104 protein-coding genes and 2 riboswitches (2 of these 106 running past the window's edge) are annotated in these 110942 nt (G+C 72.1%); of the genes, 39 read left to right on the top strand and 65 right to left on the bottom strand.

Annotation, left to right across the window (positions count from 1 at the left end; all coding sequences use genetic code 11):
- The 3 genes from ACIPYQ_RS04175 to rsmH form a co-directional block, all read right to left on the bottom strand.
- Positions 1-422, bottom strand: partial view of a peptidoglycan D,D-transpeptidase FtsI family protein gene (locus tag ACIPYQ_RS04175; protein WP_401245873.1) — the 5' end (the start) only. It extends 1585 nt beyond the left edge of the window; only the first 422 of its 2007 coding nucleotides appear in the window; its start codon is at positions 420-422; its stop codon lies beyond the left edge, outside the window.
- A gap of 267 nt (positions 423-689) precedes the next feature.
- Entirely contained in the window at positions 690-1190 is a 501-nt protein-coding gene (locus tag ACIPYQ_RS04170) for a hypothetical protein (RefSeq protein ID WP_401245871.1), read from the bottom strand.
- The gene (gene rsmH / locus ACIPYQ_RS04165) at positions 1187-2116 is read right to left on the bottom strand and encodes a 16S rRNA (cytosine(1402)-N(4))-methyltransferase RsmH (RefSeq protein ID WP_401246117.1); all 930 of its coding nucleotides are present in this window, start codon (positions 2114-2116) and stop codon (positions 1187-1189) included. Before rsmH ends, ACIPYQ_RS04170 begins: the two co-directional genes overlap by 4 nt.
- 341 nt (positions 2117-2457) lie before the next feature.
- Between rsmH and ACIPYQ_RS04160 the strand changes: the two genes are divergently transcribed.
- The 4 genes from ACIPYQ_RS04160 (at position 2458) to ACIPYQ_RS04145 (ending at position 7950) form a co-directional block, all read left to right on the top strand.
- Positions 2458-3009, top strand: a complete 552-nt coding sequence (locus ACIPYQ_RS04160) for a carbonic anhydrase (RefSeq protein ID WP_361758193.1) — start codon at positions 2458-2460, stop codon at positions 3007-3009.
- Positions 3010-3146: 137 nt separating this feature from the next.
- Positions 3147-4157, top strand: coding sequence for a MoxR family ATPase (locus tag ACIPYQ_RS04155; protein ID WP_361758196.1), 1011 nt, complete (start codon positions 3147-3149; stop codon positions 4155-4157).
- Positions 4157-5533, top strand: coding sequence for a DUF58 domain-containing protein (locus ACIPYQ_RS04150; protein ID WP_401245869.1), 1377 nt, complete (start codon positions 4157-4159; stop codon positions 5531-5533). Before ACIPYQ_RS04155 ends, ACIPYQ_RS04150 begins: the two co-directional genes overlap by 1 nt.
- Positions 5530-7950 carry a transglutaminaseTgpA domain-containing protein gene (locus tag ACIPYQ_RS04145; RefSeq protein ID WP_401245867.1) on the top strand — a complete coding sequence of 807 codons (2421 nt, stop codon included), beginning with the start codon at positions 5530-5532 and terminating at the stop codon, positions 7948-7950. Before ACIPYQ_RS04150 ends, ACIPYQ_RS04145 begins: the two co-directional genes overlap by 4 nt.
- Positions 7951-8704: 754 nt before the next feature.
- Here the strand turns inward: ACIPYQ_RS04145 and ACIPYQ_RS04140 are convergent.
- From ACIPYQ_RS04140 to ACIPYQ_RS04130, 3 genes are read right to left on the bottom strand one after another with little or no spacing between them, the layout of a single operon-like run.
- Positions 8705-9337, bottom strand: a complete 633-nt coding sequence (locus ACIPYQ_RS04140) for a TetR/AcrR family transcriptional regulator (RefSeq protein ID WP_361758205.1) — start codon at positions 9335-9337, stop codon at positions 8705-8707.
- A gap of 29 nt (positions 9338-9366) precedes the next feature.
- The gene (locus tag ACIPYQ_RS04135) at positions 9367-11460 is read right to left on the bottom strand and encodes a YhgE/Pip family protein (protein WP_401245864.1); all 2094 of its coding nucleotides are present in this window, start codon (positions 11458-11460) and stop codon (positions 9367-9369) included.
- On the bottom strand, positions 11432-12412 hold the full coding sequence (locus ACIPYQ_RS04130) for an ATP-binding cassette domain-containing protein (RefSeq protein WP_401245862.1): 981 nt from the start codon (positions 12410-12412) through the stop codon (positions 11432-11434). The genes ACIPYQ_RS04135 and ACIPYQ_RS04130 overlap by 29 nt, the downstream gene beginning before the upstream one ends.
- Before the next feature lie 171 nt (positions 12413-12583).
- Between ACIPYQ_RS04130 and ACIPYQ_RS04125 the strand changes: the two genes are divergently transcribed.
- The 5 genes from ACIPYQ_RS04125 (at position 12584) to ACIPYQ_RS04105 (ending at position 16832) form a co-directional block, all read left to right on the top strand.
- Entirely contained in the window at positions 12584-13078 is a 495-nt protein-coding gene (locus tag ACIPYQ_RS04125) for an SAV_6107 family HEPN domain-containing protein (protein WP_362239310.1), read from the top strand.
- An 88-nt stretch (positions 13079-13166) separates the two neighbouring features.
- Positions 13167-13925 (top strand): methyltransferase, encoded by a 759-nt coding sequence (locus tag ACIPYQ_RS04120; protein ID WP_327413519.1) that lies wholly within the window; start codon positions 13167-13169, stop codon positions 13923-13925.
- 295 nt (positions 13926-14220) lie between these two features.
- Positions 14221-14622: a DUF3040 domain-containing protein gene (locus ACIPYQ_RS04115; RefSeq protein WP_361758218.1), complete on the top strand. Its 402-nt coding sequence runs from the start codon at positions 14221-14223 to the stop codon at positions 14620-14622.
- A gap of 127 nt (positions 14623-14749) precedes the next feature.
- Complete coding sequence (locus ACIPYQ_RS04110; protein ID WP_401245859.1) at positions 14750-15376, top strand: DUF4126 domain-containing protein; 627 nt, start codon at positions 14750-14752, stop codon at positions 15374-15376.
- 37 nt (positions 15377-15413) lie between these two features.
- A complete protein-coding gene (locus tag ACIPYQ_RS04105; RefSeq protein ID WP_401245857.1) occupies positions 15414-16832 on the top strand; it encodes a phytoene desaturase family protein in 1419 nt (472 codons plus the stop codon).
- A 52-nt stretch (positions 16833-16884) separates the two neighbouring features.
- Here the strand turns inward: ACIPYQ_RS04105 and ACIPYQ_RS04100 are convergent, their stop codons facing one another.
- The 5 genes from ACIPYQ_RS04100 to ACIPYQ_RS04080 form a co-directional block, all read right to left on the bottom strand.
- Positions 16885-17748, bottom strand: coding sequence for a hypothetical protein (locus tag ACIPYQ_RS04100; protein WP_401245855.1), 864 nt, complete (start codon positions 17746-17748; stop codon positions 16885-16887).
- A gap of 49 nt (positions 17749-17797) precedes the next feature.
- A complete protein-coding gene (gene metF / locus ACIPYQ_RS04095; protein ID WP_401245853.1) occupies positions 17798-18712 on the bottom strand; it encodes a methylenetetrahydrofolate reductase [NAD(P)H] in 915 nt (304 codons plus the stop codon).
- Positions 18713-18859: 147 nt separating this feature from the next.
- A complete protein-coding gene (thiE, locus tag ACIPYQ_RS04090; RefSeq protein WP_401245851.1) occupies positions 18860-19495 on the bottom strand; it encodes a thiamine phosphate synthase in 636 nt (211 codons plus the stop codon).
- 75 nt (positions 19496-19570) lie between these two features.
- Positions 19571-19936, bottom strand: a complete 366-nt coding sequence (locus tag ACIPYQ_RS04085; protein ID WP_361758236.1) for an Rv2175c family DNA-binding protein — start codon at positions 19934-19936, stop codon at positions 19571-19573.
- A gap of 194 nt (positions 19937-20130) precedes the next feature.
- On the bottom strand, positions 20131-21375 hold the full coding sequence (locus ACIPYQ_RS04080; protein ID WP_401245849.1) for an NAD(P)/FAD-dependent oxidoreductase: 1245 nt from the start codon (positions 21373-21375) through the stop codon (positions 20131-20133).
- Positions 21376-21456: 81 nt separating this feature from the next.
- Positions 21457-21568: riboswitch (TPP riboswitch) on the top strand.
- Here ACIPYQ_RS04080 and thiO point away from each other — a divergent pair.
- The 6 genes from thiO (at position 21566) to ACIPYQ_RS04050 (ending at position 27590) form a co-directional block, all read left to right on the top strand.
- Entirely contained in the window at positions 21566-22735 is a 1170-nt protein-coding gene (gene thiO, locus ACIPYQ_RS04075) for a glycine oxidase ThiO (RefSeq protein WP_361758242.1), read from the top strand. (Overlaps the previous riboswitch by 3 nt.)
- Complete coding sequence (gene thiS, locus ACIPYQ_RS04070; RefSeq protein ID WP_401245847.1) at positions 22732-22950, top strand: sulfur carrier protein ThiS; 219 nt, start codon at positions 22732-22734, stop codon at positions 22948-22950. Before thiO ends, thiS begins: the two co-directional genes overlap by 4 nt.
- Positions 22951-22955: 5 nt before the next feature.
- Positions 22956-23750: a thiazole synthase gene (locus tag ACIPYQ_RS04065; RefSeq protein ID WP_401245845.1), complete on the top strand. Its 795-nt coding sequence runs from the start codon at positions 22956-22958 to the stop codon at positions 23748-23750.
- Positions 23751-24189: 439 nt separating this feature from the next.
- Positions 24190-26100, top strand: coding sequence for a Stk1 family PASTA domain-containing Ser/Thr kinase (gene pknB, locus ACIPYQ_RS04060; protein ID WP_401245843.1), 1911 nt, complete (start codon positions 24190-24192; stop codon positions 26098-26100).
- Positions 26101-26109: 9 nt separating this feature from the next.
- Positions 26110-26967: a deoxyribonuclease IV gene (locus ACIPYQ_RS04055; RefSeq protein ID WP_401245841.1), complete on the top strand. Its 858-nt coding sequence runs from the start codon at positions 26110-26112 to the stop codon at positions 26965-26967.
- A 92-nt stretch (positions 26968-27059) separates the two neighbouring features.
- Positions 27060-27590 (top strand): DUF4396 domain-containing protein, encoded by a 531-nt coding sequence (locus ACIPYQ_RS04050; protein ID WP_401245839.1) that lies wholly within the window; start codon positions 27060-27062, stop codon positions 27588-27590.
- Between the two features lie 31 nt (positions 27591-27621).
- Here ACIPYQ_RS04050 and ACIPYQ_RS04045 read toward each other — a convergent pair whose 3' ends face one another.
- The gene (locus ACIPYQ_RS04045) at positions 27622-28254 is read right to left on the bottom strand and encodes a sulfite oxidase-like oxidoreductase (protein WP_361758257.1); all 633 of its coding nucleotides are present in this window, start codon (positions 28252-28254) and stop codon (positions 27622-27624) included.
- Positions 28255-28456: 202 nt separating this feature from the next.
- Between ACIPYQ_RS04045 and bfr the strand changes: the two genes are divergently transcribed.
- The gene (gene bfr, locus ACIPYQ_RS04040; protein ID WP_401245836.1) at positions 28457-28933 is read left to right on the top strand and encodes a bacterioferritin; all 477 of its coding nucleotides are present in this window, start codon (positions 28457-28459) and stop codon (positions 28931-28933) included.
- Positions 28934-28994: 61 nt separating this feature from the next.
- Here bfr and ACIPYQ_RS04035 read toward each other — a convergent pair whose 3' ends face one another.
- Positions 28995-29291, bottom strand: a complete 297-nt coding sequence (locus ACIPYQ_RS04035; protein WP_401245834.1) for a bacterioferritin-associated ferredoxin — start codon at positions 29289-29291, stop codon at positions 28995-28997.
- 127 nt (positions 29292-29418) lie between these two features.
- Positions 29419-30774, bottom strand: coding sequence for a class II 3-deoxy-7-phosphoheptulonate synthase (locus ACIPYQ_RS04030; RefSeq protein ID WP_351303669.1), 1356 nt, complete (start codon positions 30772-30774; stop codon positions 29419-29421).
- 329 nt (positions 30775-31103) lie between these two features.
- Here ACIPYQ_RS04030 and ACIPYQ_RS04025 point away from each other — a divergent pair, with 329 nt between their 5' ends.
- Entirely contained in the window at positions 31104-33029 is a 1926-nt protein-coding gene (locus ACIPYQ_RS04025; protein WP_401245832.1) for an anthranilate synthase family protein, read from the top strand.
- Between the two features lie 352 nt (positions 33030-33381).
- Here ACIPYQ_RS04025 and ACIPYQ_RS04020 read toward each other — a convergent pair whose 3' ends face one another.
- From ACIPYQ_RS04020 to ACIPYQ_RS04005, 4 genes are all read right to left on the bottom strand, one after another.
- Positions 33382-34410, bottom strand: coding sequence for a 6-phosphofructokinase (locus tag ACIPYQ_RS04020; RefSeq protein WP_401246115.1), 1029 nt, complete (start codon positions 34408-34410; stop codon positions 33382-33384).
- A gap of 165 nt (positions 34411-34575) precedes the next feature.
- Positions 34576-35253 carry a response regulator gene (locus ACIPYQ_RS04015; RefSeq protein WP_401245830.1) on the bottom strand — a complete coding sequence of 226 codons (678 nt, stop codon included), beginning with the start codon at positions 35251-35253 and terminating at the stop codon, positions 34576-34578.
- A complete protein-coding gene (macS, locus tag ACIPYQ_RS04010) occupies positions 35250-36461 on the bottom strand; it encodes a MacS family sensor histidine kinase (protein WP_401245828.1) in 1212 nt (403 codons plus the stop codon). The genes ACIPYQ_RS04015 and macS overlap by 4 nt, the downstream gene beginning before the upstream one ends.
- Before the next feature lie 33 nt (positions 36462-36494).
- A complete protein-coding gene (locus ACIPYQ_RS04005) occupies positions 36495-37247 on the bottom strand; it encodes a lysophospholipid acyltransferase family protein (RefSeq protein ID WP_401246113.1) in 753 nt (250 codons plus the stop codon).
- A 170-nt stretch (positions 37248-37417) separates the two neighbouring features.
- Between ACIPYQ_RS04005 and ACIPYQ_RS04000 the strand changes: the two genes are divergently transcribed.
- Both ACIPYQ_RS04000 and ACIPYQ_RS03995 read left to right on the top strand, forming a co-directional pair.
- Positions 37418-38197 (top strand): alpha/beta hydrolase, encoded by a 780-nt coding sequence (locus ACIPYQ_RS04000; RefSeq protein WP_401245826.1) that lies wholly within the window; start codon positions 37418-37420, stop codon positions 38195-38197.
- Positions 38190-38768, top strand: a complete 579-nt coding sequence (locus ACIPYQ_RS03995; RefSeq protein ID WP_361758275.1) for a hypothetical protein — start codon at positions 38190-38192, stop codon at positions 38766-38768. The genes ACIPYQ_RS04000 and ACIPYQ_RS03995 overlap by 8 nt, the downstream gene beginning before the upstream one ends.
- Before the next feature lie 286 nt (positions 38769-39054).
- Here the strand turns inward: ACIPYQ_RS03995 and ACIPYQ_RS03990 are convergent, their stop codons facing one another.
- The 6 genes from ACIPYQ_RS03990 to ACIPYQ_RS03965 form a co-directional block, all read right to left on the bottom strand.
- Positions 39055-39816, bottom strand: coding sequence for an endonuclease/exonuclease/phosphatase family protein (locus ACIPYQ_RS03990; RefSeq protein WP_401245824.1), 762 nt, complete (start codon positions 39814-39816; stop codon positions 39055-39057).
- Between the two features lie 68 nt (positions 39817-39884).
- The gene (locus tag ACIPYQ_RS03985; RefSeq protein WP_401245822.1) at positions 39885-40826 is read right to left on the bottom strand and encodes an ROK family glucokinase; all 942 of its coding nucleotides are present in this window, start codon (positions 40824-40826) and stop codon (positions 39885-39887) included.
- 61 nt (positions 40827-40887) lie between these two features.
- A complete protein-coding gene (locus ACIPYQ_RS03980; protein WP_361758284.1) occupies positions 40888-41343 on the bottom strand; it encodes a DUF5304 domain-containing protein in 456 nt (151 codons plus the stop codon).
- A gap of 75 nt (positions 41344-41418) precedes the next feature.
- Positions 41419-42576, bottom strand: coding sequence for an ArsA family ATPase (locus ACIPYQ_RS03975; RefSeq protein ID WP_401245821.1), 1158 nt, complete (start codon positions 42574-42576; stop codon positions 41419-41421).
- 56 nt (positions 42577-42632) lie between these two features.
- Entirely contained in the window at positions 42633-43073 is a 441-nt protein-coding gene (locus ACIPYQ_RS03970; RefSeq protein ID WP_361758290.1) for an SRPBCC family protein, read from the bottom strand.
- 136 nt (positions 43074-43209) lie between these two features.
- Entirely contained in the window at positions 43210-44079 is an 870-nt protein-coding gene (locus tag ACIPYQ_RS03965; protein ID WP_401245819.1) for a metallophosphoesterase, read from the bottom strand.
- A 243-nt stretch (positions 44080-44322) separates the two neighbouring features.
- Between ACIPYQ_RS03965 and ACIPYQ_RS03960 the strand changes: the two genes are divergently transcribed.
- Positions 44323-46119, top strand: coding sequence for a long-chain fatty acid--CoA ligase (locus tag ACIPYQ_RS03960; RefSeq protein ID WP_361758296.1), 1797 nt, complete (start codon positions 44323-44325; stop codon positions 46117-46119).
- Positions 46120-46131: 12 nt separating this feature from the next.
- Here the strand turns inward: ACIPYQ_RS03960 and ACIPYQ_RS03955 are convergent, their stop codons facing one another.
- The 7 genes from ACIPYQ_RS03955 to ACIPYQ_RS03925 form a co-directional block, all read right to left on the bottom strand.
- Complete coding sequence (locus ACIPYQ_RS03955; protein ID WP_401245816.1) at positions 46132-47748, bottom strand: GMC oxidoreductase; 1617 nt, start codon at positions 47746-47748, stop codon at positions 46132-46134.
- 267 nt (positions 47749-48015) lie between these two features.
- Entirely contained in the window at positions 48016-49158 is a 1143-nt protein-coding gene (locus tag ACIPYQ_RS03950; RefSeq protein WP_361758302.1) for a glycosyltransferase family 4 protein, read from the bottom strand.
- Between the two features lie 23 nt (positions 49159-49181).
- Entirely contained in the window at positions 49182-50300 is a 1119-nt protein-coding gene (locus ACIPYQ_RS03945; RefSeq protein WP_401245814.1) for a hypothetical protein, read from the bottom strand.
- Positions 50301-50372: 72 nt separating this feature from the next.
- A complete protein-coding gene (locus ACIPYQ_RS03940; protein ID WP_401245812.1) occupies positions 50373-51428 on the bottom strand; it encodes an NlpC/P60 family protein in 1056 nt (351 codons plus the stop codon).
- Positions 51429-51649: 221 nt separating this feature from the next.
- Positions 51650-52678, bottom strand: a complete 1029-nt coding sequence (locus tag ACIPYQ_RS03935) for an NlpC/P60 family protein (RefSeq protein ID WP_401245810.1) — start codon at positions 52676-52678, stop codon at positions 51650-51652.
- A gap of 252 nt (positions 52679-52930) precedes the next feature.
- Positions 52931-54295, bottom strand: a complete 1365-nt coding sequence (locus ACIPYQ_RS03930) for an NYN domain-containing protein (protein ID WP_401246111.1) — start codon at positions 54293-54295, stop codon at positions 52931-52933.
- Positions 54296-54335: 40 nt separating this feature from the next.
- On the bottom strand, positions 54336-54575 hold the full coding sequence (locus ACIPYQ_RS03925) for a hypothetical protein (protein WP_361758314.1): 240 nt from the start codon (positions 54573-54575) through the stop codon (positions 54336-54338).
- 179 nt (positions 54576-54754) lie between these two features.
- Between ACIPYQ_RS03925 and ACIPYQ_RS03920 the strand changes: the two genes are divergently transcribed.
- Both ACIPYQ_RS03920 and ACIPYQ_RS03915 read left to right on the top strand, forming a co-directional pair.
- Positions 54755-55477, top strand: coding sequence for a rhomboid family intramembrane serine protease (locus tag ACIPYQ_RS03920; RefSeq protein ID WP_401245807.1), 723 nt, complete (start codon positions 54755-54757; stop codon positions 55475-55477).
- Positions 55474-55755, top strand: coding sequence for an Lrp/AsnC family transcriptional regulator (locus ACIPYQ_RS03915; protein ID WP_008738815.1), 282 nt, complete (start codon positions 55474-55476; stop codon positions 55753-55755). Before ACIPYQ_RS03920 ends, ACIPYQ_RS03915 begins: the two co-directional genes overlap by 4 nt.
- 346 nt (positions 55756-56101) lie before the next feature.
- Here the strand turns inward: ACIPYQ_RS03915 and ACIPYQ_RS03910 are convergent, their stop codons facing one another.
- The 6 genes from ACIPYQ_RS03910 to ACIPYQ_RS03885 form a co-directional block, all read right to left on the bottom strand.
- On the bottom strand, positions 56102-57487 hold the full coding sequence (locus tag ACIPYQ_RS03910; protein WP_401245805.1) for an aminotransferase class V-fold PLP-dependent enzyme: 1386 nt from the start codon (positions 57485-57487) through the stop codon (positions 56102-56104).
- A gap of 229 nt (positions 57488-57716) precedes the next feature.
- A riboswitch (SAM riboswitch) is annotated at positions 57717-57833 on the bottom strand.
- An 88-nt stretch (positions 57834-57921) separates the two neighbouring features.
- On the bottom strand, positions 57922-58986 hold the full coding sequence (gene trpD / locus ACIPYQ_RS03905; protein WP_361758323.1) for an anthranilate phosphoribosyltransferase: 1065 nt from the start codon (positions 58984-58986) through the stop codon (positions 57922-57924).
- A 165-nt stretch (positions 58987-59151) separates the two neighbouring features.
- On the bottom strand, positions 59152-60777 hold the full coding sequence (locus tag ACIPYQ_RS03900) for a cytochrome bc complex cytochrome b subunit (protein WP_401245803.1): 1626 nt from the start codon (positions 60775-60777) through the stop codon (positions 59152-59154).
- A complete protein-coding gene (locus ACIPYQ_RS03895; RefSeq protein WP_361758329.1) occupies positions 60774-61832 on the bottom strand; it encodes a Rieske 2Fe-2S domain-containing protein in 1059 nt (352 codons plus the stop codon). Before ACIPYQ_RS03895 ends, ACIPYQ_RS03900 begins: the two co-directional genes overlap by 4 nt.
- Positions 61829-62638 carry a c-type cytochrome gene (locus ACIPYQ_RS03890; RefSeq protein ID WP_401245800.1) on the bottom strand — a complete coding sequence of 270 codons (810 nt, stop codon included), beginning with the start codon at positions 62636-62638 and terminating at the stop codon, positions 61829-61831. Before ACIPYQ_RS03890 ends, ACIPYQ_RS03895 begins: the two co-directional genes overlap by 4 nt.
- Positions 62639-62714: 76 nt before the next feature.
- Positions 62715-63335: a heme-copper oxidase subunit III gene (locus ACIPYQ_RS03885; protein WP_030036314.1), complete on the bottom strand. Its 621-nt coding sequence runs from the start codon at positions 63333-63335 to the stop codon at positions 62715-62717.
- Positions 63336-63534: 199 nt separating this feature from the next.
- Between ACIPYQ_RS03885 and ACIPYQ_RS03880 the strand changes: the two genes are divergently transcribed.
- Positions 63535-63939, top strand: coding sequence for a hypothetical protein (locus tag ACIPYQ_RS03880; RefSeq protein ID WP_401245798.1), 405 nt, complete (start codon positions 63535-63537; stop codon positions 63937-63939).
- Between the two features lie 52 nt (positions 63940-63991).
- On the opposite strand, the gene ACIPYQ_RS03875 is transcribed toward ACIPYQ_RS03880, so the two are convergent.
- The 4 genes from ACIPYQ_RS03875 to coxB form a co-directional block, all read right to left on the bottom strand.
- Complete coding sequence (locus ACIPYQ_RS03875; RefSeq protein WP_401245796.1) at positions 63992-65239, bottom strand: Ig-like domain-containing protein; 1248 nt, start codon at positions 65237-65239, stop codon at positions 63992-63994.
- Between the two features lie 126 nt (positions 65240-65365).
- Positions 65366-65764, bottom strand: a complete 399-nt coding sequence (locus ACIPYQ_RS03870; protein ID WP_361758342.1) for a cytochrome c oxidase subunit 4 — start codon at positions 65762-65764, stop codon at positions 65366-65368.
- A complete protein-coding gene (gene ctaD, locus ACIPYQ_RS03865) occupies positions 65761-67494 on the bottom strand; it encodes a cytochrome c oxidase subunit I (protein WP_361758345.1) in 1734 nt (577 codons plus the stop codon). The genes ACIPYQ_RS03870 and ctaD overlap by 4 nt, the downstream gene beginning before the upstream one ends.
- On the bottom strand, positions 67491-68462 hold the full coding sequence (gene coxB, locus ACIPYQ_RS03860; protein ID WP_401245793.1) for a cytochrome c oxidase subunit II: 972 nt from the start codon (positions 68460-68462) through the stop codon (positions 67491-67493). The genes ctaD and coxB overlap by 4 nt, the downstream gene beginning before the upstream one ends.
- Before the next feature lie 291 nt (positions 68463-68753).
- Between coxB and ACIPYQ_RS03855 the strand changes: the two genes are divergently transcribed.
- A complete protein-coding gene (locus ACIPYQ_RS03855) occupies positions 68754-70133 on the top strand; it encodes an aminotransferase class V-fold PLP-dependent enzyme (RefSeq protein WP_361758351.1) in 1380 nt (459 codons plus the stop codon).
- A gap of 135 nt (positions 70134-70268) precedes the next feature.
- Here ACIPYQ_RS03855 and ACIPYQ_RS03850 read toward each other — a convergent pair whose 3' ends face one another.
- Complete coding sequence (locus ACIPYQ_RS03850) at positions 70269-71243, bottom strand: carbohydrate kinase family protein (protein ID WP_362242159.1); 975 nt, start codon at positions 71241-71243, stop codon at positions 70269-70271.
- 143 nt (positions 71244-71386) lie between these two features.
- Between ACIPYQ_RS03850 and ACIPYQ_RS03845 the strand changes: the two genes are divergently transcribed.
- Together ACIPYQ_RS03845 and ACIPYQ_RS03840 are read left to right on the top strand one after the other, a co-directional pair.
- Entirely contained in the window at positions 71387-71626 is a 240-nt protein-coding gene (locus tag ACIPYQ_RS03845) for a hypothetical protein (protein ID WP_361769916.1), read from the top strand.
- Between the two features lie 77 nt (positions 71627-71703).
- Positions 71704-73155: a hypothetical protein gene (locus ACIPYQ_RS03840; RefSeq protein ID WP_401245790.1), complete on the top strand. Its 1452-nt coding sequence runs from the start codon at positions 71704-71706 to the stop codon at positions 73153-73155.
- Between the two features lie 97 nt (positions 73156-73252).
- On the opposite strand, the gene erpA is transcribed toward ACIPYQ_RS03840, so the two are convergent.
- Positions 73253-73609 (bottom strand): iron-sulfur cluster insertion protein ErpA, encoded by a 357-nt coding sequence (erpA, locus tag ACIPYQ_RS03835; RefSeq protein ID WP_030010511.1) that lies wholly within the window; start codon positions 73607-73609, stop codon positions 73253-73255.
- A gap of 292 nt (positions 73610-73901) precedes the next feature.
- On the opposite strand from erpA, the gene nadA reads away from it, so the two are divergent.
- From nadA to ACIPYQ_RS03820, 3 genes are all read left to right on the top strand, one after another.
- On the top strand, positions 73902-75089 hold the full coding sequence (gene nadA / locus ACIPYQ_RS03830; RefSeq protein ID WP_401245788.1) for a quinolinate synthase NadA: 1188 nt from the start codon (positions 73902-73904) through the stop codon (positions 75087-75089).
- Between the two features lie 84 nt (positions 75090-75173).
- A complete protein-coding gene (locus tag ACIPYQ_RS03825; RefSeq protein ID WP_401245786.1) occupies positions 75174-75620 on the top strand; it encodes a hypothetical protein in 447 nt (148 codons plus the stop codon).
- The gene (locus tag ACIPYQ_RS03820) at positions 75607-77916 is read left to right on the top strand and encodes a TCP-1/cpn60 chaperonin family protein (RefSeq protein ID WP_401245784.1); all 2310 of its coding nucleotides are present in this window, start codon (positions 75607-75609) and stop codon (positions 77914-77916) included. The genes ACIPYQ_RS03825 and ACIPYQ_RS03820 overlap by 14 nt, the downstream gene beginning before the upstream one ends.
- 65 nt (positions 77917-77981) lie before the next feature.
- Here the strand turns inward: ACIPYQ_RS03820 and ACIPYQ_RS03815 are convergent, their stop codons facing one another.
- The 3 genes from ACIPYQ_RS03815 to cobS all read right to left on the bottom strand — a co-directional run bounded on the left by ACIPYQ_RS03815 (position 77982) and on the right by cobS (position 82890).
- Positions 77982-81113, bottom strand: coding sequence for an efflux RND transporter permease subunit (locus tag ACIPYQ_RS03815; protein ID WP_401245782.1), 3132 nt, complete (start codon positions 81111-81113; stop codon positions 77982-77984).
- A 137-nt stretch (positions 81114-81250) separates the two neighbouring features.
- Positions 81251-81988, bottom strand: a complete 738-nt coding sequence (locus ACIPYQ_RS03810) for a response regulator transcription factor (protein ID WP_319721044.1) — start codon at positions 81986-81988, stop codon at positions 81251-81253.
- Positions 81989-82068: 80 nt separating this feature from the next.
- The gene (gene cobS / locus ACIPYQ_RS03805; RefSeq protein WP_361769931.1) at positions 82069-82890 is read right to left on the bottom strand and encodes an adenosylcobinamide-GDP ribazoletransferase; all 822 of its coding nucleotides are present in this window, start codon (positions 82888-82890) and stop codon (positions 82069-82071) included.
- A gap of 70 nt (positions 82891-82960) precedes the next feature.
- On the opposite strand from cobS, the gene ACIPYQ_RS03800 reads away from it, so the two are divergent.
- A complete protein-coding gene (locus ACIPYQ_RS03800; RefSeq protein WP_401245779.1) occupies positions 82961-83737 on the top strand; it encodes a hypothetical protein in 777 nt (258 codons plus the stop codon).
- Positions 83738-83823: 86 nt separating this feature from the next.
- Here the strand turns inward: ACIPYQ_RS03800 and ACIPYQ_RS03795 are convergent, their stop codons facing one another.
- Together ACIPYQ_RS03795 and ACIPYQ_RS03790 are read right to left on the bottom strand one after the other, a co-directional pair.
- Positions 83824-84102 carry a hypothetical protein gene (locus ACIPYQ_RS03795; RefSeq protein ID WP_327413574.1) on the bottom strand — a complete coding sequence of 93 codons (279 nt, stop codon included), beginning with the start codon at positions 84100-84102 and terminating at the stop codon, positions 83824-83826.
- Between the two features lie 13 nt (positions 84103-84115).
- Positions 84116-84910: a PspA/IM30 family protein gene (locus ACIPYQ_RS03790; RefSeq protein WP_401245777.1), complete on the bottom strand. Its 795-nt coding sequence runs from the start codon at positions 84908-84910 to the stop codon at positions 84116-84118.
- A 270-nt stretch (positions 84911-85180) separates the two neighbouring features.
- Between ACIPYQ_RS03790 and ACIPYQ_RS03785 the strand changes: the two genes are divergently transcribed.
- Together ACIPYQ_RS03785 and ACIPYQ_RS03780 are read left to right on the top strand one after the other, a co-directional pair.
- Positions 85181-85780, top strand: a complete 600-nt coding sequence (locus tag ACIPYQ_RS03785) for a DUF3043 domain-containing protein (RefSeq protein ID WP_361769940.1) — start codon at positions 85181-85183, stop codon at positions 85778-85780.
- A gap of 74 nt (positions 85781-85854) precedes the next feature.
- A complete protein-coding gene (locus ACIPYQ_RS03780; protein ID WP_362233615.1) occupies positions 85855-86562 on the top strand; it encodes a class I SAM-dependent methyltransferase in 708 nt (235 codons plus the stop codon).
- A 171-nt stretch (positions 86563-86733) separates the two neighbouring features.
- Here the strand turns inward: ACIPYQ_RS03780 and ACIPYQ_RS03775 are convergent, their stop codons facing one another.
- Both ACIPYQ_RS03775 and ACIPYQ_RS03770 read right to left on the bottom strand, forming a co-directional pair.
- A complete protein-coding gene (locus ACIPYQ_RS03775; protein WP_401246132.1) occupies positions 86734-86889 on the bottom strand; it encodes a hypothetical protein in 156 nt (51 codons plus the stop codon).
- Complete coding sequence (locus ACIPYQ_RS03770; protein WP_401245774.1) at positions 86840-87679, bottom strand: helix-turn-helix domain-containing protein; 840 nt, start codon at positions 87677-87679, stop codon at positions 86840-86842. The genes ACIPYQ_RS03775 and ACIPYQ_RS03770 overlap by 50 nt, the downstream gene beginning before the upstream one ends.
- Before the next feature lie 188 nt (positions 87680-87867).
- On the opposite strand from ACIPYQ_RS03770, the gene ACIPYQ_RS03765 reads away from it, so the two are divergent.
- The 5 genes from ACIPYQ_RS03765 (at position 87868) to ACIPYQ_RS03745 (ending at position 94214) form a co-directional block, all read left to right on the top strand.
- A complete protein-coding gene (locus ACIPYQ_RS03765) occupies positions 87868-89082 on the top strand; it encodes a bifunctional adenosylcobinamide kinase/adenosylcobinamide-phosphate guanylyltransferase (RefSeq protein ID WP_401245772.1) in 1215 nt (404 codons plus the stop codon).
- A 145-nt stretch (positions 89083-89227) separates the two neighbouring features.
- Entirely contained in the window at positions 89228-90292 is a 1065-nt protein-coding gene (gene cobT / locus ACIPYQ_RS03760) for a nicotinate-nucleotide--dimethylbenzimidazole phosphoribosyltransferase (RefSeq protein WP_401245770.1), read from the top strand.
- An 83-nt stretch (positions 90293-90375) separates the two neighbouring features.
- Positions 90376-92271: a phosphatidylglycerol lysyltransferase domain-containing protein gene (locus tag ACIPYQ_RS03755; RefSeq protein ID WP_401245768.1), complete on the top strand. Its 1896-nt coding sequence runs from the start codon at positions 90376-90378 to the stop codon at positions 92269-92271.
- Positions 92268-92969 (top strand): hypothetical protein, encoded by a 702-nt coding sequence (locus tag ACIPYQ_RS03750; protein ID WP_401245766.1) that lies wholly within the window; start codon positions 92268-92270, stop codon positions 92967-92969. The genes ACIPYQ_RS03755 and ACIPYQ_RS03750 overlap by 4 nt, the downstream gene beginning before the upstream one ends.
- Positions 92970-93041: 72 nt before the next feature.
- Positions 93042-94214 carry a histidine kinase gene (locus ACIPYQ_RS03745; protein ID WP_361770945.1) on the top strand — a complete coding sequence of 391 codons (1173 nt, stop codon included), beginning with the start codon at positions 93042-93044 and terminating at the stop codon, positions 94212-94214.
- 169 nt (positions 94215-94383) lie between these two features.
- Here the strand turns inward: ACIPYQ_RS03745 and ACIPYQ_RS03740 are convergent, their stop codons facing one another.
- The 10 genes from ACIPYQ_RS03740 to ACIPYQ_RS03695 form a co-directional block, all read right to left on the bottom strand.
- Positions 94384-95379, bottom strand: a complete 996-nt coding sequence (locus tag ACIPYQ_RS03740; RefSeq protein WP_401245764.1) for an aldo/keto reductase — start codon at positions 95377-95379, stop codon at positions 94384-94386.
- A 130-nt stretch (positions 95380-95509) separates the two neighbouring features.
- Complete coding sequence (locus ACIPYQ_RS03735; RefSeq protein WP_401245762.1) at positions 95510-96751, bottom strand: MFS transporter; 1242 nt, start codon at positions 96749-96751, stop codon at positions 95510-95512.
- The gene (locus ACIPYQ_RS03730) at positions 96748-96996 is read right to left on the bottom strand and encodes a hypothetical protein (protein ID WP_361769617.1); all 249 of its coding nucleotides are present in this window, start codon (positions 96994-96996) and stop codon (positions 96748-96750) included. Before ACIPYQ_RS03730 ends, ACIPYQ_RS03735 begins: the two co-directional genes overlap by 4 nt.
- Positions 96993-98066, bottom strand: coding sequence for a 3-oxoacyl-ACP synthase III family protein (locus ACIPYQ_RS03725; protein WP_401245760.1), 1074 nt, complete (start codon positions 98064-98066; stop codon positions 96993-96995). The genes ACIPYQ_RS03730 and ACIPYQ_RS03725 overlap by 4 nt, the downstream gene beginning before the upstream one ends.
- Before the next feature lie 2 nt (positions 98067-98068).
- Positions 98069-98773, bottom strand: a complete 705-nt coding sequence (locus ACIPYQ_RS03720; RefSeq protein ID WP_401245758.1) for an HAD family hydrolase — start codon at positions 98771-98773, stop codon at positions 98069-98071.
- A gap of 88 nt (positions 98774-98861) precedes the next feature.
- Positions 98862-99668 (bottom strand): carboxymuconolactone decarboxylase family protein, encoded by an 807-nt coding sequence (locus tag ACIPYQ_RS03715; RefSeq protein ID WP_401245756.1) that lies wholly within the window; start codon positions 99666-99668, stop codon positions 98862-98864.
- Between the two features lie 70 nt (positions 99669-99738).
- Complete coding sequence (locus tag ACIPYQ_RS03710; protein WP_401245754.1) at positions 99739-99957, bottom strand: 4-oxalocrotonate tautomerase family protein; 219 nt, start codon at positions 99955-99957, stop codon at positions 99739-99741.
- 17 nt (positions 99958-99974) lie between these two features.
- Complete coding sequence (locus ACIPYQ_RS03705; RefSeq protein WP_361769607.1) at positions 99975-100826, bottom strand: hypothetical protein; 852 nt, start codon at positions 100824-100826, stop codon at positions 99975-99977.
- 51 nt (positions 100827-100877) lie between these two features.
- Positions 100878-101495 carry a hypothetical protein gene (locus tag ACIPYQ_RS03700; protein WP_361769605.1) on the bottom strand — a complete coding sequence of 206 codons (618 nt, stop codon included), beginning with the start codon at positions 101493-101495 and terminating at the stop codon, positions 100878-100880.
- A 129-nt stretch (positions 101496-101624) separates the two neighbouring features.
- Positions 101625-102323 carry an AfsA-related hotdog domain-containing protein gene (locus ACIPYQ_RS03695; protein ID WP_361769603.1) on the bottom strand — a complete coding sequence of 233 codons (699 nt, stop codon included), beginning with the start codon at positions 102321-102323 and terminating at the stop codon, positions 101625-101627.
- 334 nt (positions 102324-102657) lie between these two features.
- On the opposite strand from ACIPYQ_RS03695, the gene ACIPYQ_RS03690 reads away from it, so the two are divergent.
- Positions 102658-103275: a TetR/AcrR family transcriptional regulator gene (locus ACIPYQ_RS03690; protein ID WP_401245751.1), complete on the top strand. Its 618-nt coding sequence runs from the start codon at positions 102658-102660 to the stop codon at positions 103273-103275.
- 12 nt (positions 103276-103287) lie between these two features.
- On the opposite strand, the gene ACIPYQ_RS03685 is transcribed toward ACIPYQ_RS03690, so the two are convergent.
- The 5 genes from ACIPYQ_RS03685 to ACIPYQ_RS03665 all read right to left on the bottom strand — a co-directional run bounded on the left by ACIPYQ_RS03685 (position 103288) and on the right by ACIPYQ_RS03665 (position 110041).
- The gene (locus ACIPYQ_RS03685) at positions 103288-104106 is read right to left on the bottom strand and encodes an endo alpha-1,4 polygalactosaminidase (RefSeq protein ID WP_401245749.1); all 819 of its coding nucleotides are present in this window, start codon (positions 104104-104106) and stop codon (positions 103288-103290) included.
- Positions 104103-104795, bottom strand: a complete 693-nt coding sequence (locus tag ACIPYQ_RS03680; RefSeq protein WP_401245747.1) for a spherulation-specific family 4 protein — start codon at positions 104793-104795, stop codon at positions 104103-104105. Before ACIPYQ_RS03680 ends, ACIPYQ_RS03685 begins: the two co-directional genes overlap by 4 nt.
- A complete protein-coding gene (locus ACIPYQ_RS03675) occupies positions 104792-106333 on the bottom strand; it encodes a hypothetical protein (protein ID WP_361769595.1) in 1542 nt (513 codons plus the stop codon). The genes ACIPYQ_RS03680 and ACIPYQ_RS03675 overlap by 4 nt, the downstream gene beginning before the upstream one ends.
- Complete coding sequence (gene pelF / locus ACIPYQ_RS03670) at positions 106330-107856, bottom strand: GT4 family glycosyltransferase PelF (protein ID WP_401245745.1); 1527 nt, start codon at positions 107854-107856, stop codon at positions 106330-106332. Before pelF ends, ACIPYQ_RS03675 begins: the two co-directional genes overlap by 4 nt.
- A 157-nt stretch (positions 107857-108013) precedes the next feature.
- Complete coding sequence (locus ACIPYQ_RS03665; RefSeq protein ID WP_401245743.1) at positions 108014-110041, bottom strand: hypothetical protein; 2028 nt, start codon at positions 110039-110041, stop codon at positions 108014-108016.
- A gap of 346 nt (positions 110042-110387) precedes the next feature.
- Here ACIPYQ_RS03665 and ACIPYQ_RS03660 point away from each other — a divergent pair, with 346 nt between their 5' ends.
- Positions 110388-110942, top strand: partial view of a leucyl aminopeptidase gene (locus ACIPYQ_RS03660; protein WP_361769589.1) — the start only. The gene runs 981 nt beyond the window's last position; only the first 555 of its 1536 coding nucleotides appear in the window; its start codon is at positions 110388-110390; the stop codon falls past the right edge of the window.

Genomic DNA, 110942 nt, shown 5'->3' with positions numbered 1-110942 from the left:
GGGGCGTCCGGGGCCTTGCTCTCCTGCGGGGTGAACATCTTCGGGTCGGCGGTGATGTCGTACGCGTCGACGCTGGTGGCGAGGGCCACGCCGCGGCGGTCGGTGATCTCGCCGCGCTCGGCGGCCAGCTTGACGCTGGTGTAGCGGTTCTTGGAGGCCTCGGCGGAGAAGGTGGAGGCGTCGACGGCCTGCACCTGGAGCAGGCGGACGACGAAGGCGAGCATGACGAGGGTCAGGCCGACGCCGACGAGGCGGAGCCGGGGGCGGGGGCTGCCGAGCCGGATGGTGTGCGGCCGTCTCGCTGCCGCGGGCCGCCGGGTCGTGGGGCGCGAGGCCGGCCGGGCCGTCGCCCGCGCCCGGTCCCCGGGCCTCGGCCGGCCCGGCCCGGGCACGCGCCGCCGCGGCGGCTCCTGCGGGCTCATGCCGCCACCCCGCCCCTGGGGCTCCGCGAGGCTGAAACACCCGGGGCTCCGCCCCGGACCCCGCTCCTCAAACGCCGGAGGGGCTGAAAGATCGCCTCAAACGCCGGCGGGGCTGGATTTGGCCGAGGCCGGACAATTTCAGCCCGTCCGGCGTTTGAGGACCGGGTCCGGGCAGAGCCCGGGGAACGGCGAAAGGGCGGGGTGGGGAAAGGCCCCGCAGGGCTGAGCCCCGCCACCGCGATACCGCCTGCCATCGGGGTCACGACGTCACCTTCCAGGGGTCTGGCTGGGCTGCTGCGAGGGCTGGGCCGGGGGCGGGCCCGCCGGGGCCTGGGAGGCGGGTGGGGACGCCGGCGGGGTCGGGGACGGGGAGGCCTCGGCCGGGACGGCGGTGCCGGCGACCTCGCCGTCCGGGCCGATGAAGACGGGGCTGCCGCCCGGGACCAGCCCGAGCTCCTGCGCCCGGCGCTGCAGCGCGTCGGGCGCCGAGTAGGCGTCCACGTCCCGCTGCAGCGCCTGCTCCTCGTCGGTGAGCGCGGTGGTCTCCTTCTTCAGCTTGCTCAGCTGGAAGGAGCCCTCGTTCAGGGCGGAGTTCAGCAGCAGCAGGCTGATCAGGCCGCCGCCGAGCAGCGCCACGACCAGCAGGACGAACGGCATCCGCGCGGCCTGCCCGCCGGGGCGGGGGCGGGCCGGGCGGCCGCCGAGCGCCCGGCCGAGCCGGGCCGCCTGCCCACGGGTCAGCGTGGCGACCTTCCCGGCCTTGGTCACAGTCGCGCCTCCCGGATGCGTTCGACCCCGCGGAACCTCGCCGGGGCGGCCCGCCGGTTCTCGGCGATCTCCTCCTCGGTCGGCAGTTCCGCTCCGCGCGTCAGCAGTTTCAGCTTCGGCTGGTACTTCTCCGGTACGACCGGCAGGCCGGGCGGGGCGGTGGAGGCCGCGCCGGCCGCGAAGACCTGCTTGACCAGGCGGTCCTCCAGCGAGTGGTACGAGAGCACCGCGATCCGGCCGCCGACCGCGATCCGGTCCACCGCCGCCGGGATGGCCTTCTCCAGGCCGGAGAGCTCGCCGTTGACCTCGATCCGCAGCGCCTGGAAGGTCCGCTTCGCCGGGTTGCCGCCGGTTCGCTTGGCCGCCTGCGGCAGGGAGTCGCGGATCAGTTCCACGAGCCGGGCGCTGTTGGTGAAGGGTTCCTTGTCCCGCTCCCGGACGACCGCGGAGACGATGCGCTTGGCCTGCTTCTCCTCGCCGTACTGGCGCAGGATCCGGACGAGCTCGCCCGGCGCGTAGGTGTTCAGGACCTCGGCGGCGCTGATGCCGGTCGTCTGGTCCATGCGCATGTCCAGCGGCGCGTCCTGCGCGTACGCGAACCCGCGGTCGGCCTCGTCCAGCTGCATGGAGGAGACGCCCAGGTCGAAGAGGATGCCCTGGACGGCCGGGATGCCGAGCCCGTCGAGGACCTCGGCGAGGTCGGCGTAGATCGCGTGGACGAGAGTGGCCCGGTCGCCGAAGGGCGCGAGGCGTTCGCCGGAGAGCCGCAGGGCCTCCTTGTCGCGGTCGAGGCCGATCAGGTGGGCCTCGGGGAACCGGGTCAGCAGGGCCTCGCTATGGCCGCCGAGGCCGAGGGTGCAGTCGACGACGACGGCCCCGGGCCTCTCCAGCGCCGGGGCCAACAGGTCCAGGCACCGCTGGAGCATCACCGGGACATGTCGGGACTCGCTAGTCAAAGCGCCCTCTCAGATAACGGCGCGGCAGGCATACGCCGCGCCGCGCACGCGGAGTGTTACCAGGGGGCCGGGCGGCCGGTCAGGGCCGGGCTCCGGCCGGTTCGCGTCACTTTAGTGCAACGGTCGCCGCGGTCAACGAATCGCCTCGCGCGCCGGGCACGACTCTCGGACCGAACCGACAAAAGCCGCGAATCACCCAAACGGCCGCCTCCCGCCCACCCCTGTGGGTTAGCTCACAACAAGGCTCGTTGGCGTTCTTTGTCCCACCTCACGCGAGGCCTTTACCAGCCGTGACCACTAACGTCGTAGCCATGACGACTTCCGCATCCCTGCCTGCAGAGTCCGCGTCCGAGGCGCCCGTCGGCGGATCCGTCACCGACCGGCTGGTCGCGGCGAACCAGCGCTACGCCTCGGAGTTCACCGACCCCGGGATGGACGCCCGCCCCGTGCTCCACGTGGCCGTCGTGGCCTGCATGGACGCCCGCCTCGACCTGCACAAGGCGCTCGGCCTGGAGCTCGGCGACTGTCACACGATCCGCAACGCGGGCGGCGTGGTCACGGACGACACCATCCGTTCCCTCACCATCAGCCAGCGGGCCCTCGGCACCCGCACGGTGATACTCATCCACCACACCGGCTGTGGTCTCGAAAGTCTGACCGAGGACTTCCGGCACGAGCTGGAGGACGAGGTCGGCCAGCGCCCGGCCTGGGCCGTCGAGGCCTTCCGGGACGTGGACCAGGACGTCCGCCAGTCCATGCAGCGGGTTCGCACCAACCCGTTCCTGCCCCACAAGGACGATGTGCGAGGCTTCGTCTTCGATGTGCACACCGGGCTCCTGCGGGAGATCGATCCCAGCTCTTGAGTGACACAAGGCCGTAACGCCGTCAAGAATGCGGGGTGGCACCACCCGGGATCCCCCGGGCCGGTGTCCGTGTTTCGGGGTGGGCCGGTTCATGCGCCAAGGGCGTCGGCCCTGGGAATGGGCCGAGGAGAACCAAGGTGACGACGTATGACGACCGAGCGAGCCTCGCGGATCTGACCAGCACGGCGGAGCGGGTGCGCCAGTCGGTCGAGAGCGTGATCGAGGGCAAGCCCGAGGTCGTACGCCTCGCGCTGACCGTGCTGCTCGCCGAGGGGCACCTGCTGATCGAGGACGTCCCCGGCGTCGGCAAGACGATGCTCGCCAAGACGCTCGCGAAGTCCATCGACTGCTCGGTGCAGCGCATCCAGTTCACGCCGGACCTGCTGCCCTCCGACATCACCGGTGTCAGCATCTACGACCAGCAGCGCCGCGAGTTCGAGTTCAAGCCGGGCGCGATCTTCGCGCAGATCGTCATCGGCGACGAGATCAACCGCGCCTCGCCGAAGACCCAGTCCGCGCTGCTGGAGTCGATGGAGGAGCGCCAGGTCACCATCGACGGCACGACCTACACGCTGCCGAGCCCCTTCATGGTCGTCGCCACCCAGAACCCGGTGGAGATGGAGGGCACGTACCCGCTGCCCGAGGCCCAGCGCGACCGGTTCATGGCCCGCGTCTCCGTCGGCTACCCCAGCCCCGAGGCCGAGCTCCAGATGCTCGACGTGCACGGCGGGATCTCCCCGCTCGACGACCTGACGGCCGTCGCGCACGCCCACGAGATCATCAAGCTGATCGAGGCCGTACGCGAGGTGTACGTGGCCGAGCCCGTCCGGCGCTACGTCGTCGACCTGGTCGCCGCCACCCGCAGCCACCCCGACCTGCGGCTCGGCGCCTCGCCCCGCGCCACCCTGCACCTGCTGCGCGCCGTGAAGGCCTCCGCCGCGCTCGCCGGCCGGGACTACGTCCTGCCCGACGACGTCCAGGCCCTGGCCGCCCCGGTCCTCGCGCACCGGCTGCTGCCCACCGCGCAGGCCCAGCTGAACCGGCGCACCGCCGAGCAGGTCGTCCACGACATCCTCCAGCGCACCCCCGTCCCGGCCGCGCACGCCCGCGGCGAGATGCCGCCCGGCGCGGGCATCCGGGGCTTCTGATGAGCGCCGGTGCCCCGCGCGGCGCCGGCGGCCCGGGGGACGGCGGCGGGTTCCGCGCCTCTCTGTCCGGGCTGACCACTCGCGGCCGCTCGTTCGTGGCCGCCGGGATAGCCGCTGCCGCCTGCGCGTACGTCCTGGGCCAGGGCGAACTGCTCCGGGTCGGCCTGCTGCTCGCCGCCCTGCCGCTGATCTGCGTCTACGCCCTGCACCGCACCCGCTACCGGGTCTCCGGCAGCCGCCGGCTGAGCCCCGGACGGGTGCCCGCCGGCGGCGAGGCCCGGGTGCAGCTGCGCATGGACAACGTGTCCCGGCTGCCCACCGGCCTGCTGATGCTCCAGGACCGGGTGCCCTACGTACTGGGCCCGCGCCCGCGCTTCGTCCTGGACCGGGTCGAGCCCGGCGGGCGCCGCGAGGTGTCCTACCGGGTCCGCTCCGACCTGCGCGGCCGCTATCCGCTGGGCCCGCTCCAGCTGCGGCTGACCGACCCCTTCGGACTGGTCGAGCTGACCCGCTCCTTCAGCACGTACGACACCCTCACCGTCATCCCGCGCACCGAGCCCCTGCCGCCGGTCCGGCTGACCGGAGAGTCCAACGGCTACGGCGACGGCAGCCGCCGCTCGCTGGCCCTGGCCGGCGACGACGACGTGATCCCGCGCGGCTACCGGCGCGGCGACGACCTGCGCCGGGTGCACTGGCGCTCCACGGCCCGCTACGGCGAGCTGATGGTCCGCCGCGAGGAACAGCCGCAGCGCAGCCGGGCCACCGTCCTGCTGGACACCCGGCGCCTCGCCTTCGCCGGCGCGGGCCCCGACTCCGCCTTCGAGTGGGCCGTCTCGGCGGCCGCCTCCAGCCTCGTGCACGTGCTGGAGCAGGGTTTCTCGGTGCGGCTGCTCACTGATACCGGCGACTCGGTGCCGGGCGACGGCGGGGGCGGCTTCTCCTCCGGCGGCCAGGAGTCCGCGGAGGCCGCCGGACTGATGATGGACACCCTCGCGGTGGTCGGGCACTCCGACGGCGCCGGCCTCTCACGGGCCTACGACGCGGTGCGCGGCGGTGGCGCGGGAAGCTTCGGCGGAGGCGGCGGGGACGGGCTCCTCATCGCCTTCCTCGGCGACCTGGACGACGTACAGACGGAACTGGCGGCCAAGATGCGCCAGCGCACCTCGGGTGCGGTGGCCTTCGTACTGGATTCCGCGGCCTGGGGCGGGCAGCCCGCACCCGGGCACGCCGTGCCCCCGCTGGAGGAGCGGCTGCGCAGGCTGCGCGACGCGGGGTGGACCGCACTGGCCGTCCCGCCCGGGGTGGCCTTCGGCGAGCTGTGGCGACAGGCCGGCACCGCTCGCGTCGGTACGGGGACTTCCGGAGGTCGGGCATGAGCGGGCGGGCGAAACTGACGCTGTTCGCGGCACTGGCGACGCTGCTCACCTCGTGGTCGCTGGCCCCGCTGGTCGAGTCACAGGCGTGGCTGCTGCAGGGGGCGCTGCTCCTGGCCGTGCAGAGCGCGGTGGGGGCCGGGGCCCGGCGGGTGCCGCTGGCGCGGTCGCTGACCGTGGCCGCACAGCTGCTGGTCTCCCTGCTGCTGCTCGTCTTCCTCTTCGCCGGCAAGGGCGAGTCCCAGGGGAGCGGGCCGCTGGCGTACCTGGTGGACGATTTCGGCTCGCTGTTCGGGCAGGGCGTCCGGGACGTGGGCGAGTACGCGATCCCGGCCCCGCTGACGGACGGCATCCGGCTGCTGCTGGTGTCCGGGATGCTGCTGATCGGGCTGCTCGTGGACACGCTGGCGGTGTCCATGCGGACGGCCGCCGCGGCCGGACTGCCGCTGCTCGCGCTGTACTCGGTGGCCGCGGGCCTGTCGGGCGGCGGGGACGCCTCCTGGTTCTCCTTCCTGCTGGCGGGCTGCGGATACCTGCTGATGCTGCTGGCCGAGGGCCGCGACCGGCTCGCCCAGTGGGGCCGGGTCTTCGGCGCGGCCCCGCGCGGACGGGGCTCCGCCGACTCCGGTCTCAGCAGCAGCGCGGGCGGTCAGGCGACCGCCCCGGCGCGGTTCGGACGGCGGATCGGCGCGATGGCCCTGGGCGTGGCGCTGGCGGTGCCGGCGGCGCTGCCCGCGCTCGGCGGCGGGCTGCTGGGCGGCGATCAGGACGGCGGCGACAGCGGCAGCGGTGCGGGCGGGACGATCTCGGCGGTCAACCCGCTGGTCTCCCTGCAGAGCAACCTGAACACGCAGGACAACCGCGTGATCCTCAAGTACCGGACGGAGAACCCGCAGCAGAGCGAGCAGTACCTGCGGATCGTGGCGCTGGACGAGTTCAACGGCGTGAAGTGGGAGGCCTCCGGGCGGGCCCTGACCGACGTACCGGAGCAGCTGCCTCCCCCGCCGGGCCTCGGCGACCAGGTCCGCGCGGGCGCGACGGAGGTGGCGACCACCATCTCCGCGGCGGACGGCTACGTCCAGCGCTACCTCCCCATGCCGTATCCGGCGACGTCGGTGGACATCAAGGGGAAGTGGCGCTTCGAGCCGGCCGGCCGGACCCTGGTCGGCGACCAGCTGGGCCGGGACAAGTTCCAGAACGTCCAGGGCGCCCAGTACCTGGTGCGCAGTCTGCTGCTGAAGCCGACGGCGCAGCAGCTCGCGAAGGCCCCGGAGCCGAATCCGGAGATCCGCGCCGAGTACACGAAGGTGCCGGAGAACCTGCCCCCCGTGGTCGCCGAGCGGGCCCGCCAGGTGACGCAGGGGACGAAGGACGACTACGCGCGGGCGGTGAAGCTGCAGGACTACTTCGCCGTGAACGGCGGCTTCCGCTACAACACGCGGACGGCCTCGGGCACGGGCCCGCAGGCGGTCGCCCGGTTCCTCGACGACAAGGAAGGCTTCTGCATCCACTTCGCCTTCTCGATGGCGGCGATGTCCCGCACGCTGGGCATCCCGGCACGGGTGGCGGTGGGCTTCACGCCCGGTGAGAAGCAGTCGGACGGCAGCGTGAACGTGTCGATGCGGGACGCGCACGCCTGGCCGGAGCTGTACTTCGAGGGCGTGGGCTGGACCCGGTTCGAGCCGACGCCCCGGTCCGGGATCAACGTGCCGGACTACTCGCGGCCGCAGGCGCCGGCGGCCTCCCAGCCGTCCGCGCCGGCGCCGCTGCCCTCGCAGAGCTCCGCGCAGCCGTCGGCGGCGCCGTCGGCGTCCGCCGCGTGCCCGCCCGAGATGCAGAAGCTCGGCGAGTGCGCGCCGCCCGCGGCCGCGCAGGGCCCGACCCGTGGCGACGGGCCGTCGGCGACGACGGTCCTCGGCTGGGCGGCGGCCGTGCTGGCGGTACTGGCCCTGCCACTGCTGCCACTGCTGTGGCGCAGCCGGCTGCGGGCCCGTCGCCTGGGGACCGGTGAGGTCCTGACGGCGTGGCGGGAACTGGGCGATGCCGCCTGGGACGTGGGCGTGGTGCCCGACGAGGCACTGTCCCCGCGCCGGGCGGCGGTCCGGGTCGTGGACCTGGGCCGCCTGGACGCGGAGGCCGCGGCAGCGGTCCACCGGGTCGCGGGCGCGGTGGAACGGGCCCTGTACGCGCCGCCGGGCGCGGAGGTCTCGTACCCGGGGCTGGCGGACGACGTCCTGCTGACCCGCGCGGCCCTGCTGGCCGCGGTGAGCCGTCCGGCCCGCCTGCGCGCCCTCCTCCTCCCCCGCTCGGCAACCCGCCTCGCCTGGTCGGCCTCAACCCGCTGGTCCGCGGCGACCTCGTCGATCTCAACCCGCCTGGCAACCATCCGCCTCCGCCTCCCCCTGCGGGGCCGCGGCTGACCTCCCGCCTGCGGGCCGCCTTCCTGGGCTCCGCCCAGACCCTCCCCCAGACTTCGTCCGGGGGGACCCCCACTCAAACGCCAGCGAGGCTGGATTTGGCTGACGCCGTCCGCCAAACGCGGCTGGATCGGCCGGAGGCCGGGTCTGGGCAGAGCCCCGGGCTTTTCAGACCCGCCGGCACCATCCAGCCCCTCCGGCTTTTGAGGAGCGGGGTCTGGGGCGGAGCCCCAGGTCTTGGGCTGCGCGGAGCCAAACCAGCCCCGCCTGCACAATCCAGCCTCGCCGGCGATTGAGGCGCGGGGTTCGGGGCGGAGCCCCAGGTCTTTGGGCCGCGCGGGGCAAAGCAGCCCCGCCTGCACAATCCAGCCCCGCCGGCGATTGAGGCGCGGGGTCCGGGGCGGAGCCCCGGGGTTTGAGGGGGCCGGGCAGAAGCCAGGGGGAGGCGGCTGGACCCGCGGATGCGAGAACGCGGCGAGGCTCGATCCCCCCGAGCCCCGCCGCGTTCGCGTACTACGTCGCCGGTTTCGTCTCCCCCGTCCGGCCACGGTAGGAGGTACCCGGTCCGCTCCGCAGCCCCGTGTCGGCGGTGCGGACCGGGTCTCCCGTCCGTTGCTCCCAGTCTGGCGTCCGCGCAGGTGGGAGCCCATCCGCGCACGTACTCATTTCCGCGCCTAGGTACGGATACTCAGCCGCCGCGGCAGGCCCCACCAGTTGTACGGGCTGCCGCGCCCCCGCGGCACCGCCGACTGGGGGGTCAGCGGTTGCCGCTGACCCGGCCCCGCAGGAGCAGCGACAGCGCCGAGTGGACGTCGTCGAGCGACCGTTCGCTCTGGAAGGACTGCCAGTCCAGCGCGGCCACCAGCACCATCCCGACCATCGCGGCCGCGGTGAGCGGCACGTCGATCTCGGCGCTCAGCTCACCGCGCTCGACGCCCTCCCGCAGCACCTTCTCCACGACGGCCACCGCCTCCTGCCGGACCACCATCAGCGTGGACTGCCACGCGCGGTTGGTCCGCCACAGTTCGGCGACGTACAGCTGGGTGAAGGCCGGGTAGCGGTCGATGAAGACCAGGCCGGCGCGGATCATCGCGTCGAGCGCCTCGACCCGGCTGCCGCCGCGCGCCTCCGTCTCCTCCGCCGCCGTCCGCAGCGAGACCGTCAGGAGGCCGACCCCGTGCCGCAGCAGTTCCTCGAAGAGGTCGTTCTTGCTCGCGAAGTTGTAGTAGACGGTGCCCTTCGCGACGCCCGCCCGCTCGGCGATCTCATCGACCGTGGTCGCGGAGAAGCCCTGCTCCGCGATGAGGGTCACGGCCGCTTCGTAGAGCTTCTGCCGGGTGGCCTGCCGACGGCTCCCGCCGGTACCCGTACCGGTGCTGCTGCTGTCCATGGCGCTGATTGTCACAGGTCAACACGTCCCTACAGGCTCAGTTCCGGGTGCAGTCGGTCCATGGTCCACACCTGCTTGCCGCGGGCGGCGAGCGAGGTCAGGGCCAGGGCCCCGACCGTGAAGGCCGTCAGGACCGCGAAGCCCTGCCACACCGGGCCGAGGTCGCCGCCGGTGATGAGGCGGCGCAGGCTCTCGACCACGTAGGACATCGGCAGGTACGGGTGGACGGCGTTGAAGAAGTCCGGGCTGGTCTGCACGGGGTAGGTACCGCCCGCCGAGGTCAGCTGGAGCATCAGGACGGCGAGGACGAGGATCCGCCCGGCCGCGCCGAACTTGGCGTTGAGCCACTGGATGATCGCCGCGAAGCAGGCGGTGACCAGCAGCAGGAAGGCGATGGTCAGGGCCGGGTGGGCCATCTTCAGGCCGAGGTCCGGGGCCCAGTGGAGGACGGACATCAGCAGGGCGACCTGGGCGGCGCCGATGCCCACGACGGGCAGCCAGCCGGCGAGGGCGATCCGCCAGGGCGAGGCGCCCGCGGACAGGGCCCGCCGGTTCATGGGGGCGATCAGCATGTAGGCGACCATCGCGCCGACCCAGAGGGAGAGCGGGATGAAGTAGGGCGCGAACCCGGTGCCGTAGTTGGGCGCCTTGTGCAGGGACTGGTTGGCGAGCCTGATCGGGTCGGCCATGACCTCGGTGCGGGCGTCGCGCTGCTGCTGGTCGTAGTCGGGGATCTTCCCCGCGCCGTCGTGCAGGCCGCCGGCGAGCTCGCCGGTGCCGTCGACGAGCTTGTACATGCCGCCGTCGAGGCGGTGGGCGCCGTCGCCGAGCTTGCCGACGCCGTCGCTGAGCTTGCCGGATCCGGTGGTGGCGGAGCCGAGGCCGGTGTGCAGCTGGGCCATGCCGGTGGCGACCTTGTGGGCGCCGGTGTTGAGGGCGTTGACCTTGGCGACGGCCGCGTCGAGGTCGCTCGCGAGGTGGGGGGCCTTGTCGGCGAGCTCGCGGGCCTTGTTCTCCAGGTCGGTCAGCTGGGTGCGGAGCTTGGACACGTCCCCGTTCGTGTTCTTGGCCAGGGTGCTGACGTCACCGCTGAGTTCGGCGGCCTCGGCCGTGTCGTCCCGGACCCTCTTCAGGTCGGGGCAGGAGGCGAGGTGCGGTTCGGCGCCGGGGGTGACGCAGTGCTTGGTGTAGTAGGCGTCGGCTCCGGTGGAGGCCCGCTTGGCGACGGCCGCGGCGGCCGGGGCCTTCTCGGCGAACTTGTCGAGGTGGTTCTTGACCACCTTCGCGCTGTCGGCGACCAGCTCGGCGGTGTCCGCCAGGTTCTTGGGGTCCTTGACGAAGGGGCGGGCCTTGTCGGCCGCGCCGTTGACCTTGTCGGCGACGGCCTGGGTGCCGTTCGCGACGTCCCGCGTGCCGGTCTCCAGCTTGGCGGCGGCCGAGTTGAGCTTCTTCAGGCCGCTGTTGAGCTCGCCGCTCTTCTCCTCGGCGGTGTCGAGGCCGTCGGCGAGCTCCTTGGCGCCCTCCTGGGCCTTGCCCGCCCCGTCCTTGAGCTTGTCGGCGCCGTCGGCGGCCTCTGCGGTCTTGTCGTGCAGGTCGGAGAAGCTGACGAAGATCTTGTCGAGGAAACCGCGGGAGGCGTTGGTGGACGCCGCCGAGCGGACCTCGGAGAAGACGGAGCGCGAGATCGAGCCGACGACGTAGTTGTTGGAGTCGTTGGTGCGGACCTGAAGGGCGCCGGTGGCGGGGTCCTCGCCCGAGCTGGAGGCGATCTTCTCGCTGAAGTCGGCCGGCATGGTCAGGGTCAGGTAGTACGTACCGTCCTCCAGACCCTTGGCCGCCTTCTCGGCGCTCACCTCCCGCCAGTCGAAGGTCTTGCTGTCGCGGAGCTTCTTGGTGAGCTCACCGCCCGCGTCCACTTGCTTGCCGTCGACGGTCGCGCCCCGGTCGGAGTTGACGAGGGCGACGGGCACCTTGTCGAGGCGGTTGTACGGGTCCCAGAAGGACCAGAGGTACAGGGCTCCGTAGAGCAGCGGGAGCAGGAGCAGCGCGACGAGGGCGGCCCGGGGCAGCTTCCCCCGCCCGAACCGCTTCATCTCAAGCGCGGCCAGCTTCGGCGAGCGCATCGTCCTCCCCCTTCGTGTCGTCGTTCTCGTTCTCGGTGGCGGTGGCGGTGTCCGTATCGCGGTCGCCGTCGGTGTCGGTTTCGCTGTCGCTGTCGTTCTCAGCGGCGGCTTCGGTGTCCGGGCCGGCGCCCGCACCGGCGCCCGCGTCGGCGCCCGCGTCGGGGGCGCTCTTCGCGGCGCTTCCCCAGGTGATCTTCCGGTCGGCGGCCTGCGGTGCGGCGCCGGGTGCGTCCGGTGCCTCCGGTACGTCCTCTTCCTTCGGGCTGGTCCGCAGGGCCACCGCGTCGGCCGGCGCCTCGCTGCACACCGCGAGGACGGTGGTCCCGCGGGCGGCGATCGAGCGGAGCAGGGCCCAGGCCTCGGTGCGCTCGGTGTCGGAGAGCTTGAGGTCGAGGTCGTCGAGGGCCAGCAGCCGCGGGGAGCCCAGCAGGGCGATGGCGACGGACAGCCGTACGGCCTCCAGGCGTTCCAGGTCCCGTACGGAGGTGCGCGCGCCCTTGGGCAGCGTGTCGAGGTCCAGTCCGGCGGCGGCCAGGGCCTCGTCGATCCGGGCCGCGGCGCGGGCGCGGCGCTCGGCGCGGGGCCGCAGCAGGGCGCGGACCGGGCCGTCGTAGCGGCGGTGGAGCAGGGCGCCCTCGCGCAGCTGTTCCGCGACGGTGAGGGCCTGGTCGAGGTCGTTGACCCCGGGGACGTGGCCGAGCGCGGCGATCCGGCGGACGGCGGTCATCCGCTTCGGCAGCCGGTGCCCGTCGATCTCGGCGTGGCCCTGGGTGGCCTTCATCCGTCCGGTGAGGGCCAGGAGCAGGCAGGTCCGGCCGCTGCCGGAGGGGCCTTCGACCGCGATGAGCGAGCCGGGCGCCGCGTCGATGCCGACTCCTCGGAAGACCCAGCCGCGCGGGCCCTTGAGTCCGAAGTCCTCGGCCTTGACGGCCGCGCCGTGCGGGCTGTCCACGCCGTCCCCCTTCTTTTGAACTGACCGGTCAGTTCAAAAACTAGCATCCTCTTCCACACCAGGTGTGCAGGAGGGGGTAGTTGTGGGGAATACGACCGTAAAAGTGCAGGTCAGGGCGATTGTCAGTGGGGCCGGTCACGATGGAGGCAACGCATCGACAGGAGGTTCGTCATGGCCACACCGTCCCCGTCCCCTGTCCACCCCGTCCTGCGCAAGTCGGCGGCCGACCCGGCAGCGCTCGACCTGCTCGCCAAGGCCCGCAGCGGCCTGGCCGAGGCCGCCCTGCTGGCCCGGCCCAACGAGCGGTACGCCACCGCCCACCTCGCCGCCCTGCGCACCGCCGCGGCCGTGCTCGCCGCGCGCGGCCGGCCCGAGCCGGTGAACCCGCGGCGCCGGCCCCGGATCCGCAGCGCGTGGGAGCTGCTGCCCGAACTGGCGCCGGAGCTCGCCGAGTGGAGCGCGCTCTTCGCCTCGGGCGCGGCCCGCCGGGCCCGGGCCGAGGCGGGCATAGCGGATGCGGCGAGCGGCCGGGAGGCGGACGATCTGGTGCGGGCCGCCTCGATGTTCCTGCGCCTGGTGGAGCGGATGCTCGCCGTCCGGGCGCCCGCCCCGACCGCGCAGCAGGCCCTGCCGCAGCCGCGCCCGGAGCGTCCGGACGCGCGATGAGCTGCCCGGCTGCGGAAGGCCATAAGGTAGACCGGGGTGGGGCACGGACCGCTCACCCCTTCCCTACCGCGCCGAGGAGCCATCAGCCGTGTCGGACACTTCCCGCCCCCGTGCCTCTCTCCGCACCGCCGTGGTGTGGGAGGTCCTCAAGGAGGCGCTCGACCGCCGGGTGAAGGCGACCGGGCGGGACGTGCTGGACGTGCTCGACACCGGTGGCGGCACCGGCAAGTTCGCCGTGCCGGTGGCCCGTCTGGGCCACCGGGTCACCGTGGTCGACCCCAGCCCGAACGCCCTGTTCGGGCTGGAGCGCCGGGTGTCCGAGGCCGGCGTCGCCGACCTGGTCCGCGGCGTCCAGGGCGATGCCCAGGGCCTGTTGGACGTGGTCGAGCGGGACGCGTACGACGTGGTGCTCTGCCACGGCGTGCTGGAGTACGTGGACGACCCGGCCGAGGGCGTGGCCAACGCGGTCGCGGCGCTGCGCCCCGGCGGCACGCTCAGCCTGCTGGCCGCCGGCCTCGGCGGGGCCGTGCTCGCCCGCGCGCTGGCCGGGCACTTCACGGAGGCCCGTACCGCCCTGACCGACCCGGCCGGCCGCTGGGGCTCCGGCGACCCGGTGCCGCGGCGCTTCACCGCCGAACAGCTCTCCGAGCTCGTCGGCGGGTCCGGCCTGGCCGTGGGCGCGGTCCACGGCGTGCGGATCTTCGCCGACCTCGTACCGGGGGTCCTGGTGGACACCGAGCCGGGCGCGGTGGAGGCGCTGCTGCGTCTGGAGGAGGCCGCGGCGGAGCTGCCCGCCTTCCACGCGGTGGCCACGCAACTGCACGTGCTCGGCCAGAAGCAGGCCTGAACTGCGATCTTCCGATGACGGAGTCGGGCGCTGACCCTACGAACCGGCGGTCGGCCCCGTATGATCGAGTGCAGTGACCGGCATGGTGGACGGACCATTGGGGAATAAGGGCCTCAGTGACCGCTCCCGCGGCGGTACGGTTTTCGAGCAGTGGTTTTACCGACTGTGTCTTTTCTGGGCTGTGTCTTTTTGTAACGTGGCGTAGAGGGCGGGTGTCACGGGGGCGATTCCCCGCCTATCCTGAAGGGGACCCCTGGTCGCTACCCCCCGCGACCGACGGATGAGGAGGACTCCCGTGCCGCTCTCGGAGCACGAGCAGCGAATGCTCGAGCAGATGGAGCGAGCGCTGTACGCCGAAGATCCCAAGTTCGCGACAGCGCTTGAGGGAAGCGGACTGCGTACGTACACCCGGCGACGGGTCTACACGGCAGTCGCAGGCATTGTGGTGGGTATCGCGCTCCTCATGACCGGTGTGATCATTCCGAACGTGCTCTGGATCAGCGTGGTGGGATTCCTCGTCATGCTGGGATGCACGGTCCTCGTGGTCACCGGTTGGCGCAAGGCACCCAAGCCTGGCGAGCAGCCCGTCTCCGGAAGTACAGGCGGTCCGGCCCATGGCCGGAACCGGCAGCGTCGGTCGATGATGACCCGCATCGAGGAACGGTGGCAGCGCCGCCGTGACGAGCAGGGGCAGTAGCCCCCGAACAGCATGAGTGAGGGGACGGCCGCCGCCTGGCGACCGTCCCCTCACTGTTCTGTCCCGGTTCTGTCCCCGTGCCCGCGTTCCGTCCCTCGCATCGGCACGCGTGCGACATGATGATCCAATGAGTGTGCTCCCCCTGGTCTTCACCAGCGGCTGGGCCAGTGGGATCAACGCCTACGCCGTGGTCCTCCTGCTCGGCATCTTCGGCCGGACCGGCCTGACCGACGAGGTCCCGGCGTCCTTGCAGCGGACGGACGTGCTGATCGTCGCCGCGGTGCTGTTCCTCTGCGAGGCGGTCGCCGACAAGATCCCGTACGTCGACTCGATATGGGACACGGTCCACACCGTGATCCGCCCGCTCACCGGAGCGGTGATCGGGGCGCTGTTGGCCGGGCAGAGCGGCTCGCTGTCCGACATCACCGCCGGCGCGATCGGCGGCTCCACGGCGCTGGCCAGCCATTTCGTCAAGGCCGGCACCCGGATGGCGATCAACACCTCGCCCGAGCCGTTCACCAACGTCGGCATGAGCATCGCCGAGGACCTCGGCGTGGCCGGTCTCGTCACCTTCGCGATATTCAACCCGGAGGCCGCCGCGATCATCGCGGCCGTCCTGCTGGCCGCCGGCCTGGCCATACTCGTGTTCCTCTGGAGCCGGATCCGCCGCTTCCTGCGCCGCCGGGCCCAGCGCCGCGAGGAGAAGCGGCTGGCCGCCGAGGCCCGCGAGGCCACCGGGGCCCCACCCCTCTGACCGCGACCGGCCCGAGGGGGTCGATAGGCTCGGCCGCATGGCACGAATTGCGGTGATCGGCGCCGGGATGGGCGCGATGGCGACGGCGGCCCGGCTGGCCGTGGCAGGGCATCAGGTGGCGGTGTACGAGCGCGGGGCGACCTACGGCGGCGCCGTCGGCCGGTACGAGCGAGAGGGCTTCGCCTTCGACACCGGGCCCGGGCTGCTGCACCTGCCCGCCGTCTACCGCGACCTGTTCGTGAAGACCGGCAAGCGGTCGCTGGAGGACTGCGTCGACCTGGTCCAGGTGGACCCCGCCGTCCGGCACGTCCTCCCCCACCACGGCATCGACGTCACCCTGCCGGGCGCCTCGCACGGCGGGGTCGCCGCCGCCCTGGACACCGCCTTCGGCCAGGGCGCGGGCGAGCGCTGGAACGCCCTGCTGGGCCGCGCCCGGGACGCCTGGGACGCCACCCGCCGCCCGCTGCTGGAGGAGCCGCTGCCCGACGGGGCCCGGCAGGCGCTGGGCGGCGACCCGTACCCGGCCCTGCGCCGCAGCGGCCTGCTGCGCCGCCGGCCGCCGACCCTCTCCGAGGTGGCCGACCGGGAGCTGGGCGGCGCCCTCGCCGAACTGCTGACCGGCCTCGTGCGCACCTACGGGATCGACCCCGCCACCGCGCCCGGCGCGGCCACCGTGCTCCCGTACATGGAACAGACCTTCGGCAGCTGGTACGTGCGCGGCGGGATGCGCGCCCTGGCCACCGCCGTGTACGAGCGCTGCCTGGAGCGGAAGGTCGTCTTCACGTTCGGGGCGGACGTGCGCGAGGTGCTGGTCCGCGACGGCCGTGCGGCCGGGCTGCTGCTGGCCGACGGCAGCGAGGCGGCCGCCGACCACGTGGTCTGTGCGATCGACCCCCGGCAGCTGCCCGCCGGCTCGCTGCCGTGGCCGGCGGACGCGGTCCCCGCCCGCGGTGCGGACGTGCCCGGCCGGATCACGCTGCTGCTCGCGCTGCGCGGCGCGCGCCCCGGTACGGCCGTCCACCGCACCCTGGTGCACGCCCCGGGGGCGCAGGTCACCGTGTTGCGCCCGGACGACCCCGCCACCCGGCCCGACGCGGAGCACGAGGCGGTCACCGTGAGCGCCGTGTGCGGGCCGGGGGCCCCGGAGCCCGCGGAGCTGCTGAACCTCGCGGAGAAGGCCGTCCAGGGGCTGCGGGAGAGGCTGTTGTGGCAGGAGGTGCGCACCCCGGCCGATGTCGAGGCGGCGACCGGTGCGCTGGGGGGCGCGGTGCCGCCGCCCGCCCTCGCGGGGGCCGGCGGCCGACTGCTCCACCCGGCCAACACCACGGCCGTGCCCGGGCTCTACCTGGCGGGCGGCTGGGCGCATCCCGGCGGCGGGCTGCCGCACGCCGGGATGACCGGGGCCCTGGTGGCCGGGCTGATCGTGGAGGGCGCGGAGTTCCGCGGCTCGCAGTGACCGCTGCGCGCAGCGGTGGGCGGACCGGTCCGCGGACCGGTCCGCGCGGGGTTCAGTAGCGGTACTGCTCGTACTCGCCGGGCTGGGAGTACGGGTACTGCTGCGGCGGCTCGGCCTGCTCCTCCGCCGGGTAGGGCTGGCCGCCCCCGTCGGTGGACCGCTGCTGGGGGACCCAGACCCCGCCGGGCGGGGTGTCCGTGGAGTACTGCTGCTGCCCGTAGTCGGCGTACGCGGTGTAGTCGTACGGCTGGGGCGGGGCGACCCCGCCGCCGGTGCCGATGTACGGGTCCGAGTAGGCGGCGTAGACCTGCTGCTGGCCACCCGTCGGGTAGCCGCCGGAGTAGTCGTAGCCGCCGCCCTGGTTCTGCGGGTCGTAGTACGCCGCGTACTGGTGGGCGTCCTGTTCCGCCGTGGTGAACGGCGAGGCGAAGGCCGCCGTCTGTGCGGCCTCGGGGGCCTGCGCGAAGCTCTGTATCCCGTAGGACCCGGTGTCCTCGGGGACCGGCTCCGGGCTGTAGACCTCTTCGGCCGCGGCCCGGAACGGACGCTCGTCGGCCGCTCCGTCCGTGTCCTCGTAGGCGAGCTCTGTGACCTGGAGCGCCGGCTCCTGCGGGGCCGCGCCGCCGGATCGGCGCCGCCTGGACTGCCGTACGGGCTCCCCGCCGCGGCGCAGCGCCCAGCCGGCGACGAAGCCCTTGCGGAAGGAGAGCGTCACCAGGGTCTGGCCCAGGGCGAACGCCGCTGCGCCGGCCCCGATGACCGGAACCGACGGCAGCACCACCCCGGCGACCACGCCGAGGAATCCCGCGAAGGCGAGCAGGCGCCAGCGGAGCCGGGCCTTGTACTGCATCAGGACCTCGGCAAGCAGCCACAACGCGACGAAACCGAACGCGATGTAGAGGACCGTCATTCCCATGCATGGCCCCTCTCGGTACGGCCGCCGGCGCGGGAACGGGGGGCGGCCGTCAGGCCCGCTGGTGCAGGCCCAGGTTCTCGTAGATTTCGAGAGTCGCCGTGGAATTGTTCAGCGTGATGAAGTGCAGCCCCGGGACACCCTCGGACAGCAGCCGCGCGCAGAACTCCGTGGCGAACTCGATGCCAATGGAGCGTACAGCGGCCGGATCGTCCTTGACGGCGAGCATGCGCTCTTTCACATCCGCGGGGAAGGCCGCGTTGCTGAGTTGGGGCAGCCGGTCGAGCTGCTTGATCGCCACAACAGGCATGACCTCGGGGATGATCGGGGTCTCGCAGCCCGCCTTCTCGACGCTGTCGCGCAGCCTCAGATAATTCTCCGGATCGAAGAACATCTGGGTGATCGCGTAGTCGGCGCCCGCGCGGCACTTGTCCACGAAGTGCCGGATGTCCGTGTCCCAGTCCGTCGAACGCGGGTGCATCTCGGGGAAGGCCGCGACGCCGACGCAGAAGTCGCCGGACTCCTTGACGAGGCGGACCAGGTCGGCGGCGTAGTGCACGCCCTCGGGGTGCGCCACCCACTCGCCCATCGGGTCGCCCGGCGGGTCTCCGCGGACGACGAGCATGTTCCGGATCCCCGCGTCGGCGAACTGCCCGATGACGTTGCGCAGCTCGGCGACCGAGTGGTCCACGGCGGTGAGGTGCGCGACGGGGGTCAGGGTGGTGTCCGCGGCGATCTCCTGGGTGGCCTTGACGGTGCCGCCGCGGGTGGAGCCGCCGGCTCCGTAGGTCACGGACACGAAGCTGGGGGATACCGCCTCGACCCGGCGCAGGGCGTTCCAGAGGTTGCGTTCGCCCTTCTCCGTCTTCGGGGCCCAGAACTCGAAGGAGTACGAGCGCCCGGACGCGAGGAGGTCGCGGACGGTGTGTGCACGGTCCGACCAGGTGGAAGCGGTACCAGAGGCCATGTGGGCAGGTTAGACGCGGCCGGCCGGTCGCCGAAGCGCTGTCCGCCTTTTGGACACGTTTTTGGACACTTGGGGGACTGCACCTGGTCAAGCGGGGCCGGACACGTTAAAGAGCGGCGCGCCGCCCTCTGTCCGGGCGGACAGGACTCAGCCGAGCCGGGCCCGGACGCGCTTGGCGAGGTCCGCGGCGGCCGCACCGGGGTCGGTGGCCTCGGTGAGGGCGCGGACGACCACGACGCGGGTGGCGCCGGCGTCCAGCACCTCGTCCAGGTTGGTGCTGTCGATGCCGCCGATGGCGAACCAGGGCCGGTCCTGCTCCAGCGAGGCCGCGTACCGGACCAGCTCCAGGCCGGGGGCGTGGCGGCCGGGCTTGGTGGGGGTGGGCCAGCAGGGGCCCGTGCAGAAGTAGTCCACGCCGGCTTCGGCGGCGGCCGCGTCCACCTCGGCCTCGGCGTGGCAGGACCGGCCGATCAGCACCTGCTCGCCGAGGATGGCGCGGGCCGCGGGGACGGGGATGTCGCCCTGGCCGAGGTGCAGGACGTCGGAGCCGATGGCATGGGCGACGTCGGCGCGGTCGTTCACGGCGAGGAGCTTGCCGTGGCGGCGTGCGGCCTCGGCGAACACCCGGAGGTGTTCGAGCTCCTCCCCCGCCTCCATGCCCTTGTCCCGGAGCTGGACGATGTCCACGCCTCCGGCCAGGACGGCGTCGAGGAACTCAGGGAGGTCACCCTGCCGCTTGCGGGCGTCCGTGCAGAGGTAGAGCCGGGCGTCGGACAGCTGCATGGGTGAACCCCCCGTGATGGAGGCGGTGTACGGGCGCGGGCCCGTACACCGCGGTGGAGCGAACTGCGGATCAGGTCAGAGGGCGAGCGCCTGAGCGCGGCGCTTCACCTCCGTGCCGCGATTCTCGCTCAGCGCCTGCACGGGAGTGCCGGGCAGGGTCGGATCCTCGGTGAAGAGCCACTCCAGGATCTCCTCGTCGGTGAAGCGGTCGTCGCGCAGCACGGTCAGCAGACCGACCAGGCCCTTGACGACCTTGTCACCGTCGATGAAGGGGGCCGGCACCTGCAGGGAGCGGTTCTCGCCCCGGCGTACGGCGATGAGCTGCCCTTCCTTGACCATCTGGCGGACCCGGGTCACCTCGATGTTCAGCTTCTCCGCGATGTCGGGGAGGTACAGCCACGAGGGGACAAGGGCATCGATCTTTGCGTCAATCTCGGTCACGGACACAAGCCTGCCATCTCGGCTCCGCCGCCGGTACCTGGGCAGCCCGTACGGGTCGCCCCCCGTACTGGGGCTCCGCCCCAGACCCCACGCCTCAAACGCCGGCGGGGCTGTATTTCAGCCCGTCCGGCGTTTGAGTGGGGGTCCCCCCGGACGAAGTCTGGGGGAGGGTCCGGGCGGAGCCCGGTCGGCCGTCAGGCCGAGGCCGATTTGAGCGGGGTTCCGGGGTCGCTGACCTTGGACGGGTCCAGCGGGACCGCCGTCTCGATCAGGCGGCGGCCCTGGGCCAGGTCGCGCGGCCGGCCCACCGCCAGCACCGCGACCAGCGCGCCGCCGCGCAGCCAGCACACCGACCAGGCCGCCCCGGCCGGGTCGCCCCGCCACAGCAGGGTGTCGGCCCCGCCGTGGTGTCCGGCGTACTGCACGAACCGCCCGAACTGCTCCGACCAGAAGTACGGCACCGGGTCGTACACCTGCGCCGACTCCCCGGCCCCGGCCCCGGCCCCGGCCCCGGCCAGGATGTTCGCCGCCACCGTCCGCGGCCCCTGGAGCGCGTTGTCCCAGTGGTGCACGAGCAGCCGCTTCCCGTACCGCCCGGAGGGGAAGGAGGCGCAGTCGCCGACCGCGTACACCCCGGGCAGGGAGGTGCGCAGGTGCGCGTCGGCGGTGACCGAGCCGTCGGGGCCCAGCTCCACACCGGTCCCGGCCAGCCATCCCGTGGCGGGCCGCGCGCCGATGCCCACGACGACCGCACCGGCCGGCAGGGCGCGCCCGTCCGCGAGCAGGACCCGGCCCTCCTCGATCCCGGCGACCTTCGCGCCGGTGATCAGCGCGGCGCCCGCCTCCTCGTACCAGCGCGCCATCGGCTCGGTGACCTCGGCGGGCAGCGCTCCCGCCAGCACCCGGTCCGCCGCCTCGACCACGGTCACCGCGCAGCCCGCCTCGCGGGCCGCGGTGGCGAACTCGGCGCCGATCCAGCCCGCCCCGACGACCACCGTCGACGGCGCGGCCGCCAGGACCGGGCGCAGCCGCGCCGCGTCGTCCAGCGTGCGCAGCAGGTGGACGCCCGGGACGCCCTCGGTGCCGGGCAGGGTCAGCGGCTCGGCGCCGGTCGCCAGGACGAGGACCTCGTACGGGACCGGGCCGGCCTCGGTGTCCAGCTCGCGGTCGGCGGCCCGGAGCCCGGTGACCTCCGTCCCCAGCCGCAGTTCGATGCCGAGCCCCTCGAAGTCCACGTCGAAGGCGGAGTCCTCGGCCTTGCCGAGCAGGACCGCCTTGGACAGCGGGGGCCGGTCGTAGGGCTGGTGGGGTTCGGCTCCCAGCAGGGTCAGGGGGCCGGCGAATCCCTGCTCGCGCAGGGCGACCGCGGTCTGCACGCCGGCCATTCCGGCGCCGACGATCACGACGCCGCGCTGATTGTGTTCCGTCTGCTCGCTCACCCGGCCACCCTAATCATCTGACGCTCTGTCAGGAATAGGTGCCGCCTTACCGGCCGTCCGGGGCCGGGATAGTCTGGCCACCGTACCTATCGCGGGAGTCCGGCGCACCGGGCTGAGAGGGAGGCTGGCCGGCCTCCGACCGTACGAACCTGATCCGGGTCATGCCGGCGAAGGGAGGGGCTGGACGCCCATGCACTCATCTCGGAACGGATCCGACGTCCTCGTCATCGGGGGCGGGATCATCGGCCTGGTCACCGCCTGGCGGGCCGCGGCGCGCGGGCTGCGCACCGTACTCGCCGACCCGGCACCCGGCGGCGGCGCCGCCCAGGTCGCGGCCGGCATGCTCGCCCCCGTCACCGAACTGCACTTCGGCGAGGAGGCCCTGCTGGGCCTCGGCCTCGCCTCCGCCGCGCGCTATCCGGAGTTCGCCGCCGAGCTCGCCGACGCGAGCGGCGGCATGGACATCGGCTTCCGCGCGTGCGGCACCCTCGCCGTCGCCCTCGACTCCGACGACCGGCTCCACCTGCGGGAACTGCACGCGCTGCAGCGCCGCTGCGGCCTGGAGTCCGAGTGGCTCACCGGCCGCGAGTGCCGCCGCCTGGAGCCCATGCTCGCCCCGGGCGTACGCGGCGGCCTTCGCGTGGACGGCGACCACCAGGTCGACCCGCGCCGGCTCGCGGCCGCCCTGCTGGCCGCCTGCGAGCGGGCCGGCGTGATCATCCACCGGGCCGCCGTGGAACGGCTGCTGGTCACCGCCGACCGGGCGGCCGGGGCCGCGCTCGACGACGGTACGGAGCTGCGCGCCGCCCAGGTGGTCCTGGCGGCGGGCTCGCTCAGCGGCAGGCTGGCGGGCGTACCGCCGGAAGTGCTGCCTCCCGTACGGCCGGTCAAGGGCCAGGTCCTGCGCCTGTCCGTGCCCCCGGCCTACGCGCCGTTCCTGTCCCGGACCGTCCGGGCGGTCGTCCGCGGCAGCCACGTCTACCTGGTGCCGCGCGAGAACGGCGAACTCGTCGTCGGCGCCACCAGCGAGGAACTCGGCTGGGACACCACGGTCACCGCGGGCGGAGTCTACGAACTCCTGCGCGACGCCCACGAACTGGTCCCCGGCATCACCGAACTCCCCCTCACCGAGACCCGTGCGGGGCTGCGCCCCGGATCCCCCGACAACGCCCCGCTGCTCGGCCCGACCGACCTGCCGGGCCTGCACCTGGCCACCGGGCACTACCGCAACGGGGTGCTGCTGACCCCGCTCACCGGCGAGGTGCTCGCCGAGCTGCTGGCCACCGGCGAAGTGCCGGAGATCGCGCGCCCCTTCACCCCCCGCCGGTTCTCCGCCGCACGTCAGGAGTCGTACGCATGACCCTTCCCGTCTCCGTGTCCCTCTCCGTCAACGGCGAGCCGCGCGAGGTCGCGGCCGGCACCACGCTCGACGCCGTGGTCGCGACCCTGACCACGGCCCCCTCCGGCGTCGCCGCCGCGCTCAACGAGACCGTCGTCCCGCGCGGGCAGTGGCCGGTCACGCCGGTCGGCGAGGGCGACCGGATCGAAATCCTCACCGCGGTCCAGGGAGGCTGAGCGCCATGGCGGACGACCTCTTCACCCTGGGCGGCCGGACCTTCTCCTCCCGCCTGATCATGGGCACGGGCGGGGCCCCGAGCCTGGACGTGCTGGAACGCTCCCTGGTCGCGTCCGGCACCGAACTCACGACGGTCGCGATGCGGCGCCTCGACCCCACGGTCCAGGGCTCCGTCCTCTCCGTGCTGACCAAGCTCGGCATCGCGGTCCTGCCCAACACGGCGGGCTGCTTCACGGCGGGCGAGGCCGTGCTCACGGCCCGGCTGGCCCGGGAGGCGCTGGGCACGGACTGGATCAAGCTGGAGGTGGTCGCGGACGAGCGGACCCTCCTGCCCGACGGCGTCGAACTGCTGGACGCCGCCGAGATCCTGGTGGACGAGGGCTTCACGGTCCTCCCCTACACGAACGACGACCCGGTGCTCGCACGGAAGCTGGAGGACGTGGGCTGCGCGGCGATCATGCCGCTGGGGTCGCCCATCGGCTCGGGCATGGGCATCCGCAACCCGCACAACTTCGAGCTGATCACGGAGCGGGCGTCGGTGCCGGTGATCCTGGACGCGGGCGCGGGCACGGCGTCGGACGCCGCCCTCGCCATGGAACTGGGCTGTGCGGCGGTGATGCTGGCCTCGGCGGTGACGCGGGCGCAGGAGCCGGTCCTTATGGCGTCCGCCATGCGGGACGCCGTCTCGGCGGGGCGGCTCGCCTTCCGCGCGGGCCGCATCCCCCAACGCCGCTTCGCCGAAGCCTCCTCCCCCACGGAGGGCCGCGCCGCCCTGGACCCGGAACGCCCGGCGTTCTGACCCGCGACTCTCCTGCCGGGGCTCCGCCCCGTACCCCGCTCCTCAATCGCCGGAGGGGCTGAAATTGCGCTCCGCGCCATCCAGCCCCGCGGGCACGTACAAGCCGACGCCGGCCACATCCAGCCCCGCCGGCGTTTGAGGCGCGGGGTCTGGGGCGGAGCCCCGGAACCATTACCACCGCCGCACCCTCCAGCCCCGCCGCACCCCTCCAGCCCCGCCGGCGATTGAGGCGCGGGGTCTGGGGCGGAGCCCCGGAACCTTTACCACCGCCGCACCTTCCAGCCTCGCCGCACCCCTCCAGCCTCGCCGGCGATTGAGGCGCGGGGGTCCGGGGGCAGGGCCCCCGGTAGCGGTGCCGCGCCCGGCCTGGACGTCACAGCTGCGCTGCAAGCCGGACCACCCAGGCGGGGGAGCCGCGACGCCCCAATAGAATCGCGGGGTGGATACGACCCTGGATGACCCCCTCGTCGGGCGCGTGCTCGACGGCCGCTACCGCATCGACGCCCGCATCGCGGCCGGCGGCATGGCCACGGTCTACCGGGCCGTCGACACCCGCCTCGACCGGGTTCTCGCCCTGAAGGTGATGCACCCGGCCCTCGCCGCCGACGCCGCCTTCGTGGACCGGTTCATCCGCGAGGCGAAGTCCGTGGCCCGGCTCGCGCACCCCAACGTGGTCGCCGTCTTCGACCAGGGCACGGACGGGCCGTACGTCTACCTCGCCATGGAGTACGTCTCCGGCTGCACCCTGCGCGACGTGCTCCGCGAGCGCGGCGCGCTCCAGCCGCGGGCCGCCCTCGACATCCTCGAACCCGTGCTCGCCGCCCTCGGCGCCGCCCACCGGGCCGGCTTCGTCCACCGCGACATGAAGCCCGAGAACGTCCTGATCGGCGACGACGGCCGGGTCAAGGTCGCGGACTTCGGGCTGGTCCGGTCCGTGGACTCGGTCACGAACACCACCGGCTCCGTCCTCGGCACCGTCTCTTACCTGGCCCCCGAGCAGATCGAGAGCGGCGTCGCCGACACCCGCGTGGACGTCTACGCCTGCGGTGTCGTCCTCTACGAAATGCTCACCGGCTCCAAGCCCCACCTCGGCGACACCCCCGCGCAGGTCCTCTACCAGCACCTCCACGAGGACGTCCCGCCCCCCTCCGCCACGGTCCCGGGGCTCCCCGTCGGGCTCGACGAGCTGGTCGCACAGGCCGCCGCCCGCAACGCCGACCTGCGTCCCCACGACGCCGCCGCGCTGCTCGGCCTCACCCGTGAGGCCCGCGCCCTGCTCACCGACGCCGAGCTGGACGCCGTACCGCCGCAGGCGCGCGCCGAGGAGCGGTCGTCCGCCGAGGACCGCACCGGGGTGATCCCGCGGCCGGTGGCCGCGCAGCCCGTGAACCACACCTCCCGGCTGGAGACGCTGCCGCCGCCGGCCGCTCCGCCCACGCACCGGCCGGCCCCCGCCGCGCGGCCGCGCCGAGGCCTGTTCCTCGTCATCGCCGGGGTGCTGCTCGCCCTCGGGGTGGGCACCGGTGTCTGGTACATCAACTCCGGCCAGTTCACCAAGGTCCCGAACCTGCTCGGCAAGACCGAGGCGCAGGCCCGCTCCCAGCTGTCGGCGGCCGGGCTCGGCGTGAAGGGGATCGACCGGAAGTTCAGCGACGCCTTCGACCGCGGGACGGTGATGAACACCGATCCCCCGGGCGGCCGGCGGATCCGCGGCAACGGCGCGGTGACCCTCACCATCTCCCGCGGCCCCGAGGTCGTGGCCGTGCCCAACCTCAAGGGCCGGCCCCTGGAGGAGGCCACGGCCGAGCTGACCAGGTCCGGACTGGCCCCGGGCATCGTCACGCAGGCCTTCAGCCAGGACGTCGCGCAGGGCTCGGTGATCTCCACCGACCCGGTGGGCGGCGAGAAGCGGGCGCCGGACACGGCGGTCTCGCTCGTCGTCAGCAAGGGCCGCCCGGTGCCCGTCCCGGCGGTGACCGGGCTCCCCGTCGAGCAGGCGAAGGCCGGCCTGGAGGCACTGGGACTGAAGGTGGTGACGGCCCCCGAGCAGGTCAACTCCCCCGCGGCGGCCGGTACGGTCGCCAACCAGTCGATCGGCGCCGGCACCCAGGCCGCGGCCGGCGACACGGTCACACTGACCGTGTCAAAGGGCCCGCGTCTGCTTCCGGTGCCGAACGTGACCGGCCAGGAGGTGGACGCGGCCCGCAAGGCGCTGGAGGCCGCCGGCTTCAAGGTGAAGGTGGACCGGCCGCTGATCTCCTTCAGCAACACGGTGGACTCCCAGTCGGTGCTGGGCGGACTGAACGCTCCCGAGGGCACCACGATCACCATCCGGACCAAGGGGCTGTAGGCGGCAGTGATGCGCAATCCAGTGGGCGGGCACGTCCCCGTAGCCGGCGGCCTCGCCAAGGTCGGGCTGGCCTACGCCCGCGAGATGGGCGCCGAGGCCGTCCAGGTCTTCGTCGCCAATCCGCGCGGCTGGGCCACCCCGGTGGGCAACCCCGCGCAGGACGAGCGGTTCCGGACGGAGTGCGCGGACGAGTCCATCCCGGCCTACGTGCACGCGCCATACCTGATCAACTTCGGCTCGCACAGCGAGGCCACGGTGGAGAAGTCGGTGGAGTCGCTGCGCCACTCGCTGCGCCGCGGCCGGGAGATCGGCGCGCTCGGCGTGGTCGTGCACACCGGGTCGGCGACCGGGGGCCGGCCGCGCGAGGCGGCGTACGCGCAGGTCAGGGACCACATGCTGCCGCTGCTGGACGAGCTGACGCACGAGGACGACCCCTTCCTGCTGCTGGAGTCCACGGCCGGGCAGGGTTCCTCGCTGTGCTCGACCGCCGAGGAGTTCGGCCCGTACTTCGACGCCCTGGACCGGCATCCGATGCTCGGGCTCTGCCTCGACACCTGCCACATCTTCGCGGCCGGTCACGACCTGGCGGAGCCGGGCGGGACGAAGCTGACGCTCGACCTGCTCGTGGACACCGTGGGCGAGGGCCGGCTGAAGCTGGTGCACGCCAACGATTCCAAGGAGGGCGTGGGCGCCCACAAGGACCGGCACGCGCAGATCGGTCAGGGTCACATCGGCCGGGAGGCCTTCGCCGAGCTGTTCACGCACCCGGCGATGGAGGGCGTACCGCTGATCATCGAGACGCCCGGCGGCAAGGAAGGGCATGCGGCGGACGTGGCGCTGCTGAAGGAGCTGCGCGGCCCGCAGTGATCCGGTGATCCCTTGAGGAATACCCCTGGGGGGTATACGGTTCTGTCATATCGGCAGAACCGCTACTCGGCATTTCCCATCAGGGGGTCGTCATGGAGCAGGCACGCGCAGACCACGAACACCACGACCACCACCAGCACCACGAGGGCCACCACGGCGGTCACGCCACCGGCAGCCGCCCCGGCAGGGCCAGCTGGGCCATGGCCGCCCGGGCCACGCTGCACTGCCTCACCGGATGCGCCATCGGCGAGGTGCTGGGCATGGTCATCGGCACGGCACTCGGGTGGGGGAACGTGTCCACCATGATCCTGGCGATCGTGCTGGCGTTCTTCTTCGGTTACGCCCTCACCCTGCGCGGGATCCTCTCCGCCGGCGTCGACCTCCGTACGGCCATCCGGGTGGCTCTGGCCGCCGACACCCTTTCGATCGCCGTCATGGAGCTGATCGACAACGGGGTGATCGCGCTGTGGCCCGGCGCGATGGACGCACACCTCTCGGAGCCGCTGTTCTGGGCGGTGCTCGCGATCTCGCTCGCCGTCGCCTTCGTGGTCACGGTCCCGGTCAACAAGTGGATGATCGGCCGCGGCAAGGGTCACGCGGTCGTCCACCAGTACCACCACTGAGGGCCACCCCCGGAGCCGACACCCCCGGGGCCTACAGCTCGGGGCCGTCCCCCGGCTCCTCCTGGTACGAGTAGCGCTGCTCGCGCCAGGGGTCGCCGATGTTGTGGTAGCCGCGCTCCTCCCAGAAGCCGCGGCGGTCGGCGGTCATGTACTCGATGCCGCGGACCCACTTGGGGCCCTTCCACGCGTACAGGTGCGGGACCACGAGCCGCACGGGGAAACCGTGCTCGGCGGTGAGGAGTTCACCGCCCTGGTGGGTGGCGAAGACGGTCCGCTCGGACGCGAAGTCGGCCAGCCGCAAGTTGGAACTGAAGCCGTACTCGGCCCACACCATCACGTGCGTGACCTGGGGCGCGGGCGGCGCCAGTGCCAGGATCTCGCGGGCGAGCACACCGCCCCATTCGGCGCCCTGCATGCTGAACTTGGTGACGCAGTGCAGGTCCGCCACGACGGAGTCGAACGGCAGGGCCGTGAACTCCTCGTGGTTCCAGCAGTGCTTGTCCCCGTCGGCCGTCGCGCCGAAGACGCGGAACTCCCAGCGGTCCGGCTTGAACTTGGGTACGGGCCCGTAATGGGTGACCGGCCAGCCCCTCTGCAGCCGCTGCCCCGGTGGAAGCTCCAGCGGCTCTGCTCCCGGAGATTCCCGGCTTTCCGGCTGACCCATGACTCCATGGTGACAGACTGGGCAGGGTGGTCATGACCAGGTCTGGACCGATTCGGGCAAGTCACGGCAACTCCCACTAAGGAGGCACTTACTGGACGGCCTCCGGCGGCAGTGCAAGGATGCGCGCAGATCCCCCAGTGAGCACTGGGAGCTACCCCCAGCCCCGTCACGTAACTGACATTGCCTGGAAGGAGCCTCTGCGATGCAGGGCGACCCCGAGGTCCTTGAGTTTCTGAACGAGCAGCTGACCGGCGAGCTGACGGCCATCAATCAGTACTGGCTGCACTACCGCATCCAGGACAACAAGGGCTGGACCAAGCTCGCCAAGTACACGCGTGAAGAATCCATCGACGAGATGAAGCACGCGGACAAGATCACCGAGCGCATCCTGATGCTCGACGGTCTGCCGAACTACCAGCGGCTCTTCCACGTACGCGTCGGACAGACGCTCACGGAGATGTTCCACGCGGACCGCCAGGTCGAGGTCGAGGCCATCGACCGGCTCAAGCGCGGTATCGAGGTCATGCGCGGCAAGGGCGACATCACCTCGGCCCGTCTCTTCGAGGACATCCTGGAGGACGAGGAGCACCACATCGACTACCTCGACACCCAGCTGGAGCTCATCGAGTCGCTGGGCGAGCCGCTCTACATCGCGCAGCTGATCGAGCAGCCGAGCTAGCAGCCGTCCGTCCGTCCCCGTCGCCCGCCGTTCCAGTGGCAGACCGGTCCCACCGGGCCGATCAGGCCGCTTCCGCCAGTGCGGGCGAACGTGCCGGCTCCGTCTCGGCGGCGAGCACGGCCGCCGCGTCACCCTTCTCCAGCAGCTCCCGGCGCGGGCAGGCGCCGCGGCCGAGGATGCCCTGGATGGTGCGCACGCAGGAGCCGCAGTCGGTGCCGGCCTTGGTGGCCGAGGCGATCTGCCGCGGGGTGCAGGCCCCGGCGGCCGCGTGGTCCTTTACCTGCTTGTCGGTGATCCCGAAACAAGAGCAGACGTACACGCGGTTCACCTCCCTGGGCGGAATGGTTCGACGAGCCATCCCCTATTCGGTGAGGCTTACCTAACCGTACCCAAAGTTAGGGTGACCTAAAAGCCCTGGATACGACTGTGGGGCGCGGATCACATCGATCCGCGCCCCACAGTCGTACGAAGGTACTGATTGATCCTTACTGGTCGCGGTACATCTCGGCGACCAGGAACGCCAGGTCCAGGGACTGGCTGCGGTTGAGCCGCGGGTCGCAGGCCGTCTCGTAGCGCTGGTGCAGGTCGTCGACGAAGATCTCGTCGCCGCCGCCCACGCACTCGGTGACGTCGTCACCGGTGAGCTCGACGTGGATGCCGCCCGGGTGGGTGCCGAGGGCCTTGTGGACCTCGAAGAAGCCCTTGACCTCGTCGAGCACGTCGTCGAAACGGCGCGTCTTGTGGCCCGAGGCCGCCTCGAAGGTGTTGCCGTGCATCGGGTCGGTGACCCAGCCGACGACCGCACCGGAAGCGGTGACCTTCTCGACCAGCTCGGGGAGCTTGTCGCGGACCTTGTCGGCGCCCATGCGGACGACGAAGGTCAGCCGGCCCGGCTCGCGCTCGGGGTCCAGGCGGTCGATGTACGTCAGCGCCTCGTCCACCGTGGTGGTGGGGCCGAGCTTGATGCCGATCGGGTTGGCGATCTGCGAGCAGAACTCGATGTGCGCGTGGTCCAGCTGGCGGGTGCGCTCACCGATCCAGACCATGTGGCCGGAGGTGTCGTACAGCTTGCCGGTACGCGAGTCGGTGCGGGTCAGCGCGCCCTCGTAGTCGAGCAGCAGCGCCTCGTGGGAGGCGTAGAACTCGACGGCCTTGAACTCGGCCGGGTCGGTGCCGCACGCCTTCATGAAGTTCAGCGCGTTGTCGATCTCCCGCGCCAGCTGCTCGTACCGCTGACCGGACGGGGAGGACTTCACGAAGTCCTGGTTCCAGGCGTGCACCTGGCGCAGGTCGGCGTAGCCACCGGTGGTGAAGGCGCGCACCAGGTTGAGCGTGGAGGCGGAGGCGTTGTACATGCGCTTCAGCCGCTCGGGGTCCGGGATCCGGGCCTCTTCGGTGAAGGCGAAGCCGTTGACGGAGTCGCCGCGGTAGGTCGGCAGGGTGACGCCGTCGCGGGTCTCGGTGTCCTTGGAGCGCGGCTTGGAGTACTGGCCCGCGATGCGGCCGACCTTGACGACCGGCACGGAGGCCGCGTACGTCAGTACGGCACTCATCTGGAGCAGCGTCTTCAGCTTGGCTCGGATGTGTTCGGCGGACACGCCGTCGAAGGCCTCGGCACAGTCGCCGCCCTGGAGGAGGAACGCCTCGCCCTTGGCGACGGCTCCCAGACGGGCACGCAGCTGGTCGCATTCACCCGCGAAAACGAGCGGAGGATACGACTCGAGGTCCGCGACGACAGCGCGCAGAGCCTCGGCATCGGGGTACGAAGGCTGCTGCGCCGCGGGAAGGTCTCGCCAGGTCGCCTTGGCGGCGGGGGCTTGGGTTTCAGCGTTCACGGTCACCTCGTACACATTACGGCGTCATACGTCCCATCCCGCCCTCCGCCCACAACGTGAGACGGTCCGGCTCGAAGGTAGGGGGACCCCAACGGAGCGGAATCCATGGTTCAGCCCACGCCGTGAGACGGATCCAGCGCCGGAGCGCCCCTCTGGGCTAGGGTGCCTCCCATGTACGCGCACGCGAACCTGAACTGGTGGTGGCCCGCTCCCGGCGGCCCACTTCTCGCGCGTACCTGACGACACACGCATCGACGCGAAGGCCGCCCCGAGGGGCGGCCTTCCGTGTTCTCCGACGCGGGCGCCGTTCCTCCCACCGGAAGGACGCCCCGCCCATGGCCCCCAGCCCCCTGAACCGACCGAGCCGACCGAACTCACCGGATCGGCTCAGCCGCCTGCTCGACGACTCCTGCCCGCCGTTCGCCCTGCTGCGCCGGCGGACCCCCGGCCGCGACCATGACACCGTCGAGGTGCTGATCGGCGCGGTCCACGAGGCCGAACACCTCGCCGACCTGCCCGTTCGCGAGCTGCCCACCCTCGCGCTCGTCCCCTTCCGGCAGATCCGGGAGCGCGGATTCGACGTGCGCGACGACGGCACGCCGCTGAGCGTGCTGGTCGCCGAGGAGGCGTACGAGATCCCGCTCGTCGAGGCGCTGGCCGCGCTGCCGGCGCACGAGGTGCGGGTCGAGGGCGGCGGCTTCGACGTCCCCGACGCGGAGTACGCGGCCACGGTCGAGCGGGTCATCGAGGACGAGATCGGCCGCGGGGAGGGCGCGAACTTCGTCATCCGGCGGACCTACGAGGGCCGGATCGACGGCTTCGGCCGGGCCGACGCCCTCGCCCTGTTCCGGCGGCTGCTGCTGGGCGAGCGCGGCGCGTACTGGACGTACGTCGTCCACACCGGGGAGCGGACGCTGGTCGGGGCGAGCCCCGAGGTGCACGTGCGGATGTCCGGGGGCACGGTCGTGATGAACCCGATCAGCGGGACGTACCGTCACCCGGCCGGGGGACCCACCGTGGACTCCCTCCTCGCCTTCCTCGGCGACCGCAAGGAGACCGAGGAACTGTCGATGGTCGTCGACGAGGAACTCAAGATGATGTGCACCGTCGGCGACCGCGGCGGTGTGGTCGTCGGACCGCGGCTGAAGGAGATGTCCCACCTCGCGCACACCGAGTACGAACTGCGGGGGCGCTCCTCGCTGGACGTGCGGGAGGTGCTGCGGGAGACGATGTTCGCGGCGACGGTCACCGGCTCGCCGGTGCAGAACGCCTGCCGGGTGATCGAGCGGTACGAGAGCGGGGGCCGCGGCTACTACGCGGGGGCCCTGGCCCTGCTCGGGCGGGACGCGGCCGGGGCGCAGACCCTGGACTCCCCCATCCTGATCCGCACCGCCGACATCGCCCCGGACGGCGCGCTGCGGGTGGCGGTCGGCGCCACGCTCGTGCGGCACTCCGATCCGGCGGGCGAGGTCGCGGAGACGCACGCGAAGGCGGCGGGGGTGCTGGCGGCGCTCGGGGTGCGGCCGGCCGCGCCGAGGCCGTCCTTCGAGGGGGCTCGGCTGGCGGACGACCCGCGCGTACGGGCGGCCCTCGCGGCCCGGCGGTCGGACCTGGCCCCCTTCTGGCTGCGCATGCAGGAGCAGCCCTCCTCCCTGACCGGCCACGCACTGGTGGTCGACGGCGAGGACACCTTCACGGCGATGCTGGCGCACGTCCTGCGGGTGGCCGGGCTGGAGGTGACCGTACGCCGCTACGACGATCCGGGGCTGCGGGCGGCGGCCCTGTCCTGGGAGGGCCCGGTCGTCCTGGGCCCCGGCCCCGGCAACCCGGCGGACGCCTCGGACCCCAAGATGCGGATGCTGCGCGCGCTGGCCGCGGAACTGCTGGCCGGGCACCGGCACGGGCTGGTCGGCGTCTGCCTGGGGCACGAGCTGCTGGCGGCCGAGCTGGGGCTGCCGCTGATCCGCAAGGCGGAGCCGGCGCAGGGGGCGCAGGTCCGGATCGACCTGTTCGGGGCGGAGGAGGTGGTGGGCTTCTACAACACGTACACGGCCCATTGCGACGAAGCGGGCGAGAGCCGGCTGGCGGATTCAGGCGTCGAGGTGTCCCGCGACGCTGCGACCGGGGAGGTGCACGCGGTCCGCTCCGTCGCCGGTGGCTTCGCGGGGGTCCAGTTCCACCCGGAGTCCGTCCTCACCCTCCGCGGCGCGGACCTGCTGCGCGAGCTCCTGACCGGCGTCACGACCCCCGCCCGGGCGTAGCCGCCGAGCCACCGCTGCGCGGGGCTCCTGGGGCTCCGCCCCAGACCCTCCCCCAGACTCCGTCCGGGGGGACCCCCACGCCTCAAACGCCGGCGAGGCTGAATCTTTCAGCCCGTCCGGCGTTTGAGGACCGGGTCCGGGCAGAGCCCGGGGAACGGCGGAAGGGCGGGTAGGGGACGGCCCCGCGCAGCGGCCCCGGCCCTGGACCGGCGGTATCAGAACGGCACGAGGGTGTTCTCGGAGCGGCGGCCCGCCAGGTAGTCCGCGACGTTGGCGGCCGTGGTGTCGATGATCTGCCCCACCATGGGCCGTTCGTCACGATACGACCCATGGTGCGCGAACGCCCGGCGGCTCAGCCGAAGAAGACCCCGACCTCCTCGTACAGCGCGGGGTCCACCGTCTTCAGCTTCGCGGTCGCCTCCGCGATCGGGACCCGGACGATGTCCGTACCCTTGAGCGCGACCATCTTGCCGAAGTCCCCGTCGTGCACCGCGTCGATCGCGTGCAGCCCGAACCGGGTCGCCAGCCACCGGTCGAAGGCACTGGGCGTGCCGCCGCGCTGGATGTGCCCGAGCACGGTCGTCCGGGCCTCCTTGCCGGTGCGCGCCTCGATCTCCTTGGCCAGCCACTCGCCCACGCCCGACAGCCGGACGTGTCCGAAGGAGTCCTTGGTGGCGTCCTTCAGCACCAGGTCGCCGTCCTTGGGCATCGCGCCCTCGGCGACCACGACGATCGGGGCGTAGCTCGCCTTGAAGCGGGAGGTCACCCAGGCGCACACCTCGTCCATGTCGAAGCGCTGCTCCGGGATGAGGATGACGTTGGCGCCGCCGGCGAGCCCCGAGTGCAGGGCGATCCAGCCGGCGTGCCGGCCCATGACCTCGACGACCAGGACGCGCATGTGCGACTCGGCCGTGGTGTGCAGCCGGTCGATGGCCTCGGTCGCGATGCCGACGGCGGTGTCGAAGCCGAAGGTGTAGTCCGTGGCGGACAGGTCGTTGTCGATGGTCTTGGGCACGCCGACGCAGGGGATGCCGTACTCCTCGTACAGCCGGGCGGCCACCCCGAGGGTGTCCTCGCCGCCGATCGCGACGAGCGCGTCCACCTCGTACTTGGCGAGGTTGTCCTTGATGTCGCGCACCCCGTTCTCCGTCTTGAACGGGTTGGTGCGCGAGGAGCCGAGGATGGTGCCGCCGCGGGGCAGGATGCCGCGGACGGCGGGGATGTCGAGCGGGACGGTCCTCCCCTCGACCGCGCCCCGCCAGCCGTCCTTGAACCCGACGAACTCGCAGCCGTACTCCTGGGTGCCCTTGCGGACGACGGCCCTGATCACCGCGTTGAGCCCGGGGCAGTCGCCGCCACCGGTCAGCACTCCGACCTTCATTGCATCTCCCTTCGCCATGACGGCCACGCTAGTGGTGACGCAGGTCACATCAAGGGTGTCGGAGACGTCAATTCCGGTGGAATCGCGGGGCGTTGCGTACGCATGTTCACTCGAACGAGGACGTAAGTACGATCGACGGCCGGTGCGCGCCGCCCCGGACGGGGGTTACGCGTCGTCGAGGCCCCGCTCTATGGCGTACCGGACGAGCTCCACCCGGTTGTGCAGCTGCAGCTTGCCCAGGGTGTTCTGGACGTGGTTCTGCACGGTGCGGTGGGAGATGACCAGCCGCTCCGCGATCTGCTTGTACGAGAGCCCCTTGGCCACGAGGCGCAGCACCTCGGTCTCGCGGTCGGTCAGTTGGGGGGCCTTCGGCTCGTCGGAGGCGGTCGGCACCGGGTCGGTGGCGAGGCGCCGGTACTCGCCGAGCACCAGGCCGGCGAGGCCCGGGGTGAAGACCGGGTCGCCGGCCGCGGTGCGGCGGACCGCGTCGATGAGTTCCTGCGCGCCGGCGGACTTCAGCAGGTAGCCGGTCGCGCCGGACTTCACCGCCTCCAGGACGTCCGCGTGCTCACCGCTGGCGGACAGGACCAGGACCCGCAGCGCCGGGTGGGCGCCGACCAGTTCCTTGCAGACCTGCACCCCCGGCATGCCGGGCAGGTTGAGGTCGAGGACCAGGACGTCGGGGGTGACGGCGCGGGCCCGGCGTACCGCCTCGGGGCCGTCGCCGGCGGTGGCCACCACGTCGAAGCCGGCGGCGGCCAGGTCGCGGGCGACCGCGTCCCGCCACATCGGGTGGTCGTCGACGACCATCACTCTGATCTCGTGCAGCTCGTTCGTGCTCATTGGGTCCTCCCCCTGGGTACCTTCAGTTCCACTTCGGTGCCCTGCCCGGGGACGGACACCAGATCGGCGCTGCCGCCGAGGTCACGCAGTCGGCCGCGGATGGACAGGGCCACTCCCATCCGGCCCTCGCCCTCGGCCTGGTCGAGCCGGCCCGCCGGGATGCCCGGGCCGTCGTCGCGGACGGTCACGATCACCTCGTCGCCCCAGTCCTCGACGAGGATCCAGGCCCTGGCCCCCTCGCCCGCGTGCTTGCGCACGTTGTCGAGGGCGGCGCCGACCGCCGCGGCCAGCTCCTTCGCGGCGGGCACCGGCAGCGGCACCGGGGTGCCCGGCTCGGCGAAGCTGACCCGGGATCCGGCGTGCGGGGCGAGGAGCGTGCGCAGGTCCAGCTCGCCGTCGTCGGCGCCCGGCTCGTCCACCTCGTACGTGTCGACCAGCGCGCCGCGCGACTGGTCGGAGGAGACCCGGGAGGGGTGCACGAGCCCGGAGGAGACCAGGGTGCGCAGCGCCACCTCCTGCTCCCCCGCCATCCGGCCGAGTTCCTCGGCCTCCCCGCCCAGCTCGGTGCCGCGCCGCTGGACCATGGCGAGGACCTGGAGGACCCCGTCGTGGATGTCGCGGGCGAGGCGCTCGCGCTCGCGGGTGGCGGCCTCGATCTCCAGGGCCCTGGCGAGGGTGTTCTCGCTGGCCCGGGCGACCTCGACGACGTAGCCGATGGCCACGGAGGACACCCAGACGAGCAGCACGTTGTGCAGGGCGTCCCGGGTGGGCTGGCCGCTGTGGATGAGGATCGTGGCCGCGGCCACGAAGGTGGAGGCGAAGCAGGCCCAGCGCCAGCCGCCCTTGATGGCGAAGCCCAGGACCGCGCCCCCGGTCCAGATCGTGGGGAGGGTGGGACCGCCCCCGGTGATCCGATCGTGGGTGTCGGCGAGCGGGGTCAGCCCGATCCCGACGATGGCCACGGTGAGGTCGGCGACGAGGAAGCCCTTGGTGCAGCTGGCGGCGTTGGCCACCTTCGAGGTGGTGGCCAGGGTCCAGACGGCGAGGAAGGCCAGGTAGCCGGCCGCGACCCAGGGGTGCGGGTACCTCTTGTAGGCGGAGGCGAACAGCAGCACCGCGTAGACCATGGTCAGCAGCCGGTACACCGTCAGGGCACGCCAGAGCGGCTGCTCGACCGACATGCGTACGACGCGTTCGCGTTTCGCCATCTCCCCCACCCCTTGCGGGCGGTACCGCCCGACCTACTCCGCCGTACCGTCGGCCTTCTTCTCGGCCTTCTCTCCCTTGGCGGCCTTCTCGGCCTTCTCGGCCTTCTCGGCCTTCTCCGCATCGGCGATCTGGCGCTTGGCCGCCGTCGCGTAGATGTCGACGTACTCCTGGCCGGAGAGCTTCATGATCTCGTACATGACCTCGTCGGTCACCGAGCGGAGGATGAAGCGGTCGCTGTCCATACCGTGGTAGCGGCTGAAGTCCAGTGGCTTGCCGATCCGGATGCCCGGGCGCATGAGCTTGGGGACGACCTTGCCGGGGGGCTGGATCTTCTCCGTGTCGATCATCGCCACCGGAATCACGGGCGCGCCCGTGGCCAGCGCCACACGGGCCAGACCGCCGGGCTTGCCGCGGTACAGGCGTCCGTCGGGTGAACGCGTGCCCTCGGGGTAAATACCGAACAGCTCCCCGCGCTCGATGACCTCGATGCCGCTCTTGATGGCGGCCTCGCCGGCCCCGCGGGCGCCGGAGCGGTCCACCGGGAGCTGGCCGACGCCCTTGAAGAAGGCGGCCGTCAGCTTGCCCTTGACCCCCGGGGAGGTGAAGTACTCCGCCTTCGCGATGAAGGTGACCTTCCGGTCCAGCACGGCCGGCAGGAAGAAGGAGTCGGAGAAGGACAGGTGGTTGCTCGCGAGGATCGCCGGCCCCTCCGCGGGAATGTTCTCGAGGCCCTCCACCCACGGCCTGAAAGCGAGCTTCAGTGAACCGCCGATGGAGAACTTCATTGCGCCGTAGATCAACTCGAAAGCCTTCCTGTGTCTGTCGAACAGACCTTATCCCGTGCCTCCCCCGGCAGGGGCCCGACGACCCTGGCCGGTGCCACCCCGGTCGCGTACGGTGAAGTCACACAGAGCAACGCACCCACCCGACGTACCTCATGATCAAGGAGACCCCGGTGCCCGTCCTCCCTGGAGCCGAGCCGTTCCGCCACGAGGGCGGAGAGGTCGGCGTCCTTCTCTGCCACGGCTTCACCGGTTCCCCGCAGTCCCTGCGCCCCTGGGCCGAGTATCTCGCCGGGCAGGGCCTCACGGTGTCGCTGCCGCTGCTGCCCGGACACGGGACGCGCTGGCAGGACATGCAGCTCACGGGCTGGCAGGACTGGTACGCCGAGGTGGACCGCGCCCTGCGGGAACTGCTGGACCGGTGCGAGCAGGTGTTCGTCTTCGGGCTGTCGATGGGCGGCGCGCTGACCCTGCGGCTGGCCGCCAAGCACGGGGACTCGATCCGCGGCATCGTCCTCGTCAACCCGGCCAACAAGGTGCACGACCCGCTGGCCGTCGCCCTCCCGGTGGCCAAGCACTTCATCCGGTCGACGCCGGGCATCGCCAGCGACATCGCGAAGCCGGGCTCGGAGGAGGTCGGCTACGACCGGGTGCCGACCCGGGCCGCGCACTCGCTGCGGAAGTTCCTGCAGCTGGTGGACGCCGACCTGCCGCAGGTCACGCAGCCGCTGCTGCTGCTCCACAGCCCGCAGGACCACGTCGTACCGCCCGTCGACTCCGAGCGGATCCTGGCCCGCGTCTCCTCGACGGACGTCACCGAGACCCTGCTGGAACAGAGCTACCACGTCGCGACGTTGGACCATGACGCGGAGCGGATCTTCGCGGACAGCTATGCGTTCGTCGGCCGACTGGCGGAGAGCGTGGGCAGGGAGGGGGCGCAGGCCGGTGGCTGAGCACGAGGAGCAGTCGGGCGGAGTCCCGCCGCTGGACGAGGAAGCGGCGTGGGCGGCGATCGTCGCCGGGTACGGGCAGGAGCCGCCGGACCCGCCGGGGGCCCGGCCCTTCAAGCCGATCGAGAACCTCCTCCTGCCGGAGGAGGACGTCAAGCCGCTGCCGCCTGAGCCGGAGACGAAGCCCGAGGCCAAGCCCGAACCCGAGCCCGAGCCGCCGGCCGCGGCGCTGGGCAGCTCGGTGGTCTTCGCCCCGGGCGTGGGCATGGCGGGCCCCCGGGACCACTCGCTGGCGGAACCGCAGGAGGACGACCTGACTCCGGCGGACGAGGGCCACTTCGTCCAGCCTGAGCCGGAGCTGCCGCCGGCGGACACGACGGCGAAGTTCGCGTGGCTGGCGGTGGTGGGCGGGCCGGTGCTGCTGCTGCTCGCGGTGGTACTGCAGTGGGAGATGACCTGGTGGCTGACGACGCTCGGCATCGGCGGCTTCCTGGGCGGGTTCGCGACGCTGGTCGCACGCATGCAGCACGACGACGACGAGGACGACGACCCCGGCCGCGGAGCCGTGGTCTAGGCACCAAACCCGGGGCTCCGCCCCAGACCCCTTACGGCGCTCCGCGCCCGCGCCTCAAACGCCGGCGAGGCCGAAGAGCGCGGCGCGGCCCAAAGACCGGGACTCCGCCCCAGACCCCGCCGGGCTCCGCCCGGACCCGCTCCTCAAACGCCGGAGGGGCTGGATTTGCGCTCCGCGCAATCCAGCCCCGCCGGCGATTGAGGCGGTCTTTCAGCCTCGCCGGCGTTTGAGGCGCGGGGGTCCGGGGGCTGGCCCCCGGCAACGGCGGCGCGCCCGGACCGCGGAGCTACGGCGCAGCCGGCAGGCGGAGGGCCGCCAGGACCGGGAGGTGGTCCGTCGCCGACCGCAGGTCGGTGGACGAGACCCCCGGCAGCCCCGCAGGGACACCGCAGGCCAGCACTTCCACGCCCCCGCTCGCGAACACCGCGTCGATGCGCCGGTCCGGCGCCGACACCGGGAACGTCCGTTCCCCTCCCCAGGGGGCCACGGCCCAGCAGTCCTGCAAGGCGCCCGCGAGACGGGCGAAGGCCGAACCGCCCGGCCCCTCGTTCACGTCGCCCGCGGCGATCCCGTACGGCGTGTCCATCCCCGCCACCCGTTCCAGGAGGAGCTCCGCCTGGGCGACCCGTTCCGCCCGGTCCAGGGACAGGTGCGCGCAGACCAGCCCCGCGCGGGCGGCGCCGATGCGGACGACGGCCGTGGCGAAGCCCCTCCGGTGCAGGCCCGGCGTGCGCGGCAGCAGGACGTCCTCGGTCCGCTCCACGAAGACCCGCAGCGAGCACAGCAGCAGCGGCCCGGCCGCCGTCGCTCCCCCGCCCAGCACCACCAGGTCGCACTTCGCGGCGAGTCGCGCCGCGTGTTTGCGCCACCGGAAGAACCGCGGCGCCTCCTGTACGAAGACGAGGTCGGGCTCGCACGCCCGGATGACCCGGGCCAGCGCCTCCTCGTCGTCGCGCAGCGAGCGGATGTTGTAGCTGAGGACCCGGATCACGGCAGAACCGTCGGGCTCCGTACGGGACTTCGGCAGCGAGGGCAGCAACTGGTCCATGCACCGCAAGATACGCAGCCGCCCGCCGCTCCCCCAAGGGGCGCGGCGGGCGGTCCGGGTGGAAGGGGTCAGCCCTGGCGGGCCAGGTCCGCCGCTCCGACGAGGCCGGCCTTGCCGCCGAGCTGCGCGGCGAGCACCTGGGCGTGCGGTCGCCAGGCGCCGCCGACCAGCCAGCGCTTGAAGGACTTGCGGATCGGGTCGAGGACGAGGTCGCCCTCGTCGGAGACCCCGCCGCCGACGATGAACGCGGACGGGTCGAACAGCGAGGCCAGGTCGGCCAGTCCCGCGCCGGCCCAGCGGGCCAGCTCGCGGAAGGCGTCGATGGCCACCAGGTCGCCCTGCCGGGCGGCCTCGCTGATGTGCTTGCCCTCGATGCCCTCGGGGGTGCCGTCGCCGAGCGAGAGGAGGATCGTGGCGTTCTCCGGGGTGGCGTTGGCGCGCTGCTTCGCGTACCGGACGAGCGCGCGCCCGGAGGCGTACTGCTCCCAGCAGCCCTGGCTGCCGCAGCCACACAGCAGGCCGTCCGGGACGACCCGGATGTGCCCGAACTCGGCGGCGACGCCGAAGCGTCCGCGGCGCAGCTTGTTGCCGATGATGATGCCGCCGCCCAGGCCGGTGCCGAGCGTGATGCAGATGACGTCGTCGTGGCCCTGGCCTGCGCCGAAGCGGTATTCGCCCCAGGCGGCGCAGTTCGCGTCGTTCTCGACGACGACGGGCAGGCCGATGCGCTGCTCGACCTTGTCCTTGAGCGGCTCGTGGCGCCAGTTGATGTTCGGCGCGAAGAGTACGGTCGCGCGCTTGTCGTCCACGTATCCGGCGGCGCCGATGCCGACGGCGTCGATGGTGTGGTTGCTGCTGACCTCGGAGACGGCGGCGCAGATGGCCTCCGTCACTCCGTCCGCGGTCGGCGGGGTGGGCACCTTGTACGTCTCAAGGATCGTGCCCTCTTCGTCGACCACGCCGGCCGCGATCTTCGTGCCGCCGATGTCGACGCCGATGGTGAGTCCCATTAGTCCCTCGGTTTCCGGTCAAACCCCGCCACGGCCAACGGTACCCGAGGGCGGCGTGCCCTCAGTCGAGATCGATCCGCTCGGCCGGGCCCGCGTCGGGGCCGTCGTCGCGGGGGTCGCGCTCGCGGCGGGGCGCCGGAGGGGTGTCCTGGGTCCAGCGGCGCTCGTGGCCCTCGACGGCGGAGCGGTAGGCGGCGAGGAGCTCGGAGCCGGCGGCCGCGAGGTGGTCGAAGACCTGGGGGTTGCGCTCGATGACGGGCTTGGCGGCGGTCCTGGCCTGGTCGACGATCTGGCGGACCGCGCCCTGGGCAGCGGCGCCGAGCAGCGGGTTGTTCAGTCCGGAGACCTTGTCGGCGACGGCTTCGAAGAGCTTGAACAGCTCTTCGGCGGCGGTTCCGGTGCCGGCCGAGCCGGCCCGGTCCTGTGCGCGCAGGCGCTCCTTCTCGGCGGCGAGGTCCTCGGCACAGGCCTTGGCCCAGGCGTCGTCGTCGGTGGGGCGGTCGGTGGCCTCGCTCATGGCGGACTCTCCTGCGGCGGCTGCTGGGCGTGCGTACGGACTACCTTCGACGGTACCCGAACGGGGGTAAGCCGTTCACTGTGTGCGGGGCCAGAGTCCCGGGTCCGGGGTGAAGCGGATGCGGAGCTCGCCCGTGGCGAGGGCGGCGCCGGAGACGGTGCAGCGGCGCAGCGCCGCGGGCAGGGGAACGATCCTGCGGTACGGGCCGGCCGTGAGCAGCAGCTCGTCGCCGCGGCGTACGAGGTCGAGGTCGCTCTTGCGCGCGCCGGGCAGCGGTACCACCCAGACGAGCACCCCGTCCGCGGCGAGCCGGTCCTCGACGGCCCAGGAGCCGCGGGGTGCGGGCGCCTCCGGGAGGAGCCCGTCCGAGGCGGCGAGCCGTTCGAGGTCCTGCGGGCCGCGCGGGTCGCGGCCGAGGTGGGCGAGCGTGACGACGGGCAGGTCCGCGGCCCATTCGGCGGCGTACTTCTCCTGCTGGGCGGCGAGCCCGGCGAGCCAGGGGTCGGCGGAGCCCTGCGGCACCATCCGGTTGGCGACGAGGCCGGAGACGGGCAGCTGCTGGAGGGCGAGTCCGAGCCGTCCGAGCCGCAGCGCGTCGGCGGCGGCCGGTCCCGGCTCGGCGACCAGGCGCAGCTCGGTGGTGTCGGCCTCGACGACGGCCTGGACGGCGGCGAGCTCCTCGTCCCAGCGGGCGGCGGCCTCGTAGAGCCACTGCGCGGGCATGGGCACGCCGGCGAGCTGGGCCAGTACGGGCCGCAGGGCGCGGGCGGCCTGCTTCTCGGCGGGGAGCAGCCGGGCGAGGTAGCGGCGCAGCTGCGCGGGCAGGGCCAGCGTGGAGAGGGTCTGGTGGAGCGGGGGCATGTCGACGACGACGAGGTCGGTGCCGGGTGCGGCGGCGGCCCTGCGCAGGGCGCGCAGCAGGGCGAACTGCTCGGCGCCGGGCAGCTCGGTGAGCTCCTCGGCGCCGAGCGGGCGGGCTCCGACCATGGCGAGGAGCGCGGATCCGCGCTCCTGCAGGGCGACGAGCTCCTCGCGGAACTCCTCGCCGGAGTCGACCCGGGCCACCCGCAGCCCGGGGACGGGCTCTTCCCCGGCCAGGGCGGCGAGCGGGTCGCCGACGTCGCCGGACAGCAGCAGCACCCGCCTCCCGTCGCGGGCTGCGGCGAGGGCGGTGGCCGCGGCCACGGTGGTCCGCCCGGCCCCGCCGGGGCCGGTGATCAGCAAGGTGTGCATGTGCGGTGCCTACAGGTGCCGGGTGCTTACGGGTGCCGGGTGGCGCCTTGGGGTGTTCAGACGGACTCGACGCGCTTCTTCAGGCCCGCCAGCGCGCGGTCGATGATGACCTTCTCCGCCTTGCGCTTGATCATGCCGAGCATGGGGATCTTGACGTCCACGGTCAGCTGGTAGGTGACCTCGGTACGCTTGCCGCCGTCCACCGGGGCCAGCCGGTACGAGCCGTCCAGCTGGCGCAGCATCTGGGACTTGTCCAGGGTCCAGGCGACCTCGTCCGTGCCCTTCCAGGTGTAGGCGAGGGTGTGGTCGTCCTTGATCGCGCCCGCGTCGAGCAGCAGGCGGACCTTCTCGGCGCGCCCCTCGGCGTCGGTGGCCAGTACCTCGGCCTCCTTCACCTCGCCGGTCCATTCGGGGTAGCGGGCGAAGTCGGCGATCACGGCCATCACGTCGCTGGGCGCAGCCTCGATCGTGATGCTTGAGCTGGTGTGTTCCGCCATCGCGGTCGCTCCTCCGTGGAGTGTTTCGAGGATGTGTGCGGCCTCCGGCCGCCGCGTGAAGGCTACCGCGCGTGCGGACTCCGCCACTCCAGGGCCTACCGCGGCCCTGCGGGGGCCGTCGTGAACCGGCCGCCGGTCACCATTCCAGCGCCCACGGCCGGCCGGTCGCCGCGAAGTGGCCGACGTTCACGCACTCCGTGGCCCCGATGCGCATCCGCTGCGCCAGAGGCTGGTGCACGTGTCCGAAGAGCGCGTACCGGGGCCGGGTGCGGCGGATGGCGGCCAGCAGGGCCTCGCTGCCGCGTTCGAACCGGCGGGCGACCGTGTCGTAGCAGAGCTCGGGCACCTCCGGCGGGATGTGCGAGCACAGTACGTCCACCTCGCCGAGCGCCTCCACCTTGGCCGCGTACTCCTCGACGCCCACCTCGTACGGGGTCCGCATCGGCGAGGGCAGTCCGCCGCCGACGAAGCCGAAGACCCGGCCGCCGATCTCCACCCGCTGCCCGTCGAGCACGGTGAGGCCGTGGCGGTCGGCGTATTCCGGCCACAGACCCGGGATGTCGACATTGCCGTAGGTGGCGTACGTCGGGTTCGGGAAGGCGGCGAACATCTCGGCGTACTGGCGGCGCACCGCGCCCTCGATCAGCCGGTCCCGGTCCAGCCCGTCCCAGAGCCGCCGCCCGAAGGCGTGGGCCTCCTCGAAGCGGCGGGCGGTGCGCAGCTCGACGATCCGGTCGGCGTTCTCGACGCCGAACAGATCGGGGAAGATCCCGCGCGAGTGGTCGGCGTAGTCGAGGAAGAGGACGAGGTCACCGAGGCAGATCAGGGCGTCGGCCCCTTCTCCGGCACGGGCGAGGGCCTCGGTGTTGCCGTGCACGTCGCTCACGACGTGGACCCGCGTGCGGCCCGGTGCGGTCGTCCGGCCCGGTCCGGCCGCTCCGCCCGGTCCACCCGGTCGGCTCGATCCGCTCGCGCCGCCCTGCCCGCTCCGCATGCTGCCACCCATGCGGACAACCCTAGGGGGACCCGGCAGTTGCGGGGTAGAGGGGTGGGAGTGGCAGGCGGACCTGCGGTTACTTCCGAGTCGCAAGAGGGGTCGACTACTGTCGGCACGTGAGGGCCAGGCCGTGCAAGTACAGAATGTGACGCACGGAACATCTGGCCGGTTCCCTCTATCGGGAACCCTCTACCGGTGGGTAACGTCCGGTCGGTCCACATGGTGGCGATGGCGCCCAGAGGAGCAGCAGTCTTGCGCGAGTTCAGCCTTCCGGCCCTGTACGAGGTCCCGTCGGACGGGAACCTGACGGATCTCATCCGCCGCAACGCCGCTCAGCATCCAGACACCGCCGTCATGAGCCGCAAGGTCGACGGCCGGTGGCAGGACGTGACCGCGACCGAGTTCCTCGCCGAGGTCCGGGCCGCGGCCAAGGGCCTCGTCGCGGCCGGCATCCGGCCCGGCGACCGGGTCGCCCTCATCTCCCGCACCCGCTACGAGTGGGTGCTGTTCGACTTCGCGATCTGGAGCGCGGGCGGCGTCACCGTCCCCGTGTACGAGACCAGCTCCCCCGAGCAGGTCCAGTGGATCCTCGGCGACTCCGGCGCCGTGGCGGTCATCGTGGAGAGCCCGGCGCACAGCGCGTCCGTGGCCTCGCTGCGCGACCGGCTGCCGGAGCTGCGCGAGGTCTGGGAGATCGAGCAGGGCGCGCTGGAGACGCTGAAGGCCGCCGGCGCGGAGATCTCCGACGCCGAGGTCGAGGAGCGCAGCAGCCTCGCCAACGCCGACGACCCGGCCACCATCGTCTACACCTCGGGCACCACCGGCCGCCCCAAGGGCTGCGTGCTGACCCACCGCAACTTCTTCGCCGAGTGCGGCAACGTGGTGGAGCGCCTCAGCCCGCTCTTCCGCACCGGCGAGTGCTCCGTCCTGCTCTTCCTCCCGGCCGCGCACGTCTTCGGGCGCCTGGTGGAGGTGGCGGCCGTACTGGCGCCGATCCGTCTGGGCTGCGTACCGGACATCAAGAACCTGACCGACGAGCTGCAGTCCTTCCGGCCCACGCTGATCCTCGGCGTGCCGCGCGTCTTCGAGAAGGTCTACAACTCGGCGCGCGCCAAGGCGCAGGCCGACGGCAAGGGGAAGATCTTCGACGCCGCCGCCGAGACGGCGATCGCCTACAGCCGGGCGCTCGACGCCCCGGGCGGCCCGTCCTTCGGCCTGAAGCTCAAGCACAAGATCTTCTCGAAGCTGGTCTACAGCAAGCTGCACGCGGTGCTCGGCGGGCGCGGCGAGTACGCGATCTCCGGCGGCGCCCCGCTGGGCGAGCGGCTCGGCCACTTCTTCCGCGGCATCGGCTTCACCGTGCTGGAGGGCTACGGCCTGACGGAGTCCTGCGCGGCCACCGCCTTCAACCCGTGGGACAAGACGAAGATCGGTACGGTCGGCCAGCCGCTGCCGGGCTCCGTGGTGCGCATCGCGGACGACGGCGAGGTGCTGCTGCACGGCGAGCACATCTTCAAGGAGTACTGGAAGAACGAGACGGCGACCGCCGAGGCGCTGACCGACGGCTGGTTCCACACCGGCGACGTCGGCACCCTCGACGAGGACGGCTACCTCGCGATCACCGGGCGCAAGAAGGAACTCATCGTCACCGCGGGCGGCAAGAACGTCGCGCCCGCCGTGATCGAGGACCGGATCCGGGCGCACGCGCTGGTCGCGGAGTGCATGGTCGTCGGCGACGCGAGGCCGTTCGTGGCGGCCCTCGTCACCATCGACGAGGAGTTCCTGGGCCGCTGGGCGGCCGAGAACGGCAAGCCGGCCGGGGTGACCGCGGCCGAGCTGCGTGAGGACGCCGACCTGGTCGCCGCCGTCCAGAAGGCCGTGGACGACGGCAACGCGGCGGTGTCCAAGGCGGAATCGGTGCGGAAATTCCGCATTCTGCCCTCCCAGTTCACGGAGGAGTCGGGTCACATCACGCCGTCGCTGAAGCTGAAGCGCAACGTGGTGGCGAAGGACTTCGCGGACGAGATCGAGGCGCTCTACCGGGGCTAGTCCCGGTCGTCGTTACCTCGGGTCCTCGGCGAGAATCCGGGCCATGTTCCGCTCCGCGAGGGCGGTGATGGTCACGAAGGGGTTCACGCCGAGCGACCCGGGGATCAGGGAGCCGTCCACGACGTACAGCCCCTGGTAGCCCTTCGCCCGCCCGTACGCGTCGGTGGCGTCGCCGAGTACGCAGCCGCCGAGCGGGTGGTAGGTGAAGTTGTCGGCGAAGGCCTTGTTGCCGCCGAAGAGGTCGTACCGGTACATCGTGAAGTTCCGCCAGTTGATGCGGTCGAAGAGGTTCTTCGCCGCGTTGACCGCGGGCGTGTTCTGGTCCCTGCGCCAGTTGAGGCGGGCCGAGTCGGTGGCGGCGTCGTAGGTGAAGTGCCCGCGCTCCGGGTTCTTCGTGATGGCCAGGTACATCGAGATCCAGTGCTCCAGCCCCATGGGGAGCGGGGCTATCTCGGCGAAGACCGGGTTCGCGGCGTTGTCCCAGTCGTCGATGCCCAGGGCGGGCATGGTGGCCTGGTTGGCGCCGACCGTGTCCCAGAGGTGGTTGGCGCGGGCGGTCATGACGTTGCCGTTGGGGCCCCAGCCGCGACCGACCTTGGCGTCGAGCGCGGGCAGCGCCCCGGTCTCGCGGGCCCGCAGCAGGATCTCGGTGGTGCCGAGACTGCCCGCCCCGAGGAAGAGCTGTTTGCAGCCGAGTTCGCGGACCTGGGTGACCCGCCCGGTCACGTCGCTGGTCTGCACGGTCAGCACGTACCCCCCGGCGGGGTCCTGCCGTACGCCGACCACGCGCTGCATGGTCTCGATGGTGACGTTGCCGGTGCCGAGGGCGGCGGCGAGGTAGGTCTTGTCAACGCTCTTCTTCCCGTGGTTGTTGCCGTAGATGACCTCGCCGGCCAGCGCCGACCGGGGGGCGGTGCCGGCCGCCTCGCGCTTCATGTACGCGAAGTCGTAGACGTTGGGGACGAAGACGGTCTTCAGGCCGGTGTTGTGGGCGTGCTTGCGGGAGATCCGGGCGAAGCGGTACCACTCCGTGGACTCGAACCAGGCCGGGTCGATGTCGTTGACGCCGAGCATGGCGCGGGCGCGGGGGTAGTACGTGCCGTACATCTCGTCGGCGTCGACCTGGGGCAGCACCTCGGAGAAGTACGAGCGGCGGGGCGTGGGCGCCATGCCGCCGTTGACGAGCGAGCCCCCGCCGACGCCGCGGCCCACGTACACGGACATGTCGCCGTAGTTCACCCGGTCCAGCACTCCCGGGTAGGGGCTGATGTCGCGGTTGACCACGTCGAGCCAGAGGAACTGGGCGAGCGGGGCCTCGGTGCGGGTGCGGAACCACATGGAGCGGTGGTCGGGCGCGGAGGTGGAGGGGAAGACCTTGCCGTCGGGCCCGGCGGTGTCCCAGAGCCGGCCCATTTCGAGGACGACGGTCCGCACGCCCGCCTGCCCGAGCCGCAGCGCGGCGACGGCGGAGCCGTAACCGGAGCCGACGACTATGGCGGGGGCGTACTGGGCGGCGGCGGGCTCCACGGCCGCGGCGGAGGCCGCCCCGATCCGGGTGAAGCCGAGCGCGGCGGCGGTCGAGAGGGCGCCGAGTCCCAATAGTTGACGGCGCGTCAGGTTCGATGTCATGGCCGCATCATGGGCGGAATCCAGCCGTCCGCCCAGACGCGGTATTGACAGACATCTGAGGAACAGTCAGACGTGGCGCGCTGCCGCTGCGCGGAGCTGTCCCCGCCCCGCCCTTTCTCCGTTTCTCGGGGCTCCGCCCCGAACCCCGCTCCTCAAACGCCGGAGGGGCTGAAGATTCGGCCGGCGCCGGCAAAATCCAGCCTCGCCGGCGTTTGAGGCGCGGGGGTCCGGGGGCTGGCCCCCGGCAGCGGCGCCGCGCATGCCCGGTTACAGAAGCTCGCGCAGGCGGTCGGCGAGGAGGTCCCAGCGCCATTTCTCCTCGACCCAGGCACGGCCGCGCTCGCCCATGCGGGCGCGCAGGTCCGGGTCCTGGAGCAGGGCCACGATCCGGTCCGCCGCATCCTCGGGGGCGCCGCCCCGGACGACCCAGCCCGTCTCGCCGTCCAGCACCGCGTCCGGCGCCCCGCCGGAGTCGCCCGCGATCACCGGCAGGCCCGTGGCCGAGGCCTCCAGGTAGACGATGCCGAGCCCCTCCACGTCCAGCCCGCCCCGCCGGGTCCGGCACGGCATCGCGAAGACGTCGCCCGCGCCGTAGTGGGCGGGCAGTTCGGACCACGGGACCGCCCCCGTGAAGACCACCGAGTCCGCGACCCCGGTCGAGACCGCCAGCGCCCGCAGGTCCGCCTCGTACGGCCCGCCGCCCACGATCAGCAGCACCGCGTCCGGCACCGCCGCCAGGATCCGCGGCATCGCCTCGATCAGCGTGTCCTGCCCCTTGCGGGGCACGAGGCGCGAGACGCAGACGACCACCGGCCGGTCGGTCAGCCCGAGCCGCGCCCGGACCTCCGCCCCGCCCGACTCCGGGTGGAAGGTCTTCTCGTCCACCCCCGGAGGGAGTTGCACCATCCGGGCCGCCGCCCGGTCCGTCACCGCCGAGGCGATCCGCGAGCGCGTGTACTCCCCGAGGTAGGTCAGCGTGTCCGTGCCCTCCCCGATCCGCCGCAGCAGCTGCCGCGCCGCCGGCAGCTGGGCCCAGCCCGCCTCGTGCCCGTGCGTGGTCGCCACGATCCGCCGCGCGCCCGCCCGCCGCAGCGCCGGGCCCATCAGGCCGAGCGGGGCGGCCGCCCCGAACCACACGGACTCGCATCCGTGTTCGCGCAGCAGGCCCACCGCCCGCCGCGTCACGCGCGGGGTCGGCAGCAGCATCGTCGTACGGTCGCGGACCACCTGGAACGGCTGCTCCGCGTCGAAGGCGGCGGTGGCCTCCCGGCCCTCCGCACTGTGCTTCCACGTGGAGGCGTAGACGACGATCCGGTCGGGATCCAGCCTCAGCGCCATGTTGTGCAGGAAGGCCTGGATGCCGCCCGGTCGCGGCGGGAAGTCGTTGGTCACGATCAGCGTCTTGTGCATCGCTGCCAACGTACCGGACGCCCTCAGCGGAACTCCTTCCGCAGGGCGTCCTGCCACTCCCTCGTCAGCCCGGCCGGGTCCGTCCCGAGCGCCTCCCGCAACGCCGTCGGCCACGGCCCGCGCCCCGCCTTCCCGTACAGGTCCACCAGCGCAGCCTCGCCCCACCGGTCCGCGATCAGCCGGCAGGCCAGCCACGCCCCCTCGTACGCCCGGGCCAGTGCCTCCGGGTCGCCGCCGAAGGCGAAGTCCGCCGCCCCCGGCAGCCCGGCCGGCACCTCGCCGCGCCGAACCGCCCGGGCGAGGGCCGGAGCGCCCTGCTCCGCGGTGGTGGAGGTGCCGCGGTACGCCGCCCAGTCCGCGAAGCCCTCGGAGAGCCACAGCGGGGTCGTGGCGGAGGTCGCCGCCCGGGTGGCCACGTGGGTGACCTCGTGGGTGAGGATGACCCGCCGGCCGGTCCCGCCCAGCTCCGCGTACCCCTCCGGGTTGATCACCACCCGGTCCGCGGGGGCCGGTCCGGCGCCCACCCGGCCGGTGGTGACGGCCCCCATGCCCCGGTACTCGTCGGCGGGCCGGCCCAGCAGCTGCGCCATCCGCTCCAGGGATCCGGGGACCAGGACGACCACCCGTCCCGCCCAGGACCCGGGCCAGGCCGCGCTCGCCGCGGGCACCGCCCGGTCGGCCTCGGCGGCGATCCCGGCCAGCACCTCGGGGGACTGCCCGGCGCCGCCCAGGACCAGGGAGTGCGTCCCGCGGACCACCGAAACCGGGCCCTGGTCCCACAGCTGCGGCGGTGCGCCCGGTGCGGGCCGGTCGGCCCGCACCAGCCAGGGCCCGCCGCCCGCGGCGCGTTCGAGTTCCAGCTCGCGCGCCGAGCCGCCCGGGGCCGTGTCGTAGCCGGCCAGCCGGTAGCGCAGCTCGGCCCGTACGAGGGCCCGCGCGCCCTCCCGCCGCACCGAGGCGACCTCGTACGTCCATCCGTCGAGGGGGATCGCGGAGAGTGCCTCGGGCGGCACCCTCGACCAGTCGGCCACGGCCCGGCGGACGTCGCGCCCGGTGGTGTCGGCGGGCCGCACCGCGCAGCCCGCGAGCAGCACGCACAGCAGGAGCGGCAGTGCGCGGACGAGACGGCGACCCGGGAGCATCCGCCGATCGTACGCACGGTCCGGGCGACGGGCCCCCGGCCGGGGCAGGGGGCGGGGCTCGGCGGGCAGCCGTCAGGGGCGGGTCACCGAGGAGACGGGCATCATCCCGACGGGGTCGTAGCGCACCCGGGCCCCCGGGTACGGGGCGTGCACCACCTGGCCGTTGCCGACGTACATGCCGACGTGGCTGGCGTCCGAGCGGTACGTCACCAGGTCGCCCGGGCGGGCCTGCGACAGCGGCACCTGCCGGCCGGCGTGCCGCTGGGCCTGGGAGGTGCGCGGCAGCGAGACCCCCGCCTGCCGGTACGACCACACCATCAGCCCGGAGCAGTCGAAGCCGGAGGGGCCGGTGGAGCCCCACACGTAGGGGCGGCCGACCGCCGACCGGGCCGCCGTCACGGCGGCCGCGGCGCGCCCCGAGGAGGGGCCGAAGGAGGGCATCTCGGGCAGCTCGTCGGCGCGGCCGCCGGCGCGCGAGGAGCGCTCGAAGTCGGCCCGCTCCTCGGACGGCATGGTGTTGAGCAGCCGCCGGGCGGCGGCGAGCTTCGCGGTGACGGAGCGCTTGTGCCGGGCCACGTCGGAGCGCAGGGCGTCGAGTTCGGCGAGTTTGCGGGAGGCCTCCCGGCGCTCCTGGCCGAGCCGGCGCTGCTCCTCGCGGAGTTCGTCGAGCTGCCGGGCCTGACGGCCGGTCAGCCGGTCGAGGGCGGCGGCCTGCTCCAGGTAGGCGTCGGGGTCCTCGGCCAGCATCAGGCCGACGGCGGGGTCGATGCCGCCGCTGCGGTACTGGGCTCCGGCGAAGGTGCCGAGGACGCCCCGCATGGTGTTGATGCGCTCCTGGCCGCGGGCCACCGCCTCCTGGGCCCGGTGGACCTCGGCGCGCAGCCGGTCGGCCTTCTCGCCCGCCTCGTTGAAGCGTTCGGTGGCCTGCTCGGCCTCTTCGAAGAGCCGGTCGACCTGGGCGCTGACGCCCGTCCTCGCCGCGCCGCCGGGCTCGTACGGGAGGCCGGGGGCCGCGCTCGCGGGTGCCCCCGCCAAGGCGGCCGCGGCCGTGGCCGCGGCGGCGGTGAGGACGGTGACCTTCGTGCTCCGGTCGAGGCTGCCGAGCCCGCTCCGGCGATGGGACGCCACGTGAAACCGCTCCCTTCCGCTGTGTGTGGCCCGGAGCCGCCCCCCGTGGACGGCCTTGTGCCGGGTTCCGCGCTGGCAGACAGTAGCCGGACGGTCACACGCCGACCAACGACCGTCGGAGGGCACACACGGCGACGCCCCGCCGGAGACGCAGGTCACCGGCGGGGCGTGTGGTCGTGAAGGGGCCGCGGAATTCGCCCGGATGGGCGGTGTGCGGCGCGTCAGCCGATGCGGACGCCGAACTGGAACGGCATGTTGTCAATCGACTCGTACTTGACACCGCCGCGCGGGTTCGAGGCGTGCAGCGTCATGTTGTTGCCGGCGTACAGGCCGACGTGGTGCAGGTCCCCGTAGAAGAAGACCAGGTCACCGGGCTGGAGCTGGCTGCGGCTGATGCGGGTGCCGTCGTTGGCCTGGGTGTAGGTGACGCGGCTGATGTTGACGCCGGCCTGCTTGTACGCCCACTGGGTCAGCCCGGAGCAGTCGAAGGAGCTGGGGCCCTCGTGGCCCGATATGTACGCGCTGCCGACCTTGGTCTTCGCGGCCGCGAGCGCGGCTCCGGCGCGGCCGGAAGCCTTGACGTCGCCGAGGTCGACGCGCTGGCTGTCGGCACGGCTGGCGCGCGTGTCCTCGTCCTTGAGCGCGGCACGCTCCTGCGCCGTAAGGGTGTTGAGGAGGGCCTGGGCCGCGGCGAGCTTCTCGCCCGAGACCTTCTTCTTCTCGCCGAGCTCCTTGCGGGTGGCGTCGAGGTCGGCGATCTTGCCGGAGGCCTCCTGGCGCTGCTGCGCGAGGGTGCGCTGCTTCGCCTGGATCTTGTGGACCGCTTCGACCTGCTTGCCGCTCAAGTGCTCCAGGGTGGAGGCCTTGTCGAGGTAGCTGTCGGGGTCCTCGGAGAGGAGGAGGGCGAGGGAGGGGTCTATGCCGCCGTTGCGGTACTGGGCGCTCGCCATCGAACCGAGCGCGCTGCGAAGGTCGTTGAGCTCGCTCTGGCCGCGCGCGACCTGGTCCTGGATCTGCCCGATCTCCTTCTCGAGGGTCTCCTGGCGCTCCTTGGCCCCGTTGAACTTCTCAGTGGCCTGCTCCGCCTCTTCGTAGAGGGCGTCGACCTGGCTCTTGACCTCGTCCTTGCTCGGCTTCGCCGGAGCGGCGGAGGCACTCTGCGCCGTGAGGGCGACGGCTGCGGCCGCGACCGAGGTGAGCACGGTCACACGAGCGCGGTTCGGCTGCTTGGGTCGACGGTGGGACGCCACGGAGGCGAGCTCCTTCTTCCTAGAGCCGCCGAAGAACGCAACTCGGCAGCACCTCCGCCGTCACCCCGAATGAGTGATCCACCGCACGAAGGTTTGAACGCACCCTAGTGACCTTGCTGTGATCAGTTCAAATCCCGCCGGGTAAAAACCTGCTCTCCGACCAGGTTCTTTACCTACAGCGCACGCTCCGTGCCGGGCACTTGACAGTACGTTCGCTGCGGCGCCGGTCAATTCCGGCATTCGGGCGGGGAGTTATGAAACTCGCGAAAGCCGCTTCAGGAGCAAAGCGGACGTCACGGGCCGCGCGCCCGCCTTGGCCACCCCGTCGGCGACCTCCCGGTCCGTGGAGACCACGACCACCGGCCGGCCGGGCGGTTCGGCGCGCACCAGCTGGCGGATCAGCTCGTCCGCCGTCACCCCCGCCTTGGAGAACAGCACCCGCACCCCGCGCGGCGGGGCGAGCAGCACCGGGGCCGCCAGTTCCGCCCCGTCGAAGACACACGTCATCTCCGCGCCCGTCTGCGCGGCCAGCATCGACAGCCCGCCCAGCAGCCGCAGCCGCTGCTTCTCCAGCGGCATCGTCGGATAGCCGGTCTTGGTCACGTTGTAGCCGTCGACCACCAGATGGGCCTGCGGCAGCGCCAACAGCTGGTCCAGCAGGGCCGGATCGGTCTCCGACAGGGCGCGCGCCGCGATGTCCTTCGGCGTCATCCGGCCCGGCTCCACCGCGTCCACGGTGTCGGCCGGGCGCGTGTTCACGGGCGGCAGCGCCAGCTCGCGGCGCAGCCCCTGGGCCGCGTCCAGCACGGTGTCCAGCAGCAGCCGCAGCCGCATGTCCTCGATGCTGCGCCCCTCGCGGGTGGCCCGGCGCGAGGTCTCCAGCGCCGCCTCCACCTCCGCGAGGCGGGACTTGAGCCGCCGGCTCTCGCTCTCGGCGGTGGCCACCCGGGTGGCCGCGTCGCCGCGGATCCCGTCGACCTCGGCGGTCAGCTTGCGCAGGGCCGCCTCACCGCGCTTGACGTCGCTGAGGGCGCTGCGCAGCTTGCGCTGAAGCGATTCCGCTTCCTTGCGGGCCGCCTCCAGCTCCACGCGCACGTGCTCGCCGCCGGTGCGCTGCAGTTCCCGGGCGTGGGCCAGCTCCTCGCGCAGCCGCTCCAGCTCGCGCCGGGTCTCCTCGCCGACCCGCTCGGCGTCGGCGCGCTGCGCCTCCTCGCCCGCGGCGGCCACCAGCTTGACCCAGCCGGCCGGCCTCAGGACGAACGCGGCGGCCGCCACGTCCAGCGGATCCGCGGCGGCGGGCGGCGCACCCGACTCCAGGGCCGCGGCCAGCTCCGTCTGCGCTTCGCGCAGCTTCTCGGCGACCCGGCTGCGGAACACGGTGTCGGTCTCGACCGCCGTGGCCATGGCGTTGCCCGCGAACTTGGCGCGCCGGGTCGGGGTGAAACGGGCGTACTGGCGCAGCTGCGCCGGCAGGTCCGCGACCGTCAGCGCGCCGAAGGCGTCCGAGACGAGCGCGACGACCCGCCGCCGCACGCCTTCCGGCAGTGGGCGGTCGAGCGCCTCGGCGGCGTCGCCGGCCGCGTCGGCCGGCTCAGCGCCGCTTGCTGGCTCCACAATCCGTCACCCCTACCGTGATCTACGTGTGGGCACGCCTCCGTCAGGAGTCCGCGCCCGGCCTGTCCACGAGCTCGATCTGGTCCACCGCGTTGCACCAGCGGCAGCGGACCGACTCGATGGTCTCATTGACCACCTCGCGCTCCTCGACCTTGGGCTCCCCGGCGAGGTCCAGGTGGACGTACTCGACGACCTTCGACGAACGGGTGACGTCGAAGCGCGTGAGGTTGCCGCACAGGGTGCAGCGCCACCGGGTGGTGCCGGTCGGCAGGGGAACCGTCATCAGGCCGCTCTCTCCTTCGTAGCTGATTCAATTAAAGCCGTCCGCGCCGCCGTCCGCGCCGCCGTCCACGCAGCTCTCCGTGTCTGTCGGCGTATCTCGGCGTACACGGCGGACCGCAGCTCGTAACCCTACGGCCTGCCACCGTCTCAGGTGGGTCCCGTTGCGTCATGCTCTGTCACATGATCGTAAGGTGGCGGGCCGTACGCGAGGCTGCCCGGGGACCGGTGGTCACCCATGCGCTGATCGCGGGCTGCGGTGTGGTGTTCGTACTCGGCCCTGCCTCGGGGCTCAACCCGGTCTACGGGACGGGCGACGAGCTGCTGGCCGCCGGGACCGCGTACTTCCGGCGCTGGGGCGTGGTCCCGGACGAGCTCTTCACGGGCACCCCGCGTGCCTGGCTGACCCCGCTGACGGCCCTGTTCATCCACGGCAGCTGGCTGCACCTGCTCGGGAACATGCTCTTCCTCTACGTCTTCGGGGCGATGGCGGAGGAGCGGATGGGCCGCCCGGCGTTCCTCGTCTTCTACATCTGCACGGGATACGTGGCGCTGGCGGCCTACGCGGCGGCCAACGCGGGGTCCCCGCAGACCCTGGTGGGGGCGTCCGGAGCGATCTCGGCGGTGCTGGGCGCCTTCCTCTACCTGCTCCCGCGGGCGAGGGTGACGAGCCTGTTCCCCTTCTTGTTCTTCCTGCCGCTGCGGTTCCCGGCGTGGCTCGTGCTGCTGTTCTGGTTCGCCCTCCAATGGGTGGCCGCGCACCGGGCGGAAAGCGGCCCCGGGGTCGCGTACCTGGCCCATCTGGTGGGCTTCTCGGTCGGCTTCCTCTACGCGTGGGCCCGCTATCGGGGTGCGACTAGAGTGAGGCGACCAGCGACGGCCACCGAGGGAGACAGCCAGCCGTGATCACCGCGATCGTGCTCATCAAGACCAGCGTGGACCGCATCCCCGAGATCGCCGAGTCCATCGCCGCGCTGGACAGCGTCAGCGAGGTCTACTCCGTCACGGGAACGTACGACCTGATCGCGCTGGTCCGCGTGGCCCGCCACGAGAACCTGGCGGACATCATCCCCGGCCGCATCAGCAAGATCCCGGGCGTCGAGGCGACGGACACCCACGTGGCCTTCCGCACGTACTCCCAGCACGACCTGGAAGCGGCGTTCGCGATCGGTCTCGACGCGTAACGCCTCCGGCGCGGCCCGCGGCTTCCTGTCGGCCCCGGCTTCGCGACGCCTCAAACGCCGGCGGGGCTGGGGTGGTGCCCCGGAGCGGAACCCATAGGCCCGGGCCGTCCGCGGGGTCCCTCCGGGACGTCTCCTCGTCGTCGCGCCTGCGGGCCCGTCACGGCCGCTGAGGGCGGTTGCGCGCTCCTCCTGCGGGGACGCCCCTGCACGCCCCCGCTCCCCCAGCCGCCTGAGGCAGACCGGGCCGGGTAAATCCAGCCCCGCCGGCGTTTGAGGCGTGGGGGTCCCCCCGGACGGAGTCTGGGGGAGGGTCCGGGGCGGAGCCCCGGGGGACGGCGCGGCGCGGTCAGACGGCGGGGACGCAGCGGCCTTCCTCCGTGCGGTACTGCCACTTGGCTCCGTCCGCGACGAGCTCCTTCACCGCACGGACGAAGCGGTCGACGTGCTCGTCGGGGGTGCCGGCGCCGAAGCTGACGCGGATGGCGTTGAGGGAGCGCTCGCCCGGGGCGGCCTCGGGGGCCCCGCACTCGCCCTGCGTCTGCGGCTCGCTGCCCAGCAGGGTCCGCACCAGCGGGTGGGCGCAGAACAGGCCGTCCCGTACGCCGATCCCGTACTCCGCGGACAGCGCGGCGGCGAAGTGGGAGCTGTTCCAGCCGTCCACGACGAAGGAGATGACGCCGACCCGCGGGGCCTCGTCCCCGAAGAGGGACAGCACGCGGACCGCCGGCACCTCCGCCAGGCCCTCGCGGACCTTCGCGATGAGGTGGCGCTCGCGCGCGACGAGGCTGTCGAAGCCGGCCTCGGTCAGGGCCCGGCAGGCCGAGGCGATGGAGTAGACGCCGATGACGTTCGGGGAGCCGGCCTCGTGGCGGGCGGCCGTGGTGTGCCACTCGACGTCCACGCCGCCGTCCTCGCGCCGGGCGACCTTGCGGGAGGCGCCACCGCCCGCGAGGTACGGCTCGGCCTGCTGCAGCCAGTCCGCGCGGCCTGCGAGCACGCCCGAGCCGAAGGGCGCGTAGAGCTTGTGCCCGGAGAACGCGACCCAGTCCACGTCCAGGTCCTGGACCGAGACGGGGTGGTGCGGAGCCAGCTGGGCGGCGTCGAGCACGATGCGGGCGCCGTGGGCGTGCGCGGCGGCGGCGAGTTCCTTCACCGGCCACAGTTCACCGGTGACGTTGGAGGCGCCGGTGACGCAGACCAGGGCCGGCCCGTACGGCTCCCGGTCGGCGAGGGCCCGCTCCAGGGTGGCGACGGCCTCGTCCGGGGTGCGCGGGGCGTTGAGGTACGTGACCTGCGCGTTCGACCACGGCAGCAGCGAGGCGTGGTGCTCGGTCTCGAAGACGAAGACCTGGCAGCCGGCGGGGAGCACTGCGGCGAGCAGGTTGAGGGAGTCGGTGGTGGACCGGGTGAAGATCACCTGGTCGGCGGGGCGGCAGTCGAGGAACTCGGCGACCGTGACCCGGCTCTGCTCGAAGAGGTCGGTGGAGAGCTGCGAGAGGTACCCGGCGCCGCGGTGCACGCTGCCGTAGTACGGGGCGTAGGCGGCCACGTCGTCCCAGACCCTCTGGAGCGCCGGGGCGCTGGCCGCGTAGTCCAGGGCCGCGTAGGTGACCTCGCCGCCGGTGACGAGCGGGACGGTGACGTCCCGGCCGAGCACCGGCAGCGGCTCGGCACAGGCGGGGTCCACGGCGGTGGCGGTGGTGGCGACGGCGGCGTTCAGGAATGCGGACATGGCGGTATCTCCCGGCAGGCAGGGCTGAATGGCTTCGGTGTGTCCGTACGCGGGTACGGCCCTGCGGCCGTCCGGGGTACGGGAGAGCCCTCGGGCCGGACCTGACGGCCGGCGGGGTACACGGAAGTGACCCTGGTCCGAGGGGTGAAGTAGGGGCGGAGTCGCCCTATCGCATTCGCTTGCTCACGGAAAAAGCTCCTCGAGAAGACCAGGACCCCTGGTGTCGAGGGATCCGCGCTTGCCGTAGGCCTTGCTGCCTACGACCTGGTCATCACCCGGGGCACCCCGCCACGGAAGGAGGGTTGCCGGACAGCAAGCCGGGGCCTAAACGCTGTCACTCGTGACCTGGTCAGCATCCTGCCACAAGATCCCCCGCGCGCAAGACCCCGGTCCGCATGGCGGACCGGGGTCTTGGCTCGAAACGATCGGCCGGGTCAGGCGTTGCTGGCCGCCACCCACCGCTCCAGCGCCGCGCGTGCCGCGCCCGAGTCGATGGACTCCGCCGCGCGGACGGTACCGGCGGCGAGTTGCTCCTCCAGCGTGCCCGTACCGGGGTCCAGGGCCACCAGGGCCGCCGCCGAGTTCAGCAGCACGGCGTCGCGGACCGGGCCGGTCTCGCCGGCCAGCAGGCGGCGGGCCACGTCCGCGTTGTACGCGGGGTCGCCGCCGGACAGCGCCGAGACGTCGACCAGGTCGATGCCGATGTCACGCGGGTCGAAGACCTGCTCCGCCACCTTGCCGTCCCGGACCCACCACACCCGCGAGGTCGCCGTCGTGGTCAGCTCGTCCAGGCCGTCGTCGCCGCGGAACACGAGCGCGGAGGAGCCCCGTTCGGCGAGCACGCCCGCGATGATCGGGGCCATCCGGGGGTCGGCCACGCCGGTCGCCTGGGCGCGCACCCGGGCCGGGTTGGTCAGCGGGCCCAGCGCGTTGAAGAAGGTCCGGATGCCCAGTTCCTTGCGGGCCGCGGCCACGTGCCGCAGCGCCGGGTGGAACTTCACCGCGAAGCAGAAGGTGATGCCGGCCTCCTCGGCGACCTCCACGACCCGCGTCAGGCTGAGGTTGAGGTTCACCCCGAGCTTCTCCAGGACGTCCGAGGAGCCGCTCGCGGAGGAGGCGGCCCGGTTCCCGTGCTTGACGACCTTGGCGCCGGTTCCGGCGACCACGACCGCCGACATCGTCGAGATGTTCACCGTTTTGGCCCCGTCGCCGCCCGTGCCGACGATGTCCACCGTCCGGCCGGGCACCTCGATCAGGTTGGCGTGCTCGTACATGGCCCGTACGAGGCCGTTGATCTCCGCGACCGTCTCCCCCTTCGCCCGCAGCGCGACGGTGAAGCCGGCGATCTGGGCGTCGGTGGCCTCCCCGCGCATGATCCGGTCCATGGCCCAGGCGGTGTCGTCGGCGCGCAGGTCCTGGCCGGTCAGCAGGGCGTCGAGGACGCCCGGCCAACCACGGGCCGCCACGCTGTCGCCGCCTGCCGGGGTCGCAACGTTCATGGTCCGCTCCTGCTACTCGTCAAGGTTTCCACGTCGAATGGGAAGGGGTTCAGCCTATCCAGCCCGGAACACGGCAAAGAGCCCCGTCCAGACACTGGACGGGGCTCTCGCCGTGGCGACACCAGGACTGACCTGAATCAGTCCCTCATGCGATGGTGCAGGGGATCAGTGGTGGCCGTGGCCGGCCTGGATCTCCTTGTACTCCTCCACCGTGGGCTTCGGAATCTGGTTGTTCTCGCCGTAGAAGCCCTTGCTGAGCTTCGCGCGCAGCTTCTCGGCGGCCTTCACCTTGCGCTCGACACCGTTCTCGTCGACCGTCGGGCCGATCTCGATCGGCTGGTACTGCTCGTGCGCGGTGAGGGTGTGCAGCTGACCCGCCGGGAGCGGCTCGTGGACCTCGACGAACTCACCGTGCGGCAGACGCTTGATGATGCCGGTCTCGCGACCGTGCAGCACCTTGTCGTGGTCCCGGCGCTGGAGGCCGAGGCAGATCCGCTTGGTGACGATGAAGGCGAGGACCGGGACGACGAAGAAGCCGATCCGGACGAACCAGGTGATCGAGTTGATCGACAGGTGGAAGTACTGGGCGAACATGTCGTTGCCACCGCCGATGAGGAGCACGATGTACTCCGCGATCCAGGCGACACCGAAGGCCGTACGGGTCGGGACGTTGCGCGGGCGGTCCAGGATGTGGTGCTCGCGCTTGTCCCCGGTGACCCAGGACTCGATGAACGGCCAGACGGCGATCGCGCCCAGCACCAGCGGGAAGAGCAGCAGCGGGATGAACACGCCCAGGACGAGCGTGTGGCCCCACAGGTTGATCTCCCAGCCGGGCATGGCACGGATCAGGCCTTCCGGCATACCCATGTACCAGTCGGGCTGCGCACCGGTGGACACGTGGTCCGGGCGGTACGGGCCGAGCGCCCAGATCGGGTTGATCGTCGCGATGGCCGAGACGGCCGCGATGACACCGAAGACCAGGAAGAAGAAGCCTCCGGCCTTGGCCATGTAGACCGGCAGCAGCGGCATGCCGACGACGTTGTTGTTCGTCTTGCCGGGACCCGCGAACTGGGTGTGCTTGTGGTAGAAGACCAGGATCAGGTGGGCCACGAGCAGGCCCATCATGATGCCGGGCAGCAGCAGGATGTGCACCGAGTAGAACCGCGCGACGAAGTCGCCGCCCGGGAACTCCCCGCCGAACAGGAACATCGACAGGTACGTGCCGACGACCGGGACGGACAGGATGGCGCCCTGCATGAAGCGGACACCGGTACCCGAGAGCAGGTCGTCCGGCAGCGAGTAACCGGTGAAACCGGTGAACATGCCGAGGACCAGCAGCAGGAAGCCGAAGATCCAGTTGACCTCACGCGGCTTGCGGAACGCGCCGGTGAAGAAGACGCGCATCATGTGCACGACCATGGCCGCGACGAAGATCAGCGCCGCCCAGTGGTGGATCTGACGGATCAGCAGGCCACCGCGGACGTCGAAGCTGATGTCGAGCGTCGAGGCGAAGGCCTCGGACATCATGACGCCCTGCATCGGCACGTACGAGCCGTGGTACACGACCTCGTTCATGCTCGGGTGGAAGAACAGCGTCAGGTACACACCCGTGAGGATGATGATGATGAAGCTGTAGAGGCAGATCTCACCCAGCATGAAGGACCAGTGGTCCGGGAAGATCTTGCGCATGTTGGCCTTGGCCAGGCCGTAGATGCCCAGGCGGCCGTCCGCCCAGTCCGCTACGCGCTCGCCGGCCGGCGCTTTGCGCTCGTTGTTGTCGCTGGTGCTCATCCGCGCTCCCAGAATGCAGGACCGACGGGCTCTTCGAAGTCGCCGAGCGCTTCGAGGAAGCCTTCGTCATTCACGCCGATCCGCAGCTGCGGAAGCGCGTGACCGGCCGGGCCGAAGATGACACGGGCGCCGTCGGAGAGGTCGAAGGTGGACTGGTGGCACGGGCAGAGCACGTGGTGCGTCTGCTGCTCGTACAGGCTGATCGGGCAGCCGACGTGGGTGCAGATCTTGGAGTAGGCCACGATCCCGTCGTGGGACCACTCCAGTTCCTTCTTGTCCTTGATGTCCTCCGGCTGGATACGGACGATCATCAGGGCGGCCTTGGCGATCTGGACCTGGAAGTCGTGCTGCTCCTCCTCCAGGCCTTCCGGCCTGACGAAGGTCAGCGACCCGACGAGCACGTCCTCGGGACGCAGCGGCTCGTTGGTGTTGTCGTTGATGAGCAGCTTGCCCTTGGCCCACACGGTCTTGCGCAGCTTCTGCTCGGGCAGCGGGCCCAGGTCGCGCATGATCATGACGGCGGAGAGCGGCAGCATGGCCAGCGCACCGAGCATCGTGTTGCGGATCAGGGGCCGACGGCCGATGCCGGACTCGCTCGCGCCGTCGCGGAAGTCCTGCAGGACCTGGGCCTTGACCTCCGGCGGAGCGGCGATCTCGTGGCGCTCGGCGGCGACCTCCACGTCGGACATCAGGGTGCGGGCCCAGTGGACCGCGCCCGCGCCGATGCAGAAGAGGGCCGTGCCCAGCGTCATGCCCAGGGCGAAGTTGAGCGCGCTCACCTTCCCGATGGGGAAGATGTAGACGATCTTCCCGACCGGGAAGATCACGTAGGACGCGATGAAGCCGATCGTGGCCAGCATCGACAGCGTGAACAGCATCGCGACGGTGCGCTCGGAGCGCTTCGCCGCCCGCTCGTCGATGTCCTGGATACGCGGCTTGTGGACCGGGAGGCCCGGGTCGGCGAACGGGTCGTCCGCGACCGCTACGGCACCGTGGTGCGCGTCGCCCTGCTCGCTCGGCAGGTGCTTCTCTTCGGGAATCTCTTGGCTACTCATGACTTCTTGGCCTTAGCGGTGTGGGCCGCGACCCAGACGGCGACAGCGATCAGCGCACCCAGGGCGAAGATCCAGCCGAACAGACCCTCGGAGACGGGGCCGAGGCCACCGAGCTTCAGGCCGCCAGGGCTGACCGACTTCTCGCCGTTCACGTTCTGGAGGTACGCGATGATGTCCTTCTTCTGCTGCTCCGGCATGGTCTGGTCCGGGAAGGAGGGCATGTTCTGCGGGCCGGTCTGCATGGCCTCGTAGATGTGCTTCGGGTCGACGCCCTCGAGGTTGGGGGCGTACTTGCCGTTCGTCAGCGCGCCGCCCTCACCGGTGAAGTTGTGGCACTGCGCGCAGTTGTTGCGGAACAGCTCACCACCCCTGGCGATGTCGGCCCCTGCCGGGTCGTACTGCTTTGCGGTCGGCGTGATCGGACCGGCGCCGAGGGACGCGATGTACGCCGCCAGCTGGTCGATCTGCGCCTGGGTGTAGATGGCGGGCTTCTTCGGCACCTGGGCGCCGGGCTGCTGGGCGGGCATGCGGCCCGTGCTCACCTGGAAGTCGACGGCCGCGGAGCCGACGCCGACCAGGCTGGGGCCGTCGGAGGAACCCTGACCATCGGTTCCGTGGCAGCTTGCGCAGCCCACGGCGTAGAGCTTCTTGCCCTCCTCGATGGCGAGGGACTGGGCGGTTTCATCGGCCTGCGCCTTGCCCGCGGGAGCAAAGGCGGCGTACAGCCCCCCAGTGGCCGCCAGCGCGAGGAGTAGAACGACGACCGCCGCCAGCGGATGGCGTCGTCGTGCGGAGAGCTTTTTCACGGATTACCCCGGTGTCAGGATCTTCTGCGTCGGTGTGTCTGGATGGAGTGCCGGGTCTTGCCCGGTGACGTGTTCGCTACTTGATCAGGTAGATCGTGGCGAAGAGGCCGATCCAGACGACATCGACGAAGTGCCAGTAGTAGGACACGACGATGGCCGACGTGGCCTGTTCGTGGGTGAACCTCTTGGCCGCGTACGTCCGGCCGAGGACCAGCAGGAAGGCGATGAGGCCGCCCGTCACGTGCAGACCGTGGAAGCCGGTGGTCAGGTAGAAGACCGAGCCGTACGGACCGGACGAGAGGCTCATGCCCTCGTGCTTGACCAGCTCGGTGTACTCGAACACCTGGCCGCCAATGAAGATCGCACCCATGACGAACGTGATGATGAACCACGTCCGGAGCTTCTTCACGTCACCGCGCTCGGCGGCGAATACGCCGAGCTGGCAGGTGAGCGAGGAAAGCACCAGGATCGTCGTGTTCGTCGCCGAGAAGGGCAGATTCAAGGCCGAAGCCTGCTCTGTCCAGTACTCGGGTCCTGTCACGGATCGCAGGGTGAAGTACATCGCGAAGAGGGCCGCGAAGAACATCAGCTCGGAACTCAACCAGATGATGGTTCCGACGCTGACGAGGTTCGGCCGGTTGACCGTCGGGTGCGCGTGCCCGGTATCTACTGTCGTTGCTGTCGCCACGACCGACATTATGTCGGTCGCTTATCCCGCCCTCACCCCGGGGGGTGCCGTTCGGAGTGTCAGCGGCGTGTGCAAGGCCCGAACGGCCCATCAGATGACCTCGGTGGGATGTCCCGTGCACATGTCCGAACCGATGTTGACAACGCATCGGGAGGAGTAGCATCCCGCGCAACATCAACGTGATTCACGTGACACGTGGAGGAACGAAATGCGGGCGACTGCGCGGGTTCTGGTCTACAGCGACGACTCGGGCACCCGGGAGCAGGTGCGGCTGGCGGCCGGACGCCGTCCCGCCGCGGACCTGCCGCCGGTGGAGTTCGTGGAGTGCGCGACGCTGCCGGCGGTCCTGACGGAGCTGGACGCGGGCGGCGTCGACGCCTGCGTGCTCGACGGCGAGGCGGTTCCGGCCGGGGGCATGGGCGTGTGCCGGCAGATCAAGGACGAGATCTTCCGTTGTCCGCCGGTGCTGCTGCTGATGGGGCGCCCCCAGGACGCCTGGCTGGCCACGTGGAGCCGCGCGGACGCCGCCGTGACCCTTCCGGTGGACCCGGTGGAGTTCGCGGAGGCCCTGGCGGGCGTCCTGCGCACCCGGCTCTCCTCGTCGGCCGCCTGACGGAGCGCCTGTGGGCCCACGGCCTTCCCGTGGGCCCACAGTGCGCTTCCCGTCACACGGTGGGCCGGAGGCGGGCCTGGTCCATCGGGTTGCGGCCTTCCTGGGTGCCCTTGAGGAGGGCGCTGCCCTGGCGCCAGTCCTTCCAGTCCATGTTCCAGTCGCCGAACCCGTTGCCGAAGATGTCCATGTCGTCGCCGATGCTGTTGATCACCTGGACGATGTCGCCCTCGGTGATGTTCTCGTAGAACCAGGCGGCGTTGCCCGTGCTCATGCCGGTGCAGCCGTGGCTGACGTTCTCGTAGCCCTGGGAGCCGACGGACCACGGCGCGGCGTGGACGTATTCACCACTCCAGGTGACGCGGGTGGCGTAGTAGACGGGCAGGTTGTAGTACTCGCTGCCGCCGATGCCGACGGTGTCGCCGCGCATCTGGACGAAGTACTGCTTGCCCAGGACCACCTTGACCCCGTTGCGGGTGGAGAATCCGGGCTTCCCGGTGGTCACCGGGATGGTGTTGATCACTTCTCCGTTGCGCTTGAACGTCAGGTAGTGCGAGGAGGCGTCGGTGGTGACCTCGACCCGGTCGCCGATCTCCAGCTTCAGCGGCTTGGACGCGACCCCGTGGAGCTCGTCGGTGATCCTGATGCCCTCCAGGTTGCTCCGTACGGAGACGGCGCTGTTGGCGGGCCAGTAGTCCTTCGGGCGGTAGTGCAGCTTCTTGTCGTCCACCCAGTGCCAGGCGCCCTCGACTCCCGGCGGGGCGTCGACGATCAGGCCCCGCTCCACGATCGCGCGGGCGGCCTTGTCCTTGACGGGCTCGCTGAGCTCGGCGGTGAGGGGCTGTCCGACGCCGTACTTGCCCTCCTCCGGGCCGAATTCGACCTTCAGGACCCCTTTCGACGGGGTCGTGTTGAAGGTGAGCGTGCGCTGCCCCGGGGCGCCCCGCTCGTCCTCGGTGCTCACGGTGACCGTGTAGCGGACGCCTGAGGCCATCGGGACCGTGCTGTGCCAGCGGTCTCCCTTGGCGCTCAGCTCGCCCGCCAGGCGGCGGCCGTGGGTGTCCACGGCCAGCACGTCGGTGATCCGGCCGCCACCGGCCTTGGCGGTGATTTCGAGGGGTTTGTCGGGGTCCACGGGGCGGCTGCCGGCGCTCTGGTTGGAGGCGACCTGATCGCCCGCGTCGTACGGGCGGGCGGACAGCGGGTTCTTGTCGCCGGACCCGCATGCGGTGGCGCCGGCCCCGAGGGACGCGACCAGCAGGGAGCAGCTGAGTACCGTCCAAAGACGCGGTGAGTGCTTCATGGGGCCAACGCTATGAAGATATGACAATTACGGCGCGCGGGGTGACTGCAAACGAGGGGCCCGGACTCCTCCGAAGAGGTGTCCGGGCCCCAAGTGCGTGCGCGGACGTCCGCGCGCGGGTGCTGCCTACTGGTTCGCGTTCTCACCGCGGTAGTACTCGTACACCCAGCCCCACAGGCCGATCAGGATGATCGGGGCCGAGAAGTACATGAGCCACCAGCCGAAGATGACGCCCATGAAGGCGAGCGCGCCACCGACGGCCAGCGAGAGCGGCTGCCAGCTGTGCGGGGAGAAGAACCCCAGCTCGCCGGCCTCGTCGGCGACGTCGGCCTCCAGGTTGTCCTGGGCCATCTCGTCGACGCGCTTGGCCGTGAAGGCCAGGTAGTAGCCGATCATGACGCTCAGGCCGAAGGCCAGGAAGAGCGCGGTGGTACCGACGGGCTCCTTCGACCACACGCCGTACACGACGGCCATGATCAGGATGAAGAAGGAGAGCCAGAGAAACATCTTGCCCTGGATCTTCACTTGCCGGCCTCCTTGCCACCGGTGACGGCCTGGGCCGCGACGCTGTGGTCCTCGAGGTGGTCGAGGGCCGCGATCTCCGGGTGGTGCAGGTCGAAGGCCGGGGACTCGGAGCGGATCCGCGGCAGGGTGAGGAAGTTGTGCCGCGGCGGCGGGCAGGAGGTCGCCCACTCGAGCGAACGGCCGTAACCCCACGGGTCGTCGACCTCGATCTTCTTGCCGTACTTGGCCGTCTTCCAGACGTTGTACATGAACGGAAGCATCGACAGGCCGAGCAGGAAGGAGCTGATCGTGGAGATCGTGTTCAGCGTGGTGAAGCCGTCGGCCGCGAGGTAGTCCGCGTAACGACGCGGCATGCCCTCGGCGCCCAGCCAGTGCTGCACCAGGAACGTGCCGTGGAAGCCGATGAACAGCGTCCAGAAGGTGATCTTGCCGAGGCGCTCGTCCAGCATCTTGCCCGTGAACTTCGGCCACCAGAAGTGGAAGCCGGCGAACATCGCGAAGACCACGGTGCCGAAGACGACGTAGTGGAAGTGCGCGACGACGAAGTACGAGTCGGAGACGTGGAAGTCCATCGGGGGCGAGGCCAGGATGACGCCGGTCAGACCACCGAAGGTGAAGGTGACCAGGAAGCCGATCGTCCAGAGCATCGGGGTCTCGAAGGACAGCGAGCCCTTCCACATGGTGCCGATCCAGTTGAAGAACTTCACACCGGTCGGTACCGCGATCAGGAAGGTCATGAAGGAGAAGAACGGCAGCAGTACACCGCCGGTGACGTACATGTGGTGGGCCCACACGGTCACCGAGAGGCCGGCGATCGCGATCGTCGCGGCGATCAGACCGATGTAACCGAACATCGGCTTGCGCGAGAAGACCGGAATGATCTCGGAAACGATTCCGAAGAACGGCAGCGCGATGATGTACACCTCTGGGTGTCCGAAGAACCAGAAGAGGTGTTGCCACAGCAATGCGCCGCCATTGGCCGCGTCGAAGATGTGCGAACCGAACTTGCGGTCGGCCTCCAGCGCGAAGAGCGCGGCGGCCAGCACCGGGAAGGCGAGCAGGACCAGAACACCGGTCAGCAGCACGTTCCAGGTGAAGATCGGCATGCGGAACATCGTCATGCCCGGAGCGCGCATGCAGATGATCGTGGTGATGAAGTTGACCGAGCCGAGGATCGTGCCGAAGCCCGAGAAGGCCAGACCCATGATCCACATGTCGGCGCCGATGCCCGGCGAGCGGACCGCGTCCGACAGCGGGGAGTAGGCGAACCAGCCGAAGTCGGCGGCGCCGTTCGGCGTCACGAAGCCGGCCACCGCGATGGTCGAGCCGAAGAGGTACAGCCAGTACGCGAACATGTTCAGCCGCGGGAACGCCACGTCGGGCGCGCCGATCTGCAGCGGCATGATCCAGTTCGCGAAGCCCGCGAACAGCGGGGTCGCGAACATCAGCAGCATGATCGTGCCATGCATGGTGAAGGCCTGGTTGAACTGCTCGTTCGACATGATCTGCGTACCCGGACGGGCCAGCTCGGCGCGCATGAAGAGCGCCAGCAGACCGCCGATGATGAAGAACACGAACGAGGTGACCAGGTACATCGTGCCGATGGTCTTGTGGTCGGTGGTGGTGAGCCACTTCACGACCACGTTGCCCGGCTGCTTGCGCCGTACCGGCAGCTCGTTCTCGTACGAGTCGGCTGCGGCGGCACCCTGGGATTCGTTGAGGATGCTCACAGTTTGTTCACTTCCGCATTCCGGGCCGGGTCGGTCTGCTGGATGCCGGCGGGCAGGAAGCCGGTCTGACCCTTCTCCGCCAGGTCCTTCAGGTACTCCTGGTACTTCTCGGGCGAGACCACCTTGACGTTGAAGAGCATCCGGGAGTGGTCGACGCCGCAGAGCTCGGCGCACTTGCCCATGAAGGTGCCCTCTTGGCTCGGGACGACCTCGAAGACGTTGGTGTGGCCCGGGATGACGTCCTGCTTGAACAGGAAGGGGACCACCCAGAAGGAGTGGATGACGTCGTTGGACGACAGGATGAAGCGGACCTTCTCGCCCTTGGGCAGGACCAGGGTCGGACCCGGGTTGCCCGTCTGGGGGTTCCGGTCGCCCGGGACGCCCTTCTCGTAGACGCCCTCGGCGCCCTTCGGGAAGTCCTTGGTGAAGCGGTCCGGGATCGAGGCGAGCTCCTTCGGAACCTCGCCCGCCTTCGGGGTCGCAGCGTCGCCGTCGACGTTCTCGACGTAGTTGAAGCCCCAGCTCCACTGGAAGCCGATCACGTTGATCGTGTGCGCCGGCTTGGAGAGGGCGAGCAGCTTCGACTCGTCACGCGCGGTGAAGTAGAAGAGCACCGAGACGATGATCAGCGGGACCACGGTGTACAGCGCCTCGATGGGCATGTTGTACCGGGTCTGCGGGGGGACCTCCACCTTCGTCCGGCTACGCCGGTGGAAGATGATGCTCCAGATGATCAGGCCCCAGACCAGGATGCCCGTGACGAGCGCGGCCGCCCAGGATCCCTGCCACAGGGAGAGGATGCGCGGCGCCTCCTCGGTTACCGGAGTCGGCATTCCGAGGCGGGGGAAGTCTTTCCATGTATACGAGCAACCAGTGGCGGTCGCCAGGACCACGCCCGCAGTCAGCGCCTGCAGCAGCTTCCGCCGCATCGGGCGCCGCGGCGAGCGGTCGGAGCCGTAGGGACTCACGTAGCGCCTTCCCGAGAGTCTCGGCCCGCGCGGCCGGCCGCGGCCGTGTTCGGGTCGGTCGCCGGCCCTGACGCAGGCAGGGGTTTGGATGTTTATGCGGACCAAACCCTACTGGACGCTATTTGGGGTCGCGCGGGGAGGGTGCCCAACGCGCCGCTACAGCCCCCGAAGGGATGGATCCGCCGTCCGGGGGACGGCGGACAAGGCCCTGAATGGCGCACTCCGGAGCACAACTGACGCCCCCTGACCTCGAACGCTCCCGGACTCGCCGCCTTGCCTTACGGTGGCCGGATGCCGTACTTCGACAGCGCGTCCGCCGCCCCCCTGCACCCCGTGGCCCGGCAGGCGTTGCAGGCCTCCCTGGACGAGGGCTGGGCCGATCCGGCCAGGCTGTACCGGGAGGGCAGGCGCGCCCGGCTGTTGCTGGACGCGGCGCGGGAGGCCGCGGCGGAAGCGGTGGGATGCCGCCCCGACGAGCTCGTGTTCACTCCTTCGGGGACGCACGCGGTTCACACGGGGGTGGCGGGGGCGCTCGCGGGGCGCCGGCGCGTCGGAGGGCATCTGGCCCTGTCCGCGGTCGAGCACAGTTCCGTACTCCACGCGGCGGCGGCGCACGAGGCGCACGGCGGGACGGTGACCGAGGTCCCGGTGGACCGGTCGGGCGCGGTGACCGCGGCCGGGTACGCGGACGCGCTGCTCCCGACGACCGCCCTGGCCTGCCTCCAGTCGGCCAATCACGAGGTGGGCACGGTCCAGCCGGTGGCGGAGGTGGCCGAGGTCTGCGCGGCGGCCGGGGTGCCGCTGCTGGTGGACGCGGCGCAGTCGCTGGGCTGGGGTCCGGTGGAGGGCGCCTGGTCGGTCCTGGCCGCGAGCGCCCACAAGTGGGGCGGCCCGCCCGGGGTCGGCCTCCTGGCGGTCCGCAAGGGGGTCCGCTTCGCCCCCCAACACCCCTCCGACGAGCGGGAGTCGGGACGCTCCCCCGGGTTCGCGAACCTCCCCGCGATCGTGGCGGCGGCGGCGTCCCTGCGGGCCGTACGGGCCGAGGCGGAGGCGGAGGCGGCCCGGCTGCGGATCCTGGTGGACCGGATCCGGCGGCGGGTGGTGCGGCTGGTCCCGGACGTGGAGGTGGTCGGCGACGCGGACCGGCGGCTGCCGCACCTGGTCACCTTCTCCTGCCTGTACGTCGACGGGGAGACGCTGCTGCACGAGCTGGACCGGGCGGGCTTCTCGGTCTCCTCGGGCTCCTCGTGCACGAGCTCCACGCTGACCCCCAGTCACGTGCTGCGGGCGATGGGCGTGCTGTCGGAGGGGAACGTACGGGTGTCCCTGCCGCCGGGGACCACGGCGGAGGAGGTCAACGCCTTCCTGGAGGTGCTGCCGGGTGCGGTGGCGGGCGTACGGGAGCAGCTCGGCGTCTCGCAGCCGCCGGCGGTGCAGCCGGTGGCGGACTTCCTGGAGCTCGACGCGCTCGGCCTGCGGTGCCCGCAGCCGGTGATCGAACTGGCCCGGGCCGTCTTCCGGGTTCCGGTGGGCGGCACGGTCACGGTCGTCTCCGACGACGAGGTGGCCCGGCTGGACATTCCGGCGTGGTGCGCGATGCGGGGCCACGAATACCTGGGCGAATCCCCCCGAACCTCCGGCTCCGCCTACACAATCCGCCGCCTGGTGTGACCCGAGCCGCGCCCGAACCCGGGGCTCCGCCCCGAACCCCGCTCCTCAAGCGCCGGAGGGGCTGGGTATTTCAGCCCCTCCGGCGTTTGAGGAGGGGGGTGGCGGCGCCTCGCAGGGCTCGGCGCCGCCGGCGGGTCAGGACAGGTGGGCGCGGACTTCGGCGGCGGCCTCTTCGCCGTAGGCCTTGGTGAAGCGCTCCATGAAGTGGGCCCGGGCCAGGGTGTACTCCTGGGTGCCGAGCGTCTCGATGACCAGCGTCGCGAGCATGCAGCCCAGCTGCGCCGCCCGCTCCAGGCCGACCCCCCAGGCCAGCCCCGTCAGGAACCCGGCGCGGAACGCGTCACCGACACCCGTCGGGTCGACCTTCGCGGTCTCCTCCGGGCAGCCGACCACGATCGGGGCCTCGCCGACCCGCTCGATCTTGACGCCGTTGGAGCCCAGCGTGGTCACCCGCGTGCCGACCTTCGCGAGGATCTCCGCGTCGGTCCAGCCCGACTTCGACTCGATGAGGCCCTTCTCGTACTCGTTCGAGAAGAGGAACGTCGCGCCCTCCATCAGGGTGCGGATGTTGTCGCCGTCCATCCGGGCGATCTGCTGCGAGAAGTCGGCGGCGAAGGGGATCCCCCGCGTCCGGCACTCCTCCGTGTGGCGCAGCATCGCCTCGGGGTCGTCCGCGCCGATCAGGACCAGGTCCAGCCCGCCGACCCGGTCGGCCACGGACTTCAGCTCGATCAGGCGGGCCTCGCTCATCGCGCCCGTGTAGAAGGAGCCGATCTGGTTGTGGTCGGCGTCCGTGGTGCACACGAAGCGCGCGGTGTGCAGCACCTCGGAGATGCGGACGGACTCGGTGTCGACGCCGTGCCGGTCGAGCCAGGCGCGGTACTCGTCGAAGTCGGAGCCGGCGGCTCCGACCAGGATCGGGCGGCTGCCGAGCTGCCCCATGCCGAAGCAGATGTTCGGGCCGACGCCGCCCCGTCGCACGTCGAGGTTGTCGACGAGGAAGGAGAGGGAGACCGTGTGCAGCTGGTCGGCGACCAGCTGGTCGGCGAATCGGCCGGGGAAGGTCATGAGGTGGTCGGTGGCGATGGAGCCGGTGACTGCAATGCGCACGGCGTGGACGCTCCTGCTGAGGACGGCGAGGGACAGTCAAAACTACCCGGTAAGCGCCCCCAGGCCGAACCCCAGGCCGAACCCCAGAAACTACCCCTTAGTAGCTCTTTCTTCGCGACTGCCCCGATGCCTACGGTGCCTTCATGACCTATACCGATGGTTACGGCTACGGCGAGTACACCGCGGACAAGCGCGGCACGGAAGCCCCCCGGCCGCCCGGTCTCGCCCGGCTGCTGGGCGACTGCGCCCGGATGGCCCCGCACTGGGCGGTCCCGGCTGATCCCCGGCCGGCCCGCGTGGCACCCTCGCAGATCCACGGGATCAGCGTCCCGTCGGCCTCGGCGCGGCTGATCGCCTCCACCGCGGCGTACGGGGACCAGTAGCAGGGCGGGGAACCGGTTGCGCCCCTGTTCCGTCACACCCGCATCAGACACGGCGGGACCGGTGAAGGAGCGATGCGGTGACCAGCGAACAACCCGACACATCACGCGGCACACGACGGCGGCCCGCCTGGGCCGTCGGCTCGATCGCGGCCGCGGTGCTGCTCGCGGGCGGCGGCACCGCGTACTGGGCGTCCACCGCCCACGGCGACGGCGGGCCGGGCCACCGTACGGGTGACAGCGCGGCCTCGGCGCCCCGTGACGCGGGAGACCCCTCGGGCCCCGGCATCGCGCCCGGTGAGCCCGATCCGTCCGGCGAGGGGGTGGTCTACCGGGCCGACGTGAAGCTTCCGGAGGGCCCGGCGTCCGCGCCCGCGTTCGCCGCGTCGGGCGAGGTCACCTCGGCGGAGGTGGCCCGGCTCGCCGCGGCCCTCGGCATTCCGGGCGAGCCGCGGCTCGCCGGGGACGTCTGGCTGGCCGGGGAGGCCGCCGACGGTTCCGGCCCCCGGCTCACGGTGAGCCGTACGGCGCCGGGGACCTGGAACTTCGCCCGCTTCCAGGCGCCGACCAACGGCACCGGGGACGACTGCGCGCGCGGCAAGGACACCTGCGGCCCCGCGACCGTCCCGCAGGACGGCGGCGCGGTACCGGGCGCGGACAAGTCCGCGGCCTCGGGCAAGCCGGTGTCCGAGGAGGCCGCCAAGGCCGCCGCGGCCCCCGTACTGGCCGCCGCGGGGCTGGACGGCGCGAAGCTCGACGCCCGGCTCGCCCAGGGTTCGGTGCGGGTGGTCAGCGCCGATCCGGTGCTCGGCGGGCTGCCCACGCAGGGCTGGTCCACGAAGGTGAGCGTGGCCGGCGACGGCTCGCTGGTGGGCGGCAGCGGCGAGCTGAAGGCTCCCGTACGGGCGGCCGAGCAGCCGGTGGTCGGGGCCGTGGAGGCGCTGGCCCGGCTGAACGCGAAGTCGGGCGGCCGGGAGGGCACCGGCCCGGACCCCAGCGGCTGCGCCACCGCGGTCCCGCTGGCGCCGGACACCGCGGTGGCGGCCACCGACACGGTGCCGTGCAACCCGGAGCCGCGGCCCATGAAGCCCCCGCGGACGGATACGGTCCAGGGCGCGGTGCTCGGGCTGGCCCCGGGCACGGTGAACGGCTCGCGGGGTCTGGTTCCGGCCTGGCTCTTCGAGGTGGCGGGCCGCGGCGGCGCGCCCGCGCACACGGTGGCCCAGCCGGCCGCCGCCGAGGAGAGCGCCCCCGGCCCGAAGGACGGTCGTACCGTGCCCGGATTCTCGTACGCGGAGGCCGACCGGAAGCTGACCGTGAACTTCTGGGGCAGCGTGTGCAGCACCTACGCCCTGGAGGCGCGGGAGTCGGCCGAATCGGTCCTGGTGAAGATCACGGACACCCCGAACAAGCCGGGTCAGGCCTGCATCATGCTCGCGCAGGAGATGTCCGTGTCGGCCACGCTGCAGCAGCCGCTGGGCGACCGGAAGGTGCTCGACGCGACCACGGGCAAGCCGCTCCCCCGGCAGTAGGAGCGGGCCCGGCCCCCGGGCGTACGGCGAGGGCCCGCCTCCGGTCGATGCGACCGGAGGCGGGCCCTCGTCGTGGGATCGTGCGGGGCGTCCAGGTTTAGCTGAACGAGTCGCCGCAGGCGCAGGAGCCCGTGGCGTTCGGGTTGTCGATCGTGAAGCCCTGCTTCTCGATGGTGTCGACGAAGTCGATGGACGCGCCGTGGAGGTACGGGGAGCTCATCCGGTCCGTGACGACCTTCACACCGTCGAAGTCCTTCACGACGTCGCCGTCGAGGGAGCGCTCGTCGAAGAAGAGCTGGTAGCGCAGGCCGGAGCAGCCACCGGGCTGGACGGCGACGCGGAGCGCCAGGTCATCGCGGCCTTCCTGCTCCAGCAGGGTCCTGACCTTTTCGGCGGCGGCGTCGGACAGGAGGATGCCGTCGCTCACGGTGGTCTTGTCGTCCTGTACGGACATCTGCATTCACTCCCGAAGTGGGCGGCTCCCCGCCGGAGACGGGGAAACGTCGGACTCTTGCCGTCGGTGGCAACGAGCGGGACCGCGGATTCATTCCGGGACCCGACGCTTGTTTCAGATATTCCATGCTCGCACACCGCGCGCGGGGCGGGCCCGACGAATCGAGGGCTGATGCGTCACATTGACACTATCGGCATCGTCAAACTGACATGAAGCGGCTATGATAGATAGCGTCAAGTAGACGAGAAGTCGAAGTGATGATCCAGAAGTCCCTTGTCGCAGAACAGAAAGGGTGCGTGTCGTGACCACCGCCCAGCCGTTGGACGTCCAGCCGACGCCCCTTGCCCTGCTGCTGCTCGGCCGTGAGGCCGACCCCAAGAGCGAGCGCGGGGTGGAGTGCCCCGGCGACCTGCCCTCGCCGTCGGACCCGAACCTCGTGGAGCGTGCCCGCGCGGCCAAGGAGAAGCTCGGGGACAAGGTCTTCATCCTGGGCCACCACTACCAGCGTGACGAGGTCATCGAGTTCGCGGACGTCACCGGAGACTCCTTCAAGCTGGCCAAGGACGCGGCCGCCAAGCCGGAGGCCGAGTACATCGTCTTCTGCGGCGTGCACTTCATGGCCGAGTCCGCGGACATCCTGACCTCGGACGACCAGAAGGTGGTCCTGCCGGACCTGGCCGCCGGCTGCTCGATGGCCGACATGGCCACCGCCGAGCAGGTCGCGGAGTGCTGGGACGTGCTGACCGAGGCCGGCATAGCCGGTGAGACGGTTCCCGTCTCGTACATGAACTCCTCCGCCGACATCAAGGCCTTCACCGGCAAGCACGGCGGCACGATCTGTACCTCGTCCAACGCGAAGAAGGCCCTGGAGTGGGCCTTCGAGCAGGGCGAGAAGGTGCTCTTCCTCCCGGACCAGCACCTGGGCCGCAACACCGCAGTCCGCGACATGGGCATGTCCCTGGACGACTGCGTGCTGTACAACCCGCACAAGCCGAACGGCGGCCTGACCGTCGAGCAGCTGCGGAACGCCAAGATGATCCTGTGGCGCGGTCACTGCTCGGTGCACGGCCGGTTCTCGGTCGACTCGGTCAACGACGTGCGCGCCCGCATCCCCGGCGTGAACGTGCTGGTCCACCCCGAGTGCAAGCACGAGGTCGTGGCGGCCGCGGACTACGTCGGCTCCACCGAGTACATCATCAAGGCGCTGGAGGCTGCCCCGGCCGGCTCCAAGTGGGCCATCGGCACCGAGCTGAACCTGGTCCGCCGTCTGGCGAATCGATTCGCCGCGGAGGACAAGGAGGTCGTCTTCCTCGACAAGACGGTCTGCTTCTGCTCGACGATGAACCGCATCGACCTCCCGCACCTCGTGTGGACCCTGGAGTCCCTGGCCGAGGGCACCCTCGTCAACCAGATCCAGGTCGACAAGGAGACGGAGAGCTTCGCGAAGCTCGCCCTGGAACGCATGCTCGCGCTGCCGTAGCCCGCGGGCCGATCAGTGGAAGGGGCACCCCTCGGGGTGCCCCTTTCGTTTAACCTCCCCGGTACGAAGGGGGAGTTGATCGCCATGACGCACGACGCTCACTACATCGAGGTACTGGCCGACGCGGGCCCGGACGCCGACGGGCAGGAGCGGGAGGAGGCCCGCGCCGAACTGGTCGCGGCCCTGGAGGAGCTGGGCGTGGACGAGGTCCGCGTACGGGAACTGCCGGCGGCGGCCGGGTCCAAATCCGGCGGGCTGTCGACGGCCGAGATCCTGGTGGCCGTGGGACCGCCGCTATTCGCTGCCGTGGTCGCGGCGTTCGAGTCCTGGGTGCAGTGGGCGGGCTCCCGGCAGGTGCGCGTGCGCATCGGGGAGCACGAGTTCGAGGCCGCTCGGCTGACCGACGCGGAGCGGCAACGGCTGCTCGACCACTTCATCGCCCGGACCGCGAGGGCGGAGCAGCCGGTGGAGGGGCCTGTGGAGGCGCAGGCGCAGGAGCCGGTGGAGGAGCCGCCCAATGGCGGTGCGTGAGGCGCTGGTCGTCGCCACCTCCTCGTACGAGGACACCCGGCTCAACCAGCTCCGCTCGCCCGGCCTGGACGCGATGGAGCTGTCCGAGGTGCTCAGCGACCCGGCCATCGGCGGCTACGCGGTCCGCCCGGTCATCGACCAGCCCGCGCACGTCGTGCGGCGCGAGATCGAGCGCTTCTTCATCCGCCGCAAGCCGGACGACCAGCTGCTGCTGTACCTGTCCTGCCACGGCATCAAGGACTCGAAGCTCCAGCTGTACTTCGCCGCGGCCGACACCGACCGGGACCTGCTGGAGTCCACCGCCGTTCCGGCCGGATTCGTCAACGGGCGGCTGATCGGCTGTAATTCGCGCAAGATCCTGGTGCTGCTGGACTGCTGCTACAGCGGGGCGTTCAAGCCGGGCGGCGCGAAGGCGGCGGACACGGCCGTGCACCTGCTGGAGGAGTTCAAGGACACCGGGGTCGCGGTGATCACGGCCACGGACGCCCTCCAGCAGGCCTGGGAGGGCGACGGCCCGATCACCGAGACCGGGGAGGTGCAGCTCTCCGTCTTCACCGCGGCGGCGGTCGAAGGGCTGCGTTCCGGACGCGCCGACCGCGATGGCGACGGCTGGATCTCGGTCGACGACCTCTACGGCCACGTACGGGAGGAGATGCTGTCCCGCGACGCCCGGCAGAACCCGCTGCGCTGGGTCCTGGGCGGCCAGGGCGATCTCAAGATCGCCCGCCGGGCCGCCGAGGGGTCGGCGCCGCTGCCGCTCCCCCGGCCGCTGCCCGCCCTGGGCAGCCCGGCCGTGGAGATCCTGGCCGGCATCTCCTCGGTGGCCACGTCCTTGAAGCGGACCCTGGGTCCCGTCCCCCGGCGGGTCCTGCTCAGCGACCCGAACGGCACGCCGTACAGCAGTACGGACACCCGGGAGATCGTCGCGGCCCTGCCGGCGGGGCACGGCCACGCGTCGCTCGGGGTCGGGCTCGTCCGTGACCTCGTCGCCGATCAGTACAGGTGCACGCAGGACGGCACCGTGACCGCGGTGGTGCTCTTCGACGCGCTGGTCCGGGCACTTCAGCCGGCGCTCGCCCGGGGTGCGCACCCGACCGTGCTGAACCACACCGTCTCGGCGGTCCTCGGACGGGCGCGGGAGACGCTCCTCCTCGCGGGCGTCCGCCCGGGGGATGCCGGCGAGGAAGAGGTCCGCCGGGCCCTCGCCCCCGAGGCGCCGGCGCAGGCCGATCCCGGGCTTATCGAGAACGTGGTCAGGGCCGTGCTCGGCGCCGGCCCCGAGGGTCTCCTCACCATCGAGCCGTCCGCCGGCTTCGGGATTACCAGCCGCGTCTCTGCGGCCTGCGTCCTGCGCGACGGCCACCTCTCCCCTTACCTCGCCACCGACGAGCGCACCGGGCTGGTCGTCCTGCGGGACGTCGCGGTGCTGCTCAGCGAGGTGCCGATCTCCTCGGCGGACGACGGCCTGGCCGCTGTCGAGATGCAGGACGGGCGGCCGTTGGTCCTGGTGGCCCCGTCGTTCGGCGAGGAAGCGCTGGCCGCTCTCGCGGAGCACAGTCTGACGGGCGGCCCGCCCTGCATGGCCGTCCCCCTGCCCGCGACGGACACCGGCTGGCGCGAGACCCAGTGCAAGATCGTTTCTCTCTTCACCACCGCGTCCGTCTTCACCGCGACGGAGGAGATCCGCACGCTGGGGACCTCGTTCTTCGGCAGCGCCCGACGGGTGATCGCCAGCGACCGGACCGTGGCGCTGGTCGACGGCGCCGGAGACCCCGACCGGTACGCCGCTCATGTCCGGCGCTTCCGGGACCCCCTCACGAGGGACTGGAATCCCGCGACCCTGGACCGGTACGTACTGGCCGGCACCGTCTCCGGCCTCTTCGTCGGTGGTACGAACCAAGGCGCCGCCGCCGAGCGGTGGGCGCTGGTACACAGGGCCGTGCGGCGCGGGCAGGCGGCCCTGTCCGGCGGCGTGCTCCCCGGGGAGGCCGCCACGCTGGCGGCCCTCGCGCACTGGACGGCCCCGACGGGCGGCACGGAGGAGGACGGGGTCGGCGCGGCCCTCCGGACGGCGCTCACCCAGCCGCTGTGGGCCCTGGCCGAGAACCACGGGGACCCGGATCCCGGCGCGGTGATCGCCCGGATCCGATCCGAATGGCCCGAGGTCACCTACGAGGCCCTGCGCACCAGGGTCGTCCCGGCCAAGGACGCCGGGGTCTGGGTCCCGGCCTCGTACACGAGCATGCTGCTGGACTCCGTCGAGAGCGCCGTGACCGCGTACCTGTCGCTGGTCTAGGGACAGCGCGAAGGGGCGCCCCGCCGTTGCGGGACGCCCCTTCGCCGTGGCTGTCGCCGGCCCGGTCAGACGCGGGCCGGGGACTCCTCGTCCGAGGGCTCCGACGCGGCCGGGACCACCGTCAGGCGGGCGCGCTTCTTGGCGCGGCGGCGCTCCTTGCGGAGTTCGACCATCGTGTAGAGGGTCGGCACCAGGAGCAGCGTCAGCAGGGTCGAGCTGATCAGGCCGCCGATGACCACGACCGCGAGCGGCTGCGAGATGAAGCCGCCCTCGCCGGTGACGCCGAGCGCCATCGGGAGCAGCGCGAAGATCGTCGCCAGGGCCGTCATCAGGATCGGGCGCAGCCGGTGCCGGCCGCCCTCGATGACCGCTTCGACGACGCCCAGGCCCTGGGCGCGGTACTGGTTGACCAGGTCGATCAGGACGATCGCGTTGGTCACCACGATGCCGATGAGCATCAGCATGCCGATCATCGCCGGGACGCCCATCGGGGTGCCGGTGACGAGGAGCAGGCCGAGTGCGCCGGTCGCCGCGAACGGGATGGAGACCAGCAGGATCAGCGGCTGGACCAGCGAGCGGAAGGTCGCGACCAGCAGCATGAACACGATCGCGATGGCCGCGAGCATGGCCAGGGCGAGCGAGCCGAAGGCCTCGTCCTGGTCCTCGGAGACGCCGCCGATGGAGGCGGTGGCGCCCTCGGGCAGGTCCAGGGCCTTGAGCTTCGTCTGGAGCTCGGCGCTGACCGCGCCCGTGTTGTCGCCCTGCGGCCTCGCGGTGACGGTCGCGGCGCGGGCGCCGTCGATCCGGGTCATCGCGACCGGGCCGGCGATCTCCTTCACCTCGGCGATGTCACCGAGCCTGACCGGGCCGACCGGGAGCGCCTGCAGTTCGGCCAGGGTGGTGGCCGGCTGCGCGGACTTGATGACGATGTCCCGCTCGGTGTCGTCCAGTACGGCCTTGCCCGCCGGGTTGCCCCGTACGGCCTGCGCGACGATCGCACCGAGGGCGGCCTGGTTCAGGCCCGCCTCGGCGGCCTTCGGGGTGGCGGTCACCGAGATCCGGGGCACGGACTGGGACAGGTCGCTCTGCACGTCGGTGACGTTGTCCAGCTTGGCCACCTCGGCGCGGACCTGCTCGGCGGCCTTGGCGAGGACCTCGCCGTCGCCGGCCTTGACGACCACGCTGAGGTTCTGGCTGCCGAAGGCGTCGCCCGCCGAGATGCGGGTGTCGCCGATGCCGTCGAGCCCGGCCAGCTTGTCCTCGATCTGCTTCTTCACGGCCTCCCCGTCGCCCGCGTCCTTCAGCGAGACCTGGTACGAGGCCTGGTTGGAGCCCGTACCGCCGCCGAAGGCCGCGAGGAAGCCGGAGGAACCGACGGTGACCTGGTAGCTCTTGACGCCCTCGACCGAGGCCAGCACCTTCTCGATCTTGCGGCTCGCCTCGTCGGAGGCGGCCAGCGAGGTGCCGGGGGCCAGCTCCTGCTTGACCGTCAGGACTTCCTGCTCGCCCTGGTCGAAGAAGTTGGTCTTCAGCATCGGGGTCATCCCGAAGGTGCCGAAGAGGACGACCACGGCGATGGCCACGCTGGTCAGGCGGCGCCGGGTGGCGAAGCCGAGGACCCGTACGTAGAACCTCTGCAGGCGGCTGCGCGCCTCCTTCTCCTCGGCCTCGCGCCGGGCCTTCGCCGCGCTCTCGGCGTCCCCGGCCGTGACGCCCTTGGGCGCGCTGAGGAACCAGTACGAGAGCACCGGCACGACCGTCAGCGAGACGAGCAGCGAGGCCAGCAGGGCCGCGGTGACGGTGAGCGAGAAGGAGCCGAAGAGCTCGCCGATCATGCCGCCGACGAGGCCGATCGGCAGGAAGACGGCGACGGTGGTGAGCGTGGAGGAGGTGACCGCGCCGGCGACCTCCTTGACCGCGGTGATGATGGCGGCCTCGCGCTCCTCGCCGTAGCCGAGGTGGCGCTTGATGTTCTCCAGGACCACGATCGAGTCGTCGACGACGCGGCCGATGGCGATGGTGAGGGCGCCCAGGGTCAGCATGTTGAGCGACAGGTCGCGGGTCCACAGCACGATGAGGGCGAGGACCACGGACAGCGGGATGGAGACCGCGGTGACCAGCGTCGAGCGCAGCGAGGCCAGGAACACCAGGATCACGATCACCGCGAAGAGCAGGCCGAGCAGGCCCTCGGTGGTGAGGCTGGAGATGGACTTGGCGACGGCCGGGCCCTGGTCGCTGACGACGGTCAGGTCGGCGCCGGCGCCGAGGGTGGAACGCAGCTCGGGGAGCTTGTCCTTGACGGCGTCGGAGATGGCGACGGCGCTGCCGTCCTTGTCCATGGTGAGGACGAGGGCGAGGCTGGGCTTGCCGTTGGTGCGGGTGATGGAGTCGGCCTTGGCCGCCTCCTGCTTCACGGTGGCGACGTCGCCGAGGCGGACGGCCGGCTTGCCGGGTCCGGGGCTCAGGCGCAGGTCCTCCACCTGGGCGAGGGAGGTGTAGCCGGCGCCCACCCGTACGGTGCGGTTCTTGCCCGCCTCGTCGAAGGAGCCGGCGGGTACGGCCGCGCCGCCCGCCTGGAGGCCCTGGGCGAGCGCGGCGCCGTCGAGACCGGCGGCCGCGAGCTTGGCCTCGTCGGGGGTGACGGTGACCTGGAGGTCCTGGACGCCGTCGACGCTGACCTGGCCGACGCCCTCGATGTCCGACAGGACGGGGACGACGGAACGTTCCAGCTGGTCGGCGAGCGCCTGCTGGTCCTTGTCGGAGGTGACGGCGAGGATGACGGTCGGGATGTCGTCGGTGGAACCGGCCACCACCTGCGGGTCCACCTCGGCGGGCAGCCGGACGCGGGCCCGGTTGACGGCCTGCTGGACGTCGGCGACGAGCTGCTTGGTGCCGCTGTCGCCGTAGTCGAAGGTGGCCATGATGAGGGCGTTGCCCTCGCTGGCGGTGGAGGTGATGCCGGTGATGCCGTCGACGCCCTTGAGCATGGACTCGATCGGTTCGACGACCTGCTTCTCCACCACGTCGGGCGAGGCGCCCTGGTACGGCGCGAGCACGGACACCATCGGCAGTTCGATGGAGGGCAGCAGCTGCTGCTTGAGCTGCGGGATGGCTATGGCGCCGAAGAGGAGCGCGACGATCGACACGAGGCCGACCAAAGCTCTCTGGGCAAGGCTGAAGCGGGACAGCCACGACATGGGTATGAGATCTCTCTGCAGGAACGAACGCGAGGGCACTCCCACCCTGTCCCACGGCGCGGGGGCCTTGCGTCGCTCCCAGGTGCCGTCCTTATGTGCGGCATACCGCGTCCGCAGTACGCCGAAGTACTGCGGTGCTACTCCGTGGACTCCGCACGCGGCCGGACCAGGCCCGATTCGTAGGCAATGACCACCAATTGCGCCCGGTCGCGGGCGCCGAGCTTGGCCATGGCCCGGTTCACGTGGGTCTTGACGGTGAGCGGGCTGACCTCCAGCCGTCCGGCGATCTCGTCGTTGGACAGCCCCGCCGCGACGTGTACGAGGACCTCGCGCTCCCGGACGGTCAGCGCGGCGAGCCGCTGCGCGTGCATCCCGGCCGAGGCTCCGCCGGCGGCCGGGTCGGCGCCGCCGCCCTGCGCGAGGAAGGTGGCGATGAGACCCTTGGTGGCGGCCGGGGAGAGCAGTGCCTCGCCGGCGGCGGCCACGCGGATGGCGTTGAGCAGCTCCTCGGGCTCGGCGCCCTTGCCGAGGAAGCCGGAGGCGCCGGCCCGCAGGGCCGAGACCACGTACTCGTCGACCTCGAAGGTCGTCAGCATCACCACGCGCACGGCGGCGAGTTCGGGGTCGGCGCTGATCATGCGGGTGGCGGCGAGCCCGTCGGTACCGGGCATCCGGATGTCCATGAGCACGACGTCGGCGCGGGTGCGGCGGGCCAGTTCGAAGGCCTGGGCCCCGTCGGAGGCCTCCCCGACGACCTCCATGTCGGGCTCGGAGTCGACGAGCACCTTGAAGGCGCTGCGCAGCAGTGCCTGGTCGTCGGCGAGCAGCACCCTGATGGGCGCGGCGGCGGGCAGGTCCGTCGGCGTGTCGTCCACGGGTTGAGCGTACGCGGGCCCGCGCGGGCCGGCCGCACGGGTCCCGTCGGACCGGACAGCGCCGGGTCCTTCGCGCCGGCTCAGCCCAGGGCGAGGACGACCAGGGCGGCGGTCGCCGCGACCTCCGCCAGGGCGCCGAACACGTCGCCGGTGACCCCGTCGAAGCGGCGTACGCAGCGGCGGAGCAGCAACTGCGCGGCGAGCAGGGCCACCAGGACCGCTGCCACCTGCCGGCCGGCGGCGGGGAGGCCCAACGGGAGGGCCGCGGCCGCGGCCGCGGCGACGACAAGCACGGCGATGACGGCGGCGGCGGCGCGCGGGACCACCCCGGCGACGGCGGCGCCGAGTCCGCCGGGGCGGGCGGCCGGGACGCCTTCGCGGCAGGCCAGGGTCATGGCGAGGCGGGCCGTCACGGCGGCGACCACGGCGGCGAGGGCGCCGCGGATCCAGCTGTCGGCGTACACGTCGGACAGGGCCGCCACCTGCACCAGCATCACGATCACCAGGGTCACGACACCGAAGGGGCCGATGTCGGACTGCTTCATGATGCGCAGGGCCTCGTCGGCCGGTTTGGCACTGCCCAGGCCGTCCGCCGTGTCGGCGAGCCCGTCCAGGTGCAGCCCCCGGGTCAGCGCGGCCGGTACGGCGACGGTGACGGCCGCCGCGAGCAGCGGGCCCCCGCCGAGCACCAGCAGGAGCACTCCGGGTACGGCCGCGAGCACGCCCACGACCAGCCCGGCGAGCGGGGCGCAGGCCATCCCGGTGCGGGCGGCGGGACGGTCCCAGCGGGTGATGCGGGCGGGCAGCACGGTGAGGGTGCCGAACGCGAAGCGGAGGCCGTCGGGGAACGAGGCGCGTTCCGGGGGCGGCGTCAGGGGCGGGCCATCGAACGAATCTGTCATCGGCGGGAACGCTACCCCTTCGACGCGAGCGGTAAATTACCCATTACGTGCCAAATAGGGAGTCCGTGGGATGGGTCACTGGTGGTATCGGAACATCGTCGAACCGGGCAAGCTCCCCCTGCTGCTCGCACTGGTCTCCTTCGTGATGTCGTTCCTGGTCACCCGCGTGATCACCCGGATGATCCGGGCCGGCCGCGGCCCGTTCAAGAACGTCACCCCGGGCGGTCTGCACATCCACCACGTCGTCCCCGGCGTGATCCTCGTGATCATCGGCGGCTTCGGAGCGGTCGGCGCCGGCCGGTACGGCTTCGCCGGGGCGCTCTCGGCCGTGATCTTCGGGCTGGGCGCGGGCCTGGTCCTGGACGAGTTCGCGCTGATCCTGCACCTCGACGACGTCTACTGGAGCGAGCAGGGCCGCAAGAGCGTGGAGATCGTCGTCGTGACGGCGGCGGTGGTGGCCCTCGTCCTGGGCGGGTTCGTGCCCTTCGGGGTCAACGACCTGACCGCCGAGGAGCGCCAGAGCCGCGGGCTGGTCGCCATGAACGCGGCCTTCAACTTCTTCCTGGCCCTGATCGCCCTGTGGAAGGGCAAGGCGCGCACCGCGCTGTTCGGCGTGATCGTGCCCTTCGTGGCGCTGGTCGGGGCGATCCGGCTGGCCCGGCCCGGGTCCCCGTACGCGAAGAGGTTCTACGCGAACCGCCCGCGCGCCCGCGCCAAGGCGGGGCTGCGCGCCTTCCACCACGACCGGCGCTGGGCGCGGCCGCGGCGCAGGTTCGAGAACTTCATCGGCGGCACCCCCGACCCCGAGCGGTCCGCGGTCTCCCTGGAGAAGCCGCCCCCGCCGTGACGCCGACGGGCCCTCCCCGGAAGGGAAGGGCCCGTCGTGCTGTCGGTGGGTCCGTGCGCGGTGCGTCCGCCCGGGCCGGCCCGGACTCAGCCCGGGATCAGCCCGTCGTCGCTGAGCATCTCCCTGACCTCGTCGAGGCTCGCGTCGGGGCCGGGCAGGATCAGCTCGGACGGCTCCAGCGCGTCGTCCGGGAGCGGCTCGCCCAGCCGCCGTACCGCTTCGAGCAGGGCGCCCAGCGTGCGCCGGAAGCCCTCCGAGTCCCCGCTCTCCATCTCCGCGAGCAGTTCGTCGTCCAGCTTGTTGAGCTCGGCGAAGTGACTGTCGGCCAGCTCCACCTGGCCCTCCCCCATGATGCGGACAATCATGACGGGCCCCGTCCTACTGCTTGTCGAACCGGTGCTGGGTCGGCGACTGCTGGGCGTTGCCCGGGGCACCGCCCTCGATGGCCTGCTGCTGGGCGGACGGGCCGCCCGCCAGCTCGGCCTTCATGCGCTGGAGCTCCAGCTCCACGTCCGTACCGCCCGACAGGCGGTCCAGCTCGGCCTGGATGTCGTCCTTGGAGCCCAGCCCGCTCTGGTCGTCGAGCGCGCCGGAGGCCAGCAGCTCGTCGATCGCGCCGGCGCGGGCCTGCAGCTGGGCGGTCTTGTCCTCGGCCCGCTGGATGGCCAGGCCGACGTCGCTCATCTCCTCGGAGATGCCGGAGAAGGATTCCGCGATCCGGGTCTGGGCCTGGGCGGCGGTGTAGGTGGCCTTGATGGTCTCCTTCTTCGTCCGGAAGGCGTCCACCTTGGCCTGGAGCCGCTGGGCGGCGAGGGTCAGCTTCTCCTCCTCGCCCTGCAGGGTCTGGTGCTGCACCTCCAGGTCGCTGACCTGCTGCTGGAGCGAGGCACGGCGGGAGAGGGCCTCGCGGGCCAGGTCCTCGCGGCCGAGGGCGAGGGCCTTGCGGCCCTGGTCCTCCAACTTGGCGGACTGCCCCTGGAGCTGGTTCAGCTGCAGCTCCAGGCGCTTGCGGGAGGTCGCCACGTCGGCGACTCCGCGGCGCACCTTCTGCAGCAGCTCCAGCTGCTTCTGGTACGAGTAGTCGAGGGTTTCGCGCGGGTCCTCGGCCCGGTCAAGGGCCTTGTTCGCCTTCGCGCGGAAGATCATCCCCATACGCTTCATGACACCGCTCATGGGCTTCGCGCGCCCCCTTCTAGACGGACTGTGCTCCAGGTCACCGACAGGACCCACAGTACGGGCCCTGTCTCCATTACCGCACTGTTCGAGTACGGATGCGCTCCTCCTCCAGGACGACTACACCCGCGCCGTATCAGGCGTAAGGAGTAGGTGATCCCAGGAGAGGCGGCCACCGCACACACCGTGCAATGGGAAGACGCCCGCCGTTGCCGGATCGTTCCCCAGCGGGGTGGGGCCCGTGCCCGCAACCACGTAGGCTTGGGTTTTGTGTTTGGTAGCCGCTCCTCCAAGGAAGAGAAGGCCGCCGCCACCGACAAGGTGAGCGCCGACCTCTCGCAGCCCCGTGACCCGCAGGCCCCGAAGGGCCGCCCTACGCCGAAGCGTGCTGTGGCCCAGTCGCAGCGCAAGACCGTGGTGGCCTCGACCGGCAACCGCAAGGAGGATGCCAAGCGAGCCCGTGAGCGCCGCCGGGCCGAGATGGCCAAGCAGCGCGAGGCCCTGGCCAGCGGCGACGAGCGTTACCTGCCTACCCGGGACAAGGGTCCCGTCCGCAGGTACGTCCGCGACTTCGTGGACTCCCGCTTCTCGGTCGCCGAGATGTTCCTGCCCCTGGCCGTGGTCATCCTGGTGCTCAGCATGGTCCGGCAGCCGGAGATCCAGAACATCGCGCTGCTGCTGTGGCTCGGCGTGATCGCCCTGATCATCCTCGACTCCATCGGCCTGGTGTTCCGCCTGCGCAAGGCGCTGACCACGCGCTTCCCGAACGAGCCGCGCCGCGGCGCGATCGCGTACGGCCTCATGCGCACCCTCCAGATGCGCCGGCTTCGTCTGCCGAAGCCGCAGGTCAAGCGTGGGGAACGGCCCTGAGCGGATTCTCCGAGGGCGCGCGGATCTGGCTCGAGGGCCTGGGCGGACTCCGTAACGCCGTCCGGCAGGAACTGGTGGGCCGGCAGGTCGACGAGCAGATCGCGCACCGCTTCCCGGTCGGGCAGCGGCTGCGCGTCCTCGACGTGGGCATGGGCCAGGGCACCCAGGCGCTGCGGCTGGCCCGGGCCGGGCACAAGGTGACGGGCCTGGAGAAGGACCCCGGCATGCTGGCCGTCGCCCATGAGGCGCTGGCCGCGGAGCCCTCCGGGATCCGCGACCGCGTGCAGTTCCTGGAGGGGGACGGGCGCGAGACCGGCGCCCACTTCCTGCCGGGCAGCTTCGACGTCGTGCTGTGCCACGGCGTGCTGATGTACGTGCCCGAGCCGGACGCCATGCTCGCCGGGCTGGCCCGGATGCTCGCCCCCGGCGGTCTGCTGTCCCTGCTGGTGCGCAACGGCGACGCGCTCGCCATGCGGCCCGGGCTCGACGGCGACTGGAAGGGCGCGCTGGACGCCTTCGACGGCACCGACTACACGAACCGGCTGGGCCTGGACGTACGTGCCGACCGGCTGGCCGGGCTCACGGCCACGCTGTCCGGGATCGGCGCACCGCTGGGCGCCTGGTACGGCGTACGCGTCTTCACCGACGGGACCGAGGCGGGCGAGGTGCTGCCGCCCGACGAGGAGCTGGAGCGGCTGCTGGCCGCCGAGGACCGCGCGGGGCGCACCGACCCCTACCGCGGCGTGGCCGCCCTGCTTCACCTCTGCGGCGTCCGAGGCTAGCGACCCTCCGGGCCGCGCCCGCACAAACCAGCCCCTCCGGCGTTTGAGGAGCGGGGTCTGGGGCGGCGCCCCAGGAAACCCGGCTCCGCCGGGCACCGGGCTCCGCCCGGACCCTCCCCCAGACTTCGTCCGGGGGGACCCCCACTCAAACGCCGGCGAGGCTGGATATTGCTACGCCTCGAGCGCTGAGCGCAGGCTCATCGTGTAGAGCTCCGTGCCGCTGTCGTCGGACAGCTTCACCTGCTCGGTGCCGCCTTCCAGCAGGTCCTTCCAGTACTCACCGATCCAGGACTCCGCGTCCCCCTGCGTGGTGAACTCCTCCGGCACCACCGACGGGCTCGTCTCCGTGCCATCGGCCGTCTCGAACCGCCACGTCCACGCCATGTCCGCCTCCATTTGCTCGTCCGCTGCTCGCACGCTGCTCGCCGCCTTGAGTCTGCCCGCAGATTGACGTGCTCCCTGCCTGAAGGGCGGGGATTCCTGCCACGGTCGTCTGACCGTCTCGGTGGCTTCCTGCTTCACCGCACTGTGCCGGGACTTTCGTCCCGGTCTTACCGGCGCTCCACAAGGCGTTTAGCCTGTCCGCCCGTCCGGCGGCCAGTGTGTCGCACGCGGAGCAGACCTGAGAGGTCGGCTCGAAGCGTCCGATCCTGCCGAAGTACCGGCGATCGGCCACCCCGGCGTGCTGCCGGGCTACCTTGATCCGAGCCTTGGCCCGGTTGTTGCTGCCCTCGGCCTTGCGGGACAGGTCCCGGACCTTGGCCACGTACACCGTGCCGTTGCTCTGGAGGGAGAAGGCATTGGTGTTGAGCCGGATGGACTGCCGGGTGTCCTTCTTCGACTTGCAGCGGGGCGGAGCGACCTTCGGCCCCTTGCGTTTGCCCTTGATGGAGTCGAAGAAGTTCTTGTAGGCGGTGTCCAGGTCCCTCAGGGCCTGTTGCAGCACCACGGCTGACACATCGGCCAGCCGAGCACGCTCCTCGGTCCGCTTGGCTTGCGTGATGCGCAGCCGGGAAAGATCGGCCGACTTCACCACACGGACGCACCCGAACGCCTGGGCCAGCGCACGACGCTGGCCGACGTCCGGGTAAACCCGGTACTGATATCGAAGCTGCACGTCTTGATCGTACTGAGACTGGCCTCGTGGACGCACAGAAACGACTTTTGTCGTGGCAGACACCGGCAAGGCACAGTCCATTGAGCTGCCACAGGATGCGCTCATGCCCGAGCCGAGGGCCGGGGCTTCCCCCAGAGGTCCCGGTGACCGGGCGCGCAGCAGTCTCGGCGACGCGGGAGGATCATCCTGTGGAACTCACTCTGCTCGGCACCGGCACACCCGAGGGCCTGCCCCGCCCCGGCTGCCCCTGTGCGGCCTGCGCGGTCTCCGTCGGCGGGCGCTCCCGCGCCGCGACGGCCGTCCTGGTCGACGGGGCGCTGCTCCTCGACCTGACCCCCGGTGCGGTGCTGGCCGGCGCCCGGGCCGGGCATTCGCTGGCCGGCGTGCGGCAGGTCCTGCTGACTCACCCGCACGACGGACCCGCGGTCGAGCTGCCGCCCGGTCTGCCGGCCGCCGGGCGGGTTCCGGACGGGCGGGAGCTCGCGGTGATCTCCGGACACCGGGTGCGGGCCGTGCCGATGGACGCGCCGGGCACCGGGTACGAGGTGACCGGCCCGGACGGCGGCCGGCTGCTGTACCTGCCGCCGGGCGGGGCCCCGGCGGGAACGAACGGAGCGACGGGCCGGCGTCCGTACGACATCGTGCTCGCCGATGTGCTGGGGCGGCCCGAGGCGCTCGCCCGGCTGCGGGCGAGCGGCGACATCGGCCCCGCCACGGACGTGATCGCCGTCCACCTGGACCACGACGTCGCGCCGGGCCGGGAGCTGGAGCGCCGGTGCGCGACCGCCGGCGCCCGGGCGGTTCCGGACGGGACCACGGTGACCGTCGGGGACCACGACGCGGTGCCGGAACCACCGCGCCGGACGCTGGTGCTGGGCGGGGCCCGCTCGGGCAAGTCCGTGGAGGCGGAGCGCCGGCTGGAGTCCTTCCCCGAGGTGGTCTACGTGGCCACCGGCGGCACCCGGGACGGGGACGCGGAATGGGCGCAGCGGGTCGGCCTGCACCGGGAGCGCAGGCCGGGGAGCTGGCGGACGGTGGAGACCTGCGAGCTGGTCCCGCTGCTGGCCGACGCGGGGCCGCCGCTGCTGATCGACTGCCTGGCGCTGTGGCTGACGGACGCGATGGACCGGGCGGGGGCCTGGGACGACGCCGTCTGGGCCAAGGACGGGCAGGAGCAGCTCGGCGAGCGCACCGCCGAGCTGGTGACGGCGGTGCGCGCGACCCGTCGTCTCGTGGTGCTGGTCAGCAACGAGGTCGGCTCGGGCGTCGTCCCCGCGACCTCCTCGGGCCGCCGCTTCCGCGACGAGCTGGGCCGGCTGAACGCGCGGGTCGCGGGCGAGTGCGAGCACGTGCTGCTGGTCGTCGCGGGACAGGCGAGCGTGCTCAAGGAACCGCCGGGGTGAACTGACGGACGCCGGACCGGAACGGGCGCCCCGCCCGTCCGTCCCGGCGCCCTGCGGCCGGGCCGGAACGGGCCTCCCGGGACCTGAACGCGGGGCCTTCGCCCAAGGCCTGAGGGTGTGCCTCACCGGCTGTACTCTCTGGCAGATGAGCACGCTGAATCTCGACGACTTCTCCGATCTGATCGAGCGTCCCGACGGGGGCGTCCGGCGTGATGCCGAGGAACGCCGTGAGCGCCTCGCCGTACCGCCCGGCGCGCTGGGCCGGCTGGACGAGCTCGCCGAGTGGCTGGCCGCCGCGCAGGGGAAGGTGCCGGTCAAGCCGATCGAGCGCCCGCGCGTGGTGCTGTTCGCCGCCGACCACGGGATCGCCTCCGCGGGCGTCTCCGCGCGGGCCGCGTCCACCGGCCACGAGCTGGTGCGGGGCGTGCTGGACGGGACCAGCCCCGTCGCCATCCTGGCCGGCCGGCTGGGCGCCACGATACGGATCGTCGACGCCGGGCTGGACTGCGATCCCGGGCTGCTCCCCGCGGAGGTGACCGGCCACCGGGTGCGGCGCGGCAGCGGCCGGATCGACGTGGAGGACGCCCTGACGGCCGAGGAGGCCGAGGCCGCGGTGCGGCTCGGGATGCGGATCGCCGACGAGGAGGCCGACTCCGGGACGGACCTGGTCGTCCTCGGGGACCTCAGCGTCGGCGGGACCACCGTCGCCGCGACCCTCGTCGCCGCCCTGTGCGGAACCGATGCCTCGGTGGTCACCGGCCGCGGCGGCCTGCCCATCGACGACCTGGCCTGGATGCGCAAGTGCGGAGCGATCCGCGACGCGCTGCGCCGGGCCCGCCCGGTGCTCGGCGACCAGGTCGCACTGCTGGCCGCGGTCGGCGGCGCGGACGTGGCCGCCATCACCGGTTTCCTGCTCCAGTGCGCGGTGCGCCGTACGCCGGTCATCCTCGACGGCGTCGTCTCGGCCGCCTGCGGACTGGTGGCCCAGCGGGCCGCGTTCCGGGCGCCCGACTGGTGGCTGGCCGGTCAGGCCAGCGGAGAACCGGGCCAGGCGAAGGCACTGGACCGGATGGCACTCAACCCTGTGCTCGACCACGGCGTCACAGTGGGCGAAGGTACCGGGGCATTGCTGGCTCTCCCCCTCGTCCAGGCGGCCGCCGCACTCGCGGCGGAACTCCCTGAGCGGGCGGCGGCGGAGCCGACGGAATGAGCCACCGGGGCCCGCGGTCCTGACCAGGCCGTGGTCCCCGACCGCCCAACCACGGACAGCGGCGCCCCATATGATCGCTTTTTATGGGAGAGGTCCGTTTGACCAGCGCAGAGACCGACCGCACCGCCTCACCGGCGACCGGTCCGTCATCCGGCAGGAAAGAGACCGGCGGCGATCCCGCCGGCAAGGCGGCGGGGGGCGGCCGGGAGTCCGGACGGGACCGGGAGGCCGGACGGGAATCGGGCCGGGGGACCCCACGCTCACGGCGCGGCGCCGCGTTCGCGGTCTGGTACCTGCGCGCCGTCACCTTCGTCAACTTCCTCAGTGCGGTGTGGGTTTCGCTCGGGCAGGACCTGCGGCGCCACAACGTCGAGGACTTCTACACCCCGTACATGCTCACGGCGGGCTTCGCCTCCGGGCTGTTCACGCTGCTGCTCGCCGTCACCCTCGGCCGCCGCAAGCGCGCCTCCTGGATCCTCAACCTCGTCCTCAGCGGCCTCCTGGCGCTGCTGCTCGCCTACGCGCTCTACGCGTACGAGGAGATCCGCGAGCATCCGCAGAACTGGGTCTCCCTGGCCCTGACCGCCGCCTTCGCCGGCGCCCTGCTGCTGGGCCGGCGCGAGTTCTACGCCAAGGGCGACCGCTCCAACCCGGCGCTCGCCACCGCGGTCGCCGCCGTCGGCCTGCTCGTCACCTCGCTGGTCGCGGCCCTGCTCGTCGGCGCCTCGAACACCGCCCCGCACAGCGCCGAGGCCACGTTCCTGGCGCGCTGGAAGTACGGCGTGATGCGGCTGATCACGCTCGCCCCGGACGACCGGGCCTACGAGGCGATCACCACGCCGGGCTGGGTGGACGTCGTCATCAACGTCATGTCGATGCTGCTGCTGCTCGCCGTGCTCTTCGCCGCGTTCCGCTCGCGCCGCGCCGTCGACCCGATCAGCGAGGAGGACGAGGAGCGGCTGCGGGCCCTGCTGGCCCGGCAGGGCGACCGCGACTCGCTCGGCTACTTCGCGCTGCGCCGCGAGAAGTCCGTCATCTGGTCCCCCACCGGCAAGGCCGCCGTCACCTACCGCGTCGTCGGCGGGGTCTCGCTGGCCTCCGGCGACCCGATCGGCGACCCGGAGGCCTGGCCGGGCGCCATCGACCCGTGGCTGGCCGAGGCCCGCGAGCACGGCTGGGTACCGGCCGTGATGGGCGCGAGCGAGGAGGCCGGGCAGATCTACGCCCGGCACGGCCTGGACGCGCTGGAGCTCGGTGACGAGGCGATCGTCGAGACCGCCGAGTTCACCCTGGAGGGCCGCGCCATGCGGACCGTCCGGCAGGCGTTCAACCGCGTCAAGCGGGCCGGGTACACGGTCCGCATCCGCCGCCACGCCGACATCCCGGCCGCGGAGATGGCCGAGCTGGTGCGCCGCGCCGACGACTGGCGCGACGGCGCGACCGAGCGCGGCTTCTCCATGGCGCTGGGCCGGCTGGGTGATCCCGCCGACGGCCAGTGCGTGATGCTGGAGTGCACCGACGGCAACGGCGACCTGCGGGCCGTGCTGTCCTTCGTGCCGTGGGGCCCCAAGGGCCTGTCCCTGGACCTGATGCGCCGCGACCGGGACTCCGAGAACGGCCTGATGGAGTTCATGGTCATCGAACTCCTCGAACGCTCCAAGGAGATCGGGGTCACCCAGGTCTCGCTGAACTTCGCGATGTTCCGGTCCGTCTTCGAGCGCGGGTCCCGGCTCGGGGCGGGTCCGGTGCTGCGGATGTGGCGCTCGCTGCTCAGCTTCTTCTCCCGCTGGTGGCAGATCGAGTCCCTCTACCGGGCCAACGCCAAATACCGGCCGATCTGGGAACCGCGGTTCATGCTCTTCGAGAAGAGTTCGGACCTGCTGCGGATCGGTGTCGCGGCCGGCCGGGCCGAAGGCTTCCTGGAGGCCCCCGGCCTTCCGAAGTGGCTGCACCGCAGACACCTGGAGACCCGCCGTTGACAGCGTGGAACGCCTCCCCACTCCGGCGGTTCGCCCACCGTGAGTGGGGGCCCCTGTTCCGGACCGTCCGGACCGCGCTCGTCCGCGACAAGTGGCGGGCGATCCCCCTGACCATCGGCGCGGTCTGCCTGACCTCGGTCTTCCAGATCGTGCAGAACACCTCCTGGGGCTTCCAGCCGGTCCAGAACCTCGGGTCGGTCAAGGCCGTCGACCCGCTCTGGCTGGCCCTGCTGCGGACCCCCCTGTCGCTGTTCGTCCCGGCCCTGGACCTGCCGGTGTGGGGGGCGCTCGCGCAGATCCTGCTCGTCTTCGGGATCTCGGAGATCTGCATCGGCTGGTGGCGCACGCTGCTGATCGGCTACGTCGCCACCCTCGCCGGGACCACGTACGCGCGGATCGGGCTCGCGCTGGGCCACGACCATCCCTTCGGCCTGCCGGTGTCCGACCGGATCGTCAACGACACCGGGCCCTCGGCCGCGGTGGTGGGGCTCGCCATCTACGTCTGCTGGCGCTACCGGGCGTACCTGACCGGCGCCCTCGTGATCCTGGCGATGATCGGCGAGGTGCTCGTCAAGGACAACCTGGCGGGCAAGGAGCACCTGGCGGCGATCGCCGCGGTCATGGCGGTGTGCGTGCTGCGGGCCCAGTGGCACCCGGTGCGCCCCCGCGCGGCCCTCGGGCAGCCACCTCCGCCCTGACCGCCGCGGAGCAGGCCGTACCGTATCGGGGTGACGACAGACCGCGGGCGGTTCGCCCCCACCCGGCAGTGGATGCGGGCCCATCCGCTCGCCACCGACGCCGTGCTGGCGTTCGGGGCGTTCACGGCCATGGTCGTCGGCTCCTTCGCCGATCCGCACGGGCCGCACGGGCCCACCTTCGGGACGCGCACCCCGGATCCGTTCTCGCTGCTGCTGATGCTGTTCGGCGCGGCCGCCCTGGTGTTCCGGCGCCGGCAGCCCCGTGCCGTGCTCGCCGTGACCTGCGGGCTCTCGCTGCTGGAGCTGACCACCGGGGAGCCCCGGGCGCCCGTCGCCATGTGCGCGGTGATCGCGCTGTACACGGTGGCCGCCCGCACCGACCGGCCCACGACCTGGCGGATCGGGCTGCTGACCATGGCCGGGCTGACGGGCGTGGCGATGCTCGCCGGACCGCTGCCCTGGTACGCGCAGGAGAACATCGGGATCTTCGCCTGGACGGGCATGGCCGCGGCCGCCGGCGACGCCGTGCGCAGCCGGCGGGCCTTCGTCGACGCCATCCGGGAGCGGGCCGAGCGGGCCGAGCGGACCCGCGACGAGGAGGCCAGGCGGCGGGTCGCCGAGGAGCGGCTGCGGATCGCCCGGGACCTCCACGACGTGGTCGCCCACCACATCGCCCTGGTCAACGTGCAGGCGGGGGTGGCCGCGCACGTCATGGACAAGCGGCCGGACCAGGCCAAGGAGGCGCTGGCCCACGTACGGGACGCCAGCCGGTCGGCGCTCAACGAGCTGCGGGCGACGGTGGGGCTGCTGCGGCAGTCCGGTGACCCGGAGGCGCCGACGGAGCCCGCGCCCGGGCTGGGCGTCCTGGAGGAACTGGTGGACACCTTCCGGCACGCCGGGCTGCCGGTGAAGGTGATCGTCCAGCTGGAACCCGAGGCGGGACCGCTGCCGGCGGCGGTGGACCTGGCGGCGTACCGGGTGATCCAGGAGGCGCTGACCAACGTGCGCAAGCACGCGGGCCCCGGGGCCAAGGCCGAGGTCAGCGTGGTCCGGGTCGGGCCCTCGGTGGAGGTGACCGTGCTGGACGACGGGGGCGCGGAGCCGGCCGCGGCCGGCGCGGAGCCGGGCGGAGGCCACGGCCACCTCGGCATGCGCGAGCGCACCGGCGCCCTGGGCGGCTCCTGCTTCGCGGGCCCCCGCTTCGGCGGCGGCTACCGCGTCCACGCGATCCTGCCGGTGTCATAGCCGCGGCCCATTTCAGCCCCGCCGGCGCTCGACATCCGCCCGGGCAACCTCAGCCCCGCCGGCGTTTGAGGCGTGGGGGTCCCCCCGGACGGAGTCTGGGGGAGGGTCTGGGGCGGAGCCCCTGGGGGCACCTCCCAGCGGTAGCTGGGGGAGAAACCCGGCTCCGCCCTCAGGTGTTGAGCAGGCGCAGCGCCGCCGGGGCGTAGCGCTCCCCGGCGACCGCGGTCGCCGGGACGGAGCGCTCCAGCTCGTCCAGCTGTGCGGCGGTGAGCGTCAGGTCGGCCGCTCCGGCGTTCTCCTCCAGGCGGGTGATGCGCCGGGTGCCGGGAATCGGGGCGACCTCCGGGCCACGGGCCAGCAGCCAGGCCAGGGCGAGCTGCACCGGGGTGCAGCCGATCCGGTCGGCCAGGGCCCGGACCCGTTCGACCAGGGCGAGGTTGCGCGTGAGGTTCTCGCCCTGGAAGCGCGGGTCGGTGCGGCGGTAGTCGTCCGCGTCCAGCTGGTCGAGCGAGGTGAGGGCTCCGGTGAGCAGACCCCGGCCGACCGGTGAGTAGGGCACGAGTCCGATGCCCAGCTCCCGTGCCGTGGGTGCGATGTCGGTCTCCACATCGCGCTCCCACAGCGAGTACTCCGTCTGCAGGGCGGTGATGGGGTGGACGGCGTGGGCACGGCGCAGGGTGTCCGCATTGACCTCCGACAGCCCCAGATGCCGGACCTTTCCGGCCGTGACGAGTTCGGCCATGGCCCCGACGGTCTCCTCGATCGGGGTGTCGGGGTTGCGGCGGTGCAGGTAGTAGAGGTCGATGGTGTCCACGCCCAGCCGGGCCAGCGACGCGTCGCAGGCCTGGCGGGCGTAGGCGGGACTGGAGTCGATGACGGCGCCGCCGGCCGTGCCACCGGGCCCGATGCCGCGGATGCCGAACTTGGTCGCCACCACCGCCTCGTCGCGGCGGCCCTTGAGGGCCCGGCCGAGCAGTTCCTCGTTCCGGCCGGCCGCGTAGACGTCGGCGGTGTCGAAGAACGTCACCCCGATGTCGAGGGCCCGCCGGATCGTGGCGACCGACTCGGTGTCGTCGCTCGTGCCGTAGAAGGCCGACATGCCCATGCAGCCGAGGCCGATCGCCGAGACCTGGAGTCCTGAGGTGCCGAGGGTGCGCTGGTGCATGGGGTGCCACTCCTTCGTTCCGGCCGCGCGTTCCGGCCGGGTCGTGGGTCGGGTTGTGGGTCGGGGGTTCGTGAATCGGTCGGAGGCCGTGGGCCGGCCGGCGTGCGTCGCGGTGGTCGCGAGGGTGCGGTCAGGCGTTCGGTGCGGGGTTGTGGGTGCGCGCGCTGCGGGCGGAGAGCAGCAGGGTGAGCAGGGCGCAGGCGGTCAGCACGGCGGCGACGGCGGTCACGGCGCGCGGTCCGGCGGCGGAGTCCACAAGGAGGCCGCCGGCCAGGGACCCTACGGCGATGGCGCCGTTGAAGGCGGCCACGTACAGCGACGAGGCGGCGTCGGACTCCTCCTTGGCGAGCTGCAGCACCCAGGTCTGCAGGCCCACGGGCAGGGCCGCGAAGGCCAGGCCCCACAGGACGAGCAGGGTGATCGCCGCGGGCCGCGAGTCGCCGAAGGCCCACAGCAGGGCGAGCGAGCCGGCCATCAGGACGAGCGCGCCCACCAGGGTGCCGTGCACCGAGCGGCCGACGACGGCGCCCGCGACGAAGTTGCCGGCGAATCCGGCGGCTCCGAAGACCAGCAGCAGCACACCGACCATGCCTTCGCTGATGCCGGTGACCTGCTCCAGGTACGGGGCGATGTAGGTGAAGGCGAGGAAATGGCCGATCATCACCAGCGCGGTGACCCCGACGGCGGCGCGCAGCCGGCTGTTGCGCAGGACGCGCGGCAGGGCGGCCAGGCTCCCGATGCCCTGGGCGGGCAGGCTGGGCAGCAGGAACAGCACGGCGACCAGTACGACGAAGCCGATCGCGGCGACGGCGGCGAACGCGGTGTGCCAGCCGGACCGCTGGCCGATCATGGTGCCCAGCGGGACGCCGAGCACCGAGGCCAGCGAGATCCCGCCGAGGACGAGGGCGGTGGCCCGCACGGCGTGCCGCTCGGGGACCAGACGGACCGCGATGGCCGCGGCGATCGACCAGAAGACGCCGTGGGCGAGCGCCACCAGCACCCGGGCGCCCAGGAGCACGCCGTAGGAGGTGGCGATCACGGCCAGCAGGTTGCCCGCGACGTACAGCACCAGGAGTCCGGCGAGCAGCCACTTGCGGTCGATGCGCCCGCACAGGGTGGTCAGCGGCGCCGCGGTGATCGCGGCGACGGCGGCGAAGCCGGTGACGAGGAAGCCGGCGGTGCCCACGGAGACGTCCAGGCCCGCGCCGATGGACGGCAGCAGCCCGATGGGAAGCGTCTCGGTGGTGACGAAGGAGAACGTGCCCAGCCCGAGGGCGATCACGGCCAGCCAGGCGCGCAGCGGTGAGGTGCCGGGATCGGGTGCGACGGTGCGCTGCCCGTCCTGGGCGGGAGCGGTTGAGGTCTGTGTCATGGCTGTCGGTCTCCCTGGGGTGAAGCGTCGATGGGGCCGTCGGGGCCGGTTCGGGTGAGGACGAGGGCGGAGGTGTCGCCGTCGGGCCGGGCGCGGGGGCTCCAGCCGTGCGGGCACGGGCCGGCGTCCAGGACGTCGGGTCCCATCGACCAGTGGGCGATCGCGCATCCGGGCACGACGCACAGAGCGTCGGACACGGGGGCGGAGCGGAAGGCGTGGGCGGGGCTGATGGGGAATCCGTTCACCGGGCGACGCCCCCGACGAGCTGCGCCGCGCGCTCGCGTGGCAGGTGTTTGGGGGACTCGGCGTCCCAGCGGATCAGGGCCGTGCCGACCCCCATGCCACCGCCGAAGCCGGCCAGCAGCACCAGATCGCCGTCCAGCAGCGCGCCGGACCGGTTGGCCTGGTCGAGCGCGAGCGGTATCGAGGCGGCGCCGGTGTTGCCGTGCAGGTCGACCGGCAGGTGGGCCTGGGCGTTGGGCAGCCCGAGGCTGGGGATGACCTCGCCGACCATCACACCGTTGGCCTGGTGCGGAACGAAGTGCCTGACCGCGGCCGGATCCACGTCGTGCGCGGCGAGCACCCCCTGGACGGCGGACGGCAGGCGCTCGTTGACGAAGTCGCGGACCTCGCGCCCCTGCATCTTGAAGAAGTGCTGGCCGTTGGCGAGGGTGCCGGCCGAGGCGGGGTGGCGGCTGCCGCCCGCCTGGACTCCGATCAGCGCGTGGAGGCTGCCGTCGGTGCTGGTACCGGTACCGACGATGCCGAATCCCGGCCGGGCCGGGCCGAGTACGACGGCTCCCGCACCGTCCCCGAACAGCACCGCGGTCTTGCGGTCGCTGTGGTCCAGGATCCGCGAGTAGACGTCCGCGCCCACGACCAGTGCGTACTTGGCCTCGCTGTGCTCGCTGATCCCGGCCAGCAGCTGCGCACCGGTCTGCAGGGCGAAGACGAAGCCGGCGCAGACGGCGTTGATGTCGAAGGCGGCGGCCTGCGTCGCGCCGATCCGGTCCTGCACCAGACAGGCGGTGGCCGGCTGCGGGTAGTCGGGGGTGGAGGTCGCCACGATCACCCAGGCGATGTCGCTTTCGCAGATCCCGGCGTCGTCCATCGCGGCCCGCGCGGCGGCGGTGGCCAGGTCGGAGGTCGCTTCGTGCGGCGCGGCGCGGCGGCGCTCGCGAATGCCGGTCTTGCGGACGATCCAGTCGGAGGTGACCCCGGCCCGCTCGGCGACCTCGGAGTTGGGCACGATGTCGCTCGGGAGGTACGAGCCGGATCCGACGATGCCGATGGTTGACGTTGCTGGTGAGTACACGGTCACAGCTGGTGCTCCAGAGGAGTGGCGGAGGGCCGGGCGTCGAGCAGGGCTCGCAGCACGGGGTCGTCGCCGACCGCGACCGGGTGGCCGACGCATTCGAGCATCGGCAGGTCGGATGGGTGATCGCCGTACGCGTAGCAGTCCCGCGGGTCGATCTCCGGTCGGGCGGCGAGGAACCGACGGACCGCGACCGCCTTCTGCGCACCGATCATCGGGGTCTCGATCAGCCCCGTGTAGGTACCGTCACCACCCGGGCCGGCCGGGCCGGCCGCCTCGACGAGAGGGCGGCTGCACAGCAGGTGCCCGGCGCCGACGGACCGCGCGACGGGGTCCAGGCAGGCGGGGAACGAACCCGAGACCAGGACGATTTCGGCGCCGGCCTCGCGGTGGGCGCGCAGCGCGTCCCGGGTCGTGTCGATGAACAGACCGTCCGCGGCGCGGTCCGCGAACCAGCGCTCGCCCCAGGCGGCGACGGTGGCGACGGATTCGCCCTTGTAGGCGGCGTAGTAGGCGCGGTTGATCTGCTCGCGCGGCGTGCCGGCGTCGGCGGCCCGCCGGAAGCCGGCGAGGAGCCGGTCGTACTCGGCCGTCCCGGCGGCACCGTGCCGGCCGGTCAGGTGGTACCGCAGGAAGTCGAACATGCTCTTGCAGTGGATCAGGGTCTCGTCCACGTCGGCGAAGACAAGGTAGGAACGAGAGGTCATGACGGGTCCCTCCTTCTGGTGCGGGATCGGGCTCCGGGCCGCCGCGCGACGGTGGCGGGCACGGTGGCGGGCGTGGTGACGGCGTCGGTCATCGCGTGCGGAAGACGCCGCGCGCCACGTTGAGGCCGTTCACGGCCGCCGGGACACCGGCGTACACGGCCATCTGCAGGATCGTCTCGACGGCGTCCTGCGGTGTGCCGCCGGCGTCGAGAACCGCGTGCACCTGTGCCGTGAGCTGCGGCCGGAGCGTGCCCAGGGCGGTGCAGGCGGCCACGGAGAGGATGGCGCGGGTGAGCGGGTCGAGACCGCCGCGCGAGGTGACGGGGTCGAGGTGGCCGAAGGCACTCTCGACGAGATCGTCCGCGAGGTCCGGGTCGAGGGCGCGCACGGAGGCCAGCACCTGCTCGCAGACCCCGCCGTCGCCGCCCGGGGCCCGCGGCGTTCGCGGCCCGCGCTCGGACCGTTCGGCGGACGGCACGCCCGCGCCCTCGGCGGCGAAGACGGACCGGACGACGCGCAGCGCCTCCAGCGTCGCGGGGAAACCGGCGTAGCCGCTCAGCCACAGGACCGTTTCGACGATCTCGCGGCGGTCGCACCCGACGTTGCGTGCGCCCCGTACGTGGAACTCCAGCTGCGGGGCGGCGTTGCCCAGCGCGGTGAGTGCCGCGACGGTGACGAGCTGGCGGGTGGGCAGCTCCAGGCCCGGGCGGGAACAGATGTCGCCGAAGGCGAAGCCGACGACCAGCTCACCGAAGCCGGGGGCCACGTCCTGGAAACCGTCGAGGATGCCGGGCCGCTCGGTGGCCTCGATCCGGCGCAGCGTCCGCAGCCCGCGCTCCATGCGGTCGTCCTCGTTGTCGTGCTCGGTGCCGGGGCGGGGGCGGGGGGTGCTCATGCCGGGCTTCCTTCCTGGTGCGGTGCGGTGCGGTGCCGGGCGTCGTGCCCGGTGCCGGGAGCGGGCGGTGTCAGGCGCCGCCGGCCCGGCTGAGCAGTGCGAAATCCGGGTCGGACCCCAGCGCGCCGCCTTCGGACCAGCGGTTTCGCGGCACCTCCTGGACGTAGACGGTGATCCGGTCGCGCGGCGCTCCGGTGACCCGGTGCACGGTCTCCGTCAGCTCTTCCACGAGCTCGCGGCACTTGTCGTCGTCCTCGCTGGGCCAGGTCGTCACGGAAATGATCGGCATGGTGGTGGTTCCTCTCGTCAGCCGGTGGTGATGAATTCGCCGAAGCTCGGTCCCTGCAGCTTCAGTTGCGCGTGGATGTCCCCGCCCAGACCGAACTGGCCGATCGCTCCGCCGTAGTTCTGCTGGTAGCTCATCCACAGCACGACGACGTTCACGATGCGATTGCCGCCGGTGCCGGGCGCCGGGAAGGGGTCGGGGAGCACCGCCCGGTAGCGGCCCCTGCCGTCCTGGTCGGTGACGAAGGCGTTGGGCACCCCGAGCGGTCCGGGCCGGGTCGGCCCGGCCGGGTCCAGGTCGTGCTCGCGCAGCGACATGACCGTGTACAGGCTGTTCGGCAGCATCCCGGAGAACTCGAAGCCGAACTCCCCGGATTTCCTGTCGTCGCTCAGCCGTACCTCGAGCTCGCCGCGCGCCCGGCCCCAGGTGCCGAGCGTCACCGGTTCGGTCACCTTCGGCCCGTCCTGCGCCCGCAGGTCCGGCACGGCGACCTGGTGGAACGGGTAGCTGGGGCGGACGACCTCGGACGCGTCCGGGAACTGCTCGGGGGCGAACACCATCGGGTAGTTGCTGCACGGCAGCGGCAGCGGCAGCGTGTGGAGCACGATCGCGTTGTCGGCGGGGCTGAACTGGCCGGGGTGGTCCGGCAGTTCACGAATGATGCGGTACGGCTCGTTCCGGCCGAACTCCGGCAGCGGGCTGTCGGCGGCGACGATCGCGCACCCCCAGCCGTTCGAGACGCCGCCCGCCCCGTCGTCACGGTTGATGCGACCGATCACGACGAAGTCGCCGTTCGCGTCCATCACTTCGCTGGGCGGGTAGGCCGGCCCCTGGGTGGTGAGACTCAGCTGGTAGGTGCGCGACGGTCCCATCCGCTTCTCCTCATCTGGTTTCTGGTCCTGCGACGGGTCGGCGTGCGGCGCCTACGCCACGCGGGCGTAGATCGTGGTGTAGAGACCGCGCTCGCCGCCCGCGATGAAGCGGTCACCGGCCTGGCGGACGATCTCCTGGTAACGCGGGGAGGTGAACACCGCGTTGTACTCGGCCGGGTCGCAGTTGAACCCGGAGACGAACATGACACCGGGTTCGGTGCTCAGCACCGAGTGGTACGCCTCGAAGGCCTCGACCTCGTCGGCGCCGCGCACCACGTCGTAGATGGTCTCCTCGCGCCAGGCGCGGTACGCGCTGTACACCCGCGGCGGCACCTCGATGTGGCGCATCTGCACGTAGGCCGTCTGCGGCAGCGGGGTGTCGACCGGCTTGGGCGCGTCGACGAAGCCCAGCACCTGACGGCGGAAGTCGCCCTCGGCCGCCGGGGCCAGCGTCTCCCACAGCTGGTCCCAGTCGGCGCGCAGGGCGCCGAGCTGCTCCCAGCCGGCGAGCGGGGCCAGCTCCAGGAGGGTGGAACCCTCCAGGCTGCGGAACAGCGCACGGCCTTCGAACGCCGACGCGGCGTGGTGGGCCTTCCATGCGGTGGCGGCGGCATCGACCTGGTCGGGCTTGACCGACAGTTCCACGGCGGTGATGAGTGATGCGGACATGACTGTGCTCCTCGGGGGATCTGTGAAAGGGAGAATCGGCCGACGGCCGGAATGCGGCGGCGGTCGGAGAGAACGGCCTGGGGCCGGGGTGCGGCGGCGGCCGGGGAATCGGCCTGGGGCCGGGGTCTGTCAGACGCCGGAAAGGGCGTCGGCCGGGGCCCGGAGCGTGTGCTCGACGGCCCGGCGGGCGCGCCGGTCCTCCTTGGCCTCGATCACGTCGGTGTCGAAGGCGGTGAAGGCCAGCTGGGTGAAGGCGGCGCGGCGGCCGGCCTGGTGGATGCCGACCTCGGCGCTGAAGGAGAGCCGGGACGGGTCCTGAGTCCGGGACTCGGTGATCCGGTACTCGATGGTCGAACACAGCGGGAACAGGAAGTTCTCGAAGGCGGTGTTCATGTGCTCGATGACGAAGTAGTACTTGCGCTGCGGCCACTGGGCGGCGAAGAACCGCTCGGTCACGGCGAGGAACATCTGCCGGGACGCCTCGATGGCGACCATGCCCTGCACATGCTGGCCGGTCTGGTGGTCGAGCAGGAGCTCGTTGTCGTTGTGCAGCCGCAGTCCGGCGCCGAAGAGCGAGTCGTCCACCTGGTGCAGATCCGCGATCAGGGCGTTGGCGACCTGGTGCTTGTGGACCTCGCCGGCTCCGCTGAGGGTGGAGGGCTGAAGCCGGATGTGCATGCGGTCCAGGCCGCGATGGCGCAGTTCCTCGACGATGACGAACACATCGGCCTCGGACACGCCCTGGGCGCTTTCGACGAGGACCGGAACGCCGTCCTTGGCGTAGACGCCGCGCCGGATGTCGTCGACTAACTGCGAGACGGTGAACACGTTCTCCTGGACGGCGAACCCTCTGAACCGGTCCCCGACCAGGACGATGCTCTGGATCGACTGATTGATTGGAACTCCTCGGTAGTGGAGCCCTGCGGCATGGAACTGCCACGGCGGGCGACCAGAGTGATGAGTGTGCGAAGCGCGAAGACCGTGGCGTTCCGAGCGCCGCGCGGCCCCGGCCCAGGCTGTGTGCCGGGCTGTACCAGGGCCCGGCGGCTCTGTCGAGGTGCCTGCCGGGCTGATGTCACCGACACTAAGCGATCATGCGAAAGGGTGCAACCAACTAGATGGTTTTTTAACCATCCAGTTGGTTGGCCGCTAAGCTGAGTTCATGACCAAGGACGCAACCCGAGACACGCCGACCCGTCTCCTGGACGCGGCCCGTGCGGAGTTCGCCAAGTTCGGCATCGCAGGCGCCAGGGTGGACCGCATCGCCGAGCAGGCCGCGGCGAACAAGCAGCGCCTGTACTCCTACTTCGGCAGCAAGGAGCAGTTGTTCTCCACCGTCCTGGCGCACGCGTACCGGGAACTGGGCGAGCAGGTGCCGGTGCCGACGACGCGGGAGGACCTCGAGCACTACGTCGGCCGGATCTTCGACTACCACCGCCGTGACACCAGTCTCGTGCGGCTCCTGGCCTGGGAGGGCCTGCACTACGGGGACGCCGCGATTCCCGGCGAGGAGGAGCGCCAGGCGTACTACCTGAGCAAGAACGAGACCCTCGGCAAGGCACTGTCCCTCACCTCGCCCCAAGAGGTCGGTCATCTGCTGATGACCCTGATCGGGATCGCCTCCTGGCCCTTCGTGGTGGAGCAGCAGCGCCGGCTGATGGCAGGCCTCGCGCCCGACGACGAAGAAGGCTGGGACCACTTGCGCGCCAGCCTCACGTCGTACGCGTGCGCGGTCATCAACAGCCGCGCGCCCGCACCGGACCCCGTTGCTTCACCGTGACGTCCGGCGGGGCTAACGGCAGGTGCGCCGCCAAGCGCCCAGTTCGTACTTCTTCTCCAGGGAGCTCAGTTTCAGTTCGCGCGATTGGGCGCAGAAGCGGGCCGTCGGGAGTTCGTACTCCACGTGGAAGACGGCCTTGCCCGCTTCGATGAAGGGGGTCAGCTTCTCGCACTCGCGATACTGCGCGCACTGCTCGTTCACCGCGAAGTCGAACTCGCCGACGAGCTCCGGGATCTGGTCCAGGTCGTTCTTGAGGCCGACCGCCATCCCCCGGTCGTGCGCCAGCTTCGCGATCAACCGGTTGTAGCGCAGCTGGTCGTCGGCGGTGAGCGGGAAGCCGGACGTGTTGCGGTAGGCGTCCATGTTGTCCGGCTCGACCGCGTCGAAGCCCTTGTCCCGGCACATGTCGAACCGTTTGGCCATCAGCGGCTCCAGCTCGGCCACCCGGCGGATGTCCAGCCAGCGTTCCCCCTCCCAGCCGTTGCCCTGGCCGAGCAGTTCCTTCGGGAACGCCTCCGCGTCGGGGCGGAAGTCCTCCCAGGCTCCGGTGGAGAGGTAGCAGATGGTCTTGCGCCCGGCCTTCTTCAGGGCCGTGACCTGCTGCTTGGTGGTGGTGAAGCCGTCGACGTCGTACACGGGCGCCTTCACCGAGGTGTCGAGCTTCCCGGTGAGCTGCCACTGCCAGCCGACGCCCGGCGGGGGCTGCCAGAGCTCCCCCGGCGCCTGGTCGGGCCACAAGTACGGCTCGTCCTCGCCGTCGTCCGGCGGCCCCGCGGTACAGGCGGCGAGCAGGAGCAACGGCAGGAGCAGCAGGAGTCTCAGCCGTTTCATACCGCCGCCTCCAGGGCGTACGGGAGGGTCCCCCACGGGTGGGCGCCGGTGCCGGGGACCGCGCAGTGCACGCCCGCCCGCCGCTCCTCGGCGAGCTCGGCGGCGGGCGCGCCCGGCGGCACCGCGTACACGAGGTGGCAGAACCGCTGGGCGGGATGGTCCGCGGTCCAGGGCGGTACGGCGGCCGCGTCCCGGTAGGCGTCCCAGGGGCCCTCGAAGGTGACGAGCAGGTCCGCGAGTTCGGCGTAGCCGGGATGCGGGTGGACCCCGTGGTTGAGGACGAGGGTGCGGGCGCCCGCGGCCCGTGCCGCGACCGCGAGCCGCCCGTAGTGCGGGAGGAGTTCCGGATCGGCGGAGGCCTGGTCGAGGAAGGCCCCGTCCGTGGCGTACCAGTCGCGGTGGCGCAGCAGGTCCTGCACCACCGCGGCGTGCGGGCGCCGCCCGTAGTCGGTGTCGGCGTACCCGAGGACGGGCACCCCGGCCTCGCGCAGCCGCTCGGCGACGCGGGCGAACCGCTCGTCGGGGGCTGCGCCCGGACCGCTGTCGGGGTTGAGCACCACCGAGTGCAGCCGGCCGGCGGAGTCTATGAGCCGCTCCCAGGCCTCGGGCCGGTCGGCGGGGTGCTCGTAGAGGGGCACCAGCAGCATGGGGTCCATCTTCTCCTGCGTCTCGTACGTGTCGGACGTCATCGGTGGGCGGTGGCGCGGCCGAGGAGCAGGCAGACCAGGGTGGCCAGGACGGCGGCGGCGGTGCCCGCGACCACCAGCTGGACGGCCCGGGGCTGGCCCAGCCCGGTCAGCAGGGCCAGGCTCTGGGCGACGGCGGCCGAGGCGCAGACCGCGGCGGCGGGCCGGACCGCTCCGAAGGACTGCAGGAGCAGCCCCGTCCACATCACCGCCCCGAGCAGCAGCAGGGTGGCGACCCGGACTCCGGTGAGGCCGGGGGCGCCGGGCCACAGGAGGGTTCCGGTCAGGCCGAGGAGCAGCAGCACCGCCAGGTAGACGGCGAGGCACCGGGCCAGCGTGCCGAGCATCCGCTGCCGGAAGGCGCCGGGCGAGCGGGCGCCCTGGAGCCCGGAGAGGCTGCCGCTGCGGAAGCGGTGGAGCAGCCATTCGGCGGGACCCATGCTGAGGGTGAGGGCGACCGCCGAGGGGGCGGCGACCGCTTCGGCGGGGCCGCCGGCGAGCACCTCTCCGAGGGCGGCGTACAGCACGAGCAGGCCGGTGCCGAGGCCGAAGACCCCGTACGGCACGGAGTCCCCGAGCCGGGGCCCGCGGGCCGCGAGTTCCTCCTCGGCGCCGCGCAGCATCTGCCAGCGCACGGGGCCCTTGCCGGGCCGGCGCACCGCCCAGCCGCGGATCCGGAGCACGGCGGCCCGCATCCCGTCGGCCAGCGGGAGTTCCCGTACGGCCAGGGTGCAGGCGGCCACCAGGGACACCACGAGCAGGGTGACCCGTACCGGCACGGGCAGGTCGACGAAGAGCACGAGCAGCGCCCCGGCGGCCATCGGGCCGAGTGCGGCGAGCAGCACCCGCTCCCGGCCGAGGACCAGCAGGCAGGTGGCGGCCCCGACGTACAGGGCCTGTCCGGCGGCGAAGGCGTACGAGAACGGCGGCCCGCCGGGCACGGCCAGCGCGGCGGCGGTGCCCAGCAGGGATCCGACGGGGGCGCCGACGAGCAGGGTGCGACCGGCGGCAGCCCGGTCCCCGAGGCCCAGCCAGGAGTAGGCCCGGTGGGAGAGGGTCTGGTCCCAGACCCAGCCGATGAGCGCCCCGGCGAGCAGGGTGAGCGTCCCGGCCGGCAGGCCGAGCCGGTCCTGCGGGCCTTCGAGGAGGGGCGCGCCGAGGAGGTAGGCGAGGCCGGGCAGGGCGAAGATCACCCCGCGCAGCAGGCAGGCGGTGAGGGAGACCTTCCAGGGGTCGGGGGCGGCGCCCGGGTCCGGGAAGGAGCGGGGGACCCGGGCGTAGAGCTCCTCGGCGAGGCTGAAGGAGTCGTGCCGGCCGTAGGTGAGCCGGATGTGTTCGTCCGTCATGCCGTCGGATTCGAGGATGGCGGCGATCTCGTCGGGGTGGACGGCGGCGGAGATGAACCCGCCGAGGCGTTCGGCGAGTTCGTCCATCGGGTCGGCGGCCGGTCCGGGGCCGTCGCGGCGCGGGCGCGGGATGGCCGGGAGGGTGTCGGCGCCGGGGCCCGCGCCGGGCGGCTTGAGCCAGAGGGATCCGCTCACCACAGGCTCCCGTCGGCGGCGAGTTCGCGGTACCAGGGATCGGCGAGCCGCTGGGTCCAGCTGTCTCCGGCGTGGACGGGCAGCACGGGCTGGCCGGCGAGTTCCCGGTAGATGTGCCGGAAGCCGTCCACGGACTGGTGGAGGGTGAACTTCTCCACCACCCGTTTGCGGGCCAGCCGGCCGAGCTCGGCGCGGCGTTCGTCGTCGCGGAGCAGGGCGAGGGTGGCGCGGGCCATGGTCTCGGGCTCGCGCGGCGGGACGACCAGACCGGTGTCGCCGACGGCCTCGCGGACCCCGCCGACGTCGGTGGAGACGGTGGTGCGTCCGCAGGACATGGCCTCGATGATGCTGAAGGGGAAGCCCTCGCTGATGCTGGAGAGCATCACGACGTGGCCGGCGGCGTAGGCCTGGGCGACCTGCTCGATGCGGCCCTCGTACGTGATCCCGTCGCTCACCCCGAGTTCGGCGGCGAGGTCCTCCAGCCGGAGCTTGTACGCCTCGCAGCCGGCCGGGACCGGCCCGAAGAGGCGCAGCCGCAGGGCGGGCAGTTCCTCGCGCATGAAGGCGTAGGCCCGGACGAGGGTTTCGAGGTCCTTGATGGGGTCGATGCGGCCGCACCAGCTGAGGGTGGGCACGTCCGGTTCCGGGCCGGCCTCGGGGAAGGCGTGCGGGTCGACGCCGTTGTAGACGGTGCGGATGCGCTCGGAGTCGGCGCCTCCGCGCTCCTCCCAGCGGCGGTTGTACTGGTTGCACGGGGTGATCAGGTCGGCCTGCCGGTAGCCCTCGGTGTTGAGCTCGCGGTAGAAGCCGAGCATGAGCGCCTTGACGGGCCAGCGCTGTCCGGCGCTGCGGTAGCCGAGGTAGCGCTCGCGCAGGTAGATGCCGTGCTCGGTGAGCAGGAAGGGGACCCCGTCGAGGTGTTTGGCGGCGAGGGCCGGAAGGGTGGCCAGGCCGCTGCTGACGGCGTGGGCGACGCTGTCGGGCGGGATCCGTACGCCGAGCGGGCGCAGCGCGTGTTCCAGCAGGTCGGTGGCGGTGAGCGCGTCGTGGATGGTGGGCTCGGCCGCGGCGGTGGTCAGGCCGGGGCGGGTCCACACGGTCATCAGCAGCCGCAGAACCGATTCGGAGCGCAGGGCCGGTGCCAGTTTCCCGGCCCGGGCGAGGACGGCGAGTTCGCGCAGGGCCGCGGAGAATCCGTGCCGGGCGGGGTCGCCCGCGGGATCGAGCAGGGAGAGCAGGAAGGTTTCGTAGACCTCGGTGAAGCGGCGGTGGGCCTTGCCCCGCAGAGCTGAACGGCGGCCGCGTCCGGGGGGCGGACCCCAGAGCGGGACGGCGGTGTGCCGGTAGACGTTGCGCGGCAGTTCCCAGGTGACCGGCTCGCGTCCGGAGCCGGTCAGGGCTATGACGTTGAAGTCGACCTCCGGCATGCCGCGCACCAGTTGGTCGCACCAGGTGCTGACTCCCCCGTGGACGTGCGGGTAGGTGCCTTCGGTGAGCATGGTGACGTGACGCCCATGACTCATACGGTGTGTCCCCCCAGGACGGAAAAGGGGCCGGCGCCCATGGGTGTGCGGAGCGCCGGCGCTGGGTGTTGCTCGTGACGGCTTGCTGGACGGACGATCGGCTGAGCGGCGTGAGCGTGACGGACGGTCGGCCGGGCAGCCCGAACGTGACGGACGGTCAGCTGGGCAGCTTGAGCGTGACGGCGCTCTGGAGCAGTTCGGGAGCCGTCCAGGTGGAGCGGGTGCCGGCGTAAGCGGTGCCGAAGTCGGCGGTGCCGAGCAGCATCTGCTTCTTCGTCCCGGTGGGGGCGGTGACCGGGGCGACGACTCCGGACGGCGCCTTGACGGTGACGGTGGTGCCGATGCGGTAGGCGGTGACCTTGCCGTCCGCGAGCGCCTTGTCCCAGGCGGCGCGGCGCTGGAGCTCGACGCCCGTGTCCTTCATGGACTGGTTGACGATCGGCGCGCTGGGCGCGTAGAGGCTGCGGTAGGTGTCGAGGACCTGGTTGAGCACGGGGTAGAGGGTCCGGTCCTCGGCCAGGTTGGCCTGGTGGACGTAGTGCGGGCGGGGGTCGTTGGCCAGCACGTGGCGCAGGGCGGTCCGGGCCTCCTGCGGGACGATGTACTGGAGGTAGCCGGTGTTGACGTCGAGCGCGGCCGGCAGACAGGTGGAGGTCCCCGGGTTGTCCTCGCAGGCACCGCTGCCGCCGGCGGCGCGGCTGGTGTAGATCCAGTTGTACTCGTCGGCCATCTCGGCGTTGGTGCCCGTGTTGTAGTACACGTTCATCGGGTGCCGGGGGACGGTGAGGGCCGCGCCGACCGCCCGCTGTGCGGGTTCGCGGGAGTTGTCGCTGCCGGCCCACTTGACCCCGGTGTCGGCGAGGGCGCCGGCCAGGTTGGGGTTGTCCACGGGCTGCTGCGGTGCGGTCTTGAGCCCGGAGTGCTCACCGGTGACGAGCTCGGTCCGGTCGGTGGTGATGCCCTTGGAGGCGGCCCAGTTGTTGTTGTCGCGGATCTGGGCGGCGATGTCGGCGCGGCTCATGTACTGGACGGCGCCCTGGGCGTTCTTCGTGCACGTCCAGGGGACGACGGCGGTGTTCTGGACGCAGCCGAGGAACGGGTGGGTGTAGGTGTGGTTCATCCAGCGGTACTTGGCGCGGTCGGCGACGAGCTGGGCGGTCAGGGCGTCGACCCCGCCGTTCTCGGCCTTCCACTCCTCGCCGGCGCCCCCGTTGAAGAGCATGTCGAGCTTGAAGCTCTTGGACGTCTGCCACTGCGCCGCGTACACGGCGTCGGCGGCGCTCATCCGGATGGTGCTCTCCTTGCCCTCTCCGCCCTCGCAGGCGTAGTCGCCCGGCGTGCAGTTCAGCTCCTTGTTCCAGCGGGCGTCGGGGGCGAAGACGTCGTCGACGTGGACCGCGAAGTAGTTGCGGCTCTGGCCGAGGTGGACCCCCTGGGTGAGCCAGTCGACGATGCCGCGCGCCAGCAGGCGGAACTGCTGCTGGTACTGGTTGTAGCCGAAGGTGACGACCAGCTCGCTGCGCCCGTCGTGGGTGTACTCGCCGACGAGCGAGGCCCGTCCGGAGCCGACGGGGGCGTCGAGGTAGCTGGTGTAGCCGGGGCGCGGCTTGCCCATGAACCCGAAGCTCTCGGGGACGAGGGCGGAGTTGTCCTCGAAGGTGACCTGTCCGCCGAGGTAGGCGAAGGGGCCCGCCTTGCCGGCCGGGGTGACCGCGGCCTGGGTGCCGTCGAGCTGGCCGCTGTAGCCGCCGTTGTCGGTGTATTCCAGCCCGACGCCCGGGTGCGACCAGGTGTAGGCGTCGACCTGGCGGATCCCGTACGTCGTCTCGTACGCGGCGAGCGCGGCCATCTCGGCCGAGCCCTCGCCGAAGGGGTTCTCGTTCGGCAGGACGACGCCCTGGTACTTGGCGCGCGGCCGGCCGTCGAGCGTGTCGCTGAGGAACGCCGCGTTGATGACCGGGCGGCTCGCGCTGCCCAGCTCGACGCGGGTGTACGGGACTCCGGTGTCCCGGAGCTCCGCGGTGACCGCCTGGACCGAGCTGCCGCCGTCGTCGACGACGAGCACCTTCAGGTCGATCCGCGGTGCCTCGGCCGCCTGGGCGGTCGAGGCGGGTACTGCCACGGACACCAGGGCTGCGGCGGCCATGACGGCGGCGAGCCTGTTCATCCGATTCTTGTTGACCATTTCGGCCTTTCCCCCCGCAGGCATCCCTCGACACGGCCCATGGCGGACGGCCGGGCCGGGGAGGCTCTGTGGAAATCATGCAAAGGAACCCCGCGTCCCCTTGCGAGAGTGGACCGAGTCTCTCGGACCTCGTCAGGTCTACGAGGCAAACCTGGAGCAGAGTCCACGGATGGGTGAACCTGACGGCCCCTTGATCGAACAACTTGCCAAACCTTCGAGTGACGTGCGGGCGAGTCCCTACGCGTAGGCTCATTTCTGGCGGCCGTCGGGCCCGGAATACGATCGCTACGGATGGCCGTCCACCCACTCGGCCCACACACACAAACGGAAGCGAGACTTCACCACCGTGACTGCTCTGACTCTCAGCACTGCCGGCGCGGCGACGCTCCGCGCCGACGCCCTCGTCGTCGGCGTCGCGAAGGGCCCCAAGGGCGCGATCGTCGCCGCGGGCGCCGAGGCCGTGGACCAGGCCTTCGACGGCAAGCTCGCCGGTGTCCTCGACGCACTCGGCGCCTCGGGCGCCGAGGGCGAGGTCACCAAGCTGCCGGCGCCGGCAGGCCTCAAGGTCCCGGTCGTGCTGGCGGTGGGGCTCGGCTCCGTCCCGGAGAAGGACGAGTCGTTCGACGAGGAGGTGCTGCGCCGCGCCGCCGGCGCCGCCGCCCGTGCGCTGCACGGCAGCAAGAAGGCCGGCTTCGCCCTCCCGCTGGAGGACGCCTCGGCCGTCACCGCCGTCGCCGAGGGCGCGCTGCTGGGCGCGTACGCGTTCACCGCCTACCAGGGCGGCGAGACCAAGGTCCGCAACGGCAAGGACTCCGCTCCGAAGCAGCCGCTGACCGAGGTGGCCCTGCTGGGCGCCAAGCCCCGCGACAAGGAGCACAAGGCCGCCGCCGAGCGCGCCGCG

The organism is Streptomyces sp. NPDC090045, assembly GCF_044747975.1.
Taxonomy (GTDB): domain Bacteria; phylum Actinomycetota; class Actinomycetes; order Streptomycetales; family Streptomycetaceae; genus Streptomyces.
The sequence above is the reverse complement of the archived record's forward strand: the minus strand, read 5'-3'. Positions and strand labels throughout refer to the sequence as shown.

Excerpts from the sequence above, each read along its gene's own strand:
- rsmH (WP_401246117.1), bottom strand. The coding sequence starts at position 2,116 with ATGCTCCAGCGGTGCCTGGACCTGTTGGCCCCGGCGCTGGAGAGGCCC.
- ACIPYQ_RS04160 (WP_361758193.1), top strand. The coding sequence starts at position 2,458 with ATGACGACTTCCGCATCCCTGCCTGCAGAGTCCGCGTCCGAGGCGCCC.
- ACIPYQ_RS04150 (WP_401245869.1), top strand. The coding sequence starts at position 4,157 with ATGAGCGCCGGTGCCCCGCGCGGCGCCGGCGGCCCGGGGGACGGCGGC.
- ACIPYQ_RS04145 (WP_401245867.1), top strand. The coding sequence starts at position 5,530 with ATGAGCGGGCGGGCGAAACTGACGCTGTTCGCGGCACTGGCGACGCTG.
- ACIPYQ_RS04140 (WP_361758205.1), bottom strand. The coding sequence starts at position 9,337 with ATGGACAGCAGCAGCACCGGTACGGGTACCGGCGGGAGCCGTCGGCAG.
- ACIPYQ_RS04135 (WP_401245864.1), bottom strand. The coding sequence starts at position 11,460 with ATGCGCTCGCCGAAGCTGGCCGCGCTTGAGATGAAGCGGTTCGGGCGG.
- ACIPYQ_RS04125 (WP_362239310.1), top strand. The coding sequence starts at position 12,584 with ATGGCCACACCGTCCCCGTCCCCTGTCCACCCCGTCCTGCGCAAGTCG.
- ACIPYQ_RS04110 (WP_401245859.1), top strand. The coding sequence starts at position 14,750 with ATGAGTGTGCTCCCCCTGGTCTTCACCAGCGGCTGGGCCAGTGGGATC.
- ACIPYQ_RS04105 (WP_401245857.1), top strand. The coding sequence starts at position 15,414 with ATGGCACGAATTGCGGTGATCGGCGCCGGGATGGGCGCGATGGCGACG.
- ACIPYQ_RS04100 (WP_401245855.1), bottom strand. The coding sequence starts at position 17,748 with ATGGGAATGACGGTCCTCTACATCGCGTTCGGTTTCGTCGCGTTGTGG.
- metF (WP_401245853.1), bottom strand. The coding sequence starts at position 18,712 with ATGGCCTCTGGTACCGCTTCCACCTGGTCGGACCGTGCACACACCGTC.
- thiE (WP_401245851.1), bottom strand. The coding sequence starts at position 19,495 with ATGCAGCTGTCCGACGCCCGGCTCTACCTCTGCACGGACGCCCGCAAG.
- thiO (WP_361758242.1), top strand. The coding sequence starts at position 21,566 with ATGCACTCATCTCGGAACGGATCCGACGTCCTCGTCATCGGGGGCGGG.
- thiS (WP_401245847.1), top strand. The coding sequence starts at position 22,732 with ATGACCCTTCCCGTCTCCGTGTCCCTCTCCGTCAACGGCGAGCCGCGC.
- ACIPYQ_RS04065 (WP_401245845.1), top strand. The coding sequence starts at position 22,956 with ATGGCGGACGACCTCTTCACCCTGGGCGGCCGGACCTTCTCCTCCCGC.
- ACIPYQ_RS04055 (WP_401245841.1), top strand. The coding sequence starts at position 26,110 with ATGCGCAATCCAGTGGGCGGGCACGTCCCCGTAGCCGGCGGCCTCGCC.
- ACIPYQ_RS04050 (WP_401245839.1), top strand. The coding sequence starts at position 27,060 with ATGGAGCAGGCACGCGCAGACCACGAACACCACGACCACCACCAGCAC.
- ACIPYQ_RS04045 (WP_361758257.1), bottom strand. The coding sequence starts at position 28,254 with ATGGGTCAGCCGGAAAGCCGGGAATCTCCGGGAGCAGAGCCGCTGGAG.
- bfr (WP_401245836.1), top strand. The coding sequence starts at position 28,457 with ATGCAGGGCGACCCCGAGGTCCTTGAGTTTCTGAACGAGCAGCTGACC.
- ACIPYQ_RS04035 (WP_401245834.1), bottom strand. The coding sequence starts at position 29,291 with ATGGCTCGTCGAACCATTCCGCCCAGGGAGGTGAACCGCGTGTACGTC.
- ACIPYQ_RS04025 (WP_401245832.1), top strand. The coding sequence starts at position 31,104 with ATGGCCCCCAGCCCCCTGAACCGACCGAGCCGACCGAACTCACCGGAT.
- ACIPYQ_RS04020 (WP_401246115.1), bottom strand. The coding sequence starts at position 34,410 with ATGAAGGTCGGAGTGCTGACCGGTGGCGGCGACTGCCCCGGGCTCAAC.
- ACIPYQ_RS04015 (WP_401245830.1), bottom strand. The coding sequence starts at position 35,253 with ATGAGCACGAACGAGCTGCACGAGATCAGAGTGATGGTCGTCGACGAC.
- macS (WP_401245828.1), bottom strand. The coding sequence starts at position 36,461 with ATGGCGAAACGCGAACGCGTCGTACGCATGTCGGTCGAGCAGCCGCTC.
- ACIPYQ_RS04005 (WP_401246113.1), bottom strand. The coding sequence starts at position 37,247 with ATGAAGTTCTCCATCGGCGGTTCACTGAAGCTCGCTTTCAGGCCGTGG.
- ACIPYQ_RS03990 (WP_401245824.1), bottom strand. The coding sequence starts at position 39,816 with ATGGACCAGTTGCTGCCCTCGCTGCCGAAGTCCCGTACGGAGCCCGAC.
- ACIPYQ_RS03985 (WP_401245822.1), bottom strand. The coding sequence starts at position 40,826 with ATGGGACTCACCATCGGCGTCGACATCGGCGGCACGAAGATCGCGGCC.
- ACIPYQ_RS03980 (WP_361758284.1), bottom strand. The coding sequence starts at position 41,343 with ATGAGCGAGGCCACCGACCGCCCCACCGACGACGACGCCTGGGCCAAG.
- ACIPYQ_RS03975 (WP_401245821.1), bottom strand. The coding sequence starts at position 42,576 with ATGCACACCTTGCTGATCACCGGCCCCGGCGGGGCCGGGCGGACCACC.
- ACIPYQ_RS03970 (WP_361758290.1), bottom strand. The coding sequence starts at position 43,073 with ATGGCGGAACACACCAGCTCAAGCATCACGATCGAGGCTGCGCCCAGC.
- ACIPYQ_RS03965 (WP_401245819.1), bottom strand. The coding sequence starts at position 44,079 with ATGGGTGGCAGCATGCGGAGCGGGCAGGGCGGCGCGAGCGGATCGAGC.
- ACIPYQ_RS03955 (WP_401245816.1), bottom strand. The coding sequence starts at position 47,748 with ATGACATCGAACCTGACGCGCCGTCAACTATTGGGACTCGGCGCCCTC.
- ACIPYQ_RS03950 (WP_361758302.1), bottom strand. The coding sequence starts at position 49,158 with ATGCACAAGACGCTGATCGTGACCAACGACTTCCCGCCGCGACCGGGC.
- ACIPYQ_RS03945 (WP_401245814.1), bottom strand. The coding sequence starts at position 50,300 with ATGCTCCCGGGTCGCCGTCTCGTCCGCGCACTGCCGCTCCTGCTGTGC.
- ACIPYQ_RS03925 (WP_361758314.1), bottom strand. The coding sequence starts at position 54,575 with ATGACGGTTCCCCTGCCGACCGGCACCACCCGGTGGCGCTGCACCCTG.
- ACIPYQ_RS03920 (WP_401245807.1), top strand. The coding sequence starts at position 54,755 with ATGATCGTAAGGTGGCGGGCCGTACGCGAGGCTGCCCGGGGACCGGTG.
- ACIPYQ_RS03910 (WP_401245805.1), bottom strand. The coding sequence starts at position 57,487 with ATGTCCGCATTCCTGAACGCCGCCGTCGCCACCACCGCCACCGCCGTG.
- trpD (WP_361758323.1), bottom strand. The coding sequence starts at position 58,986 with ATGAACGTTGCGACCCCGGCAGGCGGCGACAGCGTGGCGGCCCGTGGT.
- ACIPYQ_RS03900 (WP_401245803.1), bottom strand. The coding sequence starts at position 60,777 with ATGAGCACCAGCGACAACAACGAGCGCAAAGCGCCGGCCGGCGAGCGC.
- ACIPYQ_RS03895 (WP_361758329.1), bottom strand. The coding sequence starts at position 61,832 with ATGAGTAGCCAAGAGATTCCCGAAGAGAAGCACCTGCCGAGCGAGCAG.
- ACIPYQ_RS03885 (WP_030036314.1), bottom strand. The coding sequence starts at position 63,335 with ATGTCGGTCGTGGCGACAGCAACGACAGTAGATACCGGGCACGCGCAC.
- ACIPYQ_RS03880 (WP_401245798.1), top strand. The coding sequence starts at position 63,535 with ATGCGGGCGACTGCGCGGGTTCTGGTCTACAGCGACGACTCGGGCACC.
- ACIPYQ_RS03875 (WP_401245796.1), bottom strand. The coding sequence starts at position 65,239 with ATGAAGCACTCACCGCGTCTTTGGACGGTACTCAGCTGCTCCCTGCTG.
- ACIPYQ_RS03855 (WP_361758351.1), top strand. The coding sequence starts at position 68,754 with ATGCCGTACTTCGACAGCGCGTCCGCCGCCCCCCTGCACCCCGTGGCC.
- ACIPYQ_RS03845 (WP_361769916.1), top strand. The coding sequence starts at position 71,387 with ATGACCTATACCGATGGTTACGGCTACGGCGAGTACACCGCGGACAAG.
- erpA (WP_030010511.1), bottom strand. The coding sequence starts at position 73,609 with ATGTCCGTACAGGACGACAAGACCACCGTGAGCGACGGCATCCTCCTG.
- ACIPYQ_RS03825 (WP_401245786.1), top strand. The coding sequence starts at position 75,174 with ATGACGCACGACGCTCACTACATCGAGGTACTGGCCGACGCGGGCCCG.
- ACIPYQ_RS03820 (WP_401245784.1), top strand. The coding sequence starts at position 75,607 with ATGGCGGTGCGTGAGGCGCTGGTCGTCGCCACCTCCTCGTACGAGGAC.
- ACIPYQ_RS03815 (WP_401245782.1), bottom strand. The coding sequence starts at position 81,113 with ATGTCGTGGCTGTCCCGCTTCAGCCTTGCCCAGAGAGCTTTGGTCGGC.
- cobS (WP_361769931.1), bottom strand. The coding sequence starts at position 82,890 with ATGACAGATTCGTTCGATGGCCCGCCCCTGACGCCGCCCCCGGAACGC.
- ACIPYQ_RS03800 (WP_401245779.1), top strand. The coding sequence starts at position 82,961 with ATGGGTCACTGGTGGTATCGGAACATCGTCGAACCGGGCAAGCTCCCC.
- ACIPYQ_RS03795 (WP_327413574.1), bottom strand. The coding sequence starts at position 84,102 with ATGATTGTCCGCATCATGGGGGAGGGCCAGGTGGAGCTGGCCGACAGT.
- ACIPYQ_RS03790 (WP_401245777.1), bottom strand. The coding sequence starts at position 84,910 with ATGAGCGGTGTCATGAAGCGTATGGGGATGATCTTCCGCGCGAAGGCG.
- cobT (WP_401245770.1), top strand. The coding sequence starts at position 89,228 with ATGAGCACGCTGAATCTCGACGACTTCTCCGATCTGATCGAGCGTCCC.
- ACIPYQ_RS03755 (WP_401245768.1), top strand. The coding sequence starts at position 90,376 with ATGGGAGAGGTCCGTTTGACCAGCGCAGAGACCGACCGCACCGCCTCA.
- ACIPYQ_RS03745 (WP_361770945.1), top strand. The coding sequence starts at position 93,042 with ATGCGGGCCCATCCGCTCGCCACCGACGCCGTGCTGGCGTTCGGGGCG.
- ACIPYQ_RS03740 (WP_401245764.1), bottom strand. The coding sequence starts at position 95,379 with ATGCACCAGCGCACCCTCGGCACCTCAGGACTCCAGGTCTCGGCGATC.
- ACIPYQ_RS03735 (WP_401245762.1), bottom strand. The coding sequence starts at position 96,751 with ATGACACAGACCTCAACCGCTCCCGCCCAGGACGGGCAGCGCACCGTC.
- ACIPYQ_RS03720 (WP_401245758.1), bottom strand. The coding sequence starts at position 98,773 with ATGACCTCTCGTTCCTACCTTGTCTTCGCCGACGTGGACGAGACCCTG.
- ACIPYQ_RS03715 (WP_401245756.1), bottom strand. The coding sequence starts at position 99,668 with ATGAGCACCCCCCGCCCCCGCCCCGGCACCGAGCACGACAACGAGGAC.
- ACIPYQ_RS03710 (WP_401245754.1), bottom strand. The coding sequence starts at position 99,957 with ATGCCGATCATTTCCGTGACGACCTGGCCCAGCGAGGACGACGACAAG.
- ACIPYQ_RS03705 (WP_361769607.1), bottom strand. The coding sequence starts at position 100,826 with ATGGGACCGTCGCGCACCTACCAGCTGAGTCTCACCACCCAGGGGCCG.
- ACIPYQ_RS03700 (WP_361769605.1), bottom strand. The coding sequence starts at position 101,495 with ATGTCCGCATCACTCATCACCGCCGTGGAACTGTCGGTCAAGCCCGAC.
- ACIPYQ_RS03690 (WP_401245751.1), top strand. The coding sequence starts at position 102,658 with ATGACCAAGGACGCAACCCGAGACACGCCGACCCGTCTCCTGGACGCG.
- ACIPYQ_RS03685 (WP_401245749.1), bottom strand. The coding sequence starts at position 104,106 with ATGAAACGGCTGAGACTCCTGCTGCTCCTGCCGTTGCTCCTGCTCGCC.
- ACIPYQ_RS03680 (WP_401245747.1), bottom strand. The coding sequence starts at position 104,795 with ATGACGTCCGACACGTACGAGACGCAGGAGAAGATGGACCCCATGCTG.
- pelF (WP_401245745.1), bottom strand. The coding sequence starts at position 107,856 with ATGAGTCATGGGCGTCACGTCACCATGCTCACCGAAGGCACCTACCCG.
- ACIPYQ_RS03665 (WP_401245743.1), bottom strand. The coding sequence starts at position 110,041 with ATGGTCAACAAGAATCGGATGAACAGGCTCGCCGCCGTCATGGCCGCC.